Origin of the sequence: Streptomyces sp. NPDC046261 (assembly GCF_040646235.1) — a bacterium.
Taxonomy (GTDB): Bacteria; Actinomycetota; Actinomycetes; order Streptomycetales; family Streptomycetaceae; genus Streptomyces.
This window is the reverse complement of record NZ_JBEYZU010000013.1, coordinates 57,273-170,018: the sequence shown is the minus strand read 5'-3', so window position 1 is coordinate 170,018 and position 112,746 is coordinate 57,273. Positions and strand designations below refer to the sequence as shown.

Here is a 112,746-nt window from a genome sequence, read left to right as displayed (position 1 = left end):
CCCGGCGGATGAAGTCGCCGCGCAGCCGGGCGCGCGTGGTCTGCGGGGGCACCGACTTGCCCTCGAAGATCTTGAGGTCGTTGCAGACCCGGGCCGCCTGGCCGCGCTTCTCCAGCAGGTAGTACAGGCCGCGGCGGCGGTGGATGTCGTGGTAGGCGAGGTCTATCTGCGCGACCCTCGGGTGCGACATGGTGATGTTGTTCTTGGCCCGGTACCGCTCGATGAGCTGGTACTTCATCACCCAGTCGATTTCGGTGGAGATCCGGTCCAGGTCCTCGTCCCGGATGGCCTCCAGGGAGCGGCCCCACAGCTCCAGCACGCGCTCGACCGTGCCCGTGCGGATACCGCGGCGCTCGCAGAAGTCCACGGCCTTCTCGTAGTACTCGGTCTGGACCTCCAGCGCGGAGGCCTCGCGGCCGCTGGCCAGGCGCACCTTGCGCCGGCCGGTGATGTCGTGGCTGACCTCGCGGATGGCCCGGATGGGGTTCTCCAGCGTCAGGTCGCGCATGACGGTGCCGGCCTCGATCATGCGCAGGACGAGGTCGGTGGCGCCCACCTTGAGCAGCATCGTCGTCTCGGACATGTTGGAGTCCCCGACGATGACGTGCAGCCGGCGGTAGCGCTCGGCGTCGGCGTGCGGCTCGTCCCGCGTGTTGATGATCGGGCGGGAGCGGGTGGTGGCGGAGCTGACGCCCTCCCAGATGTGCTCGGCGCGCTGGCTGACGCAGTACACCGCGCCGCGCGGGGTCTGGAGGACCTTCCCCGCCCCGCAGAGCAGCTGCCGGGTGACGAGGAAGGGGATGAGGATGTCCGCGAGACGGGAGAACTCCCCGTGTCTGGCCACGAGGTAGTTCTCGTGGCAGCCGTAGGAGTTCCCTGCCGAGTCCGTGTTGTTCTTGAAGAGATAGACGTCGCCCGCGATTCCCTCCTCGTGCAGGCGGCGTTCGGCATCGACGAGCAGGCCCTCGAGAATGCGCTCGCCCGCCTTGTCGTGGGTGACCAGCTCGGTCACGCTGTCGCACTCGGGTGTTGCGTATTCCGGGTGCGAGCCCACATCGAGGTAGAGGCGGGCGCCGTTGCGCAGGAAGACGTTGCTGCTGCGGCCCCAGGAAACGACACGGCGGAAGAGGTAGCGCGCCACTTCGTCAGGCGACAGTCGGCGCTGTCCCCTGAACGTGCACGTGACGCCGTACTCGTTCTCCAGCCCGAAAATGCGGCGGTCCATGCCTGAACATTACGCCTGATGCCCTGCGCTGAAACCGGGTTCGACAGCACCGTTCCGATCATTTTCCGACCGGGCCACGACCGTCGACACGGTGGCCGGGGCCTGCAGGGAGCCCCGTGCGATCAGCAGGACCAGCAGGGCGGCGGCGCCGCTGCCCACCGCGACCACGAACCCGGCGGTCGAGCCACCGTATTCGACCGCGGGGCCCACGAAGGCGGTGCCGATGGCCGCGCCCACGCCGAAGGAGGTCACCAGCCAGGAGAAGGCCTCGGTGACGGTGCCGCGCGGGGCGTGCCGGTCGACCACGACGAAGGCGCAGGCCAGCGAGGGGGCGAGGAAGAGGCCCGCCACACCGGCGAGGACCGTCATGGCGACGACGCCGGGGACCAGCAGCAGCGGCACGTACAGCACGGCGAGCCCGGTGACGAGCACCCGCAGGCGCTGCTCGGGGCTGCCGGGCCACTGCCGGGCGCCGTAGACCGAGCCGCCGATCAGGGCGCCGACGCCGAGCGCCGAGAGCAGGTAGCTGGCGACGTTGCCGCCGCCGTGACCGTCGCCGTAGGAGACCGCGGCGACGGCTATGGAGCCGAGGGCCGAGCCGATGAAGAAGAACGTGCCGAGCAGCACCAGCAGCCCGCGCGAGCGCAGCGCGCCGAGCCAGTGCGCCTCGCGGGGCGCGCTGCGCCACTTCCGGGAGGGCGGCGAGGTGACGACGGCGAGCGCGCCGACGACGCCCATCAGGTGCAGCGCGTTCAGCGCGGCGGCCTCGGACCACAGGGCGACGATGCGCGTGACGATCAGCGGACCGACGACGTAGATCAGTTCCTGCGCGATCGCGTCGAGGGAGTAGGCGGCGTGGAGGTCGTCCTCGTTCTTCAGGACCGACGGCCACAGCGCCCGCAGGCCGCCCTCCAGGGGCGGCGCGAACAGACCGGCCACGATCATGGCAAGGTAGGACAGGGGCAGCGGGTCCAGGCCGACCATGGTGAAGAGCCCCATGCCCAGCGCGGTCAGCAGGGCCGACGGCAGGATGACGCGGGGCTGGCCGTAGAGGTCGACGGCCCGGCCGAGCAGCGGCTGGCCGACGGCGTTGGCCACGCCGTAGACGGCGGAGAGGGCTCCGGCGAGGGTGAAGCTGCCGCCTTCGGCGCGGACGAAGAGGACGATCGCCAGCGCGGCGGTGGCATTCGGCAGCCGGCCCACCAGGGTGCCGGTGAGCAGTCGCGCCGCGTGCCGCGTCTTGAGCATCTCGACGTAACCGCCGCCCGCCGCCGCCATTGTCCGCCTCTCGTCTTCCGGCCGGGCCGCCCCGGCCGGCCACCTTTGACCGAGCCATCCCGGTTTTACGTATAACTAGCGTCGTTATACGTACCATGGCCGCAGCCCGCGGGTCCAGCCGCGGCCACGGCAGACCACGGCCGGCAACGGAGAGGGGCGTCACAGCGGTGACGGAAGTCGAACGCGGGGTCGGGCACGGCGACGGAACGAGCGGGCCGCGCTGGCCCACCGTCCGGGGGCGGCACGCGGCCGCGGCACGCGCCACCAGCCGGGACGTGGCCCGGGCGGCGGGGGTCTCGCAGGCGACCGTCTCCCTGGTGATGGGCGAGAAGTGGCGGGGCCGGGTCTCCGAGCCGACCGCCGAGGCCGTGCGCTCGGCCGCCCGGGAGCTGGGCTACCGCCCCAACCTGGCGGCCCGGAACCTGCGCCTGGGCCGCACCCGGACCGCGCTGCTGGTCGTACCGGCCCTGACCAACGACTTCTTCGCCCGCGTCTACACGGGCGCGGCCCGGGCCGCCGCCGAGCACGGCGTGGGCGTGGTGTTGTACCCCTCACCGGAGGGCATCGGGCCGGCGCCCGACCCCTTCGCCTCCGCCCGCGACACCCTCGACGGCGTCATCGCCTCCTCCATGGCGGCCGACGCCCTGACCGACATCCGCGAGGGGGGCCTGCCCCTGGTGATGCTCGACAGCGACCCCGAGCGGCCCGAGGCGGCGGCGACGGTCAACCTCGACATCGCCGACGGCATGCGGCAGGTGGCACGGCACCTGCTCGCCCTCGGCCACCGGCACGTCGCGCACATCGCGGCCGACATCGACTCCTGGACCTTCCGGGTCCGCGCGCACGCCCTGGCCGAGACCCTGGGCCAGGGGGAGGGCACCGTGCTGCGCACCGAGCCCGCCGCGCTGGACGTGAGCGCCGGCCACCGGGCCGCCGAGCGCGCCCTGACCGGGCCCGGGCCCCGCCCGACCGCCCTGATCTGCGACGGGGACGTCCTGGCGGCCGGCGCCTGCAAGGCCGCCCGGCGGCTGGGGCTGCGCGTGCCCGACGACGTCTCGGTGACCGGCTTCGACGACCTGCCCCTGGCGACGGCCCTGGAACCGGAGCTGACCACGGTCCGGCTGCCCGCCGAGGCGGTGGGAGAGGCGGGCCTGCGGGCCCTGGTGTCGTTCCTGGAGGGGCGGCCGAGCGCCACGGAGGTCCTGCCGGTGGAGCTGATCCCGCGCGCGTCGTCGGCGGCGGTCGCCGCTCCGTGACCGCGGCTTTGCCCGGACGGGCCGGACAGCCGGCCCGTCCGGGACCGGGGCCTACTCCTCCGCGGCCGCTTCCCCGGCCGCACCGGCCTCGGGGGACGCCCCCGAGCCCTCCTCCAGCAGCCGGGACAGCTGGCGCCCCAGCAGCCGCTTGAACTTGCGCTGCTGCGGCCGCTTGCGGTCCAGGACCGCGACCTCCAGCTGCTCGGCGGTCAGCGTGCGCTCGCTGCCGTTGGTGTCCCGGGCCAGCGACTCGACGGCCAGCTTGAGCGCCTCCGAGAGGGTCATCCCGTCCCGGTGCCGCTGGTCGAGATAGCTGCTGATCTGATCGGCGTTGCCACCGATGGCGACCGAACCGTGCTCGTCCACGATCGAGCCGTCGTGCGGCAGCCGGTAGATCTGGTCGTCCTCGGGGCCCGGCCCGACCTCGGCGACGATCAGCTCGACCTCGTACGGCTTCTCGGCCGCGCTGGAGAAGATCCCGCCGAGCGTCTGGGCGTAGACGTTGGCCAGGCCGCGGGCCGTGACGTCGTCCCGGTCGTAGGTGTAGCCGCGCAGGTCGGCGTAGCGCACGCCGCCGATGCGCAGGTTCTCGAACTCGTTGTACTTCCCGACCGCCGCGAAGGCGATCCGGTCGTAGATCTCACTGACCTTGTGCAGCGCGCGGGACGGGTTCTCGGCGACGAAGACAACGCCATCGTTGTACTGGAGCACCACGACACTACGGCCGCGGGCGATGCCCTTGCGGGCGTACTCGGCGCGGTCGGCCATGGCCTGCTGGGGTGAGACATAGAACGGCGTCGACACCGCTGTCCGTCCCTTCTTGTCTTGTGTGGGGTTCCGTCGGTACCGGGAGGATCAGAGGAGTGCGGCCCGCGGGCCGTCGGGCTCCTCGAGCCGCCGCTCGTGGATGGCGCGCACGACCTCGGAGCACTGCGCCTCGGTGAGCTTGCGGAATCCGTCCTCGGTGATGACGGTGACGATCGGATAGATGCGACGCGCGAGGTCGGGCCCGCCGGTCGCGGAGTCGTCGTCGGCGGCGTCGTACAGCGCCTGGACGACCAGCGTGGTGGCCTGCCCCTCGGTCAGGTCCTCCCGGAAGAGCTTCTTGAGCGCACCGCGCGCGAACAGCGAGCCGGAGCCGGTGGCCGAGAAGCCGTGCTCCTCGGAGCGGCCGCCGGTGACGTCGTAGGAGAAGATGCGGCCCTTTTGCCGGTCGACGTCCCAGCCCGCGAAGAGCGGCACCACGGCCAGGCCCTGCATGGCCATGCCCAGGTTGCTGCGGATCATCGTCGACAGCCGGTTCGCCTTGCCCTCCAGCGAGAGCTGGACGCCCTCCACCTTCTCGAAGTGCTCGAGCTCGAGCTGGAAGAGCTTGACCATCTCCACGGCCAGCCCGGCCGTGCCCGCGATGCCCACGGCCGAGTACTCGTCGGCGGGGAAGACCTTCTCGATGTCCCGCTGCGCGATGATGTTGCCCATCGTGGCCCGGCGGTCACCGGCGAGCACCACGCCGCCGGGGAACGTCGCGGCCACGATGGTCGTCCCGTGCGGGGCCTCGAGGACGCCCTGCCCGGGCAGCTGCCGGTTGCCCGGCAGCAGCTCCGGCCGGTGCGCGCCGAGGAAGTCCACGAACGACGACGAACCAGGCGTCAGGAAGGCAGCCGGCAGACGCCCTGTACCAGGAAAGTTGGCTTCCACGCGATTCCTTCGAAGAGATCTTGAAATACTGTCCGGACCCTACCGCCGGGCCGGCGGGACGTCCGTCCCGCACCCCTGTCCGGGACACGGGACGGCGAGCTCGCCCTACTGCCCGCCCTTCTGGACGAAGGACCTCACGAAGTCCTCGGCGTTCTCTTCGAGCACATCATCGATTTCGTCCAGCACGGAGTCCACGTCGTCCGACAGCTTCTCCTGGCGCTCCTTGAGGTCCTCGGATGCCTGCGCCTCCTGCGCCTGCTCCTCGACCTCCTCTGTCGCACGCGTGGCCTTCTGCTGCCCGCCGCCGGTGTCCTTGGTCGCCATACCCCTCACCCCGCTCGGTTTCGACGTACACGTACACGAGACGTACAAGATCAGACCCTACAAGCAGGGTCCGGTACAGGCCCTGCACTTGCTACAACGTCCCGGAACCACCGTGATGATTCCCGGTTCACGCCCTTCTCAGACCCTCCCCCGTCACCCGCCCGAGAGGACGCGCACCAGGTCCTCCGCCGTGCGACAGCGGTCCAGGAGCTCCTTGACGTGATTGCGGGTGCCGCGCAGTGGCTCCAGGGTGGGGACCCGTTGCAGGGAGTCACGGCCGGGCAGGTCGAAGATGACCGAGTCCCAGGAGGCGGCGGCCACGTCGTCGGCGTACTGCTCCAGGCAGCGGCCGCGGAAGTAGGCCCGGGTGTCCTCGGGCGGCGCCGTACGGGCGCGGAGCACGTCGGCCTCGTCCAGCAGGCGCTTGATCCTGCCGCGGGCCGCGAGGCGGTTGTACAGGCCCTTGTCGGGACGTACGTCCGCGTACTGCAGGTCCACCAGGTGCAGCCGGGCGGCGTCCCAGTCCAGGCCGTCGCGGCGGCGGTAGCCCTCCAGCAGCTCGAGCTTGGCCACCCAGTCCAGCTCGCCGGCCAGGCTCATGGGGTCGTGCTCGAGCCGGTTCAGCACGTCCTCCCAGCGGGTCAGCACGTCCTTGGTCTGCTCGTCGGCGTCCGCCCCGAAGCGGTCCTCGACGTACTTGCGCGCCAGCTCGAAGTACTCCATCTGCAACTGGACGGCCGTGAGTGTGCGGCCGCTGCGCAGCGTGATCAGGCGGCGCAGCGAGGGGTCGTGGCTGACCTGGTGGAGGGTGCGCACGGGCTGTTCGACGGCGAGGTCGGCGGCGATGAAGCCGTCCTCGATCATCGACAGGACCAGGGCGGTGGTGCCGAGCTTGAGGTAGGTGGAGATCTCGGAGAGGTTGGCGTCGCCGATGATCACGTGCAGCCGGCGGTACTTCTCGGCGTCGGCGTGGGGCTCGTCGCGGGTGTTGATGATGGGGCGCTTGAGGGTGGTCTCGAGGCCCACCTCGACCTCGAAGTAGTCGGCCCGCTGGCTGATCTGGAAGCCGTGCTCATGGCCGTCCTGGCCGATGCCGACCCGGCCGGCCCCGGTGACGACCTGGCGGGAGACGAAGAAGGGCGTCAGGTGGCGCACGATGTCCGAGAAGGGGGTCTCCCGCTTCATCAGGTAGTTCTCGTGCGTGCCGTAGGAGGCGCCCTTGTTGTCGGTGTTGTTCTTGTAGAGGTGGATGGGCTGGGCTCCGGGCAGCTGGGCGGCGCGCTCGGCGGCCTCGGCCATGATGCGCTCGCCGGCCTTGTCCCACAGGACGGCGTCGCGGGGATTGGTGATCTCGGGCGAGCTGTATTCGGGGTGGGCGTGGTCGACGTACAGGCGTGCGCCATTGGTGAGGATGACATTGGCCAGGCCGATGTCCTCGTCCGTGAGCTGGCTGGAGTCCGCCGCCTCGCGGGCGAGGTCGAAGCCGCGGGCGTCCCGCAGCGGGTTCTCCTCCTCGAAGTCCCAGCGGGCACGGCGTGCCCGGTGCATCGCGGCCGCGTAGGCGTTGACGATCTGGGACGAGGTGAGCATGGCATTGGCGTTCGGGTGACCGGGGACGGAGATCCCGTACTCCGTCTCGATGCCCATTACTCGCCGTACGGTCATGCGGCCCTCCTTGCCCGGCGGCGCCCCCTGGTGGGGTCGGCGCTCAAGTACCGCTGCGCTTCCGGTCCGTATCCGGTCTCCGATCCCCCACTGCGCTGCGCGGCGGTACCGAAGAGCCTAGAACGGCTTTGCGGCGCTGGGGAGATCATTACAGTCATTGCTCCGGTTCGTGCGGTGCGTGGAACAGGTCGTCGTACGCGTCCCACAGGTGGGGCAAAACGCGTCCGGCTGCGGACGCCCTGGGTCTCCCCCCGCCGGGAGGCGGGGGGATGAGAACAACAGGGACATCCGCAGCCGGACGGCGGTGTTACAGGTACTGGCCGGTATTGGCCACGGTGTCGATGGAGCGGCCGGTGTCCGCGCCCTGCTTTCCGGTGACCAGGGTGCGGATGAAGACGATCCGCTCGCCCTTCTTTCCGGAGATGCGGGCCCAGTCGTCCGGGTTGGTGGTGTTGGGCAGGTCCTCGTTCTCCTTGAACTCGTCCACGCAGGCGGCGAGCAGGTGGGAGACGCGCAGGCCCTTCTGGTTGTGGTCGAGGAAGGCCTTGATGGCCATCTTCTTGGCCCGGTCCACGATGTTCTGGATCATCGCGCCGGAGTTGAAGTCCTTGAAGTAGAGGACTTCCTTGTCGCCGTTGGCGTAGGTGACCTCGAGGAAGCGGTTTTCCTCGGACTCCGCGTACATCTGCTCGACGACGGACTGGATCATGCCGTCGACGGCGGCCCGGGCCGACCCGCCGTGCTCGGCGAGGTCGTCCGCGTGCAGCGGGAGGGTCTCGGTCAGGTACTTGGAGAAGATGTCCTTGGCGGCTTCCGCGTCCGGACGCTCGATCTTGATCTTCACATCGAGCCGGCCGGGGCGCAGGATCGCCGGGTCGATCATGTCCTCGCGGTTGGAGGCGCCGATGACGATGACGTTCTCCAGGCCCTCCACGCCGTCGATCTCGGAGAGCAGCTGCGGGACGATGGTGTTCTCCACGTCCGAGCTGACACCGGAGCCGCGGGTGCGGAAGAGGGAGTCCATCTCGTCGAAGAAGACGATCACCGGCGTGCCCTCGCTGGCCTTCTCCCGGGCGCGCTGGAAGATCAGCCGGATGTGCCGCTCGGTCTCGCCGACGTATTTGTTGAGCAGCTCGGGGCCCTTGATGTTGAGGAAGAAGCTCTTCCCCGCGGGCTTCCCGGTGACCTCGGCGACCTTCTTGGCAAGGGAGTTGGCCACGGCCTTGGCGATGAGCGTCTTACCGCATCCGGGCGGGCCGTACAGCAGCACGCCCTTGGGCGGCCGCAGTTCGTGCTCCTTGAAGAGGTCGGGGTAGAGGTAGGGCAGCTCGACCGCGTCGCGGATCAGCTCGATCTGGTTTCCCAGACCGCCGATCTTCGTGTAGTCGATGTCCGGGACCTCTTCGAGGACGAGTTCCTCGACCTCGCTCTTCGGGATGACTTCGTAGACATAGCCGGAACGGGATTCGAGCAGCAGGGCGTCGCCGGGGCGGATGGTGGTGTCCAGCAGCGGCTCGGCGAGCCTCACCACCCGCTCCTCGTCGGTGTGCCCGATGACCAGGGCGCGCTCGCCGTCCTCGAGGATCTCCTTGAGGGTGACGATGTCGCCGTGGCGCTCGTACGCCATGGCGTCGACCACGTTGAGCGCCTCGTTGAGCATGACCTCCTGGCCGGGCCTGAGCTCCTCGATCTCGACGCTCGGGCTGACGTTCACCCGGAGCTTGCGGCCCCCGGTGAAGATGTCGGCCGTGCCGTCCTCGTTGGCCTGCAGGAAGACACCGAAGCCGGCCGGCGGCTGGGCGAGCCGGTCCACCTCTTCCTTGAGGGCCACGATCTGGTCGCGGGCCTCACGGAGGGTGTTCGCGAGCCGTTCGTTCTGTGCGGAGACGCCGGCCAGGTTCGTCTGGAGCTCGACGATCCGCTCTTCGAGAATCCTCGTGTGACGCGGAGAGTCGGCGAGCTTGCGTCGCAGGACGGCGATCTCCTGCTCGAGATAGGCAACCTGGCCCGCGGGGTCGTCAGACCCTCGTCCCGGCCGGATGCCGCGGTTCATGTCGTCGTCGTGGGCTGCCACGGTCCTCACCTCCTCCAAGGGGAGCTGGACGCTTCCTGACCCTACCTGGGCCGGTGCAGGTTGAAACCCCTAGATCACAAACCCGGTCGGAGTGTGTCCGATCTTCACCCTTGCGCACGTCCTCACGTGAGGGGGATACCCACCCACCAACATCGGAAAGCGGGCGGTTGTATCGTCGACTCGGTCAACACCCGTCAGTGCTGGCTCCAATTGATTCACATACGTAGGGAACGGCAGGCGAGATGACCGTGCACGACGACGGACTCGGCGAACTGGAAGTCTGGATCGACCAGGACCTGTGCACCGGGGACGGCATCTGCGCGCAGTACGCGCCCGAGGTCTTCGAGCTGGACATCGACGGTCTGGCCTATGTGAAGAGCCCCGACGACGAGCTGCTCCAGGACAAGGGTGCCACCGCCCCCGTCCCGCTGCCGCTGCTCACCGAGGTCCGGGACTCGGCGAAGGAATGCCCGGGCGACTGCATCCATGTACGACGCGTTTCGGACAAGGTCGAAGTTTACGGGCCGGACGCGGAGTAACGCCGCGTAACGGATCACACACTGCCCGCCGCCGGCTGCGGGGTCAGGATGAACTTCCCGTCCCTCCAGTGCCACTTGACCACACGGCGCCGGTCCGGGCAGCAGCGCGGCACGCGCGCGGAGGAGTAGCCGAGCAGAGTGGCCGAAATCGCCCCTCCGGCCGCCTCCAGGCCGGTGACGCTCATGCCCTGCCCGGCGTCCACGAGGGTCGCCACGACGCGCGGCGCGGCCCCCGGGGCGGCCGGCCGCGCGAGGACGTGGACCCCGCTGGGCCGGGTGCCGCCTCCCGACGGGCAGCGCACGACCGCGACCGTCTCGGCCCGCCCGTCGCCGTCGAGGTCCGCGGAGACGTGCCGGACGACCTCGGCCCCGGCGGGGCCGCAGTCGACGGGATAGCGGGCGGCGAGCGCGTCGGGGGCGCCCCCGGGGGCGGGCGGGGTGGCCGTGGCGTCACCGGGGCCGGCGAGGGCCGCGCCGGCGAGCACGGCGGCCAGCGCCGCGGCGGTGGCGAGCCAGTGGAGGGGGCGGGGACGGGAGTGCGGGTGGGACTCGGGTCCTGCTGGCTGCACGCGCACGACTCCTGTGAGAGCTGCGGGGACGAGGATCTTCCGCATCGTGCCATACGCCCGCCCGCCGCGGAACAGGGGCCCGTGGCGCCCACGGCACCCCCAACGAAGAGGCGCCGCCGCCGAGTTCCGCGAAGAGCGGTCCCGGCGGCGACGCCTGTGCATCAGTTAAAGGGGTCAGCCCTTGTTGGGGCCCTCGTAGTCCTCGCCGTACGCGCCCTTGGCGGGGCGGCGGCGACGCATCGGGGGCTCCACGCCGTCGGCGAGACGGCGGGCGGTGACCAGGAAGCCGGTGTGGCCGATCATCCGGTGGTCCGGGCGGACCGCGAGGCCCTCCACGTGCCAGTTGCGGATCATCGACTCCCACGGCTGCGGCTCGGCGAAGCAGCCGATCTCACGGATGGACTCCACGGTCCGCGCGAGCTGGGTGGTGGTCGCCACGTAGCAGCACAGGATGCCGCCGGGCACCAGGGCCTTGGAGACGGCCTCCAGGCACTCCCAGGGGGCGAGCATGTCGAGGATGACCCGGTCGACGTCGGTGTCGGAGAGGTTGTCCTGCAGGTCGCCGACGGTGAGCTGCCAGGCGGGGTGCGGCCCGCCGAAGTAGCGCTCCACGTTCTGCTGGGCGATCTCGGCGAAGTCCGCGCGGCGCTCGTAGGAGTGCAGCATGCCCTGGTCGCCGATGGCGCGCAGCAGGAAGGCGCTGAGCGAGCCGGAGCCCACTCCGGCCTCGACGACGCGGGCGCCGGCGAAGATGTCGGCGAAGGCCAGGATCTGCCCCGCGTCCTTGGGGTAGACCACGGCGGCACCGCGGGGCATGGACAGGACGTAGTCGGGGAGCAGGGGGCGCAGCGCGAGGTAGGCGACGTTTCCCGTGGTACGGACAACACTGCCCTCGGGAGCACCGATCAGCTCGTCGTGGGGGAAGGAACCCTTGTGGGTGTGGAAGTTCTTCCCGGCCTCGAGCGTGAAGGTGTAGTGGCGTCCCTTGGGGTCGGTGAGCTGGACCTGGTCCCCGACCTGGAAGGGCCCGCGACGGCGGGCGGCACCGGTCGGTTCGGACATGTGACCAGCCTACCGGGCGTGGGAGGGGCCCAGCACCACGAGGCTCAGGGGGCGGGCCTGGCCATGGCGGCCACGAAGGCGCGCTCGACGTCGGAGGTGGACAGCACGCCGTAGACCTCGCCGCCGGCCTCGACGACCAGGTACTCCGTGGCGGGAGTGGCGCGCAGGGTCTCCAGGAGCTCCTCGCCGCACAGGTCGGCGGACAGCCGCATGCCCTCCTTGAGGTCCTGGGCGAGGGTGCCGACCTCCACCCAGGGGCGGCGGTGCTCGGGGATGCCGACGATGGCGGCCTCGCGGACCAGGGCGGTGGGGTTGCCCTGCCCGTCGACGACGACCAGGGCACGGGCGCCGGCCTCGTTGGCGCGGCGCAGGGCCTCGGAGAGCGGGGTGGCGGCCTGGACGGGCACGGCACGGCGGGTGAGCGCGCGGGCGCGCAGGGCGGGCAGGTGTTCGCGCAGCCGGGCCATGCGCAGGCTGTTGCCGGCGCCGGTCCAGATGATGGCGGCGAGGATCGCGGCGAGCAGGGCGTCGGTGAGCATGTCGACGCCGCCGGGGTCGTCGGACTCGCCGCCGATGCCGCGGGTGAGCATCGGCAGGCCGACGAGGACGGCGACGGCGAGGGCCCGGCCGACCCAGGCGGCGGCGACGGTGCCGGTCATGGGCTTGCCGCTGATCTTCCAGACGACGGCGCGGAGCATGCGGCCGCCGTCCAGGGGCAGGCCGGGCAGCAGGTTGAAGACGGCGACGAGCAGGTTGGAGATCATCAGCCCGGCGAGCAGCACGCCGGGCACCGAGTCGGGCTGGACCGCGAGCAGGCCGAGGTAGAAGACGCCCGCCAGGAGCAGGGAGAGCAGGGGGCCGACGAAGGCGAGGACGAACTCGCGGCCCGGGGTCTCGCTCTCCTTCTCGATCTCGGAGACGCCGCCGAAGAACTGCAGCTGGATGCGGCGCACGGGGAGCTTGAAGCGCAGGGCCGCCACGGTGTGGGCGAGCTCGTGGACGAGGACGGAGGCGTAGAAGGCGACGGCGAAGAAGAGGGCGACCAGATAGCGGGCGCGGCCGAGCTCGGGCAGGACGCGGTCGAGCTGGCCGCCGAAGACCCAGGTGATCAGGGCGGCGACCAGGAACCAGCTGGGGGCGACGTAGACGGGCACGCCGAAGGGGCGGCCCATGAGGATGCCGCCGCCGGCCTCGCGCGGGCGCTGCGGCTTGCGGTCCCCGGGCCCGGCCGGTCGGCCCGCGCCCCCGCCGCCGGATTGGCCCTGCCCGCTGTTGTCCACGGTGTCCCCTCGTCGGATCCGGCCCCCCGCACCCGCCTGGTGCGCTGTCACGATCATGCAGTGCGAGGTGGTCTACCGTCGATGGTATGCGCCCGACTGTCAGTGACGGGCCGTAGGGTCTCTGTCATGGATACCGCCACCGACCATTCCGCCGGGCAGGCCGACGAGCCGGCCGGGGACCGCTCCGCCGCCCCGTCGGGGGCCGTGCGCCCGGCCTCGCTGTCGCCGTCGCGCGCGGCCGATTTCATGCGGTGCCCGTTGCTCTACCGCTTCCGGGTGATCGACAGGCTGCCGGAGAAGCCGAGCCCGGCCGCCACCCGGGGCACGGTGGTGCACGCGGTGCTGGAGCGGCTCTTCGACGCCCCGGCGGCCGAGCGGACGGCGCCGAGGGCCCGCTCCCTGGTGCCGGGCGAGTGGGAGAAGCTGCTGGCGGCGCGGCCGGAGCTGGCGCAGCTCTTCCACCGGGAGGACGGCTCGCACGATCCGGACCGGCTGGCGAGGTGGCTGGGGGACGCGGAGCGGCTGGTCGAGCGCTGGTTCGAGCTGGAGGACCCCACGCGGCTGGAGCCGGCCGAGCGCGAGCTCTTCGTGGAGACGGTGATCGAGGGCGCGGGCGCGGCGGGGCTGAAGCTGCGCGGCATCGTCGACCGGGTGGATGTGACGCCGGCCGGCGACGTGCGGATCGTGGACTACAAGACGGGCAAGGCCCCCGCCCCGCAGTACCGCGATGAGGCCCTGTTCCAGATGATGTTCTACGCCCTGGTGGTGTGGCGGCTGCGCGGCCGGGTGCCGCGCCGGCTGCAGCTGGTCTACCTGGGCAGCGGCGACGTGCTGACGTACGACCCGGTCGAGGCGGAGCTGCTGGGGGTCGAGCGCAAGCTGCGGGCCCTGTGGGAGGCGATCTCGCACGCCACCGAGACGGGCGACTGGCGGCCCAGGCCCACCAAGCTGTGCGGCTGGTGCGACCACCAGGCCCGGTGCCCGGAATTCGGCGGCACTCCCCCGCCCTACCCACTGCCCGTTCCAGGGCCGCGCGCGGAGACGGCCGCCGGACCGGCTGCCCCGGGCGAGGAGGCTCAGGGCAGAATGGACACGGTCTAGCGAAGGAGTTCTCCTGTGGCGATCCGCGTCCTATTGGTCGACGACCAGCCGCTGCTGCGCACCGGCTTCCGCATGATCCTGGAGGCCGAGCAGGACCTGGCGGTCGTCGGGGAGGCCGGGGACGGTCTGCAGGCGCTCGACCAGGTCCGGGCGCTGCAGCCCGATGTGGTGCTGATGGACATCCGGATGCCGCGCATGGACGGCGTCGAGGCGACCCGGCAGATCACCGGGCCGGAGCGCGACGGCCCGGCGAAGGTGCTGGTGCTCACCACCTTCGACCTCGACGAGTACGTGGTGGAGGCGCTGCGCGCGGGGGCCAGCGGGTTCCTGCTGAAGGACGCGCCCGCCCATGAGCTGGTGCAGGCGATCCGGGTGGTGGCGGGCGGCGAGGCGATGCTGGCGCCGAGCATCACCCGGCGGCTGCTGGACAAGTACGCCGGGCATCTGCCGTCGGGCGAGGAGCCGCTGCCCGACACCCTGCACACGCTGACCGAGCGTGAGGTCGAGGTGCTGAAGCTGGTCGCCCGCGGCTTGTCGAACGCGGAGATCGCGGCGGACCTGTTCGTCAGCGAGACGACGGTCAAGACGCATGTGGGGCATGTGCTGACGAAGCTGGGGCTGCGCGACCGCGTGCAGGCCGCCGTCTACGCCTATGAGAGCGGACTGGTACGCCCCGGCGCGCAGTAGCGGCACCGGGGCGTCCATGAGGGTTCGGGCTCAGGCCGTCATTCCTTGGCGGCCTTGCTGATCTCCCAGAACCGGAAGACGGTCGAGGCGTCGAGGGTCCACTGGAGACCGGAGATGCGGTTGTTGGCCACGGCGTACTGCTTGCCCTGCCACAGCGGCAGCAGCGGTACGTCGTCGGCGACGGTCTTCTGCAGCCTGATGAAGTCGCTGACGGTCGCCGGGCGGCTGCCCTGGGCGGCCGTGGCCGGCAGGATGCCGGCTATCTCCTTGGACTGGTAGTTGTTGCCGAGGACGTTGTCCTCGCCGAAGAACGGCGCCGTGAAGTTGTCGGGGTCCGGGTAGTCGGGGACCCAGCCCTTGACGTAGACGGCGTACTTGCCGGCCTCGATGCCCTTCTCGTACTCCTCCAGCGCGACGCTCTGGACGTCCGCGTCGAAGAGGCCGCTGGCGTTGAGCTGCTTGGCGATCTCCTGGAACTCGGCGACGGTGGCCGGGCCGTAACGGACCGGGGTGGCCCACAGGGTGAGCTTGACCTTGCCCGTGACGCCGGCGGACTTCAGGGCCTCGGCGGCCTTGTCCGGCCGCGGCCGGTCGCCGTAGACGTCGAAGAACGGCGTCTTGTGGCTGGTGATGCCGCTGGGGACGACCGAGTACAGCGGCTCGGCGGTGCGCTTGTAGACGTCCCGCACGAGGGTGCTGCGGTCCACCAGGTAGGCGATGGCCTTGCGGACACCGACCTTGCCGACCACCGGGTCCTTGGTGTTGAAGACCAGGTGCTGGACCTCGGCGCTGGTGCCCTCGACGACCTTGAGGCTGTTCTTGTCGCCCAGGCTGGCGGCCTCGAGGTCGGCGATGTCCTTCATGGCCAGACCACGGTAGGCGAGGTCGACGTCGCCCTTTTGGACGGCGGACTTCAGCGCGTCCTGCTGACCGTGGAAGAACTTGATGGTCATGCCGCTGTTCTGCACGGTCGCGGTGCCCTGGTAGGAGCTGTTGACCTTGAAGACGGCCTTGGACTTGTCGAAGGACGCCAGCTTGTAGACGCCGGAGCCGACAGCCTTGCCGTCGGTGCGGAGCTTGTCCGCCGGGTACTCGGTGTGGTCGACGATCGATCCCGCGCCGGAGGCTATCTTCTGCGGGAACGTGGCGTCGGGCCGCTTGAGGTGGAAGACGACGGTCTTCTTGTCCGGCGTCTTGATGTCCTGGATCGACGAGAGCATCGTCGACGCCGGACCGTTCTTGTCGTTGATCTTCAGCGTGCGGCGGAAGGAGAAGGCGACGTCCTCGGAGGTGAGGTCGTTGCCGTTGCTGAACTTCAGCCCGTCACGCAGCTCGCACTGGTAGATCGTGCTGGTCTCGTTCTTGAACTTGCAGTTCTTGGCGGCTTCCGGGACGGGCGTGGTGCTGCCCTTGGGGAAGGCCATCAGCGACTGGTAGACGTTGTTGAAGAGCAGCCAGGTGCCCGGGTCGTAACCGGATGCCGGGTCGGTGGTGTGCACCTCGTCCGACATTCCCATGACCACCGACTCCCCGGTGCCGGCCGCCTTGCCGTCTTCCGATCCGCACCCGCTGAGCAGGGCGGCGGCAAGCCCCGCGCCGAGCGGGGCGGCGAGCCACTGGTCACGTTTCCTCACGTGCACGTTCCTCACAGTTCTTGTGTCGCTGAAGAGACCGTCTGTTGCTGTAGAACTCGTTCTGTGGAGCTGGGGTGGTGCGGGTGAATCAGGTGGAGCGGGGTGTCACGCGCCGCGGCCGAGCTCCCACGGCTGCAGCTCGGAGGAGGCGTTCAGGGCCCACTCCGCACCGGTGACCTTGGTGCGGACCGCCACGTACTGCTTGCCCTGCCACAGCGGCAGCACCGGGACCTCGTCGGCGACGATTTCCTGGGCCTGCTGGAAGTACTTGGCGGCCCCGTCGCGCTGCGACGCCTGGCGCGACTGGGGGATCAGGTCCTCGATCTTGGAGTTCCGGTAGGCGGAACCGAGGAAGTTGTCCGGGCCGACGAACGGGGCGACGTAGTTGTCGGGGTCCGGGAAGTCGGGGAACCAGCCCATGCCGTAGACGGCGTACTTGCCCTTGGCGGCCTCGGGGCGGAAGTCCGCCCACTTCACGCCCTGGAGCTTGACGTTGAACAGGCCGCTGGAGTTCAGCTGCTTCTGCAGCGTCTTGAACGCCTTCTCGGTGGCCTTGCCGTAGTGGTCGGTGGTGTAGGTGAGGGTGATCGGCACGGCGGAGGTGACGTTGGCGCCGCGCAGGATCGAGCGCGCCTTGTCGACGCTGGGCTCGCCGTACTTGTTGGCGAAGGCGTTCTGGTGCCCGAGGATGCCGGTGGGAACCAGCGAGTACAGCGGCTCGCTCGTGCGGTTGTAGTTGTCACGCGTCAGGGCCTGACGGTCAATCAGCTGGGCCATCGCCTGGCGCACCGCCTTGGGCTTCACCGAGGAGTCCTCGGTGTTGAAGGCGAGGTAGCTGATCTCCTGGCCGGGCGACTCGATCAGGCGGACACCCTGGTCCGCGGAGGAGCGCAGCCGGTCGATCTGCTCGGGCAGTATGGCGCGGTTCATGATGTCGATGTCGCCGTCGGCGAGCGCCTTCTCCATCGCCTTGGAGTCGTCGTAGAAGCGCATCTCGACCTTGTCGTTCTGCATCTTCACCGAGCCCTTGTAGTCGGGGTTCCTGGTGAAGGTGGCCTTGACGACGCGGCCGTCCTTCTGGTCGGTCTTCAGGGTGTACGGGCCGGAGCCGACGGTCTTGAAGCCGTTGTCGAGCTTCTTCTTGTCGTAGGACTCGCTGTCGACGATGGCCGCGGCCGGGGTGGCGATCTTCTGCGGGAAGGTCGCGTCGGGCGACTTCAGGTGGAAGACGACCTCGCGCTCGCTGGGGGTCTCGACGGTGTCGATGTTGTTGAGCAGCGAGACGGGGCCGTTCTCGAAGTTGATGGCCCGGGCGCGGTCGATGGAGAACTTGACGTCCTCGGCGGTCAGCGCGTTGCCGTTGGAGAATTTCAGGCCGCTGCGCAGGGTGCAGCGGAACTGCTCGCTGTTGCGGTCGCCGAAGGAGCACTTCTCGGCCGCGTCGGCGACCGGCGCCGTGCCGGAGCGGGGCAGGCGCAGCAGCGTCTGGAAGGTGCTGTGGAGAACGTTCCAGGCGCCGATGTCGTACGCGGCGGCCGGGTCGAAGGGCGCGGGCGCGTCGGTGGTCTCCTCGAACCGGTCGGTGGTGCCGATGACGATGGCCTTGTCCCCGCCGGCTCCCCCACTCCCGCCACAGGCGACGAGCACGGGGGCCAGCAGGCCCGCCACGGCGGGCAGGACCAACGTCTTACGGTTCATTGTCTGGGGTTCTCCCTGTGGTGCGTTCGGTGCCCGGACCCTACCGATACCTGATGTGCTGGTCATACGGGCAGCCGTGAAGTTCTCGCGAAAAGATTAGTGCGCGTGGCCACCGGCGCCGGGACACGATGAAGTTGATGCGATATCACGTGGTGATAACAGCGGGCCCATGTCCGATATCCGGACGCCGGAACGATTCCGGCACCGGATGATCAATCGGGACACAAGGGTGCGCTTCAGCCCTCGTGAGAGCACTTCCGCGGGTGCGCAAGCCGACGCGCGGGCATCGGAATCGGTGACGAACGTCACTTCTTCCGGACCGCCGCCACCCGGGGGAATTCAGCCGCCGTATTCGTCACGGAAAACAATCGACCAAACGCCCAGAGTTCTTGGTCATTGTCTCCCGCACGCTCGGTGCACCCCTGCTGATCAGACGGTGATGAGGCCGCGGAGAAAAGAGAGATCGACTTCTTCGAGCGAGCCGACGACCGTGCGGCCCAGGGCCGGCGGGATCGGTGCGACGGAGGGCACCGCCACCACCCGGCACCCCGCGGCCTCCGCGGCGGTGACGCCCGTCATGGTGTCCTCCACGACCGCGCAGCGGGCCGGATCCACCCCCAGCCGGGCCGCGGCCAGCAGATAGGGGTCCGGGTGCGGCTTGGTACGGGCCAGCTCGTCGCCCGCGACGGTCAGGGTGAAGTGCTGCGGGCCCAGGCTGTGCAGCACCCGGTCGATGATCTGCCGGTGCGAGGCCGAGACCAGCGCCGTGGGCACCGAGTGGGCGGCCAGCTCGGCCAGCAGCCGCCGGGCGCCCGGCATCAGCGGCACACCCCGGACGATCATCTCCGCGAAGCGGGTGTTCAGCAGGGCGCTCAGCTCGGCGAGGGCGATCTTCGCGCCGGTCGCCTTGATCAGGAAGGAGGCGCTGCGCGTCATCGGGCCGCCGACCACGATCTCGCGCCACTCCTCCAGCAGCTGGTGGCCCAGCTCGGCGAAGACGGCGACTTCCACTTCCCACCAGAAGCCCTCGGTGTCGACCAGGGTGCCGTCCATGTCGAGCAGGACGGCCTGCAGGGCCGGTGCCGCCGAACGGGTGTCGACGACGGGGATGGTGCTGGTCATCCGCGCTCCTCCTGAGGGGACGAGAAGGCCGGCCCGCACACCCTGTGAAAGGGGTACGGACCGGCCTTCACCGGACCGACAAGTGTACGACCGACCGTCACCGTGCGTCGCGTCGATATTTCGCGTACCTCGGGCTACGCCAAGCGCCCGCGGCGGGGCTCAGCCCTCGCCCTCGGGGCCGTCCGCGTCCTCCTCGGGGGCCGGACCGGCGCTCTCGGCGCCGTCGCCGCCCGCCTCCTCGTCCCTGGCCTGCCGGCGCGGCGGGCGGGTCCGGCCGCTGGCGGTGTCGCGCAGGTAGGAGCCGTCCCGGCCGCCCTCGGTCAGACCGGGCTCGGCCGCCAGGCCGCCGGGCTGCCCCGGCTGGGCGGGGCCGGGCTGTCCGTCCCGGCGGCGCAGGTAGCGCTCGAACTCGCGGGCGATGGCCTCGCCGGACGCCTCGGGCAGGTCGGCGGTGTCCCGCGCCTCCTCCAGCGACTGCACGTACTCCGCGACCTCGCTGTCCTCGGCCGCCAGCTGGTCCACGCCCAGCTGCCAGGCCCGGGCGTCCTCCGGGAGCTCGCCCTGCGGGATGCGCAGGTCGATCAGGTCCTCCAGGCGGTTGAGCAGGGCCAGGGTGGCCTTCGGGTTCGGCGGCTGGGAGACGTAGTGCGGCACGGCGGCCCACAGGCTCACCGCCGGGACGCCGGCGTGGGTGCACGCCTCCTGGAGGATGCCGACGATGCCCGTCGGGCCCTCGTAGCGCGACTCCTCCAGGTCCAGGGTGCGGGCCAGGTCCGGGTCGGAGGTGACCCCGCTGACCGGCACGGGCCGGGTGTGCGGGGTGTCGCCGAGCAGCGAACCCAGGATCACGACCATCTCCACGCCCAGTTCGTGGGCGAAGCCCAGGATCTCGTTGCAGAAGGAGCGCCAGCGCATGCTCGGCTCGATGCCGCGCACGAGGACCAGGTCGCGGGACGCCCCCTTGCCCTCGGCCCCGCCCGTGCGCACCACGGACAGCCGGGTGGTCGGCCAGGTGATCTTGCGGACGCCGCCGTCGAGCCAGACCGTGGGCCGGTTGACCTGGAAGTCGTAGTAGTCCTCGGCGTCGAGCGCCGCGAAGACCTCGCCCTTCCACTCCCGGTCCAGGTGCGCGACCGCACTGGACGCGGCGTCACCGGCGTCGTTCCAGCCCTCGAAGGCACAGATCATGACCGGGTCGATCAGCTCGGGAACCCCCTCAAGCTCGATCACCCAGCGCCTCCTTCCGACCGGGGCGCACGGGGTGGTTCCGTGGCGCCGCGGTTGCCGTTCCGTGCAGTTGCGGTTGTCTTGCGTGTGCCCCAAGCCTACGACTTCGAAGACCCCCCTTCGCAGCCCCTGAGGGGGAGGGACTTTCAGCCACGCACGCCCCATCCGCCGCGGTAGGCACGCCAGTCCGCCTCGGTGGCCGCGAAGTCCACGTACAGGGCCATGCCGAACCGCTGCCTGCCGCGGTCCTCGCGGCCCAGGCCCAGCCGGGCGCCGCGCACGGCGGCCGCGGCCGTCTCGGCCCGGCTCTGGTGGCCCCAGTTGTCGGTGTGGTAGAAGGGCAGGCCCATCAGCAGGTCGGTCGTCGCCGGGGTCACCTGGAGGGCGAGCGCCGTCTGCCGGGCCACGTAGCCGCCGTAGAGGTTCTCCCAGGGCAGCGCGGTGTCGTACGACATGACCGCGATCTGGTCCACCCGGCGGGCGACCGTGCCGAAGTAGCTCTGGGTCCACCACTTCTTACTGCCCATCAGGCGAGCCGCGCTGTGCATCGAGGGCAGCGGGTCGATCTGCTGGGCGGCGATGGAGAGCACCCCGCCGGCGGACCGTACGGCCGGGCGCAGGGCGTCGAGCAGGGCGAGGAAGCCGGCGTCGCCGCTGGGCACGGGCTCCACGTCGATGTGCACGCCCTCGAAGCCCGCCCGCATCACCTGCCGGGCGCCGGCCACGACGGCGGCGCGGGCGGCCGGCGAGGCCAGCCACAGCCCCGGGCCGCCCGGACCGTCCACCAGCTTGTCGCCCAGCCACGCCTGCACCCGCACGCCCGGCAGCTCGCGGTGCACGGCCGCGATCAGCCAGGCGGCGTTGCGGTAGGCCGAGGCGGGCAGCGTGCCGTCGTGCTCCAGCGGCCCGGCGTGCACGTACAGGTCGCGGATACCGGTGTCGCCGATGCGCCGCTTGAGCCGGGCGAGGTCGGCGTCCCCGCGGCGGCCGTCGACCCAGGCGTGCCCCAGCCAGATCGCGTCCCGGCCGCGGGTGACCGCGTCCTCGGCGGGCGCCCCGGCGTACGAGGCCCGCAGCGCGCTGCCCGCCGTCACGACGGGGATGAGCACCAGCAGTACGAGGCCGAGCGCGCAGCGCACGGCGACGCGCTTGAGCAGCGCCCCGCGCCGGGTTTTTGGCCGGTTCATGTCGTCCCCCTCTTTCCTTTTCGAGGGACGTGTTCGAGCGCGCGTCGGTTGCGTGCGGCAGGCATGCGGAAGGGGAGGGGTGCCCGGGCACCCCTCCCCTTACCGGTACGCGTCCGCCCCCGCGGGGGAGCGTCAGCGCTTCTCGTTGAGCATGTCCTTGACGCGCGTGCGGACGTCCTCGTTGTCGAGGCCGCGGATCGTCAGGGTGGTGCGGCGACGCAGCACGTCGTCCACCGTCTCGGCCCACTCGTGGTCGCGGGCGTAGACGACCTGCGCCCAGATCTCCGGGCCGTCCTCGTGGATGCGCTCGCCGAGCTCGGGGTTCTCGTTGACCAGGCGCGCGATGTCGAAGGACAGCGAGCCGTAGTGCGTCGCCAGGTGGCGGGCGGTCAGCGGGTCCATGCGGTTGCCGGGCTCGCGGTCCACGAGCAGGCGGTGGGCGACCGCGTTGGGGTTGGCGACGCCGGGCAGCGGGGTGCGGCGGACCAGGGAGGAGATGGGCTCCATGTCCTCGGTCAGCGGGCTGCCGGGCACCTGCGCGAGCTTCTTCATGACGGTACGGCCGATGTGGCGGTAGGTCGTCCACTTGCCGCCGGCGACCGACAGCATGCCGCCGCGGCCCTCGGAGACGACGGTCTCGCGCTTGGCCTGGGCCACGTCACCGGGGCCGCCGGGCAGCACGCGCAGGCCGGCGAAGGCGTACGTCATCAGGGAGCGGTCGAGGTCCGCGTCCTGGATGGAGAAGGCCGCCTCGTCCAGGATCTGCTGGATGTCGGCCTCGGTGGCGTGCACGTCCGCCGGGTCGCCCTCGTAGGCCGTGTCGGTGGTGCCGAGCAGCAGCTGGTCCTCCCAGGGGAGGGCGAAGGTGATGCGGTACTTGTCGATCGGGGTGGCCATGGCGGCCCTCCACGGCGACTTGCGCTTCATCACGATGTGCGCGCCCTTGGAGAGGCGGATCGACGGGTTGGCGCCCTTGTCTTCCAGCTTGCGCAGGTGGTCCACCCACGGGCCGGTGGCGTTGAGGACGACGCGCGCGTCGATGCCGAACTCGGTACCGTCCATGCGGTCCTTGAGCTCCGCGCCGGTGACCTTGCCGTGCGTGAAGCGCAGGCCGGTCACCTCGGCGTGGTTGAGGACGACCGCGCCGGACTCGACGGCCGCGCGGACCGTCATGACGGCCACGCGGGAGTCGTTCATCTGGTGGTCGTAGTAGACCGCCACGGCCTTGAGGTTGTCCGTGCGCAGACCCGGGTTGTCGGCCTGGGCCTTGGCCGGGGAGATCACCTTGCCGACGCCGTCGCCGAAGGCGGACAGCGCCGAGTAGGCGAACACACCGGCGCCGAGCTTGGCCGCGCCCACCGGCCCGCCCTTGTAGACGGGCAGGTAGAAGGTGAGCGGGTTGACCAGGTGCGGGGCCACGTCCTTGGCCAGCACCCGGCGCTCGTGGTGGTTCTCCGCGACCAGCTTGACCGCGCCGGTCTGCAGGTAGCGCAGACCGCCGTGGACGAGCTTGGAGGACGCGGAGGAGGTGGCGCCGGCGAAGTCGCCGGCGTCCACCATGGCGACCCGCAGTCCGGACTGCGCGGCGTGCCAGGCGACCGAGGTGCCCAGGATGCCGCCGCCGATCACCAGGAGGTCGTACGTCGCGTTGGACAGCCGGTCCCGGGTCTCGGCGCGGCCCGGGTTGGTACCGGCAGCCGGGTGCGTTCCCAGGGTCGGAACGCTCTGCGGGGTGGTCATGATTACTCCTCGTCCTCGATCCAGCCCATGGTCCGCTCGACGGCCTTGAGCCAGCTCTTGTACTCGCGGTCACGCGTGTCCGCATCCATGCGGGGGGTCCACTCGGCGGCCCGGCGCCAGTTGGCGCGCAGCGCGTCGGTGTCCGGCCAGAAGCCGACGGCGAGGCCGGCGGCGTAGGCAGCGCCGAGGCAGGTGGTCTCCGCGACCATCGGGCGCACCACGGGGGCGTCCAGGAAGTCCGAGAGCGTCTGCATCAGCAAGTTGTTGGAGGTCATGCCGCCGTCGACCTTGAGCGCGGTCAGCTCGACGCCGGAGTCCTTGGTCATGGCGTCGGTGATCTCGCGGGTCTGCCAGGCGGTGGCCTCGAGCACGGCGCGGGCGATGTGCGCCTTGGTGACGTAGCGGGTCAGGCCCGCGATGACACCGCGCGCGTCGGAGCGCCAGTAGGGGGCGAACAGGCCGGAGAAGGCCGGCACGAAGTAGGCGCCGCCGTTGTCCTCGACGGAGCTGGCGAGCGTCTCGATCTCGGCCGCGCTCTTGATGAGGCCCATCTGGTCGCGCATCCACTGCACGAGGGAGCCGGTGACGGCGATGGAGCCCTCGAGGGCGTAGACCGGCTTCTCGTCGCCGATGCGGTAGCCGACGGTGGTCAGCAGGCCGTTGTAGGACTGGACGGGCTCGTCACCGGTGTTCATCAGCATGAAGGTGCCGGTGCCGTAGGTGGACTTGGCCTCGCCCTTGTCGTAGCAGGTCTGGCCGAAGAGGGCCGCCTGCTGGTCGCCGAGCGCGGAGGCGACGGGCACGCCGGCGAGGGCGCCGCCCTTGGCGGTGCCGTAGACCTCGGCGGAGGAGCGGATCTCCGGCAGAACGGCGGCCGGGATCTCCATGGAGGCCAGGATGCGCTCGTCCCACTCCAGGGAGCGCAGGTTCATCAGCATGGTGCGCGAGGCGTTGGTGACGTCCGTGACGTGCACGCCGCCGTCGACGCCGCCGGTGAGGTTCCAGATGACCCAGGAGTCCATCGTGCCGAAGAGGATGTCGCCGCGCTCGGCGCGCTCGCGCAGGCCCTCGACGTTGTCCAGCAGCCAGCGGACCTTCGGGCCGGAGAAGTAGGAGGCCAGCGGGAGGCCCGTCTCGCGGCGGAAGCGGTCCTGGCCGACGTTGCGGCCGAGCTCCTTGCACAGGGCGTCGGTGCGGGTGTCCTGCCAGACGATGGCGTTGTAGACCGGCTCGCCGGTGGTCCTGTCCCACATCAGCGTGGTCTCACGCTGGTTGGTGATGCCGATGGCCTTGACGTCGGCGGCGGTGATGCCCGCCTTCTCGACGGCACCGGCGACGACCTCCTGGACGTTGGTCCAGATCTCGACGGCGTCGTGCTCGACCCAGCCCGGCTTGGGGAAGATCTGCTCGTGCTCCTTCTGGTCGACGGAGACGATGCGTCCGTCGCGGTCGAAGACGATGCAGCGGGAGGAGGTGGTGCCCTGGTCGATCGCCGCGATGAACGGGCCGTGGCCGTGGGTGTCGGTCATGGGGAGTGTGCTCCTGAAATCTGAAGGGTCTCGGCGGGTGCTGGTCAGAACGCGATCTTGTGGATGCCTGCGGCGAGGGCGGCACCGACGAGCGGTCCGACCACCGGAACCCAGGCGTAGCCCCAGTCTGAACCGCCCTTGTTGGGCAGCGGCAGCAGCGCGTGCACGATGCGCGGGCCGAGGTCACGGGCGGGGTTGATGGCGTAACCGGTCGGGCCGCCGAGCGAGAGGCCGATGCCGACGACGACGAGGGCGACCATCAGGGTGCCGGTGCCGCTGACGGCCAGGCCCTTCGTCAGACCCATGGTGAGGATGAAGAGCACCAGGACGGCCGTGCCGATGATCTCGGTGACGAGGTTCTGCACCGCGTTACGGATCTCGGGGCCGGTGGAGAAGATACCGAGCACCGGGCCGGCCTGGGGGGTCGCGGTCTGGTCGACCATGCCCTCCTTGGGGTTCAGGGTCGCGACCAGCTCCGGGTCGGTCAGGTGGGCCCTGAACTGGCCGTAGTAGGCGAGCCACACCAGCGTCGCACCGATCATGGCGCCGAGCAGCTGGGAGCCGATGTAGAGCGGCACGTCGCTCCACTCGACCGCGCCGTCTATGGCGAGGCCGAAGGTGACGGCGGGGTTGAGGTGCGCGCCGGACTTGGTGCCGATGTAGGCACCGGCCAGCACGGCGAAGCCCCAGCCGAACGTGATGGCGAGCCATCCCGCGTTGAGCGCCTTGGAGCGCTTCAGGGTGACGGCGGCGCACACGCCGCCGCCGAGCAGGATCAATACTGCGGTACCGATGAGCTCACCGGTGAAGATGTCGGAGCTGGACACCCGCGACTCCTTTGTCCTTCGTCCAGGGGAAGGCGAACCCCGGGTCCCTCCGGCGGTCCGCGCCCTCCGAGAGGGCGTTGATCGGTCCCGTGGCAATGCACACCATAGCGAATATTGTCGTTAGGTGTTCGACAATGCCGACCGATGAACGGCAGCTTCCAGCACCGTCAAGGGCGCGTCAAGGGCTGTGTGACCGGAAACTCTCGGCCAACTGGCCGTAAATTTACGTTCGGATACCGACCGGTAACGGCCCGGTCTCGGCGCCTTTCCGGGCCCCTCGATTATCCGACCGGGCCACCGGTTTCAGAAGCGTCCCGCACCGAGATCCCGGGAGACCGCGCGGGCGCAGTCGCGGACGGCGGCCACCAGGCGCGCCCGCAGCTCGCCGTCCTCGCAGACCCGCTCCACGGCGCCGGTGATGCCCACCGCGCCCACGGGCATCCGCCGCCGGTCGTGGATGGGGGCGGCGAGGGACGCGACGCCCGCCCAGGTCTCCTCGACGTCCGCCGCCCAGCCCCGGGCGCGGGTCAGGTCCAGCACGCCCTCGAGGTCGGGCAGCGCCGTCACGGTCTGCGGGGTGAAGGCTTCGCGGTCGGCTTCGGCCACCTCGGCGTGGGCCACCGGGTCGTAAGCGCACAGCACCTTGCCCAGCGCGGTGCTGTGCAGCGGCTGCATCGCGCCGACCTCCAGCACCTGCCGGCTGTCGTCCGGGCGGAAGACGTGGTGGATGATCAGGACGCCCTGCTGGTGGAGCACGCCGAGATAGACGCTCTCACCGCTGGAACGGGCGAGGTCGTCGGCCCAGACCAGGGCGCGGGCCCGCAGTTCGTGCACGTCCAGGTAGCTGTTGCCCAGCCGCAGCAGCTCGGCCCCGAGCTGGTAGCGCCCGGAGGCGGGGTCCTGTTCGACGAACCCCTCCTGCTGCAGGGTCCGCAGGATGCCGTGCGCGGTCCCCTTCGCCAGCCCCAGCGCGGAGGCCACGTCGGACAGGCCGAGCCGCCGCTCGCCACCCGCGAGCAGCCGCAGCATCGCCGCCGCCCGTTCGAGCGACTGGATGGTCCGTGCCATCGAGCAACCTCCTCACACGCCGCCCGGCTTTCTCCGTTCGGCAATGCTGAACACTATCGGCCGATGCCGACCATGGGGTACAGCAACCGCCATGACCATGATCATCCAATGCGCGACGGCCGGTGAAACCGGGTGACTGCCCCTCGGACGACCATGGTGACCGAGGCGGTCCGCAGGGTGGGACGCCCCCTGCCTCCCACGATGCCGCCAGCTACGCTTGCCGCGTGCGCCCTCTGCAGGGAGGGCGTAAAGCCGACAGCCGTCGCACACCCGGGAGCACTTCCATGGCCTCGCATACGCCAGCGACCCCTTCCTCCGCCGCCCGAGCCGCGCAGTTGCGCGAAGCACTCGCCACCCGCGTGGTGGTGGCCGACGGAGCGATGGGCACGATGCTCCAGGCGCAGGACCCCAGCCTCGAGGACTTCCAGCAGCTCGAAGGCTGCAACGAGATCCTGAACGTCACCCGCCCGGACATCGTGCGCTCGGTGCACGAGGCCTACTTCGCGGTCGGCGTGGACTGTGTGGAGACCAATACCTTCGGCGCCAACCTCGCCGCCCTGGGTGAGTACGACATCCCCGGGCGCATCGTCGAGCTCTCCGAGGCCGGCGCCCGCATCGCCCGCGAGGTCGCGGACGAGTACACCGCCGGCGACGGCCGCGCCCGCTGGGTCCTGGGGTCCGTGGGACCGGGCACCAAGCTGCCGACCCTGGGTCACGCCCCGTACGTCAAGCTGCGCGACGCCTACCAGCAGAACGTCGAGGGCCTGGTCGCCGGCGGCGCCGACGCGATCCTGGTGGAGACCACCCAGGACCTGCTGCAGACCAAGGCATCCGTCATCGGCGCCCGGCGCGCCCTTCAGGCGGCGGGCGTGGACCTGCCGCTGCTGGTCCAGGTGACGGTCGAGACGACCGGCACCATGCTGCTCGGCTCCGAGATCGGCGCGGCGCTCACCGCCCTGGAGCCGCTGGGCATCGACATGATCGGCCTGAACTGCGCGACGGGCCCCGCCGAGATGAGCGAGCACCTGCGCTACCTCTCCCGGCACGCCCGCACCCGCGTCTCCGCCATGCCCAACGCCGGCCTGCCGGTCCTCGGCAAGAACGGCGCCCACTACCCGCTGACGCCGCGGGAGCTGGCGGACGCGCACGAGACATTCGTACGGGAGTACGGGCTCTCCTTGGTCGGCGGCTGCTGCGGCACCACGCCCGAGCACCTGCGCCAGGTCGTCGAGCGGGTGCGGGACCTCACGCCCACCGAGCGCAGCCCGCGCCCCGAGCCCGGCGCCTCCTCGCTGTACCAGACCGTCCCCTTCCGTCAGGACACCTCCTACCTGGCCATCGGCGAGCGGACGAACGCCAACGGCTCGAAGAAGTTCCGCGAGGCCATGCTGGCCGGCCGCTGGGACGACTGCGTGGAGATGGCCCGCGACCAGATCCGCGAGGGCGCGCACCTGCTCGACGTGTGCGTCGACTACGTCGGCCGGGACGGCGTCGCCGACATGGCCGAGATCGCCGGGCGCTTCGCGACGGCCTCCACACTGCCGCTGGTGCTGGACTCCACCGAGCCGGCGGTCATCCAGGCGGGCCTGGAGAAGCTGGGCGGCCGGGCGGTGATCAACTCCGTCAACTACGAGGACGGCGACGGACCCGACTCCCGCTTCGCGAGGATCACCCGGCTGGCCGTCGAGCACGGCGCCGCGCTGATCGCGCTGACGATCGACGAGGACGGGCAGGCCCGTACGCCCGAGCACAAGGTCGCCGTCGCCGAGCGGCTGATCGCCGACCTCACCGGGAACTGGGGGGTGCGGGAGTCGGACATCATCGTCGACTGCCTCACCTTCACCATCGCCACCGGGCAGGAGGAGTCCCGCAAGGACGGCATCGCCACGATCGAGGCGATCAGGGAGCTCAAGCGCCGGCACCCGGACGTCCAGACGACGCTGGGCCTGTCCAACATCTCCTTCGGCCTCAACCCGGCCGCCCGCATGGTGCTGAACTCCGTCTTCCTCAACGAGTGCGTCGAGGCGGGCCTGGACTCGGCCATCGTGCACGCGAGCAAGATCCTGCCCATCGCCCGGCTGGAGGAGGAGCAGCGCGAGGTCGCCCTCGACCTGATCTACGACCGGCGCCGCGAGGGGTACGACCCGCTGCAGCGGTTCCTGGAGCTGTTCGAGGGCGTGGACACCAAGTCCATGAAGGCGGGCAAGGCGGAGGAGCTGGCCGCGCTGCCGCTGGAGGAGCGGCTGCGGCGACGCGTCATCGACGGCGAGAAGAACGGCCTGGAGGCCGACCTGGACGAGGCACTGCTGACCCGTCCGGCGCTGGCGATCGTCAACGACACGCTGCTGGAGGGCATGAAGGTCGTCGGCGAGCTCTTCGGCTCCGGCCAGATGCAGCTGCCGTTCGTGCTGCAGTCGGCGGAGGTGATGAAGAACGCCGTCGCCTATCTCGAGCCGCACATGGAGAAGTCGGACGCCGAGGGCAAGGGCACGATCGTCCTGGCCACGGTGCGCGGCGACGTCCACGACATCGGCAAGAACCTCGTCGACATCATCCTGTCCAACAACGGCTACAACGTCGTCAACCTCGGCATCAAGCAGCCGGTCTCGGCGATCCTGGAGGCCGCCGAGGAGCACAAGGCGGACGTCATCGGGATGTCCGGGCTCCTGGTGAAGTCGACCGTGATCATGAAGGAGAACCTGGAGGAGCTCAACCAGCGCAAGCTGGCGGCGACCTACCCGGTGATCCTGGGCGGTGCGGCGCTGACCCGCGCCTACGTCGAGCAGGACCTGCACGAGATCTACGAGGGCGAGGTGCGCTACGCCCGCGACGCGTTCGAGGGGCTGCGCCTGATGGACGCGCTGATCGCGGTCAAGCGCGGTGTGCCGGGTGCGGCGCTGCCGGAGCTCAAGCAGCGTCGGGTGCCCAAGCGGGACGTGACCGCCGTACTGGAGGTCGAGGAGCCGGAGGGCTCCGTGCGCTCGGACGTCGCGGTGGACAACCGCGTCCCGGAGCCGCCCTTCTGGGGGACACGGGTCGTCAAGGGCATTCCGCTGAAGGACTACGCCTCCTGGCTGGACGAGGGCGCCCTGTTCAAGGGCCAGTGGGGCCTGAAGCAGGCCCGTACGACCGGCCCCACGTACGAGGAGCTGGTCGAGACCGAGGGCCGGCCGCGGCTGCGCGGCTGGCTGGACAAGCTCCACACGGAGAACCTGCTGGAGGCGGCCGTCGTCTACGGCTACTTCCCGTGCGTGAGCAAGGGCGACGACCTGATCCTGCTGCACGAGGACGGCACCGAGCGCACCCGCTTCACGTTCCCGCGCCAGCGGCGCGGCCGCCGGCTGTGCCTGGCGGACTACTTCCGCCCGGAGGACTCCGGCGAGCGGGACGTGATCGGCCTCCAGGTGGTCACGGTCGGATCCCGCATCGGCGAGGCGACGGCAAAGCTCTTCGCCGAGGACGCCTACCGCGACTATCTGGAACTGCACGGCCTGTCCGTGCAGCTGGCGGAAGCGCTGGCCGAGTACTGGCACGCGCGCGTCCGCTCCGAACTGGGCTTCGGCGACGAGGACCCGGACGACGTGGAAGACATGTTCGCCCTGAAGTACCGGGGCGCCCGCTTCTCCCTGGGCTACGGCGCCTGCCCGAACCTCGAGGACCGCGCCAAGATCGCGGACCTGCTGCGGCCGGAGCGGATCGGCGTCCAGCTGTCGGAGGAGTTCCAGCTGCACCCGGAGCAGTCGACGGACGCGATGGTGATCCACCACCCGGAGGCGAAGTACTTCAACGCGCGGTAGCGCGGGCGCGGCCGGAGGCATTACGCCGTCGGCCGCACCGGCTTCGCCACCCCGGGCGATTCGGTCCATGAGCAGCGCTTGACCTCAAGCGCGCTTGAGGCTTCATGATCCAATCATGGATCTCACACAGATGGCCGAGCAGCTCCGGGCGCTCACCGACCGCGCCGACATCGACCGCCTCGTCACCGACTACCTCCGCTCTCTCGACGAGGGGACGATCGACGAGGCGTGGGCCCGTTCCTTCTTCACCCAGGACGCGCGGAGCGAGACCCCGGTGGGCGTGCACGAGGGAATCGGGGCCCAGTTGTCGTCCACGCGGGACGCCATGGCGCTCTTCGAGCGGACGGTCCACTTCGGGTCCGACCTCCTCGTCGACGTCGACGAGGGCGGCGACCGCGCGACCGTGCGGTGGAACCAGCTCAGCACCCACGTCCTCGGCACCCCCGAACGGCTCTTCGTCTCCGGCGGCCACAGTGAGGCCGAAGTCGTCCGCACGCCCGAGGGCTGGCGCTTCCGGCGGCTGGCGCTGCGTATCGCGTGGACGCGGGGGCGGCCGCCGGTCCTCGCCGGGTGAGCGGCGGCTAGGCGTTCGGGGACGCGGCGCGGGCGAGGTTGGACTCCAGGCGCTCCAGGACGCGCAGCGTCGTGGCCCGCTCGTCGGCGGTGAGGTCGCCCGTGACGCCGGCCTCCAGCTCGGACCAGATCTGTTCCACCTCGCGGCGCAGGGCGTGGCTGGCGGCGGTGGGTTCGATGATGACCGCCCGTTTGTCGCCGGGGCAGGGGCAGCGGCGGACGAAGCCGGCCTGTTCCAGCCGCTGGACGGTGCGGGTCATGGTGGCGGCGTCGGAGTCGAGCAGGCGGACGAGGTCCGTCTGGCGCTGGGGGCCGAGGTCCCACAGCTGCATCATCACCAGCTCCTGACCGCGGTGCAGTCCCACGCGGCGCAGGAGCTGCCCGGCGATCATGCGGTGCAGCCGGGCCACGCGGAAGATCGCGTGGCTGACCGGACCCGTACGGGCGGACGCCGGCACCGGCACGGTCGCCTGGTCGGAAGAGTTCCCGCCTTCGGGCGTCGGCCGCGTCATGGCCACGCTCCCCTCTGATAGCTGCTCGAACAGTTACCAGACTAACCCAGGCCCGCCAGCAGCGTGACGCAGGACACTTCGGCGCCGGGGAATGGCTCCGCCGTATTTACTTGTTCGGACAGGTAAAGCAGGCTCAGCCACTCCTCACCACCGAAGGACACGGACATGACGACCGCATTCGAACCGATCGACCTGGGCAGCCGGCGCCTCGAGAACCGCATCGCCATGGCGCCGATGACCCGCAGCCGCGCCTACGGCCCGGGCGCCTCCCCGACCCCGGCGACGGAGACCTACTACGCACAGCGCGCGAGCGCCGGTCTGATCGTCACCGAGGGCGTCCAGCCGTCGGTGGTCGGCCAGGGCTACCCCGACACCCCGGGGCTGCACTCCGAGCAGCAGATCGCGGCCTGGCGGAAGGTGACCGACGCGGTGCACCGCGAAGGGGGAGTGATCTTCGCGCAGCTGATGCACACCGGCCGCATCGGCCACCCCAGCCTGCTGCCCGACGCCCTGGTGCCCGTCGGCCCGTCGGCGGTCGCCGCCCGGGGCCAGGTGTTCACCAAGGAGGGGCCGAAGGACTTCGTGGTGCCGAAGGAGCTGACCGAGGAGGAGATCCGGCAGACCGTCGCCGACTTCGCGACCGCGGCACGCAACGCGATCGCCGCCGGGTTCGACGGGGTGGAGATCCACGGCGCGAACGGCTACCTGATCCACCAGTTCCTCGCCCCCAACGCCAACCGCCGCACCGACGCCTGGGGCGGCTCCGTCGCGCACCGCGTCCGCTTCGCCGCCGAGGTCGCCGCCGAGGTCGCCGCGGCGATCGGCGGCGAGCGCGTCGGCTTCCGCATCTCTCCCGGCAACCCGTACAACGACATCGCCGAGGACGATCTCGCCGAGGTCTACGGCACGCTGGTGGCCCACCTGGCGCCGCTGGGCCTGGCGTACCTGCACATGATCGAGGGCCCGGACCGCGAGCTCACCCACCGGCTGCGCAAGGAATGGCCGGCCGCCTTCGTCCTCAACCCGTTCACCCACCCGCACCCGACCGGGCCGGACGCCCTGGGCCTGATCGCGGACGGCACGGCCGACCTGGTCTCCTTCGGCGCGCTGTTCCTGGCCAATCCCGACCTGCCGGCCCGCCTGGCCGCCGGCGGCCCCTTCAACTCCCCCGACCCCGCCACCTTCTACGGCGGCGACGACCGCGGCTACACCGACTACCCGGCCCTGCCCGCCGCCCCCGCGACCGCTCTCTGACCGGTGCCCGCGCCGGGCGGCGTCTCCCGCCGCCCGGCGCGGGGCCGGCCCCCGGGCCTTCGCCTCACTCCGCCCTGAGGGTCAGCGTGAAGGCGCGGTCCGTCGTCCGGGACGCGGTCTTGACCTGGACGACGCCGCCCCGGTCGGCCGGGTCGTACCACCAGCCCTGGTCCGCCTTCTCGAAGGCGTCCTTGGTGTCCAGGCGCGGCAGTTCCCGCCCGTCCAGCACGGCGGCCGCCGGCGCCGCGCCCGTGTGCACCGTGAAGCGGTACGGGCGGGACGTCTGCTTACCGCGGAAGTCGCCCTTCAGCGCGCCCAGTGACAGCGTCACATCACCCGACTCCGGGGCCCGGACCGTGAGCTTCTGCTCGGCGTAGGCGCCCGACCTGTGCGCCCGCGTCACGCCGTCGTCCTCGTACACGGTGAAGGAGGACGTCCCCTGCGGGTAGACGTCCCACGCCACCGGCGAGTCGGCCGTGCGGTCCTCGTAGGAGCGGATGCCGGGCCACATGGGGATGTTCGCGCCGGCCTTCACGAACAGCGGGAGCGTGTCCAGCGGGGCCCGGTAGCCGTCGACGGTCGTCGGGCCCTGGTACGTGCGGCCGGTCCAGTAGTCGGTCCACTTCCCCTTGGGCAGGTAGATGCCGTCGCGGACCTCCTTGTCCTCGTACACCGGGGCCACGAGGAAGTACTCGCCCGTCAGGAACTCGTACTTCGCCGCGTCCGACGCCGCCTTGGGGTCGTCGGGGTACTCCAGCGCCAGCGGGCGCACCGGCCCGACGCCGGTCCTGGTCGCCTGGGCCGCGTAGGAGTACATGTACGGCAGCAGCGACTCCTTCAGCTTGAGGTACTTGCGGTTGATCGAGGTGTACGGCTCTCCGTACCGCCACGGCTGCTTGTCGCTCGGGGCCCAGCCGTCCATGGTCATCACGGCCGGCAGGAACGCCTTCCACTGCAGGTCGCGTACGTAGGTCTGGGGGCTGCCGCCGAAGATGCCGTCCACGTCGCCGGTCGTGTAGGCCAGGCCCGACATCGTCGCGCCCGCGTAGGTGGGGATCTGCCAGCGGATGTACTCCCACGAGCCCTTCTGGTCACCGGACCACTGGACTCCGCAGCGCTGGGCGCCGGACCAGCTCTCGGGGGCCCAGGTGAAGCCGCGGGCGTCGCTGTTGTCCTCGATGCCCTTGTAGGCGTCCTTGCAGCCGTCGAGCGCGAACTTGTAGCCCTCGCCGACCCAGGCGACGTCCAGCTTGGCGACCCGCTGACCGGCCTTGACCTGCTCGCCGAGCTTGGCCAGGCCGTCCTCGGTCCACAGGCCCATCTTCATCTTCCGCTCGCCGAGGCCCTTGTTCACCTCGCTCAGGTTCTCGTAGCCGCAGCCGTAGCCGTCGTTGACGAGCATCCAGCCCAGCGGCAGGTCGTTCGCGGTGTAGCCGTCGGCGACCTTCAGGGCGTCGAGCGTGCGGCGCTCGCCGCGGTTCTTGTTGTGCAGGTAGCAGTCGGAGTCGCCGATCTCCAGCCCGTACAGCGGTGGCAGGAAGGGCTTGCCGGTCAGCTTCGTGTACCGCCCGATGACCTCCTTCGCCGACCGCCCCGCGACGTAGTAGGCGTCGAAGCGCCGTTCCTGCGCGCTCGCCCGCACCGGGTCGTCGAAGGCGTACCTGCCGGGCGCGTAGGTGTTGCGGTAGACGCCGTAGCCGGCGGAGGAGAGGTAGAACGGTACGGAGTTGGGGTGGCCGCCGTCGTTCCAGTTGTAGTCGACGCCGACCTCGACGGTCTTGCCCCGGTGGGAGGTGTTGCCGCGCCCGTTCTGCATCCCGGCGCCGTAGAACTGCTCGTCGCCGCCGCGCGCCAGGGTCTGGGTGGTGCGGTCCTTGGTCCAGGTCAGACCCTTGGTCTCCGCCCACAGCCGCGAGCCGTCGGCGCGGTGCAGAGCGAAGCGCAGCGGGCTCTTGTACGCGCGCAGGGTGAGGTCCGGGGTGCTCATCTCGTAGCGGTCGGCCCGCTCCCGCCAGCGGGTGGCCGGGGGCGGGCCCTGCGGCTGGACGATGTCCTTGCCGGCCGGGTCGGTGAAGGTGCCGTCGGGCGCCAGCTCGACGCGGACGGTGTCGGCGGCCACGAAGGTGACGCGCGCCCGGGTCTCGCCGGCGCGGAGGTGGAAGACCGCTCCGGCCGTCGAGAATCCGGTGAGGTCGCCGACGGTCCGTTCGTCCGGGGCGGCCGGGGCGGCCGGGCCTGGCGGCTCGGCGCGGGCGGCGCCTTGCGGGCCGGCCAGGGCCGCCGTGAGCCCGAGGAGGGCGGTGAGGGCCATCGCTCTGAGGCGTCGTGGTGTTCTCATGGTGGTGTACCTACGCGCTTGGCGCGTACACGACCATGGACTCGCGTACCGGGTAGGTGGACTTGTCGTCAGGGGCCGCTCAGCGCGCCACCGCCACCACGTCGTATTCCGTCGAGGGTGTGGGGTCCACGTCCAGGCGGGCGTTGGGCAGGTAGAGGCGGTCGCCATAGGCGGCCACCGTCGTGGGGATGCGGAAGCGGGGGTCGGTGATGCGGCGGACCATGCCGCCCCGTCGTCCGCCGGCGTCCAGGCGCAGCACGTCGACGGCGTTCCGCATCTGCTGGACGACGTAGAGGGTGCGGCCCAGCAGCAGCGCCCCGTCACCGTCGGGGAGCCTGGCCCCGCCCAGGTCGACGCGGCGGGCGTCCCCGGTGCGCGGGTCCACCCGCATCAGGCTGCCGCCGTCCTGGAAGACGTTGATGACCAGCAGCGCCCTGCCGTCGGGCGTGGGGGCGATGCCGTTGGAGGTGAAGCCGTCGTCCGGGGCCTCGGCCCACTCGCCCGTCAGCCGCAGCGTCACCACGTCGCGGGCGGGCGGCAGTTCGCCGCGCGGGCCGAGCGGGAGCCCGTAGACCTGGGCGTGCGTGGAGTCGGTGAACCATGCCGCGCCGGGCGTGAGCACCACGTCGTTGACGACGGTCGAGGCCACGCCGACCTCGTAGGTGGCGAGGATCCGGCCGGTGCGGGTGTCGACGACGCGCAGCTGGCGGGAGGGGCCGCCGGCGATGAAGGCCCGGCCGTGCCGGTCGGTCTTCAGGCCCACGGACATGGCGTCGGTGCCCGTGGGCACGAGGGTGCCGTGCCCGGTGGCCAGGCTCGCGCGGTACAGCGAGCCCCCGCCCAGCGAGCCGAACCAGGCGTACGGGCCGGGGCCGATGGCGATGCCCTCGGGCCGGAAGCCGGCGGGCAGCGGGAAGCGGTCCGGCCAGCGGCCGGAGGCGGCCGCGGCGGCGCGGGCGGCCGGGCCGAGCGGCCCGACGGCCACGCCGGCGCCGAGCGCGGCGCCGGTCAGAAGGAGTCGTCGCCGTGCGGGGAAGCCTGCCATGGTGTGCGTCCTTCCGGGGGACGGTCAGCCGACGTGGCACACCCCAGCACAGCGCCCGCGCATCGCGCGCCCCTCACGCCACGATCTCCACAAACGAAGGGGGGCGCTCCCCCGCGGGCTTTCCCACGGGCGAGCGCCCCCTGACGGAAGGGGTCAGCGCGTCACAGCGCCACGCCCAGCAGCGCGTCCGCGGCGCGGGAGACCAGGCCGGGCGCGCCCTCGTCGGTGCCGCCGGTGGCCGCCTGGGCCGCGGCCCAGCGGTCGACGGCGGCGAGCGCGGCGGGGGCGTCGAGGTCGTCGGCGAGGGCCTCGCGGATCTCCTCGACGAGAGCGTCGGCGGACGGGCCGTCGGGCCGGGAGACGGCCGCGCGCCAGCGGGCGAGGCGCTCGACGGCCTCCTCCAAGACGGCGTCCGTCCACTCCCAGTCGGCACGGTAGTGGTGGCTCAGGAGCGCGAGGCGGATGGCGGCCGGGTCGACGCCCTCACGGCGCAGCGCCGAGACGAAGACGAGGTTGCCCTTGGACTTGGACATCTTCTCGCCGTGCAGGGCGACCATGCCGGCGTGCACGTACGTCTTGGCGAAGGGGTGTTCGCCGGTGAGCGCCTGGGCGTGCGAGGCGCCCATCTCGTGGTGCGGGAAGATCAGGTCGGAGCCGCCGCCCTGGACGTCGAAGCCCATGCCGAGGTGCTCCAGCGCGATGGCGACGCACTCGATGTGCCAGCCGGGCCGGCCGGGGCCGAGCGACGCGCCGTCCCAGCTGGGTTCGCCCGGGCGGGCGGCCATCCACAGCATGGGGTCGACGGGGTTCTTCTTGCCGGGGCGCTCGGGGTCGCCGCCGCGCTCGGCGGACAGCAGGCGCATCGCCTCGGCGTCGAGGCGGGAGACGCTGCCGAAGGAGGGGTCGGAGGCGACGGAGAAGTAGATGTCGCCGTCGAGTTCATAGGCGGCGCCCGCGTCGCGCAGTCGCTCCACCAGGGGCACGATCTTCGGTATCGACTCCACGGCGCCCACGTAGTGGCGGGGCGGGAGCATGCGCAGCGCGGTCATGTCCTCGCGGAAGAGGGCCGTCTCGCGCTCGGCGAGGGCGGTCCAGTCGTCCCCGTTGGCGAGGGCCCGCTCCAGCAGCGGATCGTCGACGTCGGTGACGTTCTGGACGTAGTGGACCTGCCGCTTGGTGTCGAGCCACACGCGCTGCACGAGGTCGAACGCGTTGTAGGTCGCCGCGTGCCCCATGTGGGTGGCGTCGTACGGCGTGATGCCGCAGACGTAGATACGGGCGACGGGACCGGGAACGAGGGTCACCCGTTCACCGGTCGCGGTGTCGTGGATCCGGAGGTCGCGGCCACTGCCGGGCAGGGCGGGTACCTCTGAAGCGGGCCAGGCATGCATGACCTGAGCGTAACCGGACGCGGGTTCCGGATACGAACCGGGCGCGGGGGTTGGCCGAAGTTCCCGTCTTGCAGGGGCTGCTTGACGTGTGTATTCCCGCGCGTCGGCGCGTAAAGATCACACCGGCGGCCAGGGGATGGCCGGCCACTGCCCGCTGGGCTCGCGGTGCCGCCCGGTGCGCAGCAGCCCGGCCACCCGGCCCCTGAGGGCCTCGATCTCCGCCGGAGTGATCAGCTCCGCCAGCCGCGCGGCCAGGGGCCGACCCTCGGCCAGATCGTCCGAAAGTCGCCGTAGGGCCGCCAGCGCCTCCTCGGGCAGCGGCTCCCCCGCCCACCCCCACAGCAGGGTGCGCAGCTTGTCCTCGGCGTTGAACGTCACGCCGTGGTCGATGGCGTAGAGCCGGCCGTCCGCGGCGGGCAGCAGGTGGCCGCCCTTGCGGTCACCGTTGTTGATCACGGCGTCGAGGACGGCCAGCCGGCGCAGCCGCTCGTCGTCGGCGTGCACGAGCAGCGCGGTGCGGTCCTCGCCCACCTCCGCGAAGCCGACGGCCTTCCAGCCGGGACCCGGCTCCTCCCCCTCGACCAGGGCCAGCAGCGCCTCGCCGGTCTCCTCGTCCGCGGACGCCTCGATCCACAGCTGGCACATGCCCGGACCGTAGGGGCCCTCCCGCAGGACGGTCGGCGGGACGAGCCCCCAGCCCATGGCCTCGGAGAGCTCGTAGGCGGCGACCTCGCGCTGGGCCAGGGTCCCGTCGGGGAAGTCCCACAGGGGCCGCTCCCCCGCGACCGGCTTGTAGACGCAGGCGGCGCTCACGCCCTCGTACTCGACCGTGCAGTACAGGACCGCGTTGGAGGCCTCGCGGACCCGCCCGCGTACGGTCAGCTCGCCCTTGGCCAGCAGCTCGTGCGGGGTCACGCTCCGCGGCGGTATCCGTTCTGGCGCGGACATACGTGTCCCTCCGGGTCGAGCGGCAGGCTGCACAGCGGGCACGGGGGCCGGCCGGCGTTGACGACTTCGAGGGCGCGCTTGGCGAAGGCGCGGGCCATGGTGCCGGTGAGCCGCACGCGCAGCATCGGCGGGCCGTTCAGCTCGTCCTGCAGCAGCCGCTCCTCGGCCTCGACGAGGTCCTCGTCGGAGTCGGCCTCCAGCTCGACGAGGGCCTGGGCCTCCACCACCATGCGCTGGCCCTCGCCGTCCCAGGCCAGGGCCATGGTGCCGACCCGGAACTCCTCCTCGACGGGGGACTGAAGCGGCTCGGTGTCGGCGAACTCCACAGGTGCCACGGCCGGCACGGGGGCGCTGCCGCCGGTGCGCCGCACGACCTCGTCGAGGAGCTCGTCGATGCGCTCGGCGAGCGCCTCGACCTGGGCCTTCTCCAGCGCGACGCTGGTGGTCCGGCCGCCCGCGGTGGCCTGGAGGAAGAAAGTGCGGCGGCCCGGCAGCCCGACCGTACCGGCGACGAAGCGGTCCGGTGGGTCGTAGAGGAACACCTGACGGGACAACGTCCTGCTCCATTGGGTTCGGTGGTCGGGGTGTCTGTTCCGGGTGCGGGATCACGTACGCGTCCCCCGGGCGCGGCCCGGGCGCTCCCGCGTCACCACCCTACTGCGCGCGACGATCACGGTGCTCCCGCACCGCCTCCCACGGCCGCGTCCTCGGCGGGCTCCCCGTGGGTGGGTGCGGGCGGGACGAGACCGGCGAGGTCGCCGGTGTCGCCGAGGCGCAGCAGATAGGGGCGCAGCCGGGTGTAGCGGATGGCGGTGACCGAGCAGGGGTCGGCGGTGATCCGCTGGAAGTGGTCCAGGTGCAGGCCCAGGGCGTCGGCGACGAGCGACTTGATCAGGTCGCCGTGGGTGCACACGAGGTAGGCGGCGTCGTGGCCGTGCTCCCGCTCGACGCGCTCGTTCCACTCCCGTACGGCGTCGACCGCGCGCGCCTGCATGGCGCGCACCGACTCCCCGCCGGGGAAGGCGGCCGCGGCGGGGTGGCGCTGGACGACCTCCCACAGGGGTTCGCCGGCGAGGTCGGCGAGCTTGCGGCCCGACCAGTCGCCGTAGTGGCACTCGCCGACGCGCTCGTCGGTGTGCAGCGGCAGTGCGGGCCGGGCGTCGAGCAGCGGCTGGAGGGTTTCCAGGCAGCGTTGCAGGGGGCTGGAGACGGCGGCGGCGAGCGGGACGTCCGCCAGCCGGGCCGGCAGGGCGGCGGCCTGTGCGGCGCCGCGTTCGTCCAGGGCCACGCCGGGGGTCCATCCGGCGAGCACTCCCCCGGTGTTGGCGGTGGACCGGCCGTGCCGGACCAGGATCAGCGTGGGCATGGCCGCCAGCCTACGATGCCTTCGGGCGCCGCCGGGGTGTGAGGAAAGTGTCATGGGAATCGGCGTGCGGGGAAGCAGCGGGGGAAGTTTTCACAGACGTTTCAGGGAAGGCTGTCTCGTGTGATCGTGGACTGCGCCATCTACCGGGACGGGCACCGCACCGAGGGGCCCGCCGATTTCTCCGACGCGCTGGACCAGGCGCGCGCCGACGGGAACTCGTTTTTGTGGATCGGCCTGCACGAGCCCACGGAGAAGGAGTTCGAGCTGGTCACCAGCGAGTTCGGGCTGCATCCGCTGGCCGTGGAGGACGCCCTGCACGCCCATCAGCGGCCGAAGCTGGAGGTCTACGACGACTCGCTGTTCATGGTCCTCAAGCCGGTGGTCTACGACGACGAGGCGGACACCGTCACCACCGGCGAGCTGATGCTGTTCGTCGGCGACTCCTTCGTGGTCACCGTCCGGCACGGCGAGGGCAGCCCGCTGGCACGCGTGCGCAAGCGGCTGGAGCAGGACCCGGAGCTGCTGTGCCACGGGGCGACGGCGGTGCTGTACGCGGTGAGCGACGAGGTCGTGGACCACTACACGGAGGTGGCCGCGCTGCTGCAGGCGGACCTGGACGAGCTGGAGGCGGAGGTGTTCGCGCCGGTGGGCGGGGACACCAAGCACACCGCGTCACGGATCTACTCCTTCAAGCGGCAGGTCGTGGAGTTCCGGCGGGCCACGATCCCCCTGACCGACCCGGTGGCGCGGCTGGCGGGGGCGGGGCTGCCGTTCGTGGACGACCGCTCGCGGCCCTTCTTCCGGGACGTCGGTGACCATCTGGCGCGGGCCAACGAGTCCGTGGAGGGCCTGGACCGGCTGCTGACGGACATCCTCTCGGCCCACCTCGCGCAGATGGGCGTCCAGCAGAACGACGACATGCGCAAGATCTCCGCCTGGGCGGCGATGGCGGCCGTGCCGACGATGATCGCCGGGGTGTACGGCATGAACTTCGACCACATGTGGGAGCTGCGGCAGCCGTGGGGCTATCCGGCGGTCGTGCTGCTGATGGTCTCTCTGGTGTTCGGGCTGTACCGGACGTTCAAGCGGCGCGGGTGGCTGTAGGGGGCGTGCCCCGGCCGGTGGCTCAGGCGAATTCGGCGGCGGTGGTGGCGGGCCTGCCCAGGGCGTCGCGCCGCTCCGGCATGCGCAGCGCGACCATCCGCCGCCAGCCGACGAGCCGTTCGTAGGCGTACAGGGCGCGGATGCCCGCCGCGAGCGCGGCCGACTTGGCCTTCGGCCAGCGCAGGATGCGGCCCATGCGGCTCATCACGGCGAGGCTGACGTCCCGGTAGATGGCGATCTCGGCCAGCGCGCTCTCCCGCAGCAGGGCCTGGATCGTCCGGCCGTGCCCGGCGGCGGCGAGGCGCAGCAGCTCCTCGTGGCAGTAGGCGAGGTGGTTGGCCTCGTCGTCGCAGATCATCCGGATCGCCTTGCCGACCTCGGGGTGGTCGCCGAAGTACCGGGTGAGCATGTCCATCTGGTCGGCGGCGCGCTGCTCGGTGACCCGGCTGTGGACGAGGTAGGCGATGATGTCGCGCTCGGTCAGCGGCGCCTCGCCGCGCAGCTTCTCGTGCGGCAGGCCGATGCCCTCGCGTTCGAGGATCATCGTGTAGTCGGTCTCCGGCGGCGCCTCGATCTGCGGCAGTCCGCGCCTGCGCAGCAGGGCCTGGAAGATCCGGCCGTGCTTCTCCTCGTCGGCGCCGTGCCGGGCGATCTTGGGGGCGAGGGTCCGCCGGCTCTCGGGCACCAGAGCGGCGATCCGGCCGTTCTCCCAGCCGCCCTGGTGCTCGCCGCCGGCCGCGATCGAGCAGAACAGCTGGTAGGCCTCGTCGTTGTCGATGATCTCCTGGAACAGACTCCTGGCCGTGAGCATGGCCCTCACCTCCGTCTGCACCGAGTCAACGGCTCCCGCTCGGGCGCGGCAATCAGGGACGGCGCGCGCTCGGCCGAACGGAGGAGTTCGGGCGGAGATTCGAGGGTTCCCCGGCGCGTAACCACCGGCGCGCCCAGGCGTTGTGTTCGGTGTCGGCCGTGGCGGGGAAGACGACCCCCGAGCCCCCACCACGGCCGCGGCCCCTTGGGGCAGGGTTCGCTCAGGCCAGTCCGGCCCGCTCCAGCGCCTCGACGCCGGTCCGCAGGCTCGCGAGCCGCTCCTCCAGGGTGAACCCGGCGGGGGCCAGCGACAGGGTGGTGGTCCCCGCGTCGGCGTAGGCCTGCATGCGGTCGGCGATGCGCTCGACCGGGCCCAGCAGGGCGGTGGAGTCGATGAGCTTGCGCGGGATCGCCGCGGCCGCGCCGGCCTTGTCGCCGGCCAGGTACTTCTCCTGGATCTCGGCGGCCTCCTTCTCGTACCCCATCCGCTGCGCGAGCTTGTTGTAGAAGTTCTGCTTGGCGCTGCCCATGCCGCCCACGTAGAGGGCGGTGTAGGGGCGGAAGAGGTCGGCGAGGGCGTCGATGTCGTCGCCCACGGCCATGGGAACGGTCGGGACGAGGTCGAAGCCGTCGAGGTCCTTGCCCGCCTTGGCGCGGCCCGCGCGCAGGGCGCCGAGGGTGGTCTCCTCGGCGTGCTCGGGGGCGAAGAAGACGACGAGGGCGCCGTCGGCGATCTCGCCGGTCTGCTCGAGGTTCTTCGGGCCGATCGCGGCGATGTACAGCGGGATCCGCTCGCGCACGGGGTGCACGGTGAGCTTGAGGGGCTTGCCGGGGCCGCCGGGCAGCGGCAGCGTCCAGTGCGCGCCCTCGTGAGTGACGCGCTCGCGGGACATGGCCTTGCGGACGATCTCGACGTACTCGCGGGTGCGGGCCAGCGGCTTGTCGAACTTCACGCCGTACCAGCCCTCGGAGACCTGCGGGCCGGAGACGCCCAGGCCCAGCCGGAAGCGGCCGCCGGAGAGCGAGTCGAGCGTGGCGGCGGTCATCGCCGTCATCGTGGGCGTACGGGCGGGGATCTGCAGGATCGCCGAGCCGACGTCGATGCGCTCGGTCCGGGCGGCCACCCACGACAGCACGGTGGGCGCGTCCGAGCCGTACGCCTCGGCGGCCCAGCAGACGGAGTATCCGAGGCGGTCCGCCTCGCGGGCGACGGCGAGGTTGTCCGCGTCCATCCCGGCTCCCCAGTAGCCGAGGTTGATTCCGAGCCTCATCCCGCTCACGGGCACCCCTTACTCATCAGTAACGTCGCTGTTGCCCGGACTCTAGCGCGCGTACCCCCTGTACGTCACCGGGCGGTTGACGGCACCCGGGGGCGGCGCGGCGACGCGGTGCGACGCGAACAGTACTCTCAGCGCTCATGGAACAAAGGCATCTCGGCCGCACTGGCCTGCGGGTATCCCGGATCGGGCTCGGCACCCTGACCTGGGGCCGGGACACCGGGGAACACGAGGCGGCCGGGCAGCTCAAGACCTTCTGGGAGGCGGGCGGCACGCTCGTCGACACCGCGGACGTCTACGCGGACGGGGGCGCCGAATATCTGCTCGGGCGGCTCCTGGAGGATCTCGTACCGCGCCGGGACCTGGTCATCGCCACCAAGGCCGGCAGCGTGCTGGACCCCGACCGGCGCGTGGACTGCTCACGCGGCCACCTGCTCGCGGCGCTCGACGCCTCGCTGGAACGGCTCGGCACCGACTACGTCGACGTATGGCAGATACACGCCTTCGACCCCGCCACCCCCGTCGAGGAGACGCTGCAGGCCGTCGACCTCGCCGTCCGCAGCGGCCGGGCCCGCTACGCCGGGGTCGTGGGCTTCAGCGGCTGGCAGCTCGCCAAGGCCGCGACCTGGCAGCTCGCCGAGCCCGCGGTGCGCACCCGGCTGGCCTGTACGCAGATGGAGTACTCACTGCTGCAGCGCGGCATCGAGCGGGAGGTGCTGCCCGCCGCGCTCGACCTCGGCATCGGCGTCCTGCCCTCCTCGCCGCTGGGCCGGGGCGTGCTCACGGGCAAGTACCGCCACGGCACCCCGGCCGACTCCCGGGGCGCCTCCGAACACCTCGCCCCCTTCGTCGCCCCCTACCTCGACGACACGGCGGCCCGCGTCGTCGACGCGGTCACCACGGCCGCCCACGGCCTCGCCACCACGCCGCTGCAGGTGGCCCTGGCCTGGGTCCGCGACCGCCCCGGCGTCGTCGCACCGATCGTCGGCGCCCGCACCGCGCAGCAGCTCGGGGCGGCACTGTCAGTGGAGACCCTTAGTCTTCCGGACGAGATCTGCCAGGCGCTCGACGACGTGTCGGCGCCCGTGCACCGCTACCCCGACCACAACTGGAGCACGCTGTGACCAACGACCCCGGTCACCTCGCCGACGACGCCACCGCCCCCGAGGCCGCCGACACAGCCCCGGCCCCCGACGCGGCCCGGTTGCCGCACGGCAGAGCCGACGACGCGCGGGACGGTGCTCCTGGGCCGAGCGGTGGCGAGGGCGCGCCGGGTGCGGGCGGGAGCCCGGCCGGGGCGCGGTCGGCCGTGGCCGAGGCGTTGGCGGCGGCGGTGCGGGCCGTGGAGAGCGGGGAGCGGTCCGCGGCCTCGTTCTTCACCGAGCCCAAGCCCAAGCCCCGGCCCGCGGCGCGACCGGCACCCGTCCGGCCCGCGCAGGCTCCGGCCGCCCCGGCGACGGTCGCGCCCAGCGCCGGACTCGTCGAGGTGCTCGCCGCGGGCGGCGCCCCCGAGCAGCTCGCGCCGCAGGCCGCGCAAGCGCTCGGCGAGCAGGCCGCCGACATCCTGCGCGAGGACCCCTGGCGGCTGCTGGCCGTGCCGGGCGTACGGCCCGAGCAGGCCGACGGCTTCGCGCGCGCCCTGCTGGGGCCCGAGTGCGGGCCGGGCGACGAGCGGCGGGCCCAGGCGCTCGTCGTATGGCTGCTGGAGCGCGCCGCGCTCGCCGGGCACACCGTCCTTCAGGCCCCGGCGCTGCGCGCCGAGCTCGCGCGGCGCTCCGTGCCCGACCCGGACGAGGCGCTGCAGAACGCCATCGCCGAGGGTGCGGTGCTGGTGTTCCACGAGGGCCCCGAAGGCGAGGGTGAGGCCGGGAGCGAGGACGGGGACGGCGAGTCACCGGTGTCGCTGCTGCTGGGACTGGACCGGTACGCCATGGCGGAGGAGAGCCTCGCCGACGGCCTCGCCCGGCTGATCGCCGCCCCCCTGCCCGAAGCCGACTGGGAAGCGGCGGCCGGCGCCGCCCCCTCCCCCTCCGCCGCCGAGCTGATCCGCGCGGCCGCGGCCTGCGGCCTGGTGGCGCACAGCGGCGGCGAGGCGGCCCGCGCCGAGCCCGCCGCCCTGGTGACGGCCGCGGCCGGGCTGGGCCTGCGCGCCTGCGCCGCCGCGCACACCGAGGACGGCCGCCGCCGCCTCGCCGCGCTGGGCGTCCCCGACGCCGTCACCGTCGCCGGCCTGCTGTCCGGCCAGGAGGGCCCCGGGCGCGACGAGGACGGCTCCCTGGCCCTGGACCTGCTCGTCGTCCTCGACGCCCCGCAGCTGGACGTGGAGACGGCGGCACTGCTGGTGGAGTCGCTCGCGGACGGCACCCGCCTGGTGCTCGGCGGCGACCCCGGCGTGCTGTGGTCGGCGGGCCCGGGCCGCGTGTTCGCGGACGTCGTGGCGGCCCGCGCCTGCCCGGTGGTCGTCTCCCGCACCCCCGACCCGGGCCCGCTCGGCGAGCTCGTCTCGGGCATCGGCGTCGGCGAGCTCCTTCAGGTGGCCGCGCCCGGCAAGGAGGTCGTGATCGTCCCGGTGCGGGATCCGGGCGAGGCGGTGCACCGCACGGTGCAGCTGGTCGCCGACTCCGTCCCGCGCGCCATCGGTGTGCCCGCCGACCGCACCCAGGTGATCACCCCGGGCCACGGCGGCCCCGCCGGCACCCGCGCGCTCAACGCGGCGCTCAAGGAGCGGCTGAACCCCGGCCCCGGCCGGTTCGGCGGCTTCGACCCCGGCGACCGCGTCGCCTACGTCCCCGCGCCCGGCCGCATGCTCCCCGGGACCGTGACCTCCGCGGACGCCGAGGGGCTGCACCTGGACTGCGACGGCGCCCCCGTGGTCGTACCGCCGGACCGCGTCGGTGACGAGGTGCGCCACGGCTGGGCCGTGACCGCTCACCAGGCGGCCGGGACGCGCTGGCCCGCGGCCGTGGTGGTCCTGCCGGGCGATGCCGCCGGGTCGCTGACGCGCTCGTGGATCTACACGGCGTTCAGCCGCGCCGAGCGGCACCTGTCGGTGGTGCAGGGCGTGGACCAGGCGCTGCCCCGCGCCGTCGCCGAGGTGCCGGCGAAGGAGCGGACCACCCGCCTGCGGTCCCTGCTGGAGGCGCAGAGCCGCCCGGCCGAATGACCACCGGCCGTCCGGCCGGCTCCCCCAGGAGCCGGCCGGACGGCCGGAAAAGCCGAGGTCAGCGGCGTGGGCGGCGTACGGTCCGGCCGTCGTCACCCCCGTCGTCGACGTCGAGATCGTCGTCCTCGTCATCTCCGTCGTCGTCATCGCCGTCGTCGTCATCGTCATCGCCGTCGAGGCCGAGCTCCTCGTCGAAGACGGCGCTGACGTCGAAGCGGCAGATGACGCGCTGCGGATCGGCCTGCTCGAAGGGTTCGGCCAGCCACTCCCCCGGCTCGGCCGGTTCGTCGGCGGCCGACACCCACAGCGTGGAGTCACCCTCCTCCAGGCCGAATTCCTTGTGCCGGGAGGCGATTTCGTCCGGCTCGTACTCGCCGAAGAGCACCCCGAGGGCGGCGTGCACGCTGTGGCCGACGATGCCGGCCGCGCCGCCGTGCCCTCCCGCGTCCGTGTCGACGTCGACGTCCGGATCGAGATCGGCGACACGCTGGGCCTGGGCGAGCAGCCGCTGCGGCTCGACCACCGCGTAGTCCCTGCGGATCAGCACGCTCAGTGCGCTGGGCTCGTCCGGCCCCGCGTAGGCGGGCAGCGTGTCGTCCCCGGGGATCTCGAAGGGGGTGACCTCGTCGTAGGCGTCGTACAGCAGCTCGTCGTACGCCTCGGCTGTCGCGGCCAGCTCGTTGAACGCGGCGTAGACGGCCGGGTCGTCCTCCCCCGAACGGCGTTCGACGGCCTCGAGGTGGCGGTCCAGAGCGGCTTTGACCGCCTCGGCGGCGGCCCGTACCTCGGCAGCGGTTGGCTGCGCAGCATCAGACATAGTGCAGACGCTATCCGCACCGGGCCCGTTCCCGCACAATAGATGCGATGCCGGAATACGAATTCTGCGATGTGTATGTGCCCAGGGGTGTCTCCCGGAGGGCGACCACACGCCTGCTGACCGAACACGCCGAGTACGGACACTGGGAGTTGGACCGACTGCGCCTCTATCCCGACGGCAGCCGCAGGGTGCGGCTGCGCCGGAGGATCATTCGCCAGATCCGCGCCACGTGGTGACCGGGTACCGCCCTTCGGTACCGCACGGCAACCGGGTGAACGCCCGGGAGTGAACGCATACGGAGCGGGCCCCGCGGCTGCGGGGCCCGCTCCGTGCCGGTTCCGACCGGCTCAGCCGTTCAGGGCGTGTCAGCCCTGGGCCCCACGGGAACGGCGGTAGAGCATCGCGCCGCCGAGCAGCAGGCCCGCGCTGGCGGCACCGGCCGCACCCAGCTGGCCGGCACCGGTGTGCGCGAGCTCCGCGGCCTTCTGGGCGACCGTGGCCGGACGGTGCTCGGCGAGGGGCGCGGCGGGAAGGTGCGCGTCCTTCACCTCCATGGCCGGCTTGGCCTGGTGGTGACCCGGCGCGCCGGGGTGGCCGGCCGGCTCGTCGTGGTGCTTGGCCGGCGGCTTGTGGCCGGGCTTCGCCTCGGTGGGCGGGTTGTGGTGCCCACCGGGCTTCTGCGGGCCCTGGTGCCCCGGCTTCTCGCCGTGCGGCGGCTTGTGGCCGTGGCCCTGCTGGGCCGGGCCGTGGCCGTTGTTGACGCACGTGTTGCCGTGCGTGGAGTTGCCGATCCCGACCACGTTGACGCTGTTGCCGCACGCGTTGACCGGGATGCTGACCGGCACCTGCGCGGTGTTGCCGGAGGCCACGCCGGGCGAGCCGACGCTCTTGCCGTCCGCCAGCGCACCGCCGTGGCCGTAGCCTCCGTGGCCGCCGTGACCGTGGCCGCCGTGGCCCTTGTGGCCGTGGCCGCCGTTGACACAGCGGTTGCCCGTCGCGGGGTTGAGCAACCCGACGACGTTCACGGTGTTGCCGCACGCGTTCACCGGCACGTGGACCGGAACCTGAACGGTGTTCCCCGAAGCGACGCCCGGGGAGTGCGTCGCGGCGCCGTTGGCACCCGAGTCGGCCTGGGCGTAGCCGCCGGTGACGGCGGCGATCACCCCACTGGCCGCCGCTACGGTGATCAGGCCCTTCTTGGTGACCTGTCGCATTTTCGTCTTGCCCCTCTGCTGCTGCTTGCCATGCGGAATGCGCAAGGGCGTACATTTCCCCACCCGTGCGCGGAAAACCTGGTCCCATCCCGATGGCCCCAAAGTCCGGCGGCCCCGGAACGCATGGCGCGCGCTCCGGAGCCGCTGCGGGTTCAGCCCCTCACGGATTGGGACACGGCGTCACTTGTTGACGCAGGTGTTACCGAAAGCGGGGTTGAGCAGCCCGACGACATTGATCGTGTTGCCACACAGGTTCACCGGCACAGCCACCGGGACCTGGACGACGTTGCCCGAGACGACGCCGGGAGAGTTCACGGCAGCACCCTGGGCCCCCCCGGTGGCGGCGGCGACGCCCGCGCCCACGAGTACGAGACCACTGGTGGCTGCCGCGGCGGCGACGACCTTCTTGAGCATGGATTCCTCCTTGTTGGCAATGCGATCCCAGCCGCGGACCGCACACCTGTAACGACACGGGGGAATTGGAGCTACGTAAGGAGGAAGGCGTTCACTCGTTCCGGCGAAGAAGGCGCCAAATACGTACGGCCCGACTCTCTTTCAGGGCCGATGTCAGCACGCGTCCAGGAAGCGGTCGAGCACACGCACCCCGAATTGCAGGCCGTCGACGGGCACGCGCTCGTCCACGCCGTGGAACATCCCCGCGAAGTCCAGCTCGGGCGGCAGCTTGAGCGGGGCGAAGCCGAAGCAGCGGATGCCCAGGTCGTCGAAGTGCTTGGCGTCGGTGCCGCCGGAGAGCATGTACGGCACGGCCCGCGCGATGGGGTCCTCGGCCTTGAGCGCCGTCTGCATGGCGTCGACGAGGTCCCCGTCGAAGCTGGTCTCCAGCGCCTTGTCCGCGTGGACGTCCTCGCGCTTGACCCGCGGCCCGAGGACGCGGTCGAGGTCGGCGAGGAACTCCTCCTCGTAGCCGGGCAGGAACCGGCCGTCGACGTGGGCGGTGGCCTGCCCCGGGATCACGTTGACCTTGTACCCGGCGCCGAGCATCGTCGGGGCCGCGGTGTTGCGCAGGGTGGTGCCGATCATCTTGGCGATGCCGCCGAGCTTGGCGAGCGTGGCCTCCATGTCCTCCGGGTCGAGCGGGGTGCCGAGCGCGTCGGACAGCTCGTCGAGGAAGGACCGCACGGACTTGGTCACCCGGACCGGGAACTCGTGCCGCCCCAGCCGGCCGACCGCCTCGCACAGCTCGGTGATGGCGTTGTCCTTGTTGGTCATCGAGCCGTGGCCGGCCGTGCCGTCCACGGTGAGCCGCATCCAGTGCATGCCCTTCTGGGCGGTCTCCACCAGATAGAGCCGCAGGTTCTCGTTGACCGTGAAGGAGAAGCCGCCGACCTCGCCGATCGCCTCGGTGACGCCCTCGAAGAGCCCGGGGTGCTTGTCCACCAGGTACCGGGCGCCGTAGACGCCGCCGGCCTCCTCGTCGGCCAGGAAGGCCAGCACGATGTCGCGGGGCGGCTTGCGCCCGGTGCGCAGGCGGTCGCGGACGACCGCGAGGGTCATCGCGTCCATGTCCTTCATGTCGACCGCGCCGCGCCCCCACACGCAGCCGTCCGTGATCTCCCCGGCGAAGGGGTGGTGGGTCCAGTCGTCGGCGTCGGCGGGCACGACGTCGGTGTGGCCGTGGATGAGCAGGGCCGGCCGGGAGGGGTCCTCGCCCTCGATCCGGGCCACGGTCGAGGCGCGGCCCCGGTGGGACTCGATGATCCGCGGCTCGAGCCCGACCTCGGCCAGCTTCCCGGCCACGTACTCGGCGGCCGCCCGCTCGCCGGGGCCGGAGTGGTCGCCGTAGTTGCTGGTGTCGATCCGGATCAGGTCGCGGCAGAGGTCGACGACCTCCTTCTCGGCGTTCCCGGCTGTACCTGCTGTACCGTCGACGACCGGCTTCGACTCGCTCACGCTGCCTCCTCGTGGTTCGCCGCCGGTCGGCCGCGGCGGGTACGCGCGGGCCCCCCGGCGTGGGTCCACGGCCATCCTCCCTCTCCTGTTCCCCCAGCCCAAGGCCGCAATGCGGCCGACATACGCCCGCAACGAGCGGTGCCCGGCGGCGCCCGGCAGCGTGATCGAGCACCGTCGAATGTTTGGTATTGTTTTCCATGTCGCCGCGGGGAACACCCCGCAGAGACAGACACCTGGTCCGGGTGGCGGAATGGCAGACGCGCTAGCTTGAGGTGCTAGTGCCCTTTATCGGGCGTGGGGGTTCAAGTCCCCCCTCGGACACCAGCGGGAACCCCAGCTATCAGCTGGGGTTCTTCTGTATGTCCTGGTCTTTTACGGGCGAGCGGCCCGGCGACCCCTCGTGCTGGCGTTCGATGCTGCGTAAGATCATCCGGATGACGCCCCAGAGCCCCCGCAGCGCCGTTCCCTCCGCCGCACCCTGCCGGGTCACCGTCTGCCGGGGCTGTTGCTGCGGCGATCCCGCGAAGGTGCCGGGCGTGGATCACGCGGGGCAGATCGCCCGGCTGCGGCGGGCCCTGGGGGATGCCGCCCCGGTGCGGGCCTCGGAGTGCCTGGACGTGTGCGACCAGGCGAACGTGGTGGTGGTGCAGCCGTCGGCGGCGGGGCGGGCGGCCGGGGGCAGGCCCGTGTGGCTGGGGCTGGTCAACGACGACGACGCGCTGGCGGACATCGCCGCGTGGGTGCGGGCCGGCGGGCCGGGGCTGGCGGAGCCGCCCGGGGTGCTGGACCTGTACGAGTTCACCGTCTCGCGGCGGGTGGGGAAGGCGCTGGAGAGCTGAGGCGCCTCCCCCGGCCCGTCACACCGCGCGGTGGCTGCCGCCGTCCCTCTCCACCGGCAGGTCCAGGGCGGGGTTGCGGTCGAAGAACCCCGTGGGCTTGAGCGAGAAGCCCGTGGCGTCGACCGGCATGACCGGCCACTCCTCCAGGCGCGGCAGGTGCGTGGGCCCGAAGGTGTGCCAGACGGTCAGCTCGGTGTTCTCCAGGCTCTCGCCGCCCGTGGTCCATCGCGGCAGCCCGGCGCCCCCGGGGTGCTGGTTGGGGTAGTCGCCCGCCGGGTAGCGCCGGTCGGGGCGGTGGCGGGTGACCCACAGGTGCTTGGTGCCGTAGGCGGTGCGCCGGGCCACGGCGGACCCGGGTTGCGCCAGGACGAGCGGCCCCGGCTGCGGGACGAGGGTGTAGGCGACGGGCTGTCCCATGCGGTTGCGCGAGCCGGGGTTGGTGATCCGCCAGCGCCGCCCGGCGGCGGGGTCGGCCACCCGGCCGCCGTCCGCGCTGTCGGCGAGGACGGTCGTACGGGTGGTGAAGGCGTTGCCGGCCGGGTTGGACGGGCCGGGCGGGACGGGGACGACGTCGACCTCCTCGACGGTGTTGGCGAGCCCGTCGACGGCCACGTCGAGCCGGACGCAGAACAGGTGCTGGTGGTACGGGGCGAGCAGGCCCGGCGCGATCTCGGTGCCGTGGGGCGAGCCCGCGCCGGGCTCGACAGCGGCGGTCTGCACCATGCCGGTGGACTTGGCCTCGAAGGCGATGGTGCCGTCCTGGTGGAAGTACCAGTAGAAGCCGTAGTCGTAGTTGCCGACGGTCGCGATGAAGGAGATGACCAGGCGGCGGGAGCGGCGGCTGTGGGCGGCGTTGTCGTTGAAGATGTCGGTGTGCTTCCACAGGAGGCCGTGGTCCTCCTCGTGGACGCAGATGGCGTTGGGCAGGGTCTGGGGGTTGCCCTCGTCGTCGGCGACGACGGCGTCCAGGTAGCGGATCTCGCCGAGGCAGTCGCAGCCGAGCCGCAGGGCGTTGGCGTTGCGGCCCAGGGAGTACTCGCCCGCGTCGAGGAAGGCCACCCAGTTGCGGCTCTCCTCGGGTTCGCCGTAGGAGACGGCCATCTCGGCGAGGGAGGCGCGGTGCAGGACCGGTCGTTCCCGGCCGTCCTGTCCGTCGCGGTGGGTGACGCGGTGCAGGACGAGGCCCTCGCGCGCGTTGAAGTCGACGCGGAAGCTCCAGTTCTGCCAGGTCAGCAGGGGCCCGTCGAGCCGGAAGGACGGCCCCTCGGGCTGGGTGATCTCCAGGGGGCGCAGGTCGGTGCGGGCCGGTCCGGTGAACTCGCTCTCGTACCGGCCGCATTCGGTGGGTACGGGCACCGCTCCGGTGTCGATGATCCGTACGACGCGCCGCTCGATGACGTCGACGTCGGCCACGAGGCCGCCCACGGGGTGGGCCCAGGCGTTGTCGGTCGCGTCGCAGCGCAGCCAGGTCAGGCAGCGCAGCAGCCGGCGGCCCGGCCTGTCGAGCACGAGGTCGCCGGCCGCGAGCGGGGCGCAGACGGCCAGGTCGGTGTCGTCCACGCCGCGCTCGGCCATGGCCTTGCGCCAGCCGGGGTCGGCCTTCACGATCGCCTCGACGACCGGGTACTCCTCGAACAGGACCTGCGGCTGGCCTTCGGTGGCCACGTCCAGCGCGCGGTAGGAGAGCAGCAGGGCGCCGGTGACGTCGACGAGGGCCTCGGCGGCCGCGCCGGTCGCGGTGTCGAGCAGGGTGACGCGCAGCCGCCGCACGACGGGGTCGCCGGGCCGGTGGACGGCGGCCGTGTGGCGGTCGGGCTCGTCGAGCAGGACGAGGGGGAAGCGGGTGGAGGGTAAGACCTTGCCCGCCTCCTCCAGTACGCGGCGGGCCGTGGCTATCTCGTCGGCGCTCAGCGGGTCGAGGGGATGGGGCGCGGCGGCCGGGGAGCCGGAGGGGCAGCACGTCATGAGGAAACCTTTCTGGAGTGGGTGGGGCCGGTGGTTGCGGAGGGCTCCGTGGCCGCCGCCTCCTTGGCGGCCTTCTCCAGCTGGAACGCCTCGTTGCCGAGCCCGATGCGCGCGTGCACCTGCGGGCGTACGGCCTTCAGCACGAGCCCGTAGCCGAGCCCGAGGAGGACGGCGAGGCCGATCAGGCCGGGCAGGATCCAGCTCAGGGCCCCTCCGGGGCCGGCGCCGAGCAGGACGTCGAAGTCCTTGACCGCGTAGCCGACGATGATCAGCAGGATCAGCCCGGCGACCCCGGAGGCGATCAGCCGGGGTGCCTGGGCGCGGGCCGCGCCGCGGCGGACGAAGAAGACGATGACGGCGGCGCTGGCGGCGGCCATCAGCACGATGACGCCGAGCGCGCCGACGTTGCCCATCCAGGTGAACAGCCGCAGGACGGGCGCGGTCGGGTCGCCGTGGGGGCGGTCGTCGGTGAGCGCGAAGAGCGCGACGGCCAGCAGCGAGACGGCGCTTTGGAGCAGCGAGCCGTAGGCGGGGGCGCCGCTGGCCCTGGAGGTGCGGCCGAGGGCGGCCGGCAGCAGGCCCTCGCGGCCCATGGCGAAGGCGTAGCGGGCGACGACGTTGTGGAAGCTGAGCATCGCGGCGAACATGCCGGTCACGTAGAAGAGGTGCATGGCGTCGGTGAAGGTGGCGCCGAACCGGTCCTCGGAGAGGGCGAAGAGGAGGTTCGGGCCCTCCTTCCGCGCCAGATCGACGATCTGTGACGGCCCGGCGGCCACGTTCAGCGCCCAGGAGGCGAAGGCGAAGAACAGGGCGACGAAGCCGACGGCGAGGAAGGTCACGCGGGCGACGGCGACCTGCGGCCGGCTGGTCTCCTCGGCGTAGACGGCGGCCTGTTCGAAGCCGACGAAGGAGGCGATGGTGAAGCACAGCGCGGTGCCGAGCCCGGCGCCGGAGAGGGTGGCGGGGTCGAAGGCGTGCAGGGAGAGGCCGTCCGGGCCGGGGCTGCCGAGGGCGGCGGCGTCGAAGACGACGACCATGGCGCACTCGATGAGCAGCAGCACGCCGAGGACCTTGGCGTTGAGGTCTATCTTGAGCCAGCCGAGCGCGCCGACGGCGGCGACGGCCACGAGGGCGGGCACCCACCAGGCGACGCGCAGGCCGAGATGCTGGTCGAGGAGGCCGGAGAGCTCGAAGCCGAAGATGCCGTAGATCGCGAACTGCATGGCGCTGTAGGCGACCAGGGCGACGACGGAGGCGGCGGCGCCGGCGGTGCCGCCCAGGCCACGGGCGATGTAGGCGTAGAAGGCGCCGGCGTTGTGGACGTGGCGGCTCATCTCGGCGTAGCCGAAGCTGAAGAGGGTCAGGACGACGCCGAGGATGACGAAGAGCAGGGGCTGGCCGACGATGCCCATGGTCCCGTAGGTGGTGGGCATGACGCCCGCGGTGACCATCAGCGGGGCGCTGGCGGCGACGACCGACAGCAGCAGGCCCGCCACTCCTATGCGGCTTGCGCGCAGGCGTCTTTCCTGCCCTTTGAAGGTGCTGATCTCGCGCGTGATGCCCGTCGACATGGCGGGGCCGTCCTTCCCGTGGGGGTGAGCGGAGCCGGGGTGGTGCGGGTGGTGCGAGGCGGTGCGGGCCGTGGGTCAGGCGGCGCCGAGGACGGCGCGGCGGGCGGCCCGGAAGCTCTTCCTGGGGTCCCGGTCGGGGTAGGACCAGGGGGCGTGCGTGGCGTGCCGGCCGATGCGGGTGAGCAGGGCCGCGGCCTCGGCGGGGCGGCCCTCGTGCAGCTTGGCGTGGGCCAGGTAGTTGAGGTCGACCTTGCGCCGGGGGTGGGCCGTGGTGGCCGCCGCTGCCCCTGCTCCGTCCGCCGCGTCTGCTGTGTCTGCTGCGTCCGCTGTGTCTGCTGCGTCTGCTGCGTCCTCATCGATGTCCCATTCGAGCCACCAGTCGAACGCCGCCTTCATCACCTGCCGGGCCCGGCGCGTGGTCCAGTGTCCCGAGCGGGCGGGGTCGGCGGGTTCGAGGCCGGCGCCCGCCAGGACGCGGTAGCGCTCGGCGTGGGCGACGACGGGCAGCACGGCCAGCGGGGAGTCCGCGGGGGCCTGTTCGGCGGCCCAGGAGGCGAAGTCGTAGACCTCGTGCAGCGGGTCGTCGCGGTCGCCGTCCTGGCGTTCGGCCAGGCAGGCGGCCATCAGGTGGTGGGCGTGGTGGTGGTCCCGGTGCCGGGCGCGCACCTGGTCGAAGGCGCGCACGCGCTCGTCGTCGGTGCCGGTGCGGCGGGCGAGGAGGAGGATGGCGAGCCAGGGGGTCGGGTCGCGGGGGGCCATGCGGGCGGCGGTCAGGCACAGGGCGCGGGCGGCGTCGGGGCTGTCCTTGCCGTGCAGGGCGCGGAAGACGGTGGCGCAGGCCAGGAGGGCGGCGGCGTCGGGGCTGTCGGGCTCGGCGAGCTGCCACTCCCGGGCCCAGGCGGCGCTGGTGGCGCTCTCGGCGAGGACGACGAGGCGGTGGCCCCGGCGGTCCCAGTCGTCGCCGGTGCGGGCGAGCAGGGTGCGGGTGTCGGCCCAGCGGCCCCGGGTCAGCGCGTCGCGTACGGTCGCGAGTTCGCTGTCGTCCAGGGCGGAGTCGAAGCTCGGCCCGTCCTTGTTCCGGGGGCGGCCCAAGGGGGGTGGGGGCGTCATCTGCGGGGTTCCTCCACGGCGTACGTCCCCTCCGGGCGCCGGGTCAGGGGCGTCCGTGCACATGCTTACTCGATCACGCACAGCAAACCGGTAGTCACGGCTCCGAGTCAAGGCCGGTCCTCACGCTGACATAACGTCAAGTAACGTACCGTCAGCTCCAGTTGCCGCGGACCCCCGGGGCGGGGGATGCGGAACGTCACGGGCACGCGCGCACTGCGAACTACAGTTCGACGATCCGGGGGTCATCACCACTCCGGGCAGGATAAATGCCCAGAAAAGGGGTACTCGACCGCCATGCCGCCCCCTGCGGCGGCTATCGTCTCCCTGCCAAGTGTCCGACGACCGCTCGGTCTTGAGGTGCGCGACGTGATGGTCTTCGCCTTCGCCGTGAGCGCGGCATGCTTCCTGGGTGTGGGGTTCGTCCTCCAGCAGAACGCCGCGCAGCGGGCCCCCATGAGCGACTTCCTCTCGCTCCGGCTGCTGCTGGACCTGGCCCGGATGCCGCGCTGGCTGGCGGGCATCGCGTTCATGGTGTGCGGCATGGCGCTGGGCGCGATCGCGCTCGGCCGGGGCGAGGTCTCGCTGGTCGAGCCGCTGCTGGCGACGAACCTGCTGTTCGCGATGGCCTTCTCCCGGTGGCTGACCAGAGCCCCGCTCGGGCTGACCGGCTGGGCGGGCCTGTGGCTGCTGGCGGGCGGGGTGGCCGCCTTCATCGTCGCGGGGCGGCCGCACGGCGGGCGCACCGTGACCGATCCGCTGCGCCACTGGCTGGTCGTCGGCGTCATGGTGGGTGCGGCCCTGCTGCTGGCGGCCCTCTCCAAACGGGTGCGGATGAGCACGGAGGCGGCCCTGCTGGCGGTGGCGGCCGGGCTGCTGTACGGCGTGCAGGACGCGCTCACCCGGGTGTGCGGCGGCCGGCTGGCCCAGGGCTGGACCGTCCTGGCCACGAGCTGGCAGCCGTACGCGGTGGTGGCGCTCGGGGTCGCGGCGCTGGTGCTGGTGCAGAGCGCCTTCGAGACGGCGCCCCTGCGGATGTCGCTGCCCGCCCTGACCGCCGCCCAGCCGCTGGCGGGGATCGCCTGCGGGGTCGGGTTCATGGGCGACCAGCTGCGCACGACGCCGGGGGCGCTGGCGGCCCAGGCCGCGGGCGTGGTGGCGATCGTCCTCGGGATCGTCCTGATCGGCCGGCATCCGGCCATGCCCTCGGGGATGGCGGCGCCCGGGCAGATCCGCGACCTCCAGCCGTACTGACGGCGGGCTGCTTGGATGACCCCATGACTGATCAGCAGCCGCTCGGGGCCGATGAGGTACTGGACGTCGTCGACGAGCACGACCGGGTCGTGGGGCAGGCGCGGCGGGGCGAGGTGTACGCGCGGAAGCTGCGGCACCGCTGTGTGTTCGTCCAGGCCAGGGACGCGCGGGGGCGGATCTTCGTGCACCGGCGCACCGCGCGCAAGCTCGTCTTCCCCTCGCGCTACGACATGTTCGTCGGCGGTGCCCTCGGGACGGGCGAGTCCTACGACGGGGCCGCGCTGCGGGAGGCCGAGGAGGAGCTGGGCGTCAGCGGACTGCCCGCACCCACGCCGCTGTTCCGTTTCCTTTATGAGACGCCCGAGCACAGCTGGTGGTCGGCGGTCTACGAGGTGCGCTGCGACCTTCCGGTCCGGCCTCAGGAGGAAGAGGTCGCCTGGTACGGCTTCCTGTCCGAGGAGGAGCTGCGGGCGCGCCTGGACAGCTGGCCGTGGGTGCCGGACGGGCTCGAGGCGTACCACCGGCTCCAGGAACACCGCGGGGCCCGGGAGTAGCCCCGGGCCCCGCGGCGGCCGCTCACTCGACCGTGACGATGATCTTGCCTCGCGTGTGGCCCTGGGCGCTCAGGCGCTGTGCGTCGGCCGTCTTCTCCAGTGGGAAGACCTCGGCCACCTCGACCGTGAGCACGCCCTGCTCGGCCAGGCGGCTCAGCGCCGTGAGGTCGGCGGTGTCGGGGCGCACCCACAGCAGGCGGCCGCCGAGGCCGGCCACGGCCGGGTCGGCGACGGAGACCAGGCGGGCGCCGTCGGCCGCCACCTCGGGCGAGATCTCGATCGCCCCGCCGCCGACCAGGTCGAGGACCGCGGTCACGCCCTTGGGCGCCAGGGCCCGTACGCGCCCGGCGAGGCCCTCGCCGTAGGTGACGGGCTCGGCGCCCAGGGAGCGCAGGTAGTCGTGGTTGCGCTCGCTGGCCGTGCCGATGACGCGGGCGCCGAGGTGCCGGGCGAGCTGGACGGCCATGGTGCCGACGCCGCCGGCCGCGGCGTGGATCAGCACGGTGTCGCCCTCCCCCGCCTTGACCGCCTTCAGGGCCTGGTAGGCGGTCAGGCCCGCCAGCGGGATGCCCGCGGCCTCCTCGAAGGTGAGGTTGGCGGGCTTGGGCGCGAGCGTGCGCACCGGGGCGGCCACGTACTCGGCGAACGTGCCCCGGGAGAGGAAGTCCTCCCGGACATAGCCGATGACCTCGTCGCCCACCTGGAACTCGGGGGTGTCCGAGCCCGGCGCGACGACCACGCCGGAGACGTCCCAGCCGGGCACGACCGGGAAGACGGGCTCGATCAGGCCGTCGAGGTAGCCGGCCTGCGCCTTCCAGTCGACGGGGTTGACGGCCGCCGCCTTGACCTTGATCAGGACGGCGTCGGGGCCGGTCTTGGGCCGGGGGATGTCGCCGTACTCGAGGACCTCGGGGCCGCCGTAGGTCCGGTAGCTGACAGCCTTCATCGTGCTGACTCCTTTGTCGCTGGGGGCGGTGTTCAGCGTGTGGCGGGTGCGGTTTCAGCGTGGGACGCCGGGGCCTGGCCCGCCACCGCTGCCGGCCCCAGGGTTCGGATCTTCTTCAGGCCCAGCCAGGCCACGGCGGAGACCAGCAGGAACGCGGTCCCCGCGATGACGAAGGTCAGCGTGAACTGGCTCTCCGCGGGCAGCTCGGGCGCGCCCGGCGGCAGGTGCTCGACGCTCTTGGAGGCGAGGACCGTGGTGATCATCGCGCTGCCGATGGCGCTGCCGGTCGAGCGGGAGATGGAATTGATGCCGTTGGCGATGCCGGTCTGGTGGTGCGGGACGCTGGCGACGATCACGGCCGGCATGGCGGCGTAGCCGAGGCTGATGGCCGCGCCGACGAACATGCCCGCGGCGATCACCGAGAGGGTGTGCTCGTGGTCGAGCGCGATCCATACGAAGCCGGCGGTGCCGGTGAGCGAGGCGAGCAGCAGCACCAGGCGCGGGCCGTGGTGGCGGACGAGCCGGCCGCCGACGGGGGCCGCGAGCAGCGAGACGATGGTGCTGGGCAGCAGGTACTCCACCGAGGCGCGCAGGACGCCGGCGTCGAAGCCATAGCCGGTGATCTTCGAGGGCATCTGGACGAGGTAGGAGACGCCGATGAAGAGGGCGAAGGAGCCGAAGCCGACGAGGAGGCCGGCGAGGTTGGCGAAGAGCACCGGGCGGTGGGCGAACATCTTCATGTCCACCAGCGGCTCGCGGACCCTGCGCTCGACCAGCGTCCAGAGCACGGCCATCACGACGGCGCCGGCGAAGCAGCCGGCGGTGCGGCCGGAGGACCAGCCCCATTCGTGGCCCTGGGTGATCGGCAGCAGGAGCAGCACCAGCGTGGCGGCCAGGGTGAGCGCGCCGAGGACGTCGGTGCGGCCGCCGGTGGTCTCGCGGGTGGCGGGGACGAGGGTGACGACCGCGATCAGGGCGAGCGTGGCGAGGCCGGTGGCCAGCCAGAAGGCGCTGCGGTAGTCGGGATCGTCGCCGGAGGTGAGCAGGCCGGTGGCGACGAGCGCCAGGCCGCTGCCGAAGGCGAGGGTGCCGCTGACCATGGCCATCGCGCCGGGCAGCTTGGCCGGGCGGACCTCCTCGCGCAGGACGGACAGCGCGAGCGGGAAGATCGCGGTGGCGGCGCCCTGCAGGACGCGGCCGACGATGAGCCAGAGCAGGGAGTGCGTCACGGCCGCCAGGACGGACCCGGCGACCATCACGACCAGCACGCCGACCAGCGTCTTCTTCTTGCCGTGCTGGTCGCCGAAGCGGCCGAGCAGCGGGGTGAAGACGGCGGCGGAGAGCAGGGTCGCGGTGGTGACCCAGCTGACGTCGGCGGAGGTGGTCCCGAGGTCGTTCTGGATGAGGCCGAGGATCGGCACGACAAGGGTCTGCATCATCGAGACGACCATGGCGGCGAGGCTCAGGGCGAAGACCGTTCGCGTCTCGGCGCGTGTCCCGTTCCGCGGGCCGGCCGGTGCTGCGGGCGCTGGCGAGGTCATGAGGGGGAGGGGTTCCTTCGGGCTGCGGGCCAGTTACTTCACGACATTGATGCTTGAGATCGTCAAGCAACTCGCATCACGGTAGGACCCGATACTTCACATAGTCAAGTTAATGATTTAAGCCATCAAGCTCTTTGAGTACACTCGACCCATGACCGGCCCGACCTCACACGCCCCGACCAAGGCCCAGCTCCTCGAGCTGGTGGCCGCGCTCGGCACCGCCCAGTGGCAGGACTTCGCGGCCGCCGCCGCCCGCCACGGCCTCACCTCCGTCCAGGCCAAGCTGCTGTCCCAGCTCAAGGGCCCGGTGCCGATGCGGGGCCTGGCCACCCTGCTGGTCTGCGACGCCTCCAACGTCACCGGCATCGTGGACCGGCTCGAGGCGCGCGGCCTGGTGCGCCGCGAGCCCGACCCCGCCGACCGCCGGGTGAAGAACGTGGTCGCCACCGACGAGGGCCACGAGACCATCCGCCGGGTACGGGCCGAGATGCAGGCCACCCACAGCGCGCTCGACGCCCTCGACGAGAACGAGCGCACGACGCTGTTCGGCCTCCTGGAGCGGCTGCGCCCCGGCCTGGAGCACCGCGCCTGACACGCGTCCGACCTGCGCCCCACCACCTCGCGCACGCGCGCCCGGCCGCCCGTATTCTGACGGTCGGTCGGATCCGCCCGGCCGGGCGGCGGACGCCATGGGAGGCCAACGATGACCACGACGCGCGACGACGCGCCCACCGACGGGGCGACGGGCACCGAGCCGTACACCGTCCCCCTCGCACCCGGCGTGAGCGCCTACATCCAGCCCGACGGCGGCTGGTGCCTGAACAACGCGGGGTTCGTGAGCGACGGCGGCCGCACCCTGCTGATCGACACCGCCGCCACCGAGCGGCGCGCCCGCCTGCTGCGCGACGCGGTGGCCGCGAGCGGCGCGCCGCAGCCGCAGATCCTGGTCAACACCCACCACCACGGCGACCACACCTACGGCAACTGTGTCTTCACGCCCGGCGCCACGGTCATCGGCCACACCGACTGCCGCCGCGAGACCCTCGCCGCGGGCCTGCAGTTGCACCAGGCCTGGCCCGCCGTCGAGTACGGCGACATCGAGGTCAGCGCCCCGAACCTCACCTACACCGACACCCTCACCGTGCACGTCGGCGACATCGAGGTGCGGCTGATCCACCCCGGCCCCGCGCACACCGTCGGCGACACCATCGCCTGGCTGCCGGAGCAGGGCGTCGTCTTCACCGGCGACCTCGTCTTCAACGGCGGTACCCCCTTCGTGATGATGGGCTCGCTCAGCGGCTCGCTGCGCGCCCTTCAGACGCTGCGCGCGCTCGACGCGCCCACGGTCGTACCGGGGCACGGCCGCGTGACCGACCCGGGCGTCTACGACACCGTCGAGCGCTACCTGCGCTACGTCCAGGAACTGGCCCGCACCTCCCACGCCGCCGGCCGCACCCCGCTGGAGGCCGCGCGCACAGCGGACCTGGGCGAGTTCGCCGACCTGCGCGAGAGCGAACGCCTGGTCGCCAACCTGCACCGCGCCTACGCGGAGCTGGACGGGCTGCCGCTGGGCTCACCGCTGGACCTGATGCCCGTCCTCGGGGACATGACGCTGATGAACGGCGGCCGGCCCCTGCCCTGCCACGCGTGAGAGAGGCCGGGTGACCCCTGGACGGCATACCGACTGGTCGGCATGATGAGGCCGGTCGTCATGCCGTCCGTCCACCGGACGTACGGCCGTACGTTCAACTCCGTGTGGAGGGGCACTCGATGAGCAAGGACAACCTGCCGGGGCTCGATCCGGAGCGGCTGCGCGCCCACCTGGAGCGCGAACGGCCCGGGCTGGTGCGCGGAGCGCTGCGCGCCGAGCTGATCGAAGGGGGGCGGTCCAACCTCACCTACGCGGTGCGCGACGACGGCCCCGGGCACTGGGTGGTGCGCCGGCCCCCGCTGGGGCACGTGCTGGCCACCGCGCACGACATGCGGCGCGAGCACCGGGTGATCGACGCGCTGCGCGGTACGGCGGTGCCGGTGCCGCGGGCGGTGCTGCTCTGCGAGGACGAGGACGTCATCGGGGCGCCTTTCTACGTCATGGAGTTCGTCGAGGGCACGCCCTACCGCACCGCGGGCCAGCTCACCGCCCTCGGCCCGGAGCGCACCCGCAAGGTCGTGCTGGAGCTGACCGACACGCTCGTCGCCCTGCACGCCGTGGACCCACCGGCGGCCGGGCTGGCGGACTTCGGGCGCCCGGAGGGCTTCCTGGAGCGGCAGCTGCGCCGGTGGGACAAGCAGCTCCAGGCCTCGCGCGGGCGCGACCTGCCCGGCATCGACGAGCTGCACCGGGAGCTCGCCGCGGCGCTGCCCCACTCCCCCGCGCCCACCGTCGTGCACGGCGACTACCGGCTCGACAACGTCCTGGTCGGCGCCGACGACACGATCGCGGCGGTCCTGGACTGGGAGATGTCCACCCTCGGCGACCCGCTCACCGACCTCGGCCTGTTGATCATGTACAGCGAGCAGCGGGAGATCCCCGGCTCCCCCCTCTGCACCACCCGCGGCGCTCCCGGCCACCCGGAGCCGGCCGAGATCGCCGGGCGCTACGCGGCCCGCTCCGGCCGCGACATCTCGGCGCTGCCCTGGTACACCGCCTTCGCCTACTTCAAGCTCGCGGTGATCCTGGAGGGCATCCACCGCCGCTACACCCTCGGGCAGACCGTCGGCGAGGGCTTCGACCGCATCGGGGAGCTCGTCCCGCTGTTCACCGACAACGGGCTCACCACCCTGCGGAAGGGCTGAGCACATGGACTTCGCATTCGACGCCCGCACCGAGGAACTGCGCGGCCGGCTGCTGGCCTTCATGGACGAGCAGGTCCACCCGGCGGAGGCCGTGGCGGCACGGCAGCGGCAGGAGGCGGCCTCGCCCTGGGACGTCCCACCGGTGGTGGAGGAGCTCAAGGCCGAGGCGCGCCGGCGCGGGCTGTGGAATCTCTTCCTTCCCGACGAGCGGTACGGCGCCGGCCTGACCAACCTGCAGTACGCGCCACTGGCCGAGATCACCGGCCGCAGCCCCCAGCTCGCCCCCACCGCGCTGAACTGCGCGGCCCCCGACACCGGGAACATGGAGCTGCTCGCGCAGTTCGGCACCGCGGAGCAGCGCGAGCTCTGGCTCGAGCCGCTGCTGGCGGGCACGATGCGCTCGGCGTTCGCGATGACCGAGCCGGACGTGGCCTCCTCGGACGCGACGAACATCGAGACCCGCATCGAGCGGGACGGCGACGCGTACGTCGTCACCGGCCGCAAGTGGTACATCTCCGGTGCCCTGCACCCGGATTGCCGGATCTTCATCGTGATGGGCAAGACCGACCCGGACGCCACGGACATCCGCCGGCAGCAGTCCATGGTGCTCGTCCCCCGGGACGCGCCCGGCGTGCGGATCCGCCGCGCCATGCGGGTCTACGGCTACGAGGACCACTACCACGGCGGGCACGCGGAGGTCGTCTTCGACCGCGTACGGGTCCCGGCGCACCACCTGGTCGGCGAGGAGGGCGGTGGCTTCGCGATCGCCCAGGCCCGGCTCGGCCCGGGCCGGATCCACCACTGCATGCGGCTGATCGGCATGGCCGAGCGCGCCATCGAGCTGATGTGCCGGCGGGCGGTGGCCCGTACGGCCTTCGGCAAGCCCCTCGCCGAGCAGGGGGTGGTGCGGGAGTGGATCGCGGACGCGCGCGTGGCCGTCGAGCAGCTGCGCCTGCTGGTGCTCAAGACGGCATGGCTGATGGACACGGTGGGCAACCGCGGCGCCCACACGGAGATCCAGGCCATCAAGATCGCCACGCCGCGCACGGTCGTCGACATCATCGACCGGGCGGTGCAGGTGCACGGGGCGGCCGGGGTCGGCCAGGACTTCCCGCTGGCGGAGCTGTGGGCGGCGGCGCGGACGCTGCGCCTGGCGGACGGGCCGGACGAGGTGCATCAGCGGTCGCTGGCGCGCAGGGAGCTGGCGCGGTACCGCTAGCGCCGCGCGCCCGGCCCGGCGGCTAGGGGCGCAGCGCCCGCATCAGCAGGTCCGCCAGGTGGTCGGCGACCTGCCGCGCGCTGAGCGGGCCGTCCGGGCGGTACCAGCTGGCCAGGTGGTGGACGGAGCCGAAGTGGTAGTCCACCACCAGGTCGGCGGGGGTCGCCGAGCCGAACACCCCCGAACGCTGGCCCTCCTCCACCAGCGCCCTGAACCGCTCGTGGTAGCGGCGCCGTTCGGCGCGTACCTGCTTGAGCTTCTCGGGGCCCAGGTGGTGCATCGACCGGAAGAAGATCTTCGTGTCGTCGAGGTTCTCGATGGTGGTCACCACGACGTCGGCCGCGGCGTCGCGCAGCCGACGCTCGACCGGCGCGTCGGCGCCCGCGAAGGCGTCGAGCCGCTCCTGCTGCAGCCGCAGGACCCTGCCGTACACCTCGTGCAGCAGGTCGTCCTTCGAGCCGAAGTAGTGGTAGAGCGCCCCCTTGGTCACTCCGGCCGCCCGCACGATCTCCTGTACCGATGTGCGGTCGTACCCCTGCTCGGCGAAGAGCCGGGTGGCGGCCGCCAGCAGCCGCTGGGGTACGGGCCTGCCGCACTTGTCCGTCGTTCCGGCCGCCGCCGTCGTCGTGGCAGTCATCGTCACCACCCGCCTTCCGTGTCCGGCACACTAACCAGTCGGTATGCCGGGGCGGAAGACCCTCACCCATGGGTGAAGTAGCCGCCGGAAGGCTGGACATGCCCCCTTGACGGCAGGACGATGCGCGCACGATCCGAGCGGCCACAGGGGGACATGTGACGGGCATAGGTGTGGAGCCGTACTGGGAGCTGACGTTCGACGCCGAGGGGGACATGGCCCCGGCCGGGCGGGAGGCCCTGGTCCGGGGCGTGGCGGACAGCGGGATCACCGATCTGGTGATCTTCGCCCACGGCTGGAACAACAGCAGGACGTTCGCGAACCGCCTCTACGAACGGTTCTTCACCCCCTTCCCCACCGTGCTCGCCGCCTCCGGGGCCACCGCGCGCCTCGGCTACGGCGGCGTGATCTGGCCGTCCATGCGCTTCACCGACGAGCCCATACCCGACTTCCCGCGGCAGCGCCCGGCGCTCACCGGCGCCGGCCCGGTGCTGGAGCCCGGCACGCTGCGGGCGCTGGCGGACGTCTTCCCCGGCAGCGAGGCCCTGCTGGACCGGATGGCGGAGCTGATCGAGCGGCGACCGCAGGACCCGGCGCGGCTGGAGGAGTTCGCCGCTCTCGTCCGCCGGCTCGTGGCCGGTCCCGGCCGGGAGGCGGTGGCCCGTCCGGAGGATCCCTGCCTCCACGACACCGAGCCGGGTGCGGACGAGCCCGGGGAGCCGGCCATGTTCACCGAGGGCGCGGAGGCGGTGTGCGGGCGCTTCGCCGACGCCGTGGCCTCCGGGGGCGGGGCGGAGGTGTTCGGGGGGCTCGGCCGGCTGTGGTCCGGCGCCCTGGAGTTGCTGCGCCAGGGCTCGTACTGGGAGATGAAGCGGCGCGCGGGCACGGTCGGCCGGACGGGGCTCGGCCCGGTCCTCGCGGCGCTGGCCGAGGCCGCGCCGGCTTTGCGGGTGCACCTGATCGGGCACAGCTTCGGGGGGCGGCTCGTCGCCTTCGCGGCATGGGGCATGGCGGAGCGCGCACGGTGCGTGCACTCCCTCACCCTGCTCCAAGGCGCCTTCTCGCACTACGCGTTCGCGCCCCGGCTGCCGTTCGCCACGGACCGCTCCGGGGCACTGAAAGAGGTGCACGAAAAGGTCTCGGGCCCGGTGCTGTGCTGCCATTCGCGCCACGACCTGGCGCTCAGCGCGCTCTATCCGCTGGCCTCCCGGCTGTCCGGGGACAGCCAGTCGGTGCTCGGGCTCAAGGACCCCCGGTGGGGGGCGATGGGCCATGACGGCGTCCAGGCCGTGGACGGCTGCGTGACGCTGAAGCTGGAACAAGCGCTGGCCGGGCCGCTGCCGGACAGCGGCTGCGTCAACGTCGACGTCGCCTCGGTCGTACGGCGCGGAGGCCCGCCGTCCGGCGCGCACAGCGACATCTGCCACGGGGAGCTGGCCCGTCTCGTGCTGCTGGCCGGGCGGCTCGTGCGCTGAGCGGTGGGTTGAGGATCCGCCACCTTCGAGGCGGCCCACATCTGTGCGCCCGATGGGGGTAGCAGAGCGGAGTCGGCGCGTATCGCGTCCAGGATCCGAATATCCGATGGATCCGAATGGCGACGGGATACGTCCCTTCCATGTCGATCCGAGTCCGCGCCGCCGGAGGTGGGATGCAGTGGCAGGTTTCAGAGCACTAGCCCGGGAAGTCCGCAATCCACGGAACACCATCGCACTGCGACGGACCTCTTTGCGCAAATGCCTCGAGCGCTTCGCCCCCTACGGGCACCGGGCGACGTGGCGCCACCTGTGCGCCCGCGCCGGCATCGCCCCTGACGATCGCGCCCCCGACCCCGCGCTGCTGATCGCCGCGCTGTCCGAGCTGGAGGAGGCCCGCGAGGTCTGGCTGGCGTACGAGGCCGAGTTCGCCGGCCGGCGCCGCCGGGAGAAGCACGACGGCATCCGCCAGCCCAGCGCCGTCGACGACTGGCACCGCAACACCTGGGGAGGCTGCGACATCGTGCCCTGCGCGTCGCCGGAGGTGCAGCCGGACGCACGGCTCGCGGAGGTCCTGCGCCGGGTGATCACGGCCATGGAGTCCGCTCCCGGCGACGCCTGCCCGGTGTGCGCCCAGGAGCGCATCGAGTGGCGCACGGACCTGGAGCGCTACCCGCTGGAGGGGCCCGTCTGCACGGACTGCGGCATCGTGGTCCCCGTGCCCGTCCTCACCCCCGCCGCGCTGTCCGCGGCGCGGCGGTACACCTTCGCCGAGCGCTACGCGGCGGTGTGACGGCGTTCCCCGGGGCACCCGGGGAACGTCCGGCCCTGGCCGGCGGGCCGGCCGTCAGCCGTTGCGCTGGCCGTACAGGATCGAGCCGCTGCCCATGGTGCCGAAGCGGTCGTCCGGGTTGGACAGGGCGCACCTGTCGAGCGAGAGGCAGCCGCAGCCGATGCAGTCGTCCAGGCGGTCGCGCAACGCGTTCAGCTGCTGTATCCGCTGGTCCAGCTCCACCCGCCAGATCTCCGACAGCCGGGCCCAGTCGGCGCGGTTGGGGGTGCGCTCGTCGGGCAGCTCGGCGAGCGCGTCACGGATCGTGGCGAGCGGGATGCCGACGCGCTGGGCGGCGCGGATGAAGGCGACCCGGCGCAGCGCGTCACGGTCGTAGCGGCGCTGGTTGCCCGCCGTGCGACGGCTGTTGATCAGCCCCTTGGTCTCGTAGAAGTGCAGTGCGGAGACGGCCGCGCCGCTGCGCGCGGAGAGCTGCCCGACGGTGAGCTCATGAATCTTGTTCGAAATCTGCGGCACGGCTCAGACTGTACGTCAGCGGTCGCCGGGCAGGGGCCCGCCGTGTCCCACCATGCGCAGCACCAGCCCGGCGTGGAGCTCGCCGACCTCCTCGGGGGTGCGCTTGCCCTCCGCGTTGAACCAGCGGGCGACGTCGATGCACAGGGAGAGCACGGCCAGTGTCGTGCCGCGGACGTCGGGGACGTCGAAGTCGCCCGCGGCGACGCCGTCCTCGATGATGGCGCGGACCGCCGCGTCGCTCTCGCGGCGCAGGGCGACGATCTCGGCGTAGTGCTCCTCGGCGAGCGCCCCGAGTTCGTACTGCACGACGCGTGCGGTGGTGTGGTGCTCGGCGTGCCAGCGGACGAAGCGGCGCACGGCGGCGGCGAGCCGCTCGGCGGGGGTGCCGGCGCCCTCGCGGGCCCGGCGCAGGATGTCGAGGGCGAGGCGGTGGCCGACGCTGCTGATGCGGAAGAGCAGTTCTTCCTTGGTCCGGTAGTGGATGTAGAGCGCGGCGGGGCTCATTCCGGCGCGGCCGGCGATGTCGCGGGTGGTGGTGGCGTGGTAGCCGCGTTCGGCGAAGGCCTGGACGGCGGCGGTCAGCAGCCGCCTGGCGGCGTCGGGCGTGACGTCGGCCCACTCCTCGCTGCGCTGCGCCTCCGAGCCCATCGCGTGCCCCGCTCTCCGGGCCCGGTCCGGGCCCCTCGCCGACAGAAGAACGAACACCATACCCCGGAGCTGAGCAAGCGCTTAGGCGGGCGTACGGGTCCGGTCACAGGGGAAGGAATCGCCCTATGACCGCTGAGCGCACCTTGCCGGTGGCGGCCACGGCACTGACCGCCACGATGGCGGTCTACATCACCCTCGTCGCCTTCGGCAACATCACCGACTTCGGCACCAACCAGGAATACGTACGGCACGTCCTGGCGATGGACACCACCTTCCAGGACGAGGACCTGATGTGGCGGGCCGTCACGGACCGCACGCTGCAGGACGCCGTCTACGTCCTCATCATCATCTGGGAAGTCCTGGCCGCCTTCGTGCTCGTGGCGGCCACGCTGCTGTGGGTCCGCGGGCTGACCCGGTCCGGGTACGGCTGGGCGCCGGCCCGGCGGGCCACCACGCTGGGACTGCTGATGGTCATGCTGCTGTTCGGGCTGGGCTTCATCGCCATAGGCGGCGAGTGGTTCGCGATGTGGCAGTCGGCCAAGTGGAACGGGCTGCAGGCCGCCATTCGCACCTTCACGCTCGCCGGTTTCGTGCTCGTACTGATCCATCTGCCGTCCCCGCAGTGGCTCAGGCGCTAGCCGGGGAAGGTCACCAGGGTCCGGCCGCCGCGCCCCGCCAGCATCGCCGAGAACGCCTCGGCGATGCCGTCGAGCCCGGTGCGCGCCGTCACCATGCCGGAGAGGTCGAACCGCCCGGCGCGTACGTGGGCGGCGATGGCGGGGAGGTCCTTGGCCGGGTCGCTGTTGCCGTAGACGCAGCCGGAGAGGGTGCGGCCGAAGTGGAAGAGCTCCAGCGCCGAGAAGGCCACCTGCTGGTCCCGGCCGCCGATGCCGACGACGGTCGTACGGCCGCCCCGGCGCGTGGAGGACCAGGCGGTGCGGATCGCGTCGGCGCGCCCGGCGCACTCGATGGCCACGTCCGCGCCATGGCCGCCGGTGAGCTCGCGCACATGGCGGGCGGTGTCCTTGGAGGCCAGGAGGAAGGCGGTGGCCCCGGCCGCCCGTGCCAGCTTCTCCTTCTCCGGCAAGACGTCCACCGCCACGATCGTGCGCGCGCCCGCGATCCGGGCCGCCTGCAGCGTCGCGAGCCCCACGCCGCCGACGCCGTACACCGCCACCGACTCGCCGGGCCGCACGCGGGCGCTGTGGTGCACGGCGCCGTAGCCGGTGAGCACCGCGCAGCCCAGCAGGGCCGCTTCGGCGAGCGGGATGCCGTCCGGCAGCGGCAGCACGGCGTTCGCCCGCACCACGGTCTCCTCGGCGAAGACGGCGGTGCCCAGGGCGGGGTAGAGCGCGCTGCCGTCGCGGCGCAGGGTGGCGTAGGGGGTGGTGGCACCGGCGGCGGCGTCGGTGCACAGCCAGGGTTCGGCCAGGCCGCAGAAGTGGCAGTCGGCGCAGGCGGGCGCCCAGTTGAGGACGACCCGGTCGCCGGGCGTCACCTCCTGCACGCCCGCGCCCACCGCGGTGACGGTGCCGGCGCCCTCATGGCCGAGGACGGCGGGGACGGGCTGGCGCAGGGTGCCGTTGGCCAGGGAGAGGTCGGAGTGGCAGACGCCGGCGGCGGCGAGCCGGACCCGCACCTGGCCGGGGCCGGGGGCGGGCAGGTCGATCTCGGTGATCTCCAGGGGGGCGCCCACGGCGGGCAGTACGGCGGCGCGGACCATGACGAACCCTTTCTCCGGGAGGAGCGGACGGCGGGTCAGAACTGGAGCGACTTGGTCTGCAGGTATTCCGCCAGGCCGTGGACGCCCAGCTCGCGGCCGATCCCCGACTGCTTGTGGCCGCCGAAGGGCGCCAGCAGGTTGAAGCGGCCGCCGTTGATGTCGACCTGGCCGGTGTCCATGCGCCGGGCGAAGGCGGTGGCCGTCTCGTCGTCCCGCGCCCACACCGCGCCCGCGAGGCCGTAGACCGTGCCGTTGGCGATGCGCAGGGCCTCCTCCTCGTCCTCGTACTTCATGACGCAGACGACGGGCCCGAAGATCTCCTCCTGGGCGATGGTCATCCGCGGGGTGACGTCGGCGAAGACGGTCGGCCGGACGTAGTAGCCCTTCTCGAGCCCGGCGGGGGCTCCGGGGCCGCCCTCGACGAGGCGGGCGCCCTCCTCGACGCCCCGGGCCACGTAGCCGCGGACCCGCTCGCGCTGGGCGGCGCTGACGAGCGGCCCGAGCCGGGTCGCTGGGTCGGTGGGGTCGCCGGGGACGAAGGCGCGCGCCGCCTCGGCGGCGAGGCCGACGGCTTCCTCGTAGCGGTCCGCGTGGACCAGCAGCCGGCTGAGGGCGTTACAGGACTGGCCGGTGTTGCGCATGACGTCGGCGACGGTGACGGTGACGGCCTTGGTGAGGTCGGCGCCGGGCAGGACCACGCAGGCGGACTTGCCGCCGAGTTCGAGGGCGACGCGCTTGACGGCCGCGCCGGCCGCCGCGGCGACGGTCCGCCCGACGGCGGTCGAGCCGGTGAAGGAGACCAGGTCGACGCCGGGGTGCTCGGCCAGTGCCCGGCCCGCGACCGGCCCCAGGCCGGTGACGAGGTTGAACACCCCGGCCGGCAGGCCGGCGGCCGCCACGCACTCGGCGAACAGCTGCGCGGTCAGCGGGGTGTCCTCGGCCGGCTTGAGCACGACCGTGCAGCCCGCGGCGAGGGCGGGGGCGACCTTGGCGACGATCTGGTGGAGCGGGTAGTTCCAGGGCGTGATCGCGCCGACGACGCCGACCGGCTCGTGCAGGACGGTGGAGTGGGCGATGCGCTCCTCGAACGCGTGGGTGGCGGCCAGCTCGGCGTAGGAGCCGGCCACGGCGACCGGCACGCCGGCGTGGACGCGCTGCGCGAAGCCGGCCGGCGCGCCGAGTTCGGCGGTGACGGTGGCGGCGATCTCCTCGCGGCGGGCCTCCAGCGCGTCGCGCAGGGCGGCCAGGTGCTCACCGCGCCGGGCGGGCGCGGTGGCGGCCCAGGCGGGCAGGGCCGCGCGGGCGGCGCGTACGGCGGCGTCGACGTCCTCGGCGGTGCCCGCGGGGACGGCACCGATGACCTGCTCGTCGGCCGGGTTGACCACCTCGATCGTGTCGCGGCCGGCGGCGGGCCGCCAGCTGCCGTCGATGTACATCCCGTCGTGGGCGATCACAGGTGCTCCTCGCGGTGTGGGGCGCTCGGTCGCCTTCGACCCTCCCACGGGTAGTGACAACGGACAGGGGCTTCGACGGATTTGGCCGTTCCGGGGCGATTCCCGGGCAGCTCCGCGCGCCGGGGCGGCTGATCCATTGACGCGCGCGGCCGGGAATCCTACGGTCTCCCATAGGAATCCACCGGCCACCGGGAGCACGCGATGAGCGGTAGGGGCAACGAGCAGGCGCGGAAGACGGCCGAGGGGCTGACGTACCTGTCCGGCTTCGGCAACGAGCACAGCAGCGAGGCCGTCCCCGGCGCGCTGCCGCACGGGCGCAACTCCCCGCAGCGGGCGCCGTTGGGGCTGTACGCGGAGCAGCTGAGCGGATCCGCCTTCACCGAGCCCCGGCAGCACAACCTCCGGTCGTGGCTGTACCGCGTCCGGCCCTCGGCCGCCCACCCGCCGTTCACCCGGACCGGCAACGGCGCCCTGCGCGGCGCGCCCTTCACCGAGACCGTGCCCGACCCCAACCGGCTGCGCTGGAACCCGCTGCCCGAGCCCGCCGCCGGCACGGACTTCGTCGCCGGCCTGTGGACGCTGGGCGGCAACGGCGACGCCGCGCAGCGCACGGGCATGGCCGTGCACCTCTACGCCGCCAACGCCTCGATGACCGACCGGGTCTTCAGCGACTCCGACGGCGAGCTGCTGATCGTGCCCGAGCGCGGCGCTCTGCTGCTGCGCACCGAGTTCGGCCTGCTGCGGGCCGAGCCGGGGCATGTGGCGCTGATCCCGCGCGGGGTGCGCTTCCGCGTCGAGCTGCTCGACGACAGCGCGCGCGGCTACGTCTGCGAGAACTACGGCCGCCCCTTCGTCCTGCCCGACCTCGGCCCGATCGGCGCCAACGGGCTGGCCAACGCCCGCGACTTCCTGGCGCCGGTGGCCGCCTACGAGGACGTCGAGGGACCGGTCGAGGTCGTCACCAAGTTCTGCGGCAACCTCTGGACGGCGACGTACGACCACTCGCCGCTGGACGTCGTCGCCTGGCACGGCAACTACGTGCCGTACGTCTACGACCTGCGCCGCTTCAACGTCATCGGTTCGATCAGCTACGACCACCCCGACCCGTCGATCTTCACCGTGCTCACCTCGCCGTCCGACACCCCCGGGCTGGCCGGCGTCGACTTCGTGGTCTTCGCGCCGCGCTGGCTGGTGGGCGAGGACACCTTCCGTCCGCCGTACTTCCACCGGAACGTGATGAGCGAGTACATGGGCCTGATCGAGGGCGCCTACGACGCCAAGGCGGAGGGCTTTGTGCCGGGTGGCGGCTCGCTGCACAACATGATGTCGGCGCACGGCCCGGACCGGGAGACCTTCGAGCGGGCCAGCGCGGCGGAGCTGAAGCCGCAGAAGGTGGACGACGGCCTGGCCTTCATGTTCGAGACGCGCTGGCCGGTGACCCTGACCGGGCAGGCGGCCGGCGCCGACCACCTGCAGACGGGGTACGACGGCGTGTGGCAGGGTCTGCAGCGCCACTTCGACCGCTGACACCTGGAGAGCCGGAGCCCCCGTTGACCACCTTCGCCCCCGACTCCCTCGCGCTCAACCGCAAGCTGCCGCTGTGGTACCAGGTCTCGCAGTCGCTGCGTGCCTCGATACTCGGGCGGCGCCCGGACGACCCGCTGCGGCTGCCCACGGAGGACGCGCTCGCCGAGCACTACGGCGTCAGTGTGCTGACCATGCGGCAGGCGCTGAAGGAGCTGGAGACGGAGGGGCTGATCAGCCGGCACCGCCGGCGCGGCACCTTCATCGAGCCGAGCGCCCGGCGGGGCTCGCCCGTGCGGCTGCTCGGCTCGGTGGACACGATCGTCGCCCAGCAGTCCGGTGAGCGCACCTCGGTGCTCGGCCACGGCCCGGAGCCGGTCCCGGCCGAGCTGGCCGAGCACTTCCCCGGGCTGGAGGAGGCCATGGCCTACCGGCGGCTGCGCTGCGACGAGACGTCGGGCGAGCCGACGAACTGGGCGGAGAACCTCGTCCGCCCCGAGCTGGCCGACCGCATCGACCTCGCGGACCTCGCCCGCTGGCCGATGACGAAGGTGCTGCGGGACACCGTGGGCGTGACCATCAGCCGCATCACGGACACGGTCGAGGCGCGGCTGGCGGATCCGGAGACGGCCCGGCTGCTGCAAGTGCCGCTGCTCAGCCCGATCCTGCACTACACGGGCGTGACGTACGACGACGCGGGCCGCGCCGTCGACGTGGCCCGCATCCGCTACCGCGGTGACCGCTTCTCGTTCACGGTCACGCTCGACGCCCACTGACCGGCCGGGCCGCGCCCCGGCCGCCCCGTCACGAACGCGGCGCGAAGCCCTCCAGCAGCCGCTCCACCGCACGTTCGAAGATCGCGTCCGCGTCACCGGCCGGCGCCGCCTGCGTGAGGACCGCCGCCAGCCGCGGATAGCCCCCGCCCGCCAGCGCGCGGCCCAGATAGGCCAGCCGCGCGGCCTGCTCCCGCCCCGGCGGGTACGGCGAGGTCCGCTCCCGCTCCGCGGCCGACAGCTCGTGCGAGACATAGGCGGCGACCACCGCGTTGAGCGAGGACAGCAGCTCCAGCTTCGTCCCCCCTTCCACGTCCAGCGGCTCCAGCACCCACAGGGCGTACTCCAGGAACCGCAGCGCGCTGGGGCTGAAGCCGTACTCGGGCACGAGCAACCGCGGCAGCCAGGGGTGACGGTGCATCAGCGCGCGCATCTGCCGGGCGAGCTGATGCGTCTCCGCCCGCCAGTCCCCCGCCGGCGGCGTGGACAGGTCGTACTCGGCGGCGGCCGCGTCGACCATGAGCTCGTAGAGGTCCTCCTTGCGCGGCACGTAGTTGTACAGCGACATGGTGCCGCAGCCGATCTCGGCGGCCACCCGCCGCATGGAGACGGCGTCGATGCCCTCCGCGTCCGCCACCCGTACCGCCGCCGCCGCGATGTCGGCGCGGGTGTGGGCCGGGCGCGGACCGCGGGCGGCGCGCTCGGGGCGCGCCCAGATCACTTCGGGTCCGGCCGGGTGGCCGCTGGCTGCCATGGATCATCACCTCGGCCCCCATCCTAGTTACGTACAGCGTACGTAGTGAGGTAAGGTCCGGGCCATGACTACGTACGCTGTACTTAGTGAGGGGCTGCGCAAGCGTTTCGGGGACGTCCGGGCGCTGGACGGGTTCGACCTGGCGGTACCCGAGGGCACCGTCTGCGGGCTGCTCGGACCGAACGGCGCCGGCAAGACCACCGCCGTCCGCCTCCTGACCACCCTGGTGACCCCCGACGCCGGCACGGCCCGGGTCGCCGGGCACGACGTCGTGCGCGAAGCCGCGGCCGTGCGCCGGGCCATCGGCGTCACCGGCCAGGCCACCGCCGTCGACATGGATCTGAGCGGGCGGGAGAACCTGCGCCTGTTCGGCCGGCTGCGCCGGCTGCCGCCCGCCGCGGCGCGCGAGCGCGCCGAGGCGCTGCTGGAACGGTTCGACCTCACCGGCGCCGCCGACCGCTCGGCCCGCGCCTACTCCGGCGGCATGCGGCGCCGCCTCGACCTCGCCGCGAGCATGCTCACCCGCCCACCGGTGCTGTTCCTCGACGAGCCCACGACCGGCCTCGACCCCGCCAGCCGCGAGGAGATCTGGCGGGCCGTCCGGGAACTGGCGGACGCGGGCACCACCGTGCTGCTGACGACCCAGTACCTGGAGGAGGCGGACCGACTGGCCGACGACATCGTCCTGGTCGACCGGGGCCGGGCCACCGTGCGCGGCACCCCCGCCGAGCTCAAGGCCCGCATCGGCGCCCACGCGGAGGTGGTCGTCGCCGACGACGGCGCCCTGCCGGGAGCCGCGGTCGTCCTGCACGCCCTCACCGGGGCGCGCCCCGCCCTCGACCCGGTCCGGCGCGTGGTGGGGGCGGCCGTCACCGATCCGGCGCTCACCCTGCCCTACCTGGTGCGCGAACTCGACGCGGCCGGCGTGCCCGTCGTCGACGCCGCCCTGCGGCAGCCGACCCTCGACGAGGTGTTCCTGCGCCTGACCGCCCCCACCCCCGCCGACACCGGTGCCGAGGAGGCCCGCACGTGATCACGCACACCCTGTCCGACAGCCGGGCCATGCTCGGCCGCAACGTCCGGCGGATGCGCCGGGCCCCCGGCCTGTTCGTCATCACCATGACCATGCCGGTGACGATGCTGCTCTTCTTCGGCTACGTCTTCGGCAGCGCGGTGGCCCTCGAAGGCGGCGCGGACTACCGCGCCTATCTCGTGCCCGGGCTGTTCGTGGCGACGGCGGTCAACGGCGTCATGACCGCGATGCTGTCCTCGGCGCAGGACTACCAGCGCGGGGTGATGGACCGTTTCCGGACCCTGCCGATGAGCCGCTTCGCCATCCCGGCCGGGCAGACGGCCTCGGACGTCCTGCTCGCCGCCCTCGGGCTGGTGCCGCTGGTGGCCTGCGGCTACGCGGTGGGCTGGCGCATCGAGGGCGGGGCGGCCCCGGCGGCCGGGGCGTTCGCGCTGCTGCTGCTCTTCCGGCTCGTCACGGCCTGGGTGGGGCACTGGCTGGGGCTGCTGCTGAAGACGGAGGAGGCGGCGGGCCAGCTGGGCGGCGCCACCTTCATGCTGCCGCTGCTGTCGAACGCCTATGTGCCGACCGAGGGGATGCCGGGCTGGCTGCGGACCGCCGCCGAGTGGAACCCGGTCAGCGCCGTCGCCGCAGCCTGCCGCGACCTGTTCGGCAACGCCTCTCCGGCCGCGGACGCGTCCTGGCCGGTGGCGCACCCCGTCGCGGCGTCGCTGGGCTGGGCCGCGCTCCTGCTGGCCGTCTTCGTGCCGCTGACGGTCCGGCGGTACGGGCGGGCGTCCGGCTGAGCCGGCCGGGGTGTCTCACCGGGCGAGGTGTCGGAGGGGGTGCCGGGGTTGCCGGAGGAGCCGACCGGCCGGCCCCGGGGGGCAGGACGAGCCGTACGTGCCGGGGCCGGGGTCAGGCGTGGTGGTTGCCGCCGTGGCTGCCGAAGAGCGAACGGCGCAGCCGTCGCAGCGGGGCGAACAGGGAGACCCGGGCGGTCCGGCTCTGGCTCCCGCCCCCTCCGGCGAGGGTGCGATCGCGCGAGGTGAGCTCGCGCATCAGCACGGTCGCGCCCTCGACCTCGCGCTGCGGCAGGGCAGGCCCGCCGAGCACCGCGAGGTGACGGTCCAGGCGCGCACTCGACGCGCCACTGCCGTAGCTGATGGCGGGCACACGTGCCCTGCTACGCATTGCTATCTGATCCATGAGACTCCCCACCCGTACGAGGCACCCGGCCCAGGCAGGGTAACCCTATCGCCCCATCGCGTCACCCGCGCATCGGCGGGTCCGATTCACCACCCCGTCAAGGGGGTTGACGAGCCTGGCGTGAACCTGACGTCACTGTGCGCGAGTTGAGCAGGACAATACGGCACGAGGGCGGGGCAATCACGCTCCGTTGCGGTACATTCACCCCGAATTGCTCTCGGGGGAGGGACACGGCATGGACGCGAGTTCCGGTGCGGGGCGGGTGCTGGCGGGCCGTTACCGGCTGCTGGACGAGCTGGGGCGCGGCGGCATGGGCGTGGTATGGCGGGCGCGGGACGAGGCGCTGGGCCGCGAGGTGGCGGTCAAGGAGGTACGGGCGCCCGCCGGCCTGCCGGAGCCCGACGTGCGACATCTGTACGCCCGGCTGGAACGCGAGGGGCGCGCGGCCGCCCGTATCTCCCACCACAACGTCGTCACCGTCCACGACGTGGTCGAGGAGGAGGGCCGCCCCTGGATCGTCATGGAGCTGGTGCGCGGCCTGTCCCTCGCCGACCTGCTGCTGGCGGACGGCCCGCTCGCCCCGGCCCGCGCGGCGTACATCGGCGCGGAGGTGCTGGCCGCGCTCCGGGGCGCGCACGCCGTGGGTGTACTGCACCGCGACGTGAAACCGGGAAATGTGCTGATAGCCAACGACGGGCGTGTCGTCCTCTCCGACTTCGGCATCGCGGTGATCGAGGGCAGTTCGGCGCTGACGGCGACCGGGCAGCTGGTGGGCTCGCCCGAGTACCTGGCCCCGGAGCGGGCCCTGGGGCGCGCGCCGGGGCCGGAGTCGGACCTGTGGTCGCTGGGGGTGACCCTGTACGCGGCGGTGGAGGGCATGTCGCCCTTCCGTCAGGACACGCCGCTGAGCACGCTGCGCGCCGTGGTGGACGCGGAGCTGCCGCCGCCGCGCCGGGCGGGTGCGCTCGCGCCCGTACTGGACGGGCTGTTGCGCAAGGACCCGGCCCACCGGCTGGGCGCAGCGGAGGCCGAGCGGCTGTTGCGTGAGGCGGCGGCCGGCAGGCCGGCGCGCCCCGAGCCGGGCGCGTACGCCCCGACCGTCGCGGCGCCGCGGCCGCCCGAGCCTGCGCAGGGCGCGGCGCACCGGGCCGGCGGGCCGCTGCCGCCCGTGGCGCCGGAGCCGGGCGCGCCCGCCCCGGGCACTGCCGCGCCGGGCCGGCGGCGGACGGCTCTCGTGGCCGGGGCGCTGGTCGCGGCGCTCGCGGTGGGCGGACTGGTGTGGGCGCTGGCCCAGGGCGGCGGTCCGGACGGGGGCTCGCCGGGCGCGGGCGGGGCGACCGGCAGCGACGGCAAGAACGCGGGGGCGGCTTCACCGGGCGGCGGGACGGCGGCCTCGTCGGCGGCCGGCTCCGGCCAGGGCGTGGTGGGCGTGACGCTCAAGGCGCTGCGCGACCGTTACTCCGGGCCCTGCCCGCCACCGGAGGGGTCGGCGCCCGCCTTCCAGGCGGCCGTCACGGTGGACCGCACCCCGGTGGACGTCGTCTACCGGTGGGTCACGGCCAGCGGCAGCGTGACGGACGGCGGGTGGAAGACCGCCCGGGCCGGTACCCGGACGCTGGTGCTCAAGCACACGGAGGTGAGCCACCGCGCCGGCGATCCGGAGCAGGACTGGATGGCCCTGGAGGTCAGGAGCCCCCGGCAGCTGACGTCCCGTCGTGTGGCGTTCACCGTGTCGTGCGCGAAGCCTCCGACGGGCAGGCCGACCGCCTCTGGTTCTTCCGGTCCTTCCGGCTCCCCGCGGCCCTCCGCGTCCCTTGGCTATCCGGCCCCTGGCCCGTCGGCCGGGTCGCCGACGGGCCAGGCCGCCTACGGCGGCGTGTACGGCTCAGGCCGCTGAGGAGAAGACCGGCAGATAGCCGCCCGACTGTCCGGCGGCGTTGGGGTGGTAGGACTCGTCGACGGGGAAGGCGACGCTGTTCAGCCAGGCGCTGCCGGAGCAGAGCTCGTGTCCGGCGAAGGTGGTGGTGACGTCCCCGTAGGCGAAGCCGTGGTCGGCGGCGCGCTTGGCGATGACGGAGTTGATGTGGTCGGAGGCGGCGTTGATGGCCTTTCTCTTGGTGTCGCTCAGACCGACGCAGGTGACGCCGGTCTTGTAGAAGCGCGGATAGCCGAGGACGACGACCTGGGCGCGGGGGGCTCTGGAGTGGATGGCCGAGTAGACGCCGTCCAGCTTGGCGGGCAGTTCGTTCTGGATGAAGGCGCGCGCCGTGGCGATGCGGTTCAGGCAGGCGCTGTCGGTGCCGAGCACACAGGCCGTCATGGTGTCGGCGAAGCCGGCGTCGTTGCCGCCGACGCTGATGCTGACGAGGCCCGTGGAGGCGTTCAGCGGCCCGAGCTGACCACTGAGAACATCACCCGTTCGGGCGCCCGAACAGGCGGTGAAAGCGAAGCTCGAGGGGGCGTGCGCGGCAGCCCAGAGCGCCGGGTAGGACCGGGTGCTGCGCTTGCAGCTGCCGCTGGCGGAGTCGTAGCCGCCGGCGCCGAGGCCGGACGAATAGGAGTCACCGAGCGCTACATAAGCGGGGGTTGACGACCGCTCGGCGGAGTGGGCGGTGCCGGCTCCGCCGAGGGCGAGGGCTGTGGTCAGGACCAGTGCGGACAATGCACCCGCGCAACGGAACAGTTTCATGGAACCTCCTTTAGCAGGGTTTTCAACTACCTCTGTGGTAGCAGCGACCCTGTGGAAGTGTCCATGCCAAATCTGACACCGCGCTGACAACACATTGCGTGAGGGGGTGAGTTGACGGTCGGTCGAGCCATACGTCGTACCGTCGGACGACAGCGTCGACTGTTCATCCGACGGACGGCCTCCGGTTGTGGCGGCGGCGTCCGGAAGGGGCCTTTCGCATGGCCTTCACACCTTGACGGGCCTTCGTCCGCTGCGCGACATTGAAGCCCGGCATCCGGCGCTTCGGGGGGCAAAGTCGCCAATGCAGAGCTTCACAGATCTCACCGGGCTTGATGATGCGAAGGAACCGGGCAACGGGAGCGGGAGCGGGAAGCGCGCCGGACGCGGGACGGCCGCGGCGGACTCGCTGGCGGTGGTGGCGGGCGCCACGATGGCCATCGCCGGCATGGGCGGCACGCTGGCGCTCGCCGACATCACCTCACCACTGCGCGCGCCGTTCACGCTGTTCTTCCTGATCGTGGCGCCCGCGTGCGCCCTGGCGGCCGCCCTGCGCGGCCTCGACCCGCTCAGCCGCGCCGTGGTGGCCACCGGCGGGGCCGTCGCGGTGGACCTGCTGATCGCCCAGACCATGCTCGCGCTGCACGCCTGGACGGTACGCGGCGGGGTCGCCGCGGTCGCGGCCGTCAGCGCCGCGCTGCTGGTCCTTTCGTTCCTGATGGCACAGGCGCGACGCCACCGGGGCCGCGCCACGAGAAGTCGGGCTTCCTGAAGTGGACATCAGCGTGTACCGGCCCGGCGAGCTCACCGCCGCGGACCGGTCGGCATGGACGGCCCTGCAGGCCAGGGCGGTGGAGGACGGCTCACCGCAGCTCGCGAATCCTTTCCTCGCCCCCGAGTTCGCACTCGCCGTCGGCCGCTGCCGGCGCGGGACGCGGATCGCGGTGGTGCGCGAGGACGGCGAGCCGGTGGCGTTCTTCCCGTTCCAGCGCACCCCCATGGGGGTGGGGCGGGCGATCGGACTGGGGGTCTCGGACGCCCAGGGCCTGGTGCACCGGCCGGGCTTCCAGTGGGACGCGCGCGAGCTGCTGCACGCCTGCGGGCTGTCCCTGTGGGAGTTCGACCACCTGATCGAGGGCCAGAAGCCCTTCGAGGCGGCCGCCTCCAGCGCGTACCCCTCGCCCGTGATCGACGTCGACCAGGGCTACGAGCGCTATCTGGCGGCGCTGCGCAAGCAGTCGCCCAAGTTCACCCGCACCACCCTCGCCAAGGAGCGCCGGCTCGGCCGGGACCTCGGGGAGGTGCGGTACGTGCACGACGAGCGCGACCCGGAGGCGCTGCGCGTCCTGACGGGCTGGAAGTCGGCGCAGTATCGAAGAACGGGGCGCGCAGACCGCTTCGCACGCCCCTGGATAGCCCAGCTCGTGGAGCAGCTGTTCCATACGCGTACGGAGTCGTTCGCCGGCCTGCTGTCGGTGCTCTACGCCTCCGGCCGGCCGGTCGCGGCCCACTTCGGGCTCCGGTCCCCGGCGGTGCTGGCCTGCTGGTTCCCCGCCTACGACCCGGAGTTCGCCAAGTACTCCCCCGGCCTCGTGCTGCACCTGCGGATGGCCGAGGGGGCGGCCGCCGAGGGCATGGCCTACCTGGACCTGGGCCGGGGCGTGAAGGCGTACAAGGACTCGCTCAAGACCCGTGAGCTCAGCGTTTCCGAGGGCTGGGCGACCCGGCGGCACCCGGTGGCGCTGGGGTACCGGGCCCGCCGGGCACCGGTGCGGGCGCTGCGCAACACGGTGCTGGCACGGCCGGAGCTGTTCGGGCCGGCGGACCGGCTGCTGAAGCGGATGGGGCGGCTGCGCGCGGGCGGCTGAGGGGTCCCCGCCCATGAACGAAGGCGGCGTCAATAGCTAAGCCGGTGCGGATGGTTGCATAGGCGCAAAAAACACCAAAGGAGGAGTCTCCGCCCCACCCCTTGCCATACGGTCGCAAGCTTCAATACCGTCGTACATCTACCCGCATCGGCCCATCATGTCTGAGCGGCTCCGGGGAGGGCTTCAACAAGCGTCGCGATGGTGTCCGGCGCGGGGCGCGGCAGGGGGTGCCGCGCTCGGCCAGTCAGCAGTGCCGAGTCGCGTGCCGCGCGACCGGCGTTACTTGCCAACTCACCCTGTCCGTACGGCGTCGTGTCGCCGGTGGGCGGGGCGAGTACCCCCTTTTCGAACCGGACAGACGATCGGACCGCTGGGGCAGGCGGTCCACCGGACGAGAGGGAACGAAGACTCATGAGTGCCTTCCTGCGGCCGGCGGCCAGCGAAGAAGATCCCGAGTCACCCGGCCGCTACCGGCCGGTGACCTCGCATTTCGCGATAGCGCCACCGGTGAGCGTCGTCATTCCCGCCATGAACGAGGCGGAGAACCTTCCGTACGTCTTCAAGACCCTGCCCGACTGGATCCACGAAGTGGTCCTCGTCGACGGCAACTCCACCGACGACACCGTCCGGGTCGCGCGCGATCTGCGCCCGGACGTCAAGGTCGTCGAACAGCTCGGCAAGGGCAAGGGCGATGCCCTGATCACCGGCTTCGCCGCCTGCACGGGCGAGATCATCGTGATGGTCGACGCGGACGGCTCCGCGGACGGCGGCGAGATCGTCCGCTATGTCTCCGCGCTGGTCGGCGGCGCCGACTTCGCCAAGGGCTCCCGCTTCGCCAACGGCGGCGGCACCGACGACATGACGCTGATCCGCAAGCTCGGCAACCGCGTGCTGACCTCCATGGTCAACCACAAGTTCGGCGCCCGCTACACCGACCTGTGCTACGGCTACAACGCGTTCTGGAAGCACTGCCTGGACGAGATAGCCCTGGACTGCGCCGGCTTCGAGGTCGAGACCCTGATGAACATCAGAGTGGTGAAGGCAGGGCTGCGGGTCCAGGAGATTCCCAGCCATGAGTTCGTCCGCATCCACGGCACCAGCAACCTGCGGGCCGTGCGGGACGGGCTGCGGGTGCTGAAGGTGATCCTCCATGAGCGCGGCACCCGCCGCGGCCCGCGCCACCGCCGGCGCCCTCTGGCCCTGGCACCGACGGCGAACCGCGGGGAAGTCTCTTGAGCACAGCGCCGACCGGCCGGACCGGTGCACCGAGCGTCTCGGTGGTCATCTGCGTCTACACCGAGGACCGCTGGGGCGACATCCTCGCCGCGGTGGCCTCGGTGCGCGACCAGTCCTACCCCGCCCTGGAGACGCTGCTCGTGGTCGACCACAACCCCGTCCTGCTGCGCCGGCTCGCCAAGACCTACGGCGACGACGGCGCGGGCGCGGACCCGCACCGGGTGCGGGTGCTGGCCAACGCCGGGCCGCGGGGCCTGTCGGCCGGCCGCAACACCGGGATCACGGCCTCCTCCGGCGAGATCGTCGCCTTCCTCGACGACGACGCGGTGGCCGAGCGGGACTGGCTGCTGCACTTCGCCGAGGGCTACGCCGACCCACGGGTCATGGCCGTGGGCGGCCGGACCCAGCCGGTCTGGGCCTCCCGGCGCAGGCCGGCGTGGTTCCCGGAGGAGTTCGACTGGGTCGTGGGCTGCACCTACCGGGGGCTGCCGCCGGGCAAGGTGGCGGTCCGCAACGTCCTCGGCGGCAACGCCTCGTTCCGCCGGACCGCCCTGGAGGCCGTGGGGGGCTTCGCGAGCGGCATAGGACGCGACGGCCACCGGCTGCCGCTGGGCGGCGAGGAGACGGAGCTGTGCATCCGCCTCACCCGGGCGCTGCCGGACGCCGTGCTGCTGATCGACGACCGTTCGGTCATCCACCACCGGGTGCCGGCGGGCCGCGAGCGGTTCCGCTACTTCCGCACCAGGGCGTACGCCGAGGGCCTGTCCAAGGCCCTGGTGGCCCGCAGCGTGGGGGCCCGGGCCGGGCTGGAGAGCGAGCGCCGGTACACCACGCGCGTGCTGCCGGCCGGCGTCGCCCGCGGGGTGCGCGACGCGCTGCTGGGCCGGGTGGGCGGCGCGGGGCGGGCGGGGGCGATCGTGGCCGGGGTGGCCTTGGCGGCCGGCGGCTACGCCCTGGGCAGCCTGCGGGCGCGCCGGGGCGGCGGCCGGTTCGCGGTCGCCGCGCTCGAGCCGGCGGCCGGGGGGCCGTCGCCTGCCGGGGCGCGTGCGGGGGATTCAGGGGCTTCGGGGGATTCAAGGGATGGCGTATGAGCGCGGCCCCGGTGCCGATCCTGATGTATCACGCGGTGGCGCAGGCGCCCGCCCGCGCGACGTACGGGCTGTCGGTCTCGCCCGGCGCGTTCACCGAGCAGATGCTGCTGCTGGCCGGCTTCGGCTTCACACCGTTGACGGCCCGGCAGCTGGCCGACGCCTGGCGCGGGGGCGGCCGGCTGCCCCCGAAGCCGGTGCTCATCACGTTCGACGACGGCTACGAGGGCGTGCACCGCTACGCCCTCCCCGCCCTGGTCGAACACGGCTTCACCGCCACGCTGTTCGCCTCGACGGGCTGGCTGCGCGGCGCCCACGAGACGGGGGGCGCGCTGGACCTCATGCTGAGCTGGGACCAGCTGCGGGAGCTGGCCGCGGCGGGCATGGAGATCGGCGGGCACAGCCATACGCACCCGCAGCTCGATCAGCTGACCGACGAGCGACTGTCGTTCGAGGTACGGCACTGCCGGGACCTGCTCACGGCGGAACTGGGTCACCCACCCGTGTCGTTCGCCTATCCCTACGGCTACTCCAGCCGCAGGGTGCGCGGTACGGTGCGCGCGGCCGGGTTCGGCGTCTCGCTCGCGGTGGGCAACGCGCTGGCCGCGCGCCGCCAGGGGCCGTACGCCCTGGAGCGGGTGACCGTGCGCCGCACCACGGGGATCGCCGAGTTCGAACGGCTCGTCGAGGGCCGGGGGCTCGGCCGGCTCTTCGCCGGCGACCGGGCCCTGACCAAGGGGTATGCCGTCATACGCAGAAGCCGCAGCGCCATCAGGAAAGCGACCCAAGCCCGTGCCTGACACGACCGCCCGGCCCGAGGAACGCACCGGGGCAAGAACCGTGGAACCGACCACCCGGCGGCTGCGGCTGCCGGGCCGTGGCACCGGCAGTCCGCTGTTCCGCAACGCCTTCGCCCTGATGCTCAACACCGGCATCAGCGCTGTCCTCGGGGTGGGGTTCTGGCTGGTCGCGGCCCGCTACTACACCGAGGAATCGGTCGGCCAGGGCTCGGCCGCGATCGCCGCGATGAAGCTGCTGGCGGGGCTCACGGCGGTGACCCTGACGGGCGCGCTCGCCCGCTTCATCCCCGTCGCGGGGCGCACGACGGGGCGGCTGGTCTTCCGTACGTACGCGGGAAGTTCGGTGCTCGTCGCGATCGCGGCGGGCGTCTTCGTCCTCACGCTCGACCTGTGGGGGCCCTCGTTCCGGTTCCTGGACGGCCCGCTGCCGGGGCTCGCGTTCGTCGCGGCGGTCGTCGCCTGGTCCGTGCTCACCCTGCAGGACGGAGTGCTGACCGGGCTGCGCAGCGCGTTCTGGGTGCCGGTGGGCAACACGGTCTTCTCGGCGGTGAAGCTGGCGCTGCTGGTGGGGCTGGCGGTGGCGCTGCCGGTGTCCGGGGTGTTCGTGTCCTGGGTGGTCTCGATCGCGGTGTCGGTGGTGCCGCTGGGCTGGCTGGTGTTCCGGCGGCTGGTGCCGGCGCACGTCCGGGCGACCGAGGACGGCGCGCGCCCGGCGTCCTGGCGGGAGATGGGCCGCTTCCTCGCCGGGGACTACACCGGGTCGCTGTTCTCGCTGGCCGTGGTCTATCTGGTGCCGGTGATCGTGGCCGCACAGGTCAGCTCCGCCGACAACGCCTACTTCTACATCACCTCCACCATCGCCGGCACGGTCAATCTGCTCGCCATCAACATGGGCGCCTCGCTGACCGTCGAGGGCTCGCACGACCCGGCGCGGCTGGCGGAGAACTGCCGGGCCGCGCTGCGCCGGATGGCCAAGATCATGGTGCCGGTCTGTGTGCTGCTCTTCCTCCTCGCGCCGTACGTCCTGGGCGTCTTCGGGCGCGGGTACGCCGAGGCGGCGACGCCGCTGCTGCGGTGGTTCGCGGTCGGGGCGGCGCTGCGCGTGGTGATGGAGGTCTATTTCGCGGTGCTGAGGGCGCAGAGCCGGACGGCCGGGCTGGCCTATCTGCAGGGGCTGTTGTGCGTGCTCGTCCTGGGGCTGACGGTGGTGCTCCTGCCCCGGATGGGGCTGGCGGGCGCGGGCATCGCGGAGATCTGCAGCCTGACGGTGATCGCCGCCATCGCGGCGGTGAAGCTGCGGGGCGTGCTCAAGGCGGCGGCCCGGCCGCCGTCGGACAGGTCCACGGCGGGCGACGGGACGCCGCCCGACGGGGACCTGGCCGACCTGGCGGTCCACGGCGACCGGCGGGACGACGGCGCCCAGGACCGCCGGCCCCGCCTGTTCGGCACGCGCTGGGCACTGAGGTCGTCGCTCGACGTGGACACGATCCCGCTGGGGGTGCGGCTGGACATCGACCATCTGGAGCGCCGGCCCGACGTACGGCCCGCACCCAGAGCGGCAGAGCCGCCTCCCGTGCCCCCCAGGCCCCCCGCGCCCCCGAAACCTCCCGTACCGCCCGTTCCCGCCGCTCCCCCCCTGCGTCCCCCTCTTCCTGAGCCGCCGCGGCCCGTCGGCCGGTGGCGTACGCCGCAGGCCGCGCTGTGGCTGCTGCTGGCCGGGGCGCTGGCGCTGTACTGGGTGCCGCTGAAGGCCGTGGGCGAGGTGCACCTGGACGGCATGGGCGGGTTCGGGCTGGTGTCCGTGCTGCCGGTGGCGACGCTGCTGGGGGCCGCTCTGCTGGTGACCGTCTTCGCGTGCGCCCTGTGCCTGGAGCGGCCGCACCGGTGGCTGCTGGCGGCGGTGCTGCTGGCGACCGTGGTCTCGCTGCACGCCGTGCCCGCGCTGCTGGAGGACCGGCCGCGGTTCGCCACGGCCTGGCAGCACCTGGGCTTCCTGGACTACCTCGACCGCACGGGCGCGGCCGCGCCCGACCTCGACGCGCGCTGGAGCTGGCCCGGCTTCTTCGCCCTGGCCGCGTTCGCGGCGCGCGCCTGCGGCGCCGGGGACCTCACCGAGGTGCTGCGCTGGTGGCCGCTGGCCGTCCAGCTGCTCTGTCTGGCGCCGCTGCTGGTGCTGTTGCGGGCGGTACGGGCGAGCTGGCGGGCGACGTGGACGGCGCTGTGGCTGTTCGCCCTGTGCGGGTGGGTCGGACAGGACTACTTCTCCCCCCAGTCGCTCAACTACCTCTTCTACCTCCTGTTCGTCGCCGTCCTGCTGGTGTGGTTCCGCTGGCCGGGGCAGCTGCGCGGCAGGCTGCTGCCCGGTGAGCGGGAGGTCACCCCCGCCGGGCGGGGCGCCCAGGTGGTCCTGCTCACCCTGGTGATCGTCCTGTTCGCGGCCTCCGTCGCCAGCCATCAGCTGACCCCGTTCGTGATGCTCGGCGTCGTCACCGCCCTGGTCCTGGTGCGCCGGCTGACCCCGGCCGGGCTGCCCCTGCTGTGCGCGGTGCTGCTGGCGGTGTGGGTGGGGTTCCTGGCGGAGCCGTACTGGTCGGGCCACTTCGACGAGCTCTTCGGCGGGCTGGGCTCGCTGGGCGGCAATGTCTCCTCGTCCGTGTCGGGCCGCATCGAGGGCGGCAGCAGCACCCACAAGATGGTGCTCTACGTCCGCGTCGCGCTCGCCGCCGGCGTGCTGGGATGCGCCGCGCTGGGCTGGTGGCGGCGGCGCCGGGCCGGGCTCGGCGACGTCTGCCTGACGGTGCTGACCTGCGTCCCGTTCCTCGCCTTCGGCATGCAGTCCTACGGCGGCGAAGTCGCCCTGCGCGTCTTCCTCTTCGCCCTGCCGGGCGCCTGCGTCCTGGCCGCGCTCGCCCTCTTCCCGCGCCCGGAACCGGCGCGCTCGCGCGCCTACCGGGCACCGCTGGCGGCGCTGCTGGCCGGGCTGGTGCTGGTGATGGGCTTCCTGGTGGCCCGCTGGGGCAACGAACCCTTCGAGCGCGTCCGCGCCGGCGAGGTGGCGGCCATGGACTACGTCTACCGGCACGACCGTCCGACGGTACGGCTGCTGTGGCTGAGCAGCGACACGGTCAACGACGTGACCCCCGCCATACCGTGGGGCGCACGCGACATGGAACGGGTGCTCTACGAACCGGTGCTCGCCCCCCGCGACCCCGGGCAGGCGCCCGATCTGGTGGCGGCCCTGCGCGGGGCCGGGCCGAACGCCTATCTGATGGTCAACCGCGGTCAGTCCGTCTATCTGGAGCTCAGCGCCGGGTACGCCCCGGACTGGGACCAGCGGCTGCGGCGCTCCCTGGACGGGCGGCCGGAGCTGCGGCGGGTGCTCACCAACGACGACGCGGTGCTCTACGAGCTGAAGGACAAGCCCGCCGGCGGCGCACCGGAGCCCCGGCCAGGGCCGGCCGGGCCGAAGGTGACGTGGACGCCGGTGTCGGTGGTCGGCGCCCTCGCGGCGGTGGCGCTGCTGGTGCTGCTGACCGCCCGGGAGCTGGTACGGGTGGGGGTGCGGCCGGGCGTGGGCCAACTACGGTGGCTGCAGGCGTCCTTCTGGTTCGCGCTGCCGCTGCTGGCCGTGGTGCTGTTCTCGTTGCTGTGGCGGCTGGCGACGATGTCGTAGGGGCTGCTCTTGCACGGGCTCGCACGGGCTCACGCAGGCCCGCGACGGACTCAGAACAGGGACCGGTAGCACAGGGCCGCGACCGCGTTCGGTCCGGGCACCGGGCGGCCGGGCCGGTGGTGGGGCAGGACATGGCCGTTGAGGGCGGTCACCCCCGTGTGCGGATAGGTGACGCGCGTGCCGCCGGCGCGGTCCCAGCGCGGGTCGCTCTCCAGCGCGCCGAGCTGCTCCATGGTGGCGCCGATCAGGCCCGGGTGGACGTGCAGCGGCCCGACGTCGCCGAACGCCGTGGTGAGCAGGGTCAGATCGCACTGTTCGGTGTCGATGTGCAGGAAGACCTCGTCGTCGCCCTCGTAGTAGCCGTACGCGGCGAAGGTGGGCACCAGCAGCCGCCCGGTGAGCGCCCGGGCCAGGCCGGTCAGCGAGAGATGGACCCGGGCCAGCAGCGGGCCGCTGGCGGCGGGGGTGCCCCGGCGGGGCAGGCGCCGGGCGGTGACGGGGGTGCGCGGTCCCCGCCGCGGGATCTCGGCCACGGCGCGCCGCTCGCGGCCCTCCGCGGCGATGCCGTCGGCCAGCGCGCGGTCCCACAGTCCGGGGAGGCGGACGTGGCCGTGGGCGGCGAAGGACCGCTGTTCGGCCCGGGTGACGGTGGTCCGGCACAGGAGGGCGGTCATGGTCAGGACGTGGTCGCGACCGGCCAGGAGGCCTCGGGGGTGTAGTGGGCCAGTTCGTCCTCGGCGGCCAGGTGCAGCATGCCGGCGAAGCAGTAGCCGTCGGCGAGCGGGATCTTCGCGTACGGCCTCAGGTGTGCCTCGATGGCGGCCTTGGCCTCGGGCGCGGCCTTGGCCGTCTCGACGGCCTCCCGGGGCAGGACGTAGTAGTTCTCCTCCGCGTCGACGATGACCAAGGCCTGACGTGCGTTCTGGGGCACGGCGGTGTTCCTTTCGCTCTCCGCTCGGTGACGCCGCTGGAAGTCTTGCCGCGCCCGGGTCGGATGACAACCGCCCGGACAAGCCCCGGACGGATGATTCCCCGGCCACCTGTACGCCGTCACAGCCAGCGGGTCTCGTAAGGCGCAAGCTCGACCGTGCGGCCGTCGACGCGGGCCGTGACGGCCCGGTCCCGGGTGTTGACGACGAGCACGGAGCTGCCGGCCGCGAGCGCCTGGACCCGCGAGCCGTCCTCGCCGCCCACCCCGGCGTCGCGGAAGGCCGTGCCCGGCGGGAAGGCCCTGGCGAACCGCGCGAGCAGGTCCAGCATGGGCAGCCGGTCCCCGCCGTCGGCCAGCTCGGTGCTGCGCCACAGACAGCCGGGGCAGTCGCCGCCCTCTTCCTCGGGGTTCCAGTAGAACGCCCCGGCCACCCCCGCCGAGGCCAGCTGCATCAGGGCGCTGGCCTGGACGGCGACGCGGTGCGGCTCGGTCCACGTCTTGCGGCCGTCGTGCTCGTCGGCGGGCTCGACGTACCACTCGGCCCACCACACCGGCAGGCCGGTGGTCCTGTTCAGCCACGTGGTGACGTCGGCGAACTTCCGCGTCGCCCGGAACTCGTCGGGGACGGGCCGGTTGCCGGTGCGGGTGTAGCTGGCTCCGTCGACGACGACGAAGTCCGCCCCTTCCTTGTGCTCGTCCCAGTACTCCACGGCGTCGACGGCCCGCTGGTCCACCGCGCCCCACTCCCCGCTGACCCGGGAGGCGTCGGCGTCGGCCCCGGGGGCCTCGCTGTCCATGACGACGTACGGCCCCCCGACGAGCGCGTGCTTGTTCCGCTTCTTCACTTCCCGGTAGACGAGGTTGTAGAGCTCGGTGTACCCCTCGTAGTCCCAGCGCTTCCTCGATTCGTCGTAGAAGCCCTTGAACTCGTTCCACACGATGAAGTGCCGTACGTCCGGGTAGCGTTCGGCGATGACCCCGGCGAGGTCGGCGAAGTCCCGGTAGTGGGTCCGGTCGGGTGCGGTCTCCAGGGACTTCTTCGACCAGTCCGTCCGCTCGCCGCCGCCCTTCATCCAGTCGGGGGCGCAGCACAGGGTGAGCACGGGCGTGGTGCCCGTCCTGCGCATGAGGGCGACCCGGCGGTCGAGGTCGGTGAAGTTGTAGGTGCCCGGTTTGGGTTCGGGGTTGTCGGCGCCCCAGCCCATGATGTGCTGGTTCTGCGGCATGGGGACGCCGGAGAGGGTTCTGGCGGCGTTGCGGCGGGCGGCGTCCTGGCCCCGGTCGGCGCTGTGCTGGGTGTGGGTGAAGCCCCAGCCGATGTCGGCGGCGGTCCCGCCGAGGCGGCCGGGCCGGTCGCGCGCGTGCCAGGCCTCGATGGAGACGGTGACCAGCGCCGCGGCGGTGAGGAGGGCGGCGAAAAGCAGCGCCGTGAGCCGCCACCGTGACGGTCGCGACCGCCTCCACGCCGCCTTCGGCCGCAACTGTGCCGCCCGGGGCGACGTCCGACTTTCACCATGACGTCCCATCACGGAAAGGGTAACCGCGGCGGAATCGGTGTGCGGCGGCTTCTCGGCCAACGGGGGCGGAACCGGGGAAAACCTGGGTGCGCCGGGGCGTTCTGTGCCGGATCATGGGCGGCATGTGTGCCGACACGAGTGCCGAACGCCCGCCGTCCCCGCTCATCCGGCTGAACGTGGACGCCGACACTCCCGCCGACGTCATCGACGCCCTCTTCCTCGGCCCCTTCACCCGGGGCGAACAGCCCTACGCGCGGGGCCATTCGGTGGAGCGGGTCCGCTCCGGCGCCTCGCTCCTGCCGCCCGAGGCGCGCGTGGTGCGTTCGGCGCGCGACGACGACCGCAGGGCGCTCCTGGCCGAGGGGGACGGCTGGTCGCTGCTGGCGGCGCGCTGGAACCGCAGTGCGGACGTGACGGTGACGGCGGTCAGCGACGAGCTGGCCAAGTCGGTGCTGGAGGCGGCGGTGGAGGGCGCCGAGGACGACCCCGAGCCGCAGCCCGAGCACGTCACCATGGGCTTTTGGTACCTCTCCCCGCGGCGCGGCCCGCACCGCACGACCCGGCAGATCTCCGCCGGCACCTGGGAGGAGGTGCGGGCCAACTACACGGCGCCGGTGGCCGATGCGATGGACCGGCTGATGAAGGTCACGCCGGACGACATCGCGGGCCGGCTGCTGCTCCTGCACGGCCCGCCGGGCACGGGCAAGACCTCCGCGCTGCGGACGCTGGCCCGCTCCTGGCGGGACTGGTGCCAGGTGGACTGCGTGCTGGACCCCGAGCGGCTGCTGAACGACGTCGGCTATCTGATGGACATCGCGATCGGTGAGGACGACGGGTCGGCGAAGGGCCGCTGGCGGCTGCTGCTCCTGGAGGACTGCGACGAGCTGATCCGCGGCGAGGCGCGGCACGCGGCCGGCCAGGCGCTCTCGCGCCTGCTCAATCTGACGGACGGTCTGCTGGGGCAGGGGCGCAACGTCCTGGTGGGCGTCACCACCAACGAGGACCTGGAGCGGCTGCACCCCGCCGTGGTCCGTCCCGGGCGCTGTCTCGCGCGGATCGAGGTGGGGCCGCTGACCCGGGCGGAGGCGGTGGGGTGGCTGGGCCGCGAGGAGGGGGTGGGCCGCTCCGGGGCGACGCTGGCGGAGCTCTTCGCCTTGCGGCGGGGTACGGGGCCGGCGTCGGTGCCGGCCCAGCACGACACCGCGGACGCGGGGTTGTACCTATAGGGCAATCCAGCCCGTCCGGCGCTTGAGGACACGGCACAGTCAGCCCGTCCGGCGATTGAGGACAAGAGACGGTGAGAGGGCGGGCCAGGGGCAAGTTCAGTCCCCGTACGCCACCCGCAGGGCGTCCTGTACGGCGGCCAGCGCCGCCCCGGCGTCCAGGCCCAGGCGGTGCGCGCGCTGCGCGTAGGCGGCCGCCGCCGCGGCCGCCTCGCGGTCGGCGGTGTCGCCCGGGGCCGCGATGAACGTGCCGTTGCGGCCCCGGGTCTCGATGACGCCGTCCGCTTCGAGCGCCCGGTAGGCCTTGGCCACGGTGTTGGCGGCCAGGCCCAGTTCCTCGGCGAAGCCGCGCACGGTCGGCAGCTTGTAGCCCACCGGGAGCGCGCCGGAGCGGGCGCGCTCGGCGATGCGGGCGCGGATCTGCTCGTAGGGGGGTTCGGCGGCGTCCGGGTCGACGGTCATCTGCAAAGCCATACCGTCATTGTGCGCTACAGCTCCAGCGTGGCGCCGTAGCCCCGCAGCCAGGTGTCGATGCCGAGGACGACCTCGGTGGCGGAGCGGAAGGAGTCGCCCGCGTCGGCGGCGAGCGCCTGGGCGACGGCGGCCCGGTCGAGCAGGGGGCGTACGGGCGCGTCCGGGTCGGCGAGCACGTGCCGCAGCCTGGCCTGCAGGGCCGCCGCGTAGCGCGGGTCCTGGGTGCTGGGGTAGGGGCTCTTGACCCGGTCGGCGACGGCGGCGGGCAGCAGGTCGCGGGTGGCGGCGCGCAGCAGGGACTTCTCGCGGCCGTCGAAGGTCTTCATGGACCAGGGGGTGTTGAAGACGTAGCCGACGAGGCGGTGGTCGCAGAAGGGCACGCGGACCTCCAGGCCGGTGGCCATGCTGACGCGGTCCTTGCGGTCGAGGAGCATCTGCACGAAGCGGGTCAGGTGCAGGTAGCTGATCTCGCGCATGCGCCGCTGCAGGCCGCTCTCGCCCGGCAGGTGGGGGACTTCGGCGAGGGCCTCGCGGTAGCGCGCGTCCTGGTAGCCGGCCATGTCGACTTTGGCGAGGAGCCCCTGGTCGAGCAGGGCGACGCGGCCGCCGCTGTGCTCGCCGGAGAAGTGGTCGGCGACGCCGGCGGCGATCCACGGGAAGGTGTCGGCGTGGACGGTGGCGGGGTCGTGGAACCACCGGTAGCCGCCGAATATCTCGTCCGCGGACTCGCCGGACAGGGCGACGGTGGACTGTTCGCGGATGGCCTTGAAGAGGAGGTAGAGCGAGGTGTCGCCGTCGCCGAAGCCGGCGATGGGCAGGTCGCGGGCGGTGAGGACCGCGTCGCGGTGGGCCGGGTCCATGAGGGCGGCGGTGTCGAGCACGATGTCGGTGTGGTCGGAGCGTACGTGGTCGGCCAGCGCGTGCGCGTAGGGGCCGTCGGGGGTGGGCCGCAGGGCGTCGGCCTTGAAGTGGTCGGTGTGGCCGGTGAAGTCCACGGAGAAGGAACGCACCGGTCCGCGCCCGGCGTCGGCGAGGCCCTTGGCGGCGAGGGCGGTGATGGCGGAGGAGTCGAGGCCGCCGGAGAGCAGGGTGCACAGGGGGACGTCGGCGACGAGCTGGCGGGTGACGATGTCGTCGAGCAGCTCGCGCACGTGCCGGACGGTGGTGGCGGTGTCGTCGGTGTGCTCCCGCGCCTCGAGGCCCCAGTAGCGGCGCACCGTCAGGCCCGTGCGGCGGACGCGGGCGGTGTGGCCGGGGCGCAGTTCGTACATGCCCTTGTAGACGGCGTGGCCGGGGGTCTTGGTGAAGGCCAGGAGTTCGGCCAGGCCCTCGGCGTCGACGGCGGGGCGTACGGCGGGGTGGGCGAGGAGGGCCTTGGGTTCGGAGCCGAAGAGGACGCCGTCGGGGGTGGGGTGGTAGTAGAGCGGCTTGATGCCCATGCGGTCGCGGACGAGGAGGAGTTCCTCGGTGCGCGGGTCCCACAGGGCGAAGGCGTACATGCCGTTGAGGCGGCCGGTGAAGTCCTCGCCCCATTGGAGGTAGGCGTGGAGGACGACCTCGGTGTCGCTGTGGGTGCGGAAGGTGTGGCCGTGGGCCTCGAGTTCGGCGCGCAGTTCGCGGTAGTTGTAGACCTCGCCGCTGTAGGTGAGGGCGAGGTGGGTGCGGCCGTCGTGTTCGACGAGCATGGGCTGGCGGCCGCCCTCGATGTCGATGACGGCGAGGCGGCGGTGGCCGAGGGCGGCGTGGGTGTCCAGCCAGGCGCCGCCGGCGTCGGGGCCGCGGCAGGTCATCGTGGCCGTCATGGCGTCGAGGGTGCTGCGTGCCCCGGGCAGGCGCGTGAGGTCCTGGTCGTAGGAGATCCATCCGGTGATGCCGCACATGGTCGCGGTGTCCCCTTTCGTAGGCCACCCCGGTGGTGCCGGGGTGCGGCTCGGGCCCCCGTGGTCGCGGTCCGCCTCATCGGTGTCCGGCGGACCGCGACTGCGACGCTACGCCTGCATAGATGCATCCACCATCTACATTTGGCAAAGTCGTGGCGGCCCGGCCCGCCTCACGCCAGGAAGTGGAAGGTCGGCGCCGGGTGCATCAGGAACTCGTGGTGCGAGATGTTCCAGGCATAGGCGCCGGCCATGGTGAACGCGACCCGGTCCCCCACCCGCAGCTCCGCCACCGGGACGCGCGCGGCGAGCGTGTCCTTGGGGGTGCACAGCTGTCCGCTGAGGGTCACCGGCTCGTCCAGGGCGGCCGGGCGGGGCCAGGGGCGGTCCCACTCCTCGACCGGCAGCACCGTGAAGGGGTGGTCGTGGCCCTTGGCGGCGGGGGTGCGCATGTGGTGCGTGCCGCCGCGCAGGACCGCGAAGGCCTCCCCGTGGCTGTGCTTGAGGTCCAGGACCTCGGTGAGGTACCAGCCCGAGTGGACGGTCAGCGCCCTCCCGGGCTCGATGCGCAGGGTGTAGCCGGGGTGCCGGTCGGCGAGCACGGCCAGCCCCTTGCCGTAGCCGGCCCAGTCGAATCGGGTGTGCGGCCGGCCGTAGTCGACGGCCATGCCGCCGCCGACGTTGACCTCGCTCAGGCCCAGGCCGTGCCGCTCGTCCAGGTCCCGGGCCCAGTCGGTGACACGGGCGGCGACGGCGAGCTGGGCGGCGGCGTCCAGGCCGCTGGCCAGGTGGGCGTGGATGCCGCGCAGCCGCAGCCGGCGGCCGCGCAGCAGCGGCAGGGCGGCCTCGGCGCGGCGCGGGTCCAGGCCGAAGGGGCTGGGCCGGCCCCCCATGGCCAGCGCCGCGCCGCCCAGGTCGCCGTCCCCCACGGGGAGGTTGACGCGCAGCAGGACGTCCACGGGGTCCTGGCCGGGCCGTTCGTCGGCGAGGTCGGCGAGCAGCCGCAGCTCCTGCTCGCTCTCGACGTGGAAGCGCTCGACGCCCAGGTCGAGGGCCAGGCGCAGCTCCGCCTCGGTCTTGCCGGGGCCGCCGAAGGCGAGCGGGAGGCCGGGCACGGCCTCGCGGACATGGGCCAGTTCGCCGCCGGAGGAGACCTCGTAGCCGCTGACGTGCGGGGCGAGGGCCTTGAGGATGTCGGGGGCGGGGTTGGCCTTGGCCGCGTAGTACAGCTCGACGCGCCCGGGCAGGGCGGAGCGCACCGCGCGGGCGTGCTCGTCCAGGGCGGCGAGGTCGTAGACGTAGGCGGGCAGCTCGCCGGCCGGCAGCCGGGCGGCGTGGGCGGCGACGCGGGGAGTGATCACAGCGTGGTGCTCCAGGGTTCGGTCCGGGACTCCGTCGTGTGCGCGGCCAGCACCGTCAGCAGGTCGGAGACCAGGGGCGAGCCGATGCGGACGTATCCGGCGTGCCGGTCGGCCTTGCGCTCCCAGCGTGTCAGCAGGTTGGCCTTGGCGGGCAGGGGTACCCCGGCGACCAGGGCGCGCAGCAGCGGCGGGTTGTCGTGGGCGGCGGCCCGCGCGGCCAGCACCCGGCGGACGGCGGACCACAGTTGGGGCTCGAGGTGCGGGTGGCGGTCGGCCAGCGCGGCGAGCATCTCGGCGAGGTGGTTGACGACGAGGCAGTACACGACGCGGTCCCAGCCGCGTTCGCGGTCGTACGTCATGGGTCCGGCCACGTCCTCGGGGAGGGCTGCCAGGGCGGCGGCGTGCCGGCCGGGGAGCAGCTTGGTGCCCTCCAGGTCGCGCAGCAGCACCTGCCGGGGCATGCCGTCCGCGTCGACGCCGACGACGACGTTCTGCAGGTGGGGTTCGAGGACGACGCCGTGGTCGAAGTAGGCGGCCAGCACCGGGGGGACGAGCAGGTCGAGGTAGGCGTCCCACCAGGCGAGGGTGGCCTCGGGCCCGGTTCCGGCCAGGAGCCTGGAGAGCTGGGCGCCGCCGGTGGGGTACTCGTCGGCGACGGCGGCGGCGAGCAGCGCGGTCAGGCCGGGCGCGAGGCGGGCGTCGAGGCCCTCGCGGACGATGACGCCGAAGCCTTCGGCCAGTTCGCGGCTGCCCAGGTCGAGGGTGCGGTAGCCGGGCTCGCGCAGCAGCTCGGCGCCGGGGAAGCGGGCGGCCAGGTCGGCGGCGACCGGCTCCAGGAGCCGGGTCAGGGCGACGGCGCCGGTCAGCTCGTACTCGGCGTTCTTGCGCAGGCAGTTGGTGATGCGGATGTTGAGGCTGAACTTCAGGAAGTCCTTGCCGTCGTAGAGCGTGCGCACGGAGGCGGTGGGCTCGAACTCGGCGCCGCGTTCGCCGAGGTCGAGGACGTCGCCCCGCTCGATGGCCGACCGCAGGACCGGGTGGTCGGCGAACATGCCGTACTGCCAGGGGTGCGCGGGCAGCAGGACGTAGCCCTCGGGCACGCTGCCCTGCCGGTCGAAGGCGGCCAGGGCGGTGGCGGTGGCGGCCTCCTCGCGGACGAACTCGCGGCGCACGGCCAGGTGGCGCAGGGCGAAGCGGGCGCGGGCCTCGGGTGCGTAGCGGGCCCAGTCCTCGGCGGCGCCGGAGCGGGCCTTGGGAGTGGGGTGGAAGCGGTGGCCGAAGAGCAGGGACTGCTCGGAGTCCATGTAGCGCTCGGCGGGGCCTCCGGTCTCCTCTTGCCCGGTCTTGCCCACGGGCGGCCGGGCGGCGAGGGCGGCGCTGGTGCCGGCGTGGCTGGAGGCCACCTGGCCGAGGAACTCGTCGTTGCGGACGCCGGTGCGCAGCTCCAGCTCGCGGTGGATGTACTCGGCGAGCCGCTGCCAGGGCAGTGCGCGCCAGGCCCCGTCGCGCTGTTCGCTGACTCCTCCGGTGAAGCGGTGGGCGCCGATGAGGGAGGCGCGGCGCAGCCGGACCCGCAGCAGGGTGTCGCTGCGGGGCAGGCGCAGCAGCAGATGCCCGTCGGTGACGGCGGTCTGGTGCTCGGGACCGGAGACCTCGCGCAGCAGGCAGTTCAGGAGGGTGTGGGCGACCACGTCGTCGGCGGTGGGGGTGCCGGCGACGGCCGAGGGGAGCACTGCCGCGGCAGGGGAGGCGGAGGCAGAGGGGGCTGAGGACATTTCAGCGACTCCAGCGGAGGAGGGAGGACGTGCTGACGAGCGCCGTCAGGGCTGCGACGGCGGATCCTGCGACGATGGGGGCGGCCGGGCCCCAGACGTCGTTGGAGACGGCGGCGACCGCTCCGGCGACGACGGCCCCGGCCTTGGATATGAGCTCCAGGGCGCCGAACATCCGGCCGGGTCTGCGGCCGCGGCAGGCATCGGCGGCGAGCGCGGACAGGCTCACCAGCCCCAGGGTCATGCCGGCGCCCAGCAGCAGCCGCAGCGCGACGAAGGCGGGCAGGGACCCGGCGCCCCAGTGTCCGGCGAGGGCCACGGCCACCAGGGCGAAGCCGGTCGCGGCACCCAGGTGCGGGCGGGTCGCCACGAGGGTGTGCACGGGCTTGGCCAGCAGGGGGTAGCACACGTGCGGCAGGGCGAACAGGAGCCCGCTGACGGCGGAGCCGAGGCCGGGCAGCCGCCCTTCGACGAGGGTGATCAGGTAGGGGTAGGAGATGACGGTGGCGAGGACGAAGGTGAACTCGAGGACGTAGAGGGTGCGCAGCGAGGCGCGGCTCTCGCGCCGTGCCTCCTCGCCCGCCGCACCTGCCGCATCCTCGGGGCCCTCCGGTGCGCTCTCCTCGGTGCGTGGCGGCTCCGGGAGCGCGGCCAGCATCAGGGCGGCGGCCAGCGGCAGCACGGCGAGCAGCGCGTACTGGCGGTGCGGTGAGACCCAGGGCGAGAGCGAGCCCACCACGATCGGCGCGGCGACGAGCGCGAGTCGGGCGGCGCCCTGCATCAGGGTCAGCGCCCAGGACAGGCGCTGCCCCTCGAGGGCGGCGGCGAGGTAGCCGTTGGAGGCGGCGAAGGTGCCGCCGAGGATGCCCTGCAGGACGAGGGCGGCGGCGAAGGCGGGCAGGCTGTCCGCCCAGCCGGCGAGCAGGAAGGAGACGGCCAGGCCCAGCTGGGCCCGCAGCAGCAGGCGCTTGCGCCCGTACCGGTCGGCCAGCCGCCCCCACAGGGGGGCGCCGATCGCGCCGAAGACGGTCGGCACGATGTAGAGGAGCCCGGCCCAGCGGGCCTCGCGGTCGCCCAGGCCCGGCAGGATCGCGGTGAGGTAGGGGGGCAGGCCGAGGGCCGCGAAGGAGGCGACGAAGTAGCAGGCGGCCACCGCGTGGATCTGCCGGGTGCGCAGGCCGGCGGGCGTCCGCTGTTCGGTGCGCTCCAGGACGGTGGTCACCGGGCGCCCTCCCGCAGGTAGTTGGGCCCGTCGACGTAGTGCTTGTTGATGTCGGCGGCGCCGGAGCGCTCCTTGGTGAGCAGCGTCCCCGCGGTGATCATGGCCTTGACCGGCAGCCGGCCGGCGTCCAGCACCCGGGCCCGCAGGACGGCGGCCGCCCCGGGGGCGAGCCGGTCCGTGGCCTCGGCGAGCCGCTCGCGCAGCTGCCGCAGCCACCCGTCGAGCGGTCCCCGGCCCAGGCGGGCCAGCTCGAAGGCGAGGGCGCCCGCGCACAGGTGGACGGTGATGGTCGCGAACACGTCCGCGACCGGGCCGTCGCCCGCCACGAGGATGCGCCGGTCGTCGAAGCCCAGCAGGTCGGCGGCCTCCCCGCCGAGGCGGGCCGCCAGGCGCACGGCGTGCACGCGCGGCCCGTCGTTGTCCTTCAGCAGCAGCCGCAGCCGGGGCCTGCCGTCGATCTCGTCGAGGACGACGGAGGTGTTCTGCTGGTGGGACTCCAGGGCTATGCCGTAGGAGAAGAGGGTGGTGTGCCAGTCCAGGAGCAGGGTCAGATAGGCGTCCACGAAGGCGACGAGCGAGCCGCCGTAGTAGCGCTCGGCGAGGGCGTCGGCGACGAGGCGGCCGTCGGGGGTGCGGGCGAGCAGCCCGGCGACGGTGACGACGTGCGCGTCCTGCAGGCCGGCCGGGTAGCGGCGCACGAGGGTGGCCAGCAGCTCGTGGCCGGCGCCGAGGTGGGTGCGTTCGTCGGCGAGGAGCACGGTGCCGGCGAAGCGCGGCTCCTGGGCGATGATCTCCTCGAGCAGCCGCTGGCCGACCTCGCCGTCCAGGAGGGTGCCGGGCTTGATGGTGCGCCGGTTGCGCTGGCCCAGGGTGGCGGTGGCGAGCGGCAGCTTGAGGTGGACCTCGGGGTCGTCGGCGACGGCGACCGTACGGGTCGACAGGGTCGGGGTCACCTCCAGCCAGGGCTTCTCGGCCAGGTGCGCGGAGCCGGTCAGGCCGGTGGCGCGCAGGGCCTCGGCGAGCGGGGCGCCGGCGGTGAGGGGATGGACGGGCAGCGCCAGGTGGGTGGCGTCCAGGCGGGGCAGGCCGAGGGCGGCGGGGGTGGGCCACCAGTGCGGCAGCCCGGCGGGCTCACCGGTGACGGCCTCGCGCGGCAGGGCGAGCCAGCGCAGCGGGAAGGCGGGGTGGAACTCGGGTGCGTACGCGCGTAGTTCCCGCTCGCTGAGGCCGGCGCGGGCGCGGCCGGTGGGGTAGACGGGGTGGTCGCGGAAGGCGGCGAGGGTGTCGTAGGCGAGGGAGCCGCGCAGCCCGGTCCAGTCGGCCACCGCGTGCCCGTACGTCCCGGCCAGGGTCCCGACGACGCTCTCGCGCACCCGGCCGTGCAGCCGCATGGTGGCCAGCGCCTCGTCGCACTCGGCGAGGAAGGCGTCGAACCCGGCCCGGTCCTCGGGTTCGGCGGCGGCGCGCAGCCGGGTCAGGACCGGCCGCAGGCCGCGCACCGGGCCGTCCGCCGTCCGCAGGTAGGGCTCGCGGGCCTGGACCTCGCACTGGAAGCCCTCGGGGCCCACCGGGAGCAGCAACGTTTCGCCCGTGACGGGAAGCCGGAGCCAGTCGCCGTCGGGGCGCGTTTCGGTGACCGCCTTGCTGCGCAGCCGGTAGGCGTCCTCACGCAGCAGGGTGCTGAGCACCCGGCCGAGGAGTTCGTCCTCGACGGCGTCGGGTGCCGTCGCAGCCGCGCTCATGAGACGATCTCCCATCGCTGGGCCGCCAGGAATTCCGCGACGGCACGGTCGATCCGGTCCTCGTCGGTACCGGTCGCCCGCAACACCCCCAGGTAGTCGCGGTTCGTGCGATAGAGCGGGTGTTCCTCGCCGAGCTCGCGCCAGGGCCGGTAGACCAGCCGCACGCCGTCGTGCTCGGTGTCGCTCGCCCCGGGCGCGGCCTTGAGGGTGCCGGCGCGCTCGGCGCACACGTACTCCATACGTACCCGGCCGTCCGTGCGCCCACCGAGATCGGCGGGAAGCGGCTGTCCGAGGTGCGTGCGCAGGATGTGCTCGAAGAGCGGAATGTCCAGCAGGCCGGCCAGGACGAGGTCGCACTGGTCGCCGATGGCGCGGTAGTTGACCTCGATGATGCGGGCGCGGTCGCCCTGGGCCACGTACTCGGTGTGGCAGATGCCGAAGCCGATGCCGAGCCCCTTCAGCTGGGTGAGGATCTGCTCGCTGTGGGGCTGCGGGAGGGCGGGCAGGAGGTCGAGGCGTTCCTCGATGAAGTAGGGCGGCGGGGAGAGCTGGGTGCGGAAGGCCGCGAAGGCGTGCAGGGTGGTGCCGTCGCCGAGCGTCTCCAGGGTGTGCAGCTGCCCGTCCAGGTACTCCTCGACGACCAGGGCGGCGTCGGGCCGGCGTGCCCTGATCTCCCGGCAGCGGTCGGCCAGTTCGGCGACGTCGCCGACGAGGACGACGTCCTCGCTGGCCACGCCCTCGCGGGGCTTGACCACGCAGGGGAAGGGGGCGCCGTCGAGGCGGCCGTCACCGAGGGCGTCCGGGTCCTCGCCGGGGGCGAGTTCGGCGGAGAAGACGGTGTCGAGGCCGGCTTCGGCGAGGCTGCGGCGCAGCTGGGCCTTGTTCTTGGCGCGCAGGGCGGCGCGCCAGTCCTTGCCGGGGAGGCCGAAGTAGTCGGCGGCCAGGGCCGCCTGGGTCTGCAGGTGGTCGCTGTTGGTGAAGACCGCGTCGGGCTTGCCGAGGGCGGAGATCCGGCCTATGACCTCGCGGAAGTCGCGTACGTCGCAGTGCTGGACGTCGAGCTCGGGCAGGGTGTCACCGCCGGCCGCAATGTGACGTTCGTACGCCCGCCGGTGGTTTTCGGGCTGGTCGGTGAGGAGCGTCACGGCCAGGCCGAGCCGGGCGGCGGCGGGCAGGAAGCCCTCGGTGACGGAGTCGGTGGGGTTGAGCGCGAGAAGATGCAGCCGCACAGGGGCACCTTTCGGGAGGCAGGGGTGTTGGGGGGATGCCCGCGCCGGGCCACGCCGCACACGCGGCCCGGCACGGGGCAGTGAAGAGGGTGAGTGAAGACGGGTGCAGAGGGGCGAAGAGGGGTGATGAGGGGGTGCGGGGCGGCCGTGGGGTGCCGGCCGCCCGGGCGGGCTACTTGGGCGCGTCGACGCCGGCGGCCTTGGCGATGTCGTCGACGACGCGGTTGGCGGCCTGGATGCCGATGCCGGACATCCACGTCTCGTCGGGCACCTGGAAGACCTTGTCGTTCTTGACGGCGCCGAGGCCCTTCCAGAGCGGGTTCTCCTGGACGGCGTCCTGCTGGGTCTTCTTGGGGTCGTCGGCGACGGTCACGAACACCATGTCGGCGTCGGCCTTGTCGATCTGCTCGGGCGAGACCTCGAGCATGGGCTTGTCGACGTCCTGCGACTCGGGGCGGCGCAGGCCGATGTCGGACAGGACGATGCCGCTGAAGGACTGCTTCTGGTAGAGGCGGGTGGGGCCGGCGACGAAGCGGACGACGGAGGCGGTGGGGGCCTTGCCGTCGTTCTTCTTCTTGATCGCCTCACCCAGGGCCTTGGCGCGCCGCTCGTAGTCGCTCATGGCGGCGGCGGCCTCCTTCTCCAGGCCCAGGGCCTGGGCGTGGACCTTCAGGTTCTCCTTCCAGGGGGCGCCGGTGGTCTCGGTGAAGACGGTGGGGGCGATGCCCTTGAGCTTGTCGTAGACCTTGGCGTGGCGGACCTTGGAGGACAGGATCAGGTCGGGCTTGAGCGACATGATGCGCTCGATGTTGGGCTCCGCCATGGGGCCCACGTCCTTGGCGTCCTTGGTCTTGTCGCCGAGGTAGGCGGGGAAGCCGCCCTCGGTCTTCATGTGGGGGGAGACCGCGCCGACGGGCTTGATGCCCAGCATGGTCACGTCGTCCAGCTCGCCGGTGTCGAGGACGACGACGCGCTGGGGCTTCTTCTTGATCTCGGTCTTGCCCATGGCGTGGGTGATCGAGCGCGGGAAGCCGGTGTCGGAGGCGGCCGGCTTGGCCTCGTCCGTCTTCTTGTCGCCGTCGCCGCACGCGCCGAGCGCGGTGGTGCCGATGATCACGGCGAGGGACGCCGCGAATACTCTGCGCATACGGTGCTGGGCCGGCCGGGGCACGGTCATGGTGGGGTTCCCTCTCGAGCGGTGGTGGGATGTGGGGGGGTGTCAGGAGGTCGCTGTGGCCGCGCGTCTGGCGGACCGGGCGCGGGGCACGACGAGGGGGGTGCCGGTTTCGGGATCGGGGACGACCCGGCACTCCACCCGGAAGACCTTCTCGACGAGTTCGGCGGTGAGGACCTCCGCCGGGGGCCCGGCCGCGGCCGGGCGTCCGTCGCACATGACGACCAGGTGGTCGGCGTAGCGGGCGGCCTGGCCGAGGTCGTGCAGGACCATCACGACGGTCCGCGCGGCCTCGGCGTTGAGCTCCTCGACCAGATCGAGCACGTCGAGCTGGTGGCGCAGGTCGAGGAAGGTGGTGGGCTCGTCCAGGAGCAGCAGCGGGGTGTCCTGGGCGAGGGCGAGGGCGATCCAGGCGCGCTGGCGCTGGCCGCCGGAGAGTTCGTCGACGGCCCGGTCGCGCAGCGCGTCGGTACCGGTGCGCGCGAGCGCGGCCTCCACGGCGCTCTGGTCGGCCTTCGACCAGGGGGTGAGCATCCGCTGGTGGGGGTAGCGGCCGAGGCGGACGAGCGCTTCGACGGTGATGCCCTCGGGGGCGACGGCCTGCTGCGGCAGCAGGCCCATGCGGCGGGCCAGGGCGCGGGCGGGCATCCGGTGGATGTCGCTGCCGTCGAGGGTGACGGTGCCGGCGGTGGGGGTCAGCAGCCGGGCCATGCCGCGCAGCAGGGTGGACTTGCCGCAGGCGTTGGGGCCGACGACGGCGGTGACGGCGCCGCCGGGCAGCGTCAGGTCGACGCCGTCGACGATGACGGTGTTGCCGTAGCCGAGCCGCAGGCCGCGGGTCGCCAGCTCGTTGGCGTTCGTCGTCGCGCTCATCGGGTGGCACTCCCAGCGTTGGGCTTCATTTGACGCAGCATCAGTACGAGCAGCCAGGGCGCCCCGAGGGTGGCGGTGACGACGCCGACGGGCAGCCCGTGGACGGGCAGCAGGTGCAGGACGACGAGGTCGGCGCCCAGCAGCAGGACGGCTCCGGTCAGCGCGGTCAGCGCGAGCGTGCCGGTGGTGGGCGGCCCGGCCAGGAACCGCACGATGTGCGGTACGGCCAGGGCCACGAAGCCGACGGGCCCGGTGAGGGCGGCGGCGACGGAGGCCAGCACGACGGCGAGGAGCAGCAGCTGCAGCCGGGCGGTGTTCGGGGGCAGGCCGAGGGAGCCGGCGCTGTCGTCGCCGAGGTCGAGGACCGCGATCCTGCGGTGGGCGACCAGGGCGATGACGAGCCCGGCGAGGATCGCTCCTCCCCCGGCCTCGACCTCGGTCCAGGTCCGTCCGTAGACCGAGCCGGTGGTCCACTGCAGGGCGGAGGAGGCGAGTTCGGCGGGGAAGCGGACGATGAGGAGGTTCACGGCGGCGGCGAGGCCGGACTGCACGGCGAGGCCGACGAGGACGAGCCGGGAGACGGTGAACCCGCCCCGCCAGGCCAGCAGTCCCAGCAGGCCGGCGGCGAGCAGTCCGCCGCCGAGCGCGGCGGGCGAGATCAGCGCCGCCGACGCGCCGGAGGCGATGACGGCCATGGCGCCCAGCGAGGCGCCGCCGGTCACCCCGACCACGTCCGGGGAGGCGAGGGGGTTGCGGGCGACGCGCTGCAGGATCGCCCCGGCGACGCCGAGTCCCGCCCCGGCCGCGACGGCGGACAGCACGCGCGGGGCGCGCAGCTCCTGAACGAGCATCACGTTGCCGGGATCGCCGAGGCCCACCAGGCCCCGCAGGGCGTCCACCGGCGGGATCGATACCTCGCCGGTGCCGAGGCCGATCGCCGTGAGCACCACGAGCAGGGCCACGGCGGCCGCGCTCAGCAGGGCGGTGCGCCGGCGCTGCCGGGCGAGGGCGCCGCCGCCCGCGGCGAGGGGCTCGGCATCGGTCATGACGGTGGTCATCGCGCCGCCTTCCGGGCGAGGAAGGCCAGCAGGGGCGCGCCGAGCAGGGCGGTCACGATGCCGACTTCCAGTTCGACGGGGCGCAGCACGAGGCGGCCGAGGACATCCGCGGTGAGCAGCAGCAGGGGGCCCGCGATCAGGCAGCCGGGGATCAGCCAGCGGTGGTCGGCGCCGATGAGCTTGCGTACGAGGTGGGGGGCGGCGAGGCCCACGAAGGAGAGCGGGCCGGCGACCGCGACGGAGGAGGCGGCGAGCAGGATCACGGCGATCCCGCCGGCGGCGCGCACCTTGGCGACCGGGACGCCGAGCGCCTGGGCGGTCTCGTCGCCGAGGGCGAGGGCGTTGAGCGCGGGGGTGACGGCCAGGGCCAGGATGAGGCCGATGACGAGCGGGGCGAGGACGGGCAGCAGGATGTCGGTCTGCCGCCCGGCGAGCGAGCCCGCGAGCCAGAAGCGGGCCTCGTCCAGGGTGCGGTGGCTGGTGAGCATCACCGCGGAGGTCCAGGAGATGAGTACGGCGTCCAGCACGGTGCCGCCGAGCGCGAGCCGTACGGGGTCCAGGTCGCCGGCGCGGCGGGCGAGGGCGAGGACGGCGAGGGTGGCCAGTGCCGCCCCGGCGAACGCGAAGGGCAGGTACTGGGCGGGGTGGCTGAGGCCCAGCGCGTAGCTCGCGACGACCACGGCGAAGCCGGCTCCGTGGTTGATGCCGAGGGTGGCGGGCGAGGCCAGCGGGTTGCGGGTGATGCCCTGGGCGAGGGCGCCGGCGACGCCGAGGGCGGCGCCCACCACCACGCCGATCACCGTGCGCGGCACGCGCAGCCCGGTGACGACGAGGCCGTCGCTGCTGCTGTCCCCGTCGGTCAGGGCGTGCCACACCGTGCTCAGCGGCACGGCGCGGGAGCCCGCGGCGAGGCTGAGCACCACGCACAGCACGAGCAGCGCCAGGCCGCCGGTCAGCAGCAGGGCCCTGTTCAGTGCCGCCGGACGCCCGGCGACGGGCCGGGGTGGCCTAACTGGCCGGGCATCGGTCGCGTTCACGGGGACGACCTTAGGTTAGGCAAGCCTAATCTTGTCAATTCCCGTTGTAGGTTGCCCGCAATGCCCATCTTTCTCAGGGTGAGCCGCTGCCCGCGCCACCCAGACGCCGATAGCGCGCACGGCGTCCCGAGCGCCGCTCGTGCTGGTCACGCGCCCTGAGAGCAGCCATTTCCGCTCCGATCACCCGACCCAGGACCAAAAGGAAGTTCCCTTCCTCTTCTACGATGCGGTCCACGATCCCGTTCGCCAAGAGGTCGGCGGAGCGTACTCCCTGACGCCCGGCGACCTCGTAGGCCCGGTCCGTCGTCCGGTGCAGGATCGCCGACGCCCCCTCGGGCGGCAGCGGCGACAGCCAGGCGTGCCGCGCCGCCACCACCCGGTCCGCCGGGAGCAGGGCGAGGGCCGCCCCGCCGGCGCCCTGCCCCAGCAGCAGGCACAGGGTCGGCGCGGACAGGTCGACCAGGTCGGCGAGGCAGCGGGCGATCTCTCCGGCCAGCCCGCCCTCCTCGGCCTCGCGCGAGAGGGCCGCGCCGGCGGTGTCCACGACGGTGAGCAACGGAAGGTCCAGCTCCGCGGCGATCCGCATGCCGCGCCGGGCCGCCCGCAGCCCCGCCGGGCCCAGCGCCTGACCGGCTGTCAGGTCGGGGTGGCTGCCGCGGTCGTGGCCGAGCACCACGCAGGGCGTACCGTCCACGCGCGCGAGGGCGAGCAGGAGCCCCGGATCGCGCTCCCCCGCGCCCGTACCGCTGAGCAGCGTGACGTCGGTGGCGGCAGCGCGCAGAAACTCCCGCACGCCGGGCCGGTCGGGGCGCCGTGAGCGGCGGATCGATTCCTCGGCCGGGGGCGCGTCGGCGCTCTTGCCGGGCGCCGGAACCGGTACCGGAGCCGGTGCCGGCGGCGGCGCGTCGTCCGCACACAGCACGGACAGCGCCCGCGCGGCGACCCGCGCCAGCCGCCCCGCCGGGAGGACCGCGTCCACCAGGCCGTTGGCCAGCAGGTTCTCGGAGACCTGCACACCCGGCGGGAACTCCTCGCCGTACAGCGCCTCGTGCACCCGGGGACCCAGGAAGCCGATGAGGGCGCCGGGCTCGGCGGCGGTGAGGTGGCCCAGCGAACCCCACGAGGCGAGCACGCCACCGGTCGTGGGGTGCCGCAGATAGACCAGGTAGGGCAGCCCGGCCGCCTTGTGGTCGGTGATCGCCGCGGTCACCTTCACCATCTGCAGGAAGGCGATGGTGCCCTCCTGCATCCGCGTGCCGCCCGAGGCGGGCGCCGCCAGCAGCGGCAGCCGCTCGGCCGTCGCCCGCTCCACGGCGCGCACCAGCCGCTCCCCCGCCGCGACCCCGATCGACCCGGCCAGGAAGCGGAACTCACAGGCCACCAGGGCCACCCGGCGCCCGGCCACCCGCCCCTCGCCGGTGACGACGGACTCGTCGAGACCGGTGCGCTCCCGTGCCGCCAGCAGGTCGGCGCGGTAGCCGGGGTCGTCCGCCGTCACCGCGACGGGGACGTCCCAGCACCGCCAGCTGCCGGGGTCGACGGCGGCCAGGATCAGATCGAGCGCGGAGGTGCGGTTGCTGAGGTCGGCCATGCTGACAGCCTGTCACGTCCAGGCGAGAAGGCCACCGAGGCCGCCCGACCGGGCCAGCGCCTCCAGCTCGTCCAGCGCCCGGCGGGCCGCCCGCGCGGCGAGGGGGTCACGCCCGTCCAGGCCGCTGTCGGCGAACTCGTCCTCGTCCAGGCGCAGTACGGTGCCACCGTCCGCCGAGACCCACAGGTCGAGGTCGAGGTCCTCGACGACGAGCGCGTCCTTCTCCGCCTGTGCCGGGCGGGTGACGTCGCAGTACCAGCCCTTGAGGCTCCCGCCCGCGTCCCGCACCTCCTTGACGGCGTACCAGCGGTCGCGCCAGTAGTGCTCGGTGAACACATCGCCGTCCTCGAACCGCACGAATCCGAAGTCGCGCGCCCCCGCCCCCGCCCACGGCGCCCGTACGACCGCGTGCGTGCCGTCGTCGTGGACGACCGTCGCGGGATAGCGCACCTTGGTCCGGCCGGCCTTCCGCAGGACGACCTCCACAGCGCCGCCCGTCGTCAGCGCTGCCCCCGCCGCTGTACTGGTCATGATGGTGAAGCCTCCCCGTCTCGGTGCCGGTCAACGGCGGCAGCCTCTCCCGGCGAGGGAGCACGCGGCCACTGATTTACCGGGCCGCCCTCGTCACCTCAGGGCCCCACGGCACCGCCCGGCACCACCGGATGGCGCCACATGGCGCCACGTGACACCACTTGGCGCCACCCATGCGCCATCACGGCTTGCGATGGCGCCATAGTGATGCCATGATGGCGTCATGGACCTCACGCCGTATGTCGACAACCTCCGCCACGAACTCGCGGTCGCCGCCGATGCGGGCGGGGACGAGGCCCGGGCCCTGGCCGAGCGGCTCACCGCGCCCCTGGAGTCGGCCACCCGGCTGACGCTGCTGAACGCGCTGTCCGCCGCCATGGACGAGGTCACCCGCGATCTCGCGCCCGGCTCGGTCGACGTACGGCTGCGCGGGACCGACCCCGAGTTCGTGGTGACGCCGCCGCCGGCACCGCAGGGCTACGAGCGGGACGAGGAGCCCGCGAGCATGCCGGCGCCCCCGCTTCCCGCGCCCCCCGTCCCCGCCGAGGGCGACGAGGGTGGCACGGCACGCATCAACTTCCGCCTCCCCGCCCACCTCAAGGCCCGGGTCGAGGACGCCGCCGGACAGGAGGGCCTGTCGGTCAACGCCTGGCTCGTCCGGGCCGTCACCACCGCCCTCGAGCCCGGCGAGCCCGCCCGCCCCGCCGGCCGCACCCTCCGCCGGGGCACGCAGAGCTACACGGGCTGGGTCCGCTAGCCGCGGCAGCCCTCCGCACCACTTCTTCCTCACCCGCCCCACCGGCGGGAATTCACTCCACAGCCACGAGGACGGAACAGCCATGCCTACTTTCGACACTCCCGAACCGATCTCCGTCGTCCTCGAATTCGACCTGGGGGCCGCCCGGATCACCGCGGGCAAGCGCGTCGACACGGTCGTCGAGGTGCTGCCGGCCAACGCCGCCGCCGACATCGACGTACGGGCCGCGGAGCAGACCAAGGTCGTCTTCTCGGGTGGCACGCTCTCGGTCAAGGGACCGAAGAAGCGCTCCCTGTTCGGCAAGTGCGGCGCGCTTCACCTGAGCATCGAACTGCCGGCCGGTTCGCACCTGCGGGGCACCTCGCCCATGGCGGACTTCCTCTGCGAAGGCCGCTTCGGGGAGTGCCGGATCAAGACGTCCATGGGCGACATCCGGATCGACGAGGCGACGGCTGCGAACCTCAAGACCGGCTGGGGCGACATCCGGGTGGACCGCGTGACGGGCGACGCCGAGGTCTACGGAGCGGGCCGGATCGAGGTCGGCGAGATCACGGGCACGGCGGTCGTCAAGAACGGCAACGGCGAGACCTCGATCGGCTCGGTCACCGGCGACCTGAGGGCGAACTCCTCCAACGGCCGCATCTCCGTCGACGTCGCCCACGCCTCGGTCAACGCCAAGTCCGCCAACGGTTCTCTGCGGGTGGGCAATGTGACGCGCGGTCAGGTGACCCTGCACACCGCCGCGGGCGACGTGGAGGTCGGCATCAACGAGTCCACCGCCGCCTGGCTCGACGTCCACACCGGCGCCGGCGGCGTGCACAACGACCTCGACCCCTCCGACAGCCCCGGCACCGCCGAGGAGACCGTCGAGGTGCGCGCCCGCACCGGGGTCGGCGACATCGTGATCCGCCGCCCCTGACCGGACGAGCGACCCCTCCCGGCGAGAACACACACAGACAGGACTGTCATGATCATGACCACCGAACTCTTTGCGCCGCCCCTCACCCCGGCGATCAAGGCCACCGGACTGTCCAAGTCCTACGGCGACAAGGTGGTGCTCGACGGCATCGACCTGACCATCCCCCGGGGCACGGTCTTCGCCCTGCTCGGGCCCAACGGCGCGGGCAAGACCACCACCGTGCAGATCCTCTCCACCCTCATCGCCGCCGACGCCGGACAGGCGACGCTCGCCGGCCACGACCTGGCCCGCGACGCCGACGCGGTACGCGCCGCGATCGGCGTCACCGGCCAGTTCGCCGCCGTCGACAACCTCCTCAACGCCGAGGAGAACCTGATGCTCATGGCGGACCTGCACCATCTGCCCCGCCGCGAGGGCCGCCGACGGGCCGGCGAACTGCTGCGCCGCTTCGACCTCACCGAGGCCGCCAGGAAGCCGGTCACCACCTACTCCGGCGGTATGCGCCGCAAGCTCGACCTCGCGATGACCCTGGTCGGCGACCCGAGCATCATCTTCCTCGACGAGCCCACCACCGGTCTGGACCCGCGCTCCCGCCGCACCATGTGGGAGATCATCCGCTCCCTGGTCGCCGACGACGGCGTGACGATCTTCCTCACCACCCAGTACCTGGAGGAGGCCGACCAGCTCGCCGACCGTATCGCCGTCCTGGACGGCGGAAAGCTGATCGCCGAAGGCACCGCGGAAGAGCTCAAGCGCCTCATTCCCGGCGGCCACATCTCGCTGAGGTTCGCCGACCCGGCCGCCCTGGACCTGGCCGCCTCCCACCTCCTCGCCACCAGCCGTAACGACGAGGAACTCACCCTCCAGATCCCCTCCGACGGCTCCGTACCCACCCTCCGCGCCGTCCTGGACATCCTCGACGACGCCGGCATCACCCCCGAGGCCCTCTCCCAGCACACCCCGGACCTCGACGACGTCTTCCTCACCCTGACCGGCTCCGACAAGCAGGAGACCTCCCGATGAGCGCCCTCACCTACGCCGCCCGCGACTCCGTCACCATGTTCCGGCGGAACATGAAGCGCGCCGTGCGCTACCCGTCCGTGGTGGTGACCATCATCCTGATGCCGGTCCTCTTCCTCCTCCTCTTCACCTACGCCTTCGGCGGCGCGCTCGGGGCGGGAATCCAGGGCCCCCAGGTGAAGGGCGACTACATCGACTACATCGCCCCGGGGATCATCCTGATGACCGTCGCCACCGGCTCCATCGGTGCCGCGCTCGGCGTCTGCATGGACAAGACGGAAGGCATCGTCAACCGCTTCCGGACCATGCCCATGTCCCACGCCTCCTTCCTCACCGGCCATGTCCTCGGCAACCTCGTCCAGACCGCCCTCGGCACGGCCGTGGTCAGCGCCGTCGCCCTCGCCATCGGGTTCCGTCCCGACGCCACCGCCCTGGAGTGGCTGGCCGCCACCGGCCTCCTCGCCTTCCTCGCCTTCGCGCTGACCTGGATCTCGGCCGCCATGGGCCTGGTCGCCAAGACCGTCGAATCCGCCTCCAACCTGCCCATGCCGATCACCCTCCTGCCCTTCCTGGGCAGCGCCATCGTCCCCACCGACACCATGCCGTCCTGGATGCGCTGGTTCGCCGACCACCAGCCCTTCACCCCGGTCAACGAGACGCTGCGCGGCCTGCTGATGGGCACGGAGATCGGCAACAGCGGCGTCGTCGCCCTCGCCTGGTGCGCCGGCCTCAGCCTCGTCGGCTACCTGTGGGCCCGGTCGGCCTTCCGCCGCGGCTTCCGCCGCTGAGCCACCCGTCGTTCCCTCACCCTGCACTGGAGGACACCATGCGGCACGAACACCCGGCCCACTCCCCCGAGCGGACCGCCCAGGAAGTCACCGCACTGCCGGTGGACCGCCCCGCGGGCTGCCCCTTCGACCCGCCCACCGAGCTGGCCGCCCTGCGCGACCGGCAGCCGCTCGTACGGATGCGCTACCCCGACGGCCACTTAGGCTGGCTGGCCACCGGACACTCCACGGTCCGCGCGATCGCCGCCGACCCCCGCTTCAGCGCACGCTACGAGCTCATGCACTACCCCTTCCCGGGCGCGGACTTCACCGAGATCCCCCCGGCACCGCTCGGCGACCTCACCGGCATCGACCCGCCCGAGCACACCCGCTACCGGCGGCTGCTCGCCGGCAAGTTCACGGTCCGCCGGATGCGCGAACTCACCGCACGCGTCGAGCAGATCACCACCGAGCACCTCGACGCCATGGAACGGCACGGCCCGGTGGTGGACCTGGTGGAGGCCTACGCCCACCCCGTCCCGGCACTGATGATCTGCGAACTCCTCGGCGTGCCCGAGGCCGACCGCGAGGCATTCACCTGGCGCGCCGCGGCGATCACCGACCCGGCCTCGACGCCCGCGCAGCAGATGGCCGCCATGACCGAGCTCGGGGAGACCGTCCAGGAGCTGGTCCGGGCCAAGCGGGCCGCGCCCACCGAGGACATCCTCAGCGACCTGACCACCACCGACCTCAGCGACGCCGAGCTCGCCGGCCTCGGCGGCTTCCTCCTCGCCGCGGGCCTCGACACCACCGCCAACATGATCGGCCTGGGCACCTTCGCCCTCCTCAGCCACCCCGGGCAGGCGGCCGCCCTGGGCGCCGACCCCGAACTCGCCGACCAGGCGGTGGAGGAGCTCCTGCGCTATCTGAGCATCGCCCACACCGGGGTCCGCGCGGCCCTGGAGGACGTCGAGCTGGACGGCCACCTGATCAGGGCCGGCGAGTCGGTCACCCTCTCGATCCTGGCCGCCGACCGGGACCCGGCACGCTTCCCCGACCCCGACACCCTCGACCTGCGCCGCAGGGCCACCGGCCACCTGGCCTTCGGCCACGGCATCCACCAGTGCCTGGGCCAGCAACTGGCCCGCGTCGAGTTGCGGGTCGCCCTGCCGGCGCTCTTCACCCGCTTCCCGGACCTGCGCCTGGCCGTCCCGCCCGGGGAGGTGCCCCTGCGCACCGGCATGAACATCTACGGAGTGCACCGGCTCCCCGTCACCTGGGACGAGGAGCCGGCCTGACCCTCCGGTGGCCTAAAAGGCCCCGTCAGCTCACCATCGACGCGCAGTTCGCCGGGGTGGCGTTGGCGGGGTCGAGGGCGTTCGCGGCCTCGTGGAAGGCGACGCGGTCGATCGTGCCGAGGGTCAGGTGCATGGAGATGTCGACCGGGCACAGGTCCTGGACCAGGACGTTGCGGACGTTCGGCCCGGAGAGGAACTGCGTCTCGTAGGGCGTGACGACCTCGTCGTACCGGGTCGCGATGACGGTGTACTTGACGCCCGGGACGGTGTCGCCGCCCTCGTTGAGGCGCTTCATGAAGTCCGAGCCGACGACCTGGTCGGTCAGGCCGGGAGCGGTGCTGTCGATCACGCCGCGCGCGCCGGGGACGATGTCCAGGAGCCTGGTCAGCCCGGACAGGGTCGTGCCGT

At 72.6% G+C, this 112,746-nt stretch carries 100 protein-coding genes and 1 tRNA gene (2 of these 101 running past the window's edge); 39 read left to right on the top strand and 62 right to left on the bottom strand.

Annotated elements, in window-relative coordinates:
• On the bottom strand, positions 1–1,225 hold the 5' portion of the coding sequence (gene pafA / locus ABZ956_RS22425) for a Pup--protein ligase (protein ID WP_361896353.1). The gene continues 137 nt to the left of window position 1, outside the view; only the first 1,225 of its 1,362 coding nucleotides appear in the window; the start codon lies at positions 1,223–1,225; its stop codon lies off the left edge, out of view.
• 9 nt (positions 1,226–1,234) lie between these two features.
• The gene (locus ABZ956_RS22420) at positions 1,235–2,503 is read right to left on the bottom strand and encodes an MFS transporter (RefSeq protein ID WP_361896351.1); all 1,269 of its coding nucleotides are present in this window, start codon (positions 2,501–2,503) and stop codon (positions 1,235–1,237) included.
• Between the two features lie 275 nt (positions 2,504–2,778).
• Here ABZ956_RS22420 and ABZ956_RS22415 point away from each other — a divergent pair, with 275 nt between their 5' ends.
• Positions 2,779–3,759, top strand: coding sequence for a LacI family DNA-binding transcriptional regulator (locus ABZ956_RS22415; protein WP_361896422.1), 981 nt, complete (start codon positions 2,779–2,781; stop codon positions 3,757–3,759).
• A gap of 51 nt (positions 3,760–3,810) precedes the next feature.
• On the opposite strand, the gene prcA is transcribed toward ABZ956_RS22415, so the two are convergent.
• From prcA to arc, 5 genes are all read right to left on the bottom strand, one after another.
• Positions 3,811–4,563 (bottom strand): proteasome subunit alpha, encoded by a 753-nt coding sequence (prcA, locus tag ABZ956_RS22410; protein WP_361896348.1) that lies wholly within the window; start codon positions 4,561–4,563, stop codon positions 3,811–3,813.
• Between the two features lie 51 nt (positions 4,564–4,614).
• On the bottom strand, positions 4,615–5,457 hold the full coding sequence (prcB, locus tag ABZ956_RS22405; protein WP_361896345.1) for a proteasome subunit beta: 843 nt from the start codon (positions 5,455–5,457) through the stop codon (positions 4,615–4,617).
• 105 nt (positions 5,458–5,562) lie between these two features.
• The gene (locus ABZ956_RS22400) at positions 5,563–5,781 is read right to left on the bottom strand and encodes a ubiquitin-like protein Pup (RefSeq protein ID WP_361896342.1); all 219 of its coding nucleotides are present in this window, start codon (positions 5,779–5,781) and stop codon (positions 5,563–5,565) included.
• A gap of 153 nt (positions 5,782–5,934) precedes the next feature.
• Complete coding sequence (dop, locus tag ABZ956_RS22395; RefSeq protein ID WP_361896340.1) at positions 5,935–7,446, bottom strand: depupylase/deamidase Dop; 1,512 nt, start codon at positions 7,444–7,446, stop codon at positions 5,935–5,937.
• Between the two features lie 307 nt (positions 7,447–7,753).
• Positions 7,754–9,520: a proteasome ATPase gene (gene arc, locus ABZ956_RS22390; protein WP_361896337.1), complete on the bottom strand. Its 1,767-nt coding sequence runs from the start codon at positions 9,518–9,520 to the stop codon at positions 7,754–7,756.
• Positions 9,521–9,762: 242 nt separating this feature from the next.
• Between arc and ABZ956_RS22385 the strand changes: the two genes are divergently transcribed.
• Positions 9,763–10,059: a ferredoxin gene (locus ABZ956_RS22385; protein ID WP_361896334.1), complete on the top strand. Its 297-nt coding sequence runs from the start codon at positions 9,763–9,765 to the stop codon at positions 10,057–10,059.
• A 14-nt stretch (positions 10,060–10,073) separates the two neighbouring features.
• Here ABZ956_RS22385 and ABZ956_RS22380 read toward each other — a convergent pair whose 3' ends face one another.
• The 3 genes from ABZ956_RS22380 to ABZ956_RS22370 all read right to left on the bottom strand — a co-directional run bounded on the left by ABZ956_RS22380 (position 10,074) and on the right by ABZ956_RS22370 (position 12,970).
• Positions 10,074–10,628, bottom strand: coding sequence for a hypothetical protein (locus ABZ956_RS22380; RefSeq protein WP_361896331.1), 555 nt, complete (start codon positions 10,626–10,628; stop codon positions 10,074–10,076).
• Between the two features lie 174 nt (positions 10,629–10,802).
• Positions 10,803–11,690: a tRNA (adenine-N1)-methyltransferase gene (locus ABZ956_RS22375; RefSeq protein ID WP_361896329.1), complete on the bottom strand. Its 888-nt coding sequence runs from the start codon at positions 11,688–11,690 to the stop codon at positions 10,803–10,805.
• A 44-nt stretch (positions 11,691–11,734) separates the two neighbouring features.
• Positions 11,735–12,970, bottom strand: coding sequence for a site-2 protease family protein (locus tag ABZ956_RS22370; protein WP_361896326.1), 1,236 nt, complete (start codon positions 12,968–12,970; stop codon positions 11,735–11,737).
• 81 nt (positions 12,971–13,051) lie between these two features.
• On the opposite strand from ABZ956_RS22370, the gene ABZ956_RS22365 reads away from it, so the two are divergent.
• Together ABZ956_RS22365 and ABZ956_RS22360 are read left to right on the top strand one after the other, a co-directional pair.
• Complete coding sequence (locus ABZ956_RS22365; RefSeq protein ID WP_361896323.1) at positions 13,052–14,071, top strand: PD-(D/E)XK nuclease family protein; 1,020 nt, start codon at positions 13,052–13,054, stop codon at positions 14,069–14,071.
• Positions 14,072–14,086: 15 nt separating this feature from the next.
• Complete coding sequence (locus ABZ956_RS22360) at positions 14,087–14,758, top strand: response regulator transcription factor (protein ID WP_071961902.1); 672 nt, start codon at positions 14,087–14,089, stop codon at positions 14,756–14,758.
• A gap of 38 nt (positions 14,759–14,796) precedes the next feature.
• Here ABZ956_RS22360 and ABZ956_RS22355 read toward each other — a convergent pair whose 3' ends face one another.
• The 9 genes from ABZ956_RS22355 to ABZ956_RS22315 form a co-directional block, all read right to left on the bottom strand.
• Positions 14,797–16,392, bottom strand: a complete 1,596-nt coding sequence (locus tag ABZ956_RS22355) for an ABC transporter substrate-binding protein (RefSeq protein WP_361896319.1) — start codon at positions 16,390–16,392, stop codon at positions 14,797–14,799.
• Positions 16,393–16,497: 105 nt separating this feature from the next.
• Positions 16,498–18,090: an ABC transporter substrate-binding protein gene (locus ABZ956_RS22350; protein ID WP_361896316.1), complete on the bottom strand. Its 1,593-nt coding sequence runs from the start codon at positions 18,088–18,090 to the stop codon at positions 16,498–16,500.
• Between the two features lie 429 nt (positions 18,091–18,519).
• Positions 18,520–19,212: an HAD family phosphatase gene (locus tag ABZ956_RS22345; RefSeq protein WP_361896313.1), complete on the bottom strand. Its 693-nt coding sequence runs from the start codon at positions 19,210–19,212 to the stop codon at positions 18,520–18,522.
• 159 nt (positions 19,213–19,371) lie between these two features.
• Positions 19,372–20,442 (bottom strand): PAC2 family protein, encoded by a 1,071-nt coding sequence (locus ABZ956_RS22340; RefSeq protein WP_361896310.1) that lies wholly within the window; start codon positions 20,440–20,442, stop codon positions 19,372–19,374.
• A 143-nt stretch (positions 20,443–20,585) separates the two neighbouring features.
• Positions 20,586–21,626: a glycosyl hydrolase family 18 protein gene (locus tag ABZ956_RS22335; RefSeq protein WP_361896307.1), complete on the bottom strand. Its 1,041-nt coding sequence runs from the start codon at positions 21,624–21,626 to the stop codon at positions 20,586–20,588.
• 132 nt (positions 21,627–21,758) lie between these two features.
• Entirely contained in the window at positions 21,759–23,366 is a 1,608-nt protein-coding gene (locus tag ABZ956_RS22330) for a glycerol-3-phosphate dehydrogenase/oxidase (protein ID WP_361896304.1), read from the bottom strand.
• Between the two features lie 2 nt (positions 23,367–23,368).
• The gene (gene glpK, locus ABZ956_RS22325; RefSeq protein WP_361896301.1) at positions 23,369–24,895 is read right to left on the bottom strand and encodes a glycerol kinase GlpK; all 1,527 of its coding nucleotides are present in this window, start codon (positions 24,893–24,895) and stop codon (positions 23,369–23,371) included.
• A gap of 44 nt (positions 24,896–24,939) precedes the next feature.
• Positions 24,940–25,722: an MIP/aquaporin family protein gene (locus tag ABZ956_RS22320; protein ID WP_361896299.1), complete on the bottom strand. Its 783-nt coding sequence runs from the start codon at positions 25,720–25,722 to the stop codon at positions 24,940–24,942.
• 303 nt (positions 25,723–26,025) lie between these two features.
• Complete coding sequence (locus tag ABZ956_RS22315; protein WP_361896296.1) at positions 26,026–26,790, bottom strand: IclR family transcriptional regulator; 765 nt, start codon at positions 26,788–26,790, stop codon at positions 26,026–26,028.
• 284 nt (positions 26,791–27,074) lie between these two features.
• Between ABZ956_RS22315 and metH the strand changes: the two genes are divergently transcribed.
• A complete protein-coding gene (metH, locus tag ABZ956_RS22310) occupies positions 27,075–30,587 on the top strand; it encodes a methionine synthase (RefSeq protein WP_361896293.1) in 3,513 nt (1,170 codons plus the stop codon).
• Between the two features lie 115 nt (positions 30,588–30,702).
• Positions 30,703–31,161: a nuclear transport factor 2 family protein gene (locus ABZ956_RS22305; RefSeq protein ID WP_361896290.1), complete on the top strand. Its 459-nt coding sequence runs from the start codon at positions 30,703–30,705 to the stop codon at positions 31,159–31,161.
• A 7-nt stretch (positions 31,162–31,168) separates the two neighbouring features.
• Here ABZ956_RS22305 and ABZ956_RS22300 read toward each other — a convergent pair whose 3' ends face one another.
• Positions 31,169–31,672 (bottom strand): MarR family winged helix-turn-helix transcriptional regulator, encoded by a 504-nt coding sequence (locus tag ABZ956_RS22300; RefSeq protein WP_361896287.1) that lies wholly within the window; start codon positions 31,670–31,672, stop codon positions 31,169–31,171.
• A 165-nt stretch (positions 31,673–31,837) separates the two neighbouring features.
• Here ABZ956_RS22300 and ABZ956_RS22295 point away from each other — a divergent pair, with 165 nt between their 5' ends.
• Positions 31,838–32,926 (top strand): alkene reductase, encoded by a 1,089-nt coding sequence (locus ABZ956_RS22295; protein ID WP_361896285.1) that lies wholly within the window; start codon positions 31,838–31,840, stop codon positions 32,924–32,926.
• Positions 32,927–32,990: 64 nt separating this feature from the next.
• Here the strand turns inward: ABZ956_RS22295 and ABZ956_RS22290 are convergent, their stop codons facing one another.
• The 6 genes from ABZ956_RS22290 to ABZ956_RS22265 all read right to left on the bottom strand — a co-directional run bounded on the left by ABZ956_RS22290 (position 32,991) and on the right by ABZ956_RS22265 (position 40,014).
• Entirely contained in the window at positions 32,991–35,264 is a 2,274-nt protein-coding gene (locus ABZ956_RS22290; protein WP_361896282.1) for a TIM-barrel domain-containing protein, read from the bottom strand.
• A 79-nt stretch (positions 35,265–35,343) separates the two neighbouring features.
• Positions 35,344–36,309 (bottom strand): superoxide dismutase, encoded by a 966-nt coding sequence (locus ABZ956_RS22285; protein ID WP_361896279.1) that lies wholly within the window; start codon positions 36,307–36,309, stop codon positions 35,344–35,346.
• A 161-nt stretch (positions 36,310–36,470) separates the two neighbouring features.
• Positions 36,471–37,700 (bottom strand): cysteine--1-D-myo-inosityl 2-amino-2-deoxy-alpha-D-glucopyranoside ligase, encoded by a 1,230-nt coding sequence (gene mshC, locus ABZ956_RS22280; RefSeq protein WP_361896276.1) that lies wholly within the window; start codon positions 37,698–37,700, stop codon positions 36,471–36,473.
• A gap of 117 nt (positions 37,701–37,817) precedes the next feature.
• Positions 37,818–38,648: an SCO1664 family protein gene (locus ABZ956_RS22275; protein WP_361896273.1), complete on the bottom strand. Its 831-nt coding sequence runs from the start codon at positions 38,646–38,648 to the stop codon at positions 37,818–37,820.
• Entirely contained in the window at positions 38,612–39,202 is a 591-nt protein-coding gene (locus ABZ956_RS22270; RefSeq protein ID WP_361896270.1) for a DUF3090 domain-containing protein, read from the bottom strand. The genes ABZ956_RS22275 and ABZ956_RS22270 overlap by 37 nt, the downstream gene beginning before the upstream one ends.
• A 116-nt stretch (positions 39,203–39,318) precedes the next feature.
• Complete coding sequence (locus ABZ956_RS22265; protein WP_361896267.1) at positions 39,319–40,014, bottom strand: histidine phosphatase family protein; 696 nt, start codon at positions 40,012–40,014, stop codon at positions 39,319–39,321.
• Positions 40,015–40,125: 111 nt separating this feature from the next.
• On the opposite strand from ABZ956_RS22265, the gene corA reads away from it, so the two are divergent.
• The gene (gene corA / locus ABZ956_RS22260) at positions 40,126–41,118 is read left to right on the top strand and encodes a magnesium/cobalt transporter CorA (protein ID WP_361896419.1); all 993 of its coding nucleotides are present in this window, start codon (positions 40,126–40,128) and stop codon (positions 41,116–41,118) included.
• 22 nt (positions 41,119–41,140) lie between these two features.
• Here the strand turns inward: corA and ABZ956_RS22255 are convergent, their stop codons facing one another.
• Together ABZ956_RS22255 and ABZ956_RS22250 are read right to left on the bottom strand one after the other, a co-directional pair.
• Positions 41,141–41,929, bottom strand: a complete 789-nt coding sequence (locus ABZ956_RS22255; protein WP_361896264.1) for a ferritin-like domain-containing protein — start codon at positions 41,927–41,929, stop codon at positions 41,141–41,143.
• Between the two features lie 220 nt (positions 41,930–42,149).
• Positions 42,150–43,199 (bottom strand): LLM class F420-dependent oxidoreductase, encoded by a 1,050-nt coding sequence (locus ABZ956_RS22250; RefSeq protein ID WP_361896416.1) that lies wholly within the window; start codon positions 43,197–43,199, stop codon positions 42,150–42,152.
• A gap of 146 nt (positions 43,200–43,345) precedes the next feature.
• Between ABZ956_RS22250 and ABZ956_RS22245 the strand changes: the two genes are divergently transcribed.
• On the top strand, positions 43,346–44,329 hold the full coding sequence (locus tag ABZ956_RS22245) for an aldo/keto reductase (protein WP_361896262.1): 984 nt from the start codon (positions 43,346–43,348) through the stop codon (positions 44,327–44,329).
• On the top strand, positions 44,326–46,368 hold the full coding sequence (locus ABZ956_RS22240) for a helix-hairpin-helix domain-containing protein (RefSeq protein WP_361896259.1): 2,043 nt from the start codon (positions 44,326–44,328) through the stop codon (positions 46,366–46,368). The genes ABZ956_RS22245 and ABZ956_RS22240 overlap by 4 nt, the downstream gene beginning before the upstream one ends.
• A 58-nt stretch (positions 46,369–46,426) precedes the next feature.
• Here ABZ956_RS22240 and ABZ956_RS22235 read toward each other — a convergent pair whose 3' ends face one another.
• Positions 46,427–47,185, bottom strand: coding sequence for a hypothetical protein (locus tag ABZ956_RS22235; protein ID WP_361896256.1), 759 nt, complete (start codon positions 47,183–47,185; stop codon positions 46,427–46,429).
• A 47-nt stretch (positions 47,186–47,232) separates the two neighbouring features.
• Here ABZ956_RS22235 and ABZ956_RS22230 point away from each other — a divergent pair, with 47 nt between their 5' ends.
• Entirely contained in the window at positions 47,233–47,421 is a 189-nt protein-coding gene (locus ABZ956_RS22230) for a DUF5703 family protein (RefSeq protein WP_225664025.1), read from the top strand.
• A 129-nt stretch (positions 47,422–47,550) separates the two neighbouring features.
• Here ABZ956_RS22230 and ABZ956_RS22225 read toward each other — a convergent pair whose 3' ends face one another.
• The 3 genes from ABZ956_RS22225 to ABZ956_RS22215 all read right to left on the bottom strand — a co-directional run bounded on the left by ABZ956_RS22225 (position 47,551) and on the right by ABZ956_RS22215 (position 50,310).
• On the bottom strand, positions 47,551–48,399 hold the full coding sequence (locus ABZ956_RS22225; protein ID WP_361896253.1) for a chaplin family protein: 849 nt from the start codon (positions 48,397–48,399) through the stop codon (positions 47,551–47,553).
• Between the two features lie 180 nt (positions 48,400–48,579).
• Positions 48,580–48,813 (bottom strand): chaplin, encoded by a 234-nt coding sequence (locus tag ABZ956_RS22220; protein ID WP_361896250.1) that lies wholly within the window; start codon positions 48,811–48,813, stop codon positions 48,580–48,582.
• Between the two features lie 153 nt (positions 48,814–48,966).
• A complete protein-coding gene (locus tag ABZ956_RS22215) occupies positions 48,967–50,310 on the bottom strand; it encodes a M20/M25/M40 family metallo-hydrolase (RefSeq protein ID WP_361896247.1) in 1,344 nt (447 codons plus the stop codon).
• A 236-nt stretch (positions 50,311–50,546) separates the two neighbouring features.
• On the opposite strand from ABZ956_RS22215, the gene ABZ956_RS22210 reads away from it, so the two are divergent.
• A tRNA-Leu gene (locus tag ABZ956_RS22210) sits at positions 50,547–50,634 on the top strand.
• Between the two features lie 110 nt (positions 50,635–50,744).
• A complete protein-coding gene (locus tag ABZ956_RS22205; protein WP_361896244.1) occupies positions 50,745–51,149 on the top strand; it encodes a (2Fe-2S) ferredoxin domain-containing protein in 405 nt (134 codons plus the stop codon).
• An 18-nt stretch (positions 51,150–51,167) separates the two neighbouring features.
• Here ABZ956_RS22205 and ABZ956_RS22200 read toward each other — a convergent pair whose 3' ends face one another.
• The 3 genes from ABZ956_RS22200 to ABZ956_RS22190 all read right to left on the bottom strand — a co-directional run bounded on the left by ABZ956_RS22200 (position 51,168) and on the right by ABZ956_RS22190 (position 55,795).
• Positions 51,168–53,114 carry a primary-amine oxidase gene (locus tag ABZ956_RS22200; RefSeq protein ID WP_361896241.1) on the bottom strand — a complete coding sequence of 649 codons (1,947 nt, stop codon included), beginning with the start codon at positions 53,112–53,114 and terminating at the stop codon, positions 51,168–51,170.
• Complete coding sequence (locus tag ABZ956_RS22195) at positions 53,111–54,685, bottom strand: APC family permease (protein WP_361896238.1); 1,575 nt, start codon at positions 54,683–54,685, stop codon at positions 53,111–53,113. Before ABZ956_RS22195 ends, ABZ956_RS22200 begins: the two co-directional genes overlap by 4 nt.
• A 75-nt stretch (positions 54,686–54,760) precedes the next feature.
• Positions 54,761–55,795: a hypothetical protein gene (locus ABZ956_RS22190; RefSeq protein WP_361896235.1), complete on the bottom strand. Its 1,035-nt coding sequence runs from the start codon at positions 55,793–55,795 to the stop codon at positions 54,761–54,763.
• Between the two features lie 369 nt (positions 55,796–56,164).
• Here ABZ956_RS22190 and ABZ956_RS22185 point away from each other — a divergent pair, with 369 nt between their 5' ends.
• Both ABZ956_RS22185 and ABZ956_RS22180 read left to right on the top strand, forming a co-directional pair.
• Positions 56,165–57,046: a DMT family transporter gene (locus tag ABZ956_RS22185; protein ID WP_361896413.1), complete on the top strand. Its 882-nt coding sequence runs from the start codon at positions 56,165–56,167 to the stop codon at positions 57,044–57,046.
• Between the two features lie 23 nt (positions 57,047–57,069).
• Positions 57,070–57,600, top strand: coding sequence for an NUDIX domain-containing protein (locus ABZ956_RS22180; RefSeq protein WP_361896232.1), 531 nt, complete (start codon positions 57,070–57,072; stop codon positions 57,598–57,600).
• Positions 57,601–57,622: 22 nt separating this feature from the next.
• On the opposite strand, the gene ABZ956_RS22175 is transcribed toward ABZ956_RS22180, so the two are convergent.
• Positions 57,623–58,546, bottom strand: coding sequence for an NADP-dependent oxidoreductase (locus ABZ956_RS22175; protein ID WP_361896229.1), 924 nt, complete (start codon positions 58,544–58,546; stop codon positions 57,623–57,625).
• A 32-nt stretch (positions 58,547–58,578) separates the two neighbouring features.
• On the bottom strand, positions 58,579–60,087 hold the full coding sequence (locus ABZ956_RS22170) for an MFS transporter (protein WP_361896227.1): 1,509 nt from the start codon (positions 60,085–60,087) through the stop codon (positions 58,579–58,581).
• A 151-nt stretch (positions 60,088–60,238) separates the two neighbouring features.
• Here ABZ956_RS22170 and ABZ956_RS22165 point away from each other — a divergent pair, with 151 nt between their 5' ends.
• The 4 genes from ABZ956_RS22165 to ABZ956_RS22150 all read left to right on the top strand — a co-directional run bounded on the left by ABZ956_RS22165 (position 60,239) and on the right by ABZ956_RS22150 (position 64,102).
• Entirely contained in the window at positions 60,239–60,679 is a 441-nt protein-coding gene (locus ABZ956_RS22165; protein ID WP_361896224.1) for a MarR family transcriptional regulator, read from the top strand.
• Positions 60,680–60,790: 111 nt separating this feature from the next.
• On the top strand, positions 60,791–61,738 hold the full coding sequence (locus ABZ956_RS22160; RefSeq protein WP_361896221.1) for an MBL fold metallo-hydrolase: 948 nt from the start codon (positions 60,791–60,793) through the stop codon (positions 61,736–61,738).
• Between the two features lie 119 nt (positions 61,739–61,857).
• Positions 61,858–62,883, top strand: coding sequence for a phosphotransferase family protein (locus ABZ956_RS22155; RefSeq protein ID WP_361896218.1), 1,026 nt, complete (start codon positions 61,858–61,860; stop codon positions 62,881–62,883).
• Positions 62,884–62,887: 4 nt separating this feature from the next.
• On the top strand, positions 62,888–64,102 hold the full coding sequence (locus tag ABZ956_RS22150) for an acyl-CoA dehydrogenase family protein (protein ID WP_361896215.1): 1,215 nt from the start codon (positions 62,888–62,890) through the stop codon (positions 64,100–64,102).
• Positions 64,103–64,124: 22 nt separating this feature from the next.
• On the opposite strand, the gene ABZ956_RS22145 is transcribed toward ABZ956_RS22150, so the two are convergent.
• The gene (locus ABZ956_RS22145) at positions 64,125–64,739 is read right to left on the bottom strand and encodes a TetR/AcrR family transcriptional regulator (protein WP_361896212.1); all 615 of its coding nucleotides are present in this window, start codon (positions 64,737–64,739) and stop codon (positions 64,125–64,127) included.
• A 155-nt stretch (positions 64,740–64,894) separates the two neighbouring features.
• Here ABZ956_RS22145 and ABZ956_RS22140 point away from each other — a divergent pair, with 155 nt between their 5' ends.
• Positions 64,895–66,211: a serine-threonine protein kinase gene (locus ABZ956_RS22140; RefSeq protein WP_361896210.1), complete on the top strand. Its 1,317-nt coding sequence runs from the start codon at positions 64,895–64,897 to the stop codon at positions 66,209–66,211.
• Positions 66,212–66,389: 178 nt separating this feature from the next.
• The gene (locus ABZ956_RS22135) at positions 66,390–67,001 is read left to right on the top strand and encodes a hypothetical protein (protein WP_361896207.1); all 612 of its coding nucleotides are present in this window, start codon (positions 66,390–66,392) and stop codon (positions 66,999–67,001) included.
• Between the two features lie 54 nt (positions 67,002–67,055).
• Here ABZ956_RS22135 and soxR read toward each other — a convergent pair whose 3' ends face one another.
• Entirely contained in the window at positions 67,056–67,517 is a 462-nt protein-coding gene (soxR, locus tag ABZ956_RS22130) for a redox-sensitive transcriptional activator SoxR (protein ID WP_361896205.1), read from the bottom strand.
• 15 nt (positions 67,518–67,532) lie between these two features.
• The gene (locus tag ABZ956_RS22125) at positions 67,533–68,165 is read right to left on the bottom strand and encodes a TetR/AcrR family transcriptional regulator (protein WP_361896410.1); all 633 of its coding nucleotides are present in this window, start codon (positions 68,163–68,165) and stop codon (positions 67,533–67,535) included.
• Between the two features lie 125 nt (positions 68,166–68,290).
• Between ABZ956_RS22125 and ABZ956_RS22120 the strand changes: the two genes are divergently transcribed.
• Positions 68,291–68,803 (top strand): DUF2165 domain-containing protein, encoded by a 513-nt coding sequence (locus ABZ956_RS22120; protein WP_361896202.1) that lies wholly within the window; start codon positions 68,291–68,293, stop codon positions 68,801–68,803.
• Here the strand turns inward: ABZ956_RS22120 and ABZ956_RS22115 are convergent.
• On the bottom strand, positions 68,800–69,888 hold the full coding sequence (locus ABZ956_RS22115; protein ID WP_361896199.1) for a zinc-binding dehydrogenase: 1,089 nt from the start codon (positions 69,886–69,888) through the stop codon (positions 68,800–68,802). The genes ABZ956_RS22120 and ABZ956_RS22115 overlap by 4 nt on opposite strands.
• 35 nt (positions 69,889–69,923) lie before the next feature.
• Positions 69,924–71,342 carry an aldehyde dehydrogenase family protein gene (locus ABZ956_RS22110; RefSeq protein WP_361896196.1) on the bottom strand — a complete coding sequence of 473 codons (1,419 nt, stop codon included), beginning with the start codon at positions 71,340–71,342 and terminating at the stop codon, positions 69,924–69,926.
• A gap of 201 nt (positions 71,343–71,543) precedes the next feature.
• Here ABZ956_RS22110 and hmgA point away from each other — a divergent pair, with 201 nt between their 5' ends.
• Together hmgA and ABZ956_RS22100 are read left to right on the top strand one after the other, a co-directional pair.
• The gene (hmgA, locus tag ABZ956_RS22105) at positions 71,544–72,869 is read left to right on the top strand and encodes a homogentisate 1,2-dioxygenase (RefSeq protein WP_361896194.1); all 1,326 of its coding nucleotides are present in this window, start codon (positions 71,544–71,546) and stop codon (positions 72,867–72,869) included.
• A 23-nt stretch (positions 72,870–72,892) separates the two neighbouring features.
• Entirely contained in the window at positions 72,893–73,642 is a 750-nt protein-coding gene (locus ABZ956_RS22100) for a GntR family transcriptional regulator (protein WP_361896191.1), read from the top strand.
• A 28-nt stretch (positions 73,643–73,670) separates the two neighbouring features.
• Here the strand turns inward: ABZ956_RS22100 and ABZ956_RS22095 are convergent, their stop codons facing one another.
• Positions 73,671–74,393, bottom strand: coding sequence for a TetR/AcrR family transcriptional regulator (locus tag ABZ956_RS22095; RefSeq protein WP_361896188.1), 723 nt, complete (start codon positions 74,391–74,393; stop codon positions 73,671–73,673).
• A gap of 64 nt (positions 74,394–74,457) precedes the next feature.
• On the opposite strand from ABZ956_RS22095, the gene ABZ956_RS22090 reads away from it, so the two are divergent.
• Together ABZ956_RS22090 and ABZ956_RS22085 are read left to right on the top strand one after the other, a co-directional pair.
• Positions 74,458–75,426 carry an ATP-binding cassette domain-containing protein gene (locus tag ABZ956_RS22090; protein ID WP_361896186.1) on the top strand — a complete coding sequence of 323 codons (969 nt, stop codon included), beginning with the start codon at positions 74,458–74,460 and terminating at the stop codon, positions 75,424–75,426.
• 29 nt (positions 75,427–75,455) lie between these two features.
• The gene (locus ABZ956_RS22085) at positions 75,456–76,211 is read left to right on the top strand and encodes an ABC transporter permease (protein WP_361896407.1); all 756 of its coding nucleotides are present in this window, start codon (positions 75,456–75,458) and stop codon (positions 76,209–76,211) included.
• Between the two features lie 112 nt (positions 76,212–76,323).
• On the opposite strand, the gene ABZ956_RS22080 is transcribed toward ABZ956_RS22085, so the two are convergent.
• Positions 76,324–76,614 carry a hypothetical protein gene (locus ABZ956_RS22080; protein WP_361896184.1) on the bottom strand — a complete coding sequence of 97 codons (291 nt, stop codon included), beginning with the start codon at positions 76,612–76,614 and terminating at the stop codon, positions 76,324–76,326.
• Positions 76,615–76,849: 235 nt separating this feature from the next.
• Here ABZ956_RS22080 and ABZ956_RS22075 point away from each other — a divergent pair, with 235 nt between their 5' ends.
• Positions 76,850–78,511, top strand: coding sequence for a protein kinase (locus ABZ956_RS22075; protein ID WP_361896181.1), 1,662 nt, complete (start codon positions 76,850–76,852; stop codon positions 78,509–78,511).
• On the opposite strand, the gene ABZ956_RS22070 is transcribed toward ABZ956_RS22075, so the two are convergent.
• Positions 78,500–79,303: an SGNH/GDSL hydrolase family protein gene (locus ABZ956_RS22070; protein WP_361896178.1), complete on the bottom strand. Its 804-nt coding sequence runs from the start codon at positions 79,301–79,303 to the stop codon at positions 78,500–78,502. The two genes, ABZ956_RS22075 and ABZ956_RS22070, sit on opposite strands and share 12 nt — an antisense overlap.
• Positions 79,304–79,604: 301 nt before the next feature.
• Here ABZ956_RS22070 and ABZ956_RS22065 point away from each other — a divergent pair, with 301 nt between their 5' ends.
• The 6 genes from ABZ956_RS22065 to ABZ956_RS22040 all read left to right on the top strand — a co-directional run bounded on the left by ABZ956_RS22065 (position 79,605) and on the right by ABZ956_RS22040 (position 87,965).
• Positions 79,605–80,072: a hypothetical protein gene (locus tag ABZ956_RS22065; RefSeq protein ID WP_361896175.1), complete on the top strand. Its 468-nt coding sequence runs from the start codon at positions 79,605–79,607 to the stop codon at positions 80,070–80,072.
• A 1-nt stretch (position 80,073) separates the two neighbouring features.
• Positions 80,074–81,168: a GNAT family N-acetyltransferase gene (locus tag ABZ956_RS22060; RefSeq protein ID WP_361896173.1), complete on the top strand. Its 1,095-nt coding sequence runs from the start codon at positions 80,074–80,076 to the stop codon at positions 81,166–81,168.
• Positions 81,169–81,579: 411 nt separating this feature from the next.
• A complete protein-coding gene (locus tag ABZ956_RS22055) occupies positions 81,580–82,404 on the top strand; it encodes a glycosyltransferase family 2 protein (protein WP_361896170.1) in 825 nt (274 codons plus the stop codon).
• Positions 82,401–83,495: a glycosyltransferase family 2 protein gene (locus ABZ956_RS22050; RefSeq protein ID WP_361896168.1), complete on the top strand. Its 1,095-nt coding sequence runs from the start codon at positions 82,401–82,403 to the stop codon at positions 83,493–83,495. The genes ABZ956_RS22055 and ABZ956_RS22050 overlap by 4 nt, the downstream gene beginning before the upstream one ends.
• Positions 83,492–84,292 carry a polysaccharide deacetylase family protein gene (locus tag ABZ956_RS22045; RefSeq protein ID WP_361896166.1) on the top strand — a complete coding sequence of 267 codons (801 nt, stop codon included), beginning with the start codon at positions 83,492–83,494 and terminating at the stop codon, positions 84,290–84,292. The genes ABZ956_RS22050 and ABZ956_RS22045 overlap by 4 nt, the downstream gene beginning before the upstream one ends.
• Before the next feature lie 40 nt (positions 84,293–84,332).
• Positions 84,333–87,965 (top strand): lipopolysaccharide biosynthesis protein, encoded by a 3,633-nt coding sequence (locus ABZ956_RS22040; protein ID WP_361896405.1) that lies wholly within the window; start codon positions 84,333–84,335, stop codon positions 87,963–87,965.
• Positions 87,966–88,015: 50 nt separating this feature from the next.
• Here the strand turns inward: ABZ956_RS22040 and ABZ956_RS22035 are convergent, their stop codons facing one another.
• The 3 genes from ABZ956_RS22035 to ABZ956_RS22025 all read right to left on the bottom strand — a co-directional run bounded on the left by ABZ956_RS22035 (position 88,016) and on the right by ABZ956_RS22025 (position 90,422).
• A complete protein-coding gene (locus tag ABZ956_RS22035) occupies positions 88,016–88,639 on the bottom strand; it encodes a hypothetical protein (RefSeq protein WP_361896164.1) in 624 nt (207 codons plus the stop codon).
• Between the two features lie 2 nt (positions 88,640–88,641).
• Positions 88,642–88,896 (bottom strand): hypothetical protein, encoded by a 255-nt coding sequence (locus ABZ956_RS22030; protein WP_361896162.1) that lies wholly within the window; start codon positions 88,894–88,896, stop codon positions 88,642–88,644.
• 119 nt (positions 88,897–89,015) lie between these two features.
• Positions 89,016–90,422 (bottom strand): xylan 1,4-beta-xylosidase, encoded by a 1,407-nt coding sequence (locus tag ABZ956_RS22025; protein WP_361896160.1) that lies wholly within the window; start codon positions 90,420–90,422, stop codon positions 89,016–89,018.
• Positions 90,423–90,535: 113 nt separating this feature from the next.
• Between ABZ956_RS22025 and ABZ956_RS22020 the strand changes: the two genes are divergently transcribed.
• Positions 90,536–91,639, top strand: coding sequence for a DUF5925 domain-containing protein (locus tag ABZ956_RS22020; protein WP_361896158.1), 1,104 nt, complete (start codon positions 90,536–90,538; stop codon positions 91,637–91,639).
• A gap of 96 nt (positions 91,640–91,735) precedes the next feature.
• On the opposite strand, the gene ABZ956_RS22015 is transcribed toward ABZ956_RS22020, so the two are convergent.
• The 13 genes from ABZ956_RS22015 to ABZ956_RS21955 form a co-directional block, all read right to left on the bottom strand.
• Entirely contained in the window at positions 91,736–92,110 is a 375-nt protein-coding gene (locus tag ABZ956_RS22015; protein WP_071964904.1) for a GntR family transcriptional regulator, read from the bottom strand.
• A 14-nt stretch (positions 92,111–92,124) separates the two neighbouring features.
• Positions 92,125–93,990: an asparagine synthase (glutamine-hydrolyzing) gene (gene asnB, locus ABZ956_RS22010; RefSeq protein WP_361896155.1), complete on the bottom strand. Its 1,866-nt coding sequence runs from the start codon at positions 93,988–93,990 to the stop codon at positions 92,125–92,127.
• 170 nt (positions 93,991–94,160) lie between these two features.
• Positions 94,161–95,348, bottom strand: coding sequence for a type III PLP-dependent enzyme (locus tag ABZ956_RS22005; RefSeq protein ID WP_361896152.1), 1,188 nt, complete (start codon positions 95,346–95,348; stop codon positions 94,161–94,163).
• Complete coding sequence (locus ABZ956_RS22000) at positions 95,345–97,123, bottom strand: IucA/IucC family protein (protein WP_361896149.1); 1,779 nt, start codon at positions 97,121–97,123, stop codon at positions 95,345–95,347. Before ABZ956_RS22000 ends, ABZ956_RS22005 begins: the two co-directional genes overlap by 4 nt.
• 1 nt (position 97,124) lies before the next feature.
• Positions 97,125–98,342: an MFS transporter gene (locus ABZ956_RS21995; protein ID WP_361896147.1), complete on the bottom strand. Its 1,218-nt coding sequence runs from the start codon at positions 98,340–98,342 to the stop codon at positions 97,125–97,127.
• Positions 98,339–100,084 (bottom strand): IucA/IucC family siderophore biosynthesis protein, encoded by a 1,746-nt coding sequence (locus tag ABZ956_RS21990; protein ID WP_361896144.1) that lies wholly within the window; start codon positions 100,082–100,084, stop codon positions 98,339–98,341. Before ABZ956_RS21990 ends, ABZ956_RS21995 begins: the two co-directional genes overlap by 4 nt.
• Positions 100,081–101,313, bottom strand: a complete 1,233-nt coding sequence (locus ABZ956_RS21985) for a siderophore biosynthesis protein (protein WP_361896141.1) — start codon at positions 101,311–101,313, stop codon at positions 100,081–100,083. The genes ABZ956_RS21990 and ABZ956_RS21985 overlap by 4 nt, the downstream gene beginning before the upstream one ends.
• Positions 101,314–101,485: 172 nt before the next feature.
• Complete coding sequence (locus ABZ956_RS21980) at positions 101,486–102,490, bottom strand: iron-siderophore ABC transporter substrate-binding protein (protein ID WP_361896138.1); 1,005 nt, start codon at positions 102,488–102,490, stop codon at positions 101,486–101,488.
• Positions 102,491–102,532: 42 nt separating this feature from the next.
• The gene (locus ABZ956_RS21975; RefSeq protein WP_361896136.1) at positions 102,533–103,360 is read right to left on the bottom strand and encodes an ABC transporter ATP-binding protein; all 828 of its coding nucleotides are present in this window, start codon (positions 103,358–103,360) and stop codon (positions 102,533–102,535) included.
• Positions 103,357–104,418, bottom strand: a complete 1,062-nt coding sequence (locus tag ABZ956_RS21970) for an iron ABC transporter permease (protein WP_361896133.1) — start codon at positions 104,416–104,418, stop codon at positions 103,357–103,359. Before ABZ956_RS21970 ends, ABZ956_RS21975 begins: the two co-directional genes overlap by 4 nt.
• A complete protein-coding gene (locus ABZ956_RS21965) occupies positions 104,415–105,392 on the bottom strand; it encodes an iron ABC transporter permease (protein ID WP_361896402.1) in 978 nt (325 codons plus the stop codon). The genes ABZ956_RS21970 and ABZ956_RS21965 overlap by 4 nt, the downstream gene beginning before the upstream one ends.
• Positions 105,393–105,528: 136 nt before the next feature.
• Entirely contained in the window at positions 105,529–107,046 is a 1,518-nt protein-coding gene (locus tag ABZ956_RS21960) for a carboxyl transferase domain-containing protein (RefSeq protein WP_361896130.1), read from the bottom strand.
• A 12-nt stretch (positions 107,047–107,058) separates the two neighbouring features.
• Complete coding sequence (locus tag ABZ956_RS21955; protein WP_361896127.1) at positions 107,059–107,577, bottom strand: DUF402 domain-containing protein; 519 nt, start codon at positions 107,575–107,577, stop codon at positions 107,059–107,061.
• Positions 107,578–107,800: 223 nt separating this feature from the next.
• Here ABZ956_RS21955 and ABZ956_RS21950 point away from each other — a divergent pair, with 223 nt between their 5' ends.
• The 5 genes from ABZ956_RS21950 to ABZ956_RS21930 all read left to right on the top strand — a co-directional run bounded on the left by ABZ956_RS21950 (position 107,801) and on the right by ABZ956_RS21930 (position 112,338).
• Entirely contained in the window at positions 107,801–108,334 is a 534-nt protein-coding gene (locus tag ABZ956_RS21950) for a hypothetical protein (protein WP_361896124.1), read from the top strand.
• An 82-nt stretch (positions 108,335–108,416) separates the two neighbouring features.
• Positions 108,417–109,253, top strand: coding sequence for a DUF4097 family beta strand repeat-containing protein (locus tag ABZ956_RS21945; RefSeq protein WP_361896121.1), 837 nt, complete (start codon positions 108,417–108,419; stop codon positions 109,251–109,253).
• Between the two features lie 48 nt (positions 109,254–109,301).
• Entirely contained in the window at positions 109,302–110,276 is a 975-nt protein-coding gene (locus tag ABZ956_RS21940; protein ID WP_361896119.1) for an ATP-binding cassette domain-containing protein, read from the top strand.
• Complete coding sequence (locus ABZ956_RS21935) at positions 110,273–111,061, top strand: ABC transporter permease (RefSeq protein ID WP_361896117.1); 789 nt, start codon at positions 110,273–110,275, stop codon at positions 111,059–111,061. Before ABZ956_RS21940 ends, ABZ956_RS21935 begins: the two co-directional genes overlap by 4 nt.
• Positions 111,062–111,099: 38 nt before the next feature.
• Positions 111,100–112,338: a cytochrome P450 gene (locus ABZ956_RS21930; RefSeq protein ID WP_361896115.1), complete on the top strand. Its 1,239-nt coding sequence runs from the start codon at positions 111,100–111,102 to the stop codon at positions 112,336–112,338.
• Between the two features lie 25 nt (positions 112,339–112,363).
• On the opposite strand, the gene ABZ956_RS21925 is transcribed toward ABZ956_RS21930, so the two are convergent.
• Positions 112,364–112,746, bottom strand: the end of a protein-coding gene (locus tag ABZ956_RS21925) for an alpha/beta fold hydrolase (protein ID WP_361896112.1). Its footprint extends 496 nt past the window's final position; the window shows 383 of its 879 coding nt (coding positions 497–879); the start codon falls outside the window, past its right edge — the gene reads right to left on this strand; its stop codon occupies positions 112,364–112,366.

Coding starts and splice junctions, on each gene's coding strand:
- glpK (WP_361896301.1), bottom strand. CDS start 24,895: ATGACCGACACCCACGGCCACGGCCCGTTCATCGCGGCGATCGACCAG.
- ABZ956_RS22245 (WP_361896262.1), top strand. CDS start 43,346: ATGGAACAAAGGCATCTCGGCCGCACTGGCCTGCGGGTATCCCGGATC.
- ABZ956_RS22220 (WP_361896250.1), bottom strand. CDS start 48,813: ATGCTCAAGAAGGTCGTCGCCGCCGCGGCAGCCACCAGTGGTCTCGTA.
- ABZ956_RS22120 (WP_361896202.1), top strand. CDS start 68,291: ATGACCGCTGAGCGCACCTTGCCGGTGGCGGCCACGGCACTGACCGCC.
- ABZ956_RS22365 (WP_361896323.1), top strand. CDS start 13,052: ATGGTATGCGCCCGACTGTCAGTGACGGGCCGTAGGGTCTCTGTCATG.
- ABZ956_RS22075 (WP_361896181.1), top strand. CDS start 76,850: ATGGACGCGAGTTCCGGTGCGGGGCGGGTGCTGGCGGGCCGTTACCGG.
- dop (WP_361896340.1), bottom strand. CDS start 7,446: ATGACCGTACGGCGAGTAATGGGCATCGAGACGGAGTACGGGATCTCC.
- ABZ956_RS22155 (WP_361896218.1), top strand. CDS start 61,858: ATGAGCAAGGACAACCTGCCGGGGCTCGATCCGGAGCGGCTGCGCGCC.
- ABZ956_RS22350 (WP_361896316.1), bottom strand. CDS start 18,090: ATGAACCGTAAGACGTTGGTCCTGCCCGCCGTGGCGGGCCTGCTGGCC.
- ABZ956_RS22020 (WP_361896158.1), top strand. CDS start 90,536: ATGTGTGCCGACACGAGTGCCGAACGCCCGCCGTCCCCGCTCATCCGG.
- ABZ956_RS22000 (WP_361896149.1), bottom strand. CDS start 97,123: ATGTCCTCAGCCCCCTCTGCCTCCGCCTCCCCTGCCGCGGCAGTGCTC.
- ABZ956_RS21975 (WP_361896136.1), bottom strand. CDS start 103,360: ATGAGCGCGACGACGAACGCCAACGAGCTGGCGACCCGCGGCCTGCGG.
- ABZ956_RS22335 (WP_361896307.1), bottom strand. CDS start 21,626: ATGAACCGGCCAAAAACCCGGCGCGGGGCGCTGCTCAAGCGCGTCGCC.
- ABZ956_RS22315 (WP_361896296.1), bottom strand. CDS start 26,790: ATGGCACGGACCATCCAGTCGCTCGAACGGGCGGCGGCGATGCTGCGG.
- ABZ956_RS22145 (WP_361896212.1), bottom strand. CDS start 64,739: ATGACTGCCACGACGACGGCGGCGGCCGGAACGACGGACAAGTGCGGC.
- ABZ956_RS22025 (WP_361896160.1), bottom strand. CDS start 90,422: ATGGGACGTCATGGTGAAAGTCGGACGTCGCCCCGGGCGGCACAGTTG.
- ABZ956_RS22170 (WP_361896227.1), bottom strand. CDS start 60,087: ATGACCTCGCCAGCGCCCGCAGCACCGGCCGGCCCGCGGAACGGGACA.
- ABZ956_RS22195 (WP_361896238.1), bottom strand. CDS start 54,685: ATGTCGACGGGCATCACGCGCGAGATCAGCACCTTCAAAGGGCAGGAA.
- ABZ956_RS22285 (WP_361896279.1), bottom strand. CDS start 36,309: ATGGCAGGCTTCCCCGCACGGCGACGACTCCTTCTGACCGGCGCCGCG.
- ABZ956_RS22230 (WP_225664025.1), top strand. CDS start 47,233: ATGCCGGAATACGAATTCTGCGATGTGTATGTGCCCAGGGGTGTCTCC.
- ABZ956_RS22055 (WP_361896170.1), top strand. CDS start 81,580: ATGAGTGCCTTCCTGCGGCCGGCGGCCAGCGAAGAAGATCCCGAGTCA.
- ABZ956_RS22125 (WP_361896410.1), bottom strand. CDS start 68,165: ATGGGCTCGGAGGCGCAGCGCAGCGAGGAGTGGGCCGACGTCACGCCC.
- ABZ956_RS22190 (WP_361896235.1), bottom strand. CDS start 55,795: ATGACGCCCCCACCCCCCTTGGGCCGCCCCCGGAACAAGGACGGGCCG.
- ABZ956_RS21990 (WP_361896144.1), bottom strand. CDS start 100,084: ATGAGCGCGGCTGCGACGGCACCCGACGCCGTCGAGGACGAACTCCTC.
- ABZ956_RS22015 (WP_071964904.1), bottom strand. CDS start 92,110: ATGGCTTTGCAGATGACCGTCGACCCGGACGCCGCCGAACCCCCCTAC.
- ABZ956_RS22065 (WP_361896175.1), top strand. CDS start 79,605: ATGCAGAGCTTCACAGATCTCACCGGGCTTGATGATGCGAAGGAACCG.
- ABZ956_RS22095 (WP_361896188.1), bottom strand. CDS start 74,393: ATGGCAGCCAGCGGCCACCCGGCCGGACCCGAAGTGATCTGGGCGCGC.
- mshC (WP_361896276.1), bottom strand. CDS start 37,700: ATGCATGCCTGGCCCGCTTCAGAGGTACCCGCCCTGCCCGGCAGTGGC.
- metH (WP_361896293.1), top strand. CDS start 27,075: ATGGCCTCGCATACGCCAGCGACCCCTTCCTCCGCCGCCCGAGCCGCG.
- ABZ956_RS22090 (WP_361896186.1), top strand. CDS start 74,458: ATGACTACGTACGCTGTACTTAGTGAGGGGCTGCGCAAGCGTTTCGGG.
- ABZ956_RS22225 (WP_361896253.1), bottom strand. CDS start 48,399: ATGCGACAGGTCACCAAGAAGGGCCTGATCACCGTAGCGGCGGCCAGT.
- ABZ956_RS22300 (WP_361896287.1), bottom strand. CDS start 31,672: ATGACGCGGCCGACGCCCGAAGGCGGGAACTCTTCCGACCAGGCGACC.
- ABZ956_RS21930 (WP_361896115.1), top strand. CDS start 111,100: ATGCGGCACGAACACCCGGCCCACTCCCCCGAGCGGACCGCCCAGGAA.
- ABZ956_RS22330 (WP_361896304.1), bottom strand. CDS start 23,366: ATGACCACCCCGCAGAGCGTTCCGACCCTGGGAACGCACCCGGCTGCC.
- ABZ956_RS22080 (WP_361896184.1), bottom strand. CDS start 76,614: ATGGATCAGATAGCAATGCGTAGCAGGGCACGTGTGCCCGCCATCAGC.
- ABZ956_RS22180 (WP_361896232.1), top strand. CDS start 57,070: ATGACTGATCAGCAGCCGCTCGGGGCCGATGAGGTACTGGACGTCGTC.
- ABZ956_RS22295 (WP_361896285.1), top strand. CDS start 31,838: ATGACGACCGCATTCGAACCGATCGACCTGGGCAGCCGGCGCCTCGAG.
- ABZ956_RS22115 (WP_361896199.1), bottom strand. CDS start 69,888: ATGGTCCGCGCCGCCGTACTGCCCGCCGTGGGCGCCCCCCTGGAGATC.
- ABZ956_RS22165 (WP_361896224.1), top strand. CDS start 60,239: ATGACCGGCCCGACCTCACACGCCCCGACCAAGGCCCAGCTCCTCGAG.
- ABZ956_RS21945 (WP_361896121.1), top strand. CDS start 108,417: ATGCCTACTTTCGACACTCCCGAACCGATCTCCGTCGTCCTCGAATTC.
- ABZ956_RS21950 (WP_361896124.1), top strand. CDS start 107,801: ATGGACCTCACGCCGTATGTCGACAACCTCCGCCACGAACTCGCGGTC.
- ABZ956_RS21940 (WP_361896119.1), top strand. CDS start 109,302: ATGATCATGACCACCGAACTCTTTGCGCCGCCCCTCACCCCGGCGATC.
- ABZ956_RS22275 (WP_361896273.1), bottom strand. CDS start 38,648: ATGTCCGCGCCAGAACGGATACCGCCGCGGAGCGTGACCCCGCACGAG.
- ABZ956_RS21955 (WP_361896127.1), bottom strand. CDS start 107,577: ATGACCAGTACAGCGGCGGGGGCAGCGCTGACGACGGGCGGCGCTGTG.
- ABZ956_RS22035 (WP_361896164.1), bottom strand. CDS start 88,639: ATGACCGCCCTCCTGTGCCGGACCACCGTCACCCGGGCCGAACAGCGG.
- ABZ956_RS22305 (WP_361896290.1), top strand. CDS start 30,703: ATGGATCTCACACAGATGGCCGAGCAGCTCCGGGCGCTCACCGACCGC.
- ABZ956_RS22420 (WP_361896351.1), bottom strand. CDS start 2,503: ATGGCGGCGGCGGGCGGCGGTTACGTCGAGATGCTCAAGACGCGGCAC.
- ABZ956_RS22070 (WP_361896178.1), bottom strand. CDS start 79,303: ATGAAACTGTTCCGTTGCGCGGGTGCATTGTCCGCACTGGTCCTGACC.
- ABZ956_RS22400 (WP_361896342.1), bottom strand. CDS start 5,781: ATGGCGACCAAGGACACCGGCGGCGGGCAGCAGAAGGCCACGCGTGCG.
- ABZ956_RS22200 (WP_361896241.1), bottom strand. CDS start 53,114: ATGACGTGCTGCCCCTCCGGCTCCCCGGCCGCCGCGCCCCATCCCCTC.
- ABZ956_RS22375 (WP_361896329.1), bottom strand. CDS start 11,690: ATGTCCGAACCGACCGGTGCCGCCCGCCGTCGCGGGCCCTTCCAGGTC.
- ABZ956_RS22045 (WP_361896166.1), top strand. CDS start 83,492: ATGAGCGCGGCCCCGGTGCCGATCCTGATGTATCACGCGGTGGCGCAG.
- ABZ956_RS22185 (WP_361896413.1), top strand. CDS start 56,165: ATGGTCTTCGCCTTCGCCGTGAGCGCGGCATGCTTCCTGGGTGTGGGG.
- ABZ956_RS22385 (WP_361896334.1), top strand. CDS start 9,763: ATGACCGTGCACGACGACGGACTCGGCGAACTGGAAGTCTGGATCGAC.
- ABZ956_RS21935 (WP_361896117.1), top strand. CDS start 110,273: ATGAGCGCCCTCACCTACGCCGCCCGCGACTCCGTCACCATGTTCCGG.
- hmgA (WP_361896194.1), top strand. CDS start 71,544: ATGAGCGGTAGGGGCAACGAGCAGGCGCGGAAGACGGCCGAGGGGCTG.
- ABZ956_RS22150 (WP_361896215.1), top strand. CDS start 62,888: ATGGACTTCGCATTCGACGCCCGCACCGAGGAACTGCGCGGCCGGCTG.
- ABZ956_RS22345 (WP_361896313.1), bottom strand. CDS start 19,212: ATGACCAGCACCATCCCCGTCGTCGACACCCGTTCGGCGGCACCGGCC.
- ABZ956_RS22175 (WP_361896229.1), bottom strand. CDS start 58,546: ATGAAGGCTGTCAGCTACCGGACCTACGGCGGCCCCGAGGTCCTCGAG.
- ABZ956_RS22205 (WP_361896244.1), top strand. CDS start 50,745: ATGACGCCCCAGAGCCCCCGCAGCGCCGTTCCCTCCGCCGCACCCTGC.
- asnB (WP_361896155.1), bottom strand. CDS start 93,990: ATGTGCGGCATCACCGGATGGATCTCCTACGACCAGGACCTCACGCGC.
- ABZ956_RS22265 (WP_361896267.1), bottom strand. CDS start 40,014: ATGCCCACGCTGATCCTGGTCCGGCACGGCCGGTCCACCGCCAACACC.
- ABZ956_RS22255 (WP_361896264.1), bottom strand. CDS start 41,929: ATGCTCACGGCCAGGAGTCTGTTCCAGGAGATCATCGACAACGACGAG.
- ABZ956_RS22085 (WP_361896407.1), top strand. CDS start 75,456: ATGCTCGGCCGCAACGTCCGGCGGATGCGCCGGGCCCCCGGCCTGTTC.
- ABZ956_RS21970 (WP_361896133.1), bottom strand. CDS start 104,418: ATGACCACCGTCATGACCGATGCCGAGCCCCTCGCCGCGGGCGGCGGC.
- ABZ956_RS22235 (WP_361896256.1), bottom strand. CDS start 47,185: ATGTCTGATGCTGCGCAGCCAACCGCTGCCGAGGTACGGGCCGCCGCC.
- ABZ956_RS22160 (WP_361896221.1), top strand. CDS start 60,791: ATGACCACGACGCGCGACGACGCGCCCACCGACGGGGCGACGGGCACC.
- ABZ956_RS21960 (WP_361896130.1), bottom strand. CDS start 107,046: ATGGCCGACCTCAGCAACCGCACCTCCGCGCTCGATCTGATCCTGGCC.
- ABZ956_RS22250 (WP_361896416.1), bottom strand. CDS start 43,199: ATGAGGCTCGGAATCAACCTCGGCTACTGGGGAGCCGGGATGGACGCG.
- ABZ956_RS21980 (WP_361896138.1), bottom strand. CDS start 102,490: ATGACCGTGCCCCGGCCGGCCCAGCACCGTATGCGCAGAGTATTCGCG.
- ABZ956_RS22290 (WP_361896282.1), bottom strand. CDS start 35,264: ATGAGAACACCACGACGCCTCAGAGCGATGGCCCTCACCGCCCTCCTC.